The 115,343-nt window shown below is 53.0% G+C and carries 98 protein-coding genes and 4 tRNA genes (2 of these 102 cut by a window edge); 27 read left to right on the top strand and 75 right to left on the bottom strand.

Going from position 1 to position 115,343, the window contains the following annotated elements; translation table 11 throughout:
* The 14 genes from RG807_RS01250 to RG807_RS01185 form a co-directional block, all read right to left on the bottom strand.
* Positions 1 to 308, bottom strand: the 5' portion of a protein-coding gene (locus tag RG807_RS01250) for an ExbD/TolR family protein (protein ID WP_309043225.1). 199 nt of this gene lie to the left of the window's left edge; the window shows 308 of its 507 coding nt (coding positions 1-308); it begins with the start codon at positions 306 to 308; its stop codon lies beyond the left edge, outside the window.
* Positions 305 to 826 carry an ExbD/TolR family protein gene (locus tag RG807_RS01245; protein ID WP_309043224.1) on the bottom strand — a complete coding sequence of 174 codons (522 nt, stop codon included), beginning with the start codon at positions 824 to 826 and terminating at the stop codon, positions 305 to 307. The genes RG807_RS01250 and RG807_RS01245 overlap by 4 nt, the downstream gene beginning before the upstream one ends.
* 24 nt (positions 827 to 850) lie before the next feature.
* Complete coding sequence (locus tag RG807_RS01240; protein ID WP_298447696.1) at positions 851 to 1,540, bottom strand: MotA/TolQ/ExbB proton channel family protein; 690 nt, start codon at positions 1,538 to 1,540, stop codon at positions 851 to 853.
* 162 nt (positions 1,541 to 1,702) lie between these two features.
* Positions 1,703 to 2,017, bottom strand: coding sequence for a hypothetical protein (locus tag RG807_RS01235; RefSeq protein ID WP_309043223.1), 315 nt, complete (start codon positions 2,015 to 2,017; stop codon positions 1,703 to 1,705).
* Positions 2,018 to 2,032: 15 nt separating this feature from the next.
* On the bottom strand, positions 2,033 to 2,617 hold the full coding sequence (locus RG807_RS01230) for a tetratricopeptide repeat protein (RefSeq protein WP_309043222.1): 585 nt from the start codon (positions 2,615 to 2,617) through the stop codon (positions 2,033 to 2,035).
* On the bottom strand, positions 2,604 to 5,522 hold the full coding sequence (locus RG807_RS01225) for a tetratricopeptide repeat protein (RefSeq protein WP_309043221.1): 2,919 nt from the start codon (positions 5,520 to 5,522) through the stop codon (positions 2,604 to 2,606). The genes RG807_RS01230 and RG807_RS01225 overlap by 14 nt, the downstream gene beginning before the upstream one ends.
* The gene (locus tag RG807_RS01220) at positions 5,515 to 7,491 is read right to left on the bottom strand and encodes a hypothetical protein (protein ID WP_309043220.1); all 1,977 of its coding nucleotides are present in this window, start codon (positions 7,489 to 7,491) and stop codon (positions 5,515 to 5,517) included. Before RG807_RS01220 ends, RG807_RS01225 begins: the two co-directional genes overlap by 8 nt.
* The gene (locus RG807_RS01215; protein WP_309043219.1) at positions 7,488 to 8,033 is read right to left on the bottom strand and encodes an AraC family transcriptional regulator; all 546 of its coding nucleotides are present in this window, start codon (positions 8,031 to 8,033) and stop codon (positions 7,488 to 7,490) included. Before RG807_RS01215 ends, RG807_RS01220 begins: the two co-directional genes overlap by 4 nt.
* A gap of 19 nt (positions 8,034 to 8,052) precedes the next feature.
* Positions 8,053 to 9,204, bottom strand: a complete 1,152-nt coding sequence (locus RG807_RS01210; protein ID WP_435404646.1) for a DUF3570 domain-containing protein — start codon at positions 9,202 to 9,204, stop codon at positions 8,053 to 8,055.
* Entirely contained in the window at positions 9,191 to 9,427 is a 237-nt protein-coding gene (locus RG807_RS01205; protein ID WP_309043218.1) for a DUF4266 domain-containing protein, read from the bottom strand. Before RG807_RS01205 ends, RG807_RS01210 begins: the two co-directional genes overlap by 14 nt.
* Positions 9,428 to 9,447: 20 nt before the next feature.
* Positions 9,448 to 9,945, bottom strand: coding sequence for a TlpA disulfide reductase family protein (locus RG807_RS01200; RefSeq protein ID WP_309043217.1), 498 nt, complete (start codon positions 9,943 to 9,945; stop codon positions 9,448 to 9,450).
* 17 nt (positions 9,946 to 9,962) lie between these two features.
* Positions 9,963 to 10,613 (bottom strand): outer membrane beta-barrel domain-containing protein, encoded by a 651-nt coding sequence (locus RG807_RS01195; RefSeq protein WP_309043216.1) that lies wholly within the window; start codon positions 10,611 to 10,613, stop codon positions 9,963 to 9,965.
* Entirely contained in the window at positions 10,583 to 11,332 is a 750-nt protein-coding gene (locus RG807_RS01190) for an SH3 domain-containing protein (RefSeq protein WP_309043215.1), read from the bottom strand. Before RG807_RS01190 ends, RG807_RS01195 begins: the two co-directional genes overlap by 31 nt.
* A gap of 21 nt (positions 11,333 to 11,353) precedes the next feature.
* Positions 11,354 to 14,017: an HzsA-related protein gene (locus tag RG807_RS01185; protein WP_309043214.1), complete on the bottom strand. Its 2,664-nt coding sequence runs from the start codon at positions 14,015 to 14,017 to the stop codon at positions 11,354 to 11,356.
* A 215-nt stretch (positions 14,018 to 14,232) separates the two neighbouring features.
* Here RG807_RS01185 and RG807_RS01180 point away from each other — a divergent pair, with 215 nt between their 5' ends.
* From RG807_RS01180 to RG807_RS01170, 3 genes are read left to right on the top strand one after another with little or no spacing between them, the layout of a single operon-like run.
* The gene (locus RG807_RS01180; protein ID WP_309043213.1) at positions 14,233 to 15,465 is read left to right on the top strand and encodes a hypothetical protein; all 1,233 of its coding nucleotides are present in this window, start codon (positions 14,233 to 14,235) and stop codon (positions 15,463 to 15,465) included.
* Between the two features lie 6 nt (positions 15,466 to 15,471).
* Positions 15,472 to 17,985 (top strand): LamG domain-containing protein, encoded by a 2,514-nt coding sequence (locus RG807_RS01175; RefSeq protein ID WP_309043212.1) that lies wholly within the window; start codon positions 15,472 to 15,474, stop codon positions 17,983 to 17,985.
* Between the two features lie 12 nt (positions 17,986 to 17,997).
* Positions 17,998 to 19,536: a hypothetical protein gene (locus tag RG807_RS01170; protein ID WP_309043210.1), complete on the top strand. Its 1,539-nt coding sequence runs from the start codon at positions 17,998 to 18,000 to the stop codon at positions 19,534 to 19,536.
* A 27-nt stretch (positions 19,537 to 19,563) separates the two neighbouring features.
* Here RG807_RS01170 and RG807_RS01165 read toward each other — a convergent pair whose 3' ends face one another.
* The 8 genes from RG807_RS01165 to RG807_RS01130 all read right to left on the bottom strand — a co-directional run bounded on the left by RG807_RS01165 (position 19,564) and on the right by RG807_RS01130 (position 27,429).
* Entirely contained in the window at positions 19,564 to 20,538 is a 975-nt protein-coding gene (locus RG807_RS01165; protein ID WP_309043209.1) for an FAD:protein FMN transferase, read from the bottom strand.
* 47 nt (positions 20,539 to 20,585) lie between these two features.
* A complete protein-coding gene (locus RG807_RS01160; protein ID WP_309043207.1) occupies positions 20,586 to 21,116 on the bottom strand; it encodes a methylated-DNA--[protein]-cysteine S-methyltransferase in 531 nt (176 codons plus the stop codon).
* 182 nt (positions 21,117 to 21,298) lie between these two features.
* A complete protein-coding gene (locus RG807_RS01155) occupies positions 21,299 to 23,047 on the bottom strand; it encodes an ABC transporter substrate-binding protein (RefSeq protein WP_309043205.1) in 1,749 nt (582 codons plus the stop codon).
* A gap of 217 nt (positions 23,048 to 23,264) precedes the next feature.
* Positions 23,265 to 23,540 (bottom strand): DUF2160 domain-containing protein, encoded by a 276-nt coding sequence (locus RG807_RS01150; protein WP_200200997.1) that lies wholly within the window; start codon positions 23,538 to 23,540, stop codon positions 23,265 to 23,267.
* Positions 23,541 to 23,551: 11 nt separating this feature from the next.
* Positions 23,552 to 24,358: a carbohydrate ABC transporter permease gene (locus RG807_RS01145; protein WP_200200998.1), complete on the bottom strand. Its 807-nt coding sequence runs from the start codon at positions 24,356 to 24,358 to the stop codon at positions 23,552 to 23,554.
* Between the two features lie 10 nt (positions 24,359 to 24,368).
* Positions 24,369 to 25,235, bottom strand: a complete 867-nt coding sequence (locus tag RG807_RS01140) for a carbohydrate ABC transporter permease (protein WP_309043203.1) — start codon at positions 25,233 to 25,235, stop codon at positions 24,369 to 24,371.
* The gene (locus RG807_RS01135; protein WP_309043201.1) at positions 25,235 to 26,335 is read right to left on the bottom strand and encodes an ABC transporter ATP-binding protein; all 1,101 of its coding nucleotides are present in this window, start codon (positions 26,333 to 26,335) and stop codon (positions 25,235 to 25,237) included. The genes RG807_RS01140 and RG807_RS01135 overlap by 1 nt, the downstream gene beginning before the upstream one ends.
* Positions 26,335 to 27,429 carry an ABC transporter ATP-binding protein gene (locus tag RG807_RS01130; protein WP_309043200.1) on the bottom strand — a complete coding sequence of 365 codons (1,095 nt, stop codon included), beginning with the start codon at positions 27,427 to 27,429 and terminating at the stop codon, positions 26,335 to 26,337. Before RG807_RS01130 ends, RG807_RS01135 begins: the two co-directional genes overlap by 1 nt.
* A gap of 331 nt (positions 27,430 to 27,760) precedes the next feature.
* Between RG807_RS01130 and RG807_RS01125 the strand changes: the two genes are divergently transcribed.
* A complete protein-coding gene (locus RG807_RS01125) occupies positions 27,761 to 29,662 on the top strand; it encodes a sigma-54-dependent Fis family transcriptional regulator (RefSeq protein WP_309043199.1) in 1,902 nt (633 codons plus the stop codon).
* A 42-nt stretch (positions 29,663 to 29,704) separates the two neighbouring features.
* Here the strand turns inward: RG807_RS01125 and glpK are convergent, their stop codons facing one another.
* Positions 29,705 to 31,177 carry a glycerol kinase GlpK gene (gene glpK, locus RG807_RS01120; protein WP_309043198.1) on the bottom strand — a complete coding sequence of 491 codons (1,473 nt, stop codon included), beginning with the start codon at positions 31,175 to 31,177 and terminating at the stop codon, positions 29,705 to 29,707.
* Between the two features lie 210 nt (positions 31,178 to 31,387).
* Between glpK and RG807_RS01115 the strand changes: the two genes are divergently transcribed.
* On the top strand, positions 31,388 to 32,146 hold the full coding sequence (locus RG807_RS01115) for a DeoR/GlpR family transcriptional regulator (RefSeq protein WP_309043197.1): 759 nt from the start codon (positions 31,388 to 31,390) through the stop codon (positions 32,144 to 32,146).
* A gap of 191 nt (positions 32,147 to 32,337) precedes the next feature.
* Positions 32,338 to 33,828 carry a glycerol-3-phosphate dehydrogenase gene (glpD, locus tag RG807_RS01110; protein ID WP_309043196.1) on the top strand — a complete coding sequence of 497 codons (1,491 nt, stop codon included), beginning with the start codon at positions 32,338 to 32,340 and terminating at the stop codon, positions 33,826 to 33,828.
* Here glpD and RG807_RS01105 read toward each other — a convergent pair.
* Positions 33,823 to 34,416, bottom strand: coding sequence for a uracil-DNA glycosylase family protein (locus RG807_RS01105; protein ID WP_309043194.1), 594 nt, complete (start codon positions 34,414 to 34,416; stop codon positions 33,823 to 33,825). The genes glpD and RG807_RS01105 overlap by 6 nt on opposite strands.
* A 117-nt stretch (positions 34,417 to 34,533) precedes the next feature.
* Here RG807_RS01105 and RG807_RS01100 point away from each other — a divergent pair, with 117 nt between their 5' ends.
* The gene (locus tag RG807_RS01100) at positions 34,534 to 35,277 is read left to right on the top strand and encodes a nitroreductase family protein (RefSeq protein WP_309043193.1); all 744 of its coding nucleotides are present in this window, start codon (positions 34,534 to 34,536) and stop codon (positions 35,275 to 35,277) included.
* Positions 35,278 to 35,305: 28 nt separating this feature from the next.
* Here the strand turns inward: RG807_RS01100 and edd are convergent, their stop codons facing one another.
* Positions 35,306 to 37,126 carry a phosphogluconate dehydratase gene (gene edd / locus RG807_RS01095; RefSeq protein ID WP_309043192.1) on the bottom strand — a complete coding sequence of 607 codons (1,821 nt, stop codon included), beginning with the start codon at positions 37,124 to 37,126 and terminating at the stop codon, positions 35,306 to 35,308.
* A gap of 179 nt (positions 37,127 to 37,305) precedes the next feature.
* Between edd and gap the strand changes: the two genes are divergently transcribed.
* Both gap and pyk read left to right on the top strand, forming a co-directional pair.
* A complete protein-coding gene (gap, locus tag RG807_RS01090; protein ID WP_309043191.1) occupies positions 37,306 to 38,310 on the top strand; it encodes a type I glyceraldehyde-3-phosphate dehydrogenase in 1,005 nt (334 codons plus the stop codon).
* Between the two features lie 66 nt (positions 38,311 to 38,376).
* Positions 38,377 to 39,825 carry a pyruvate kinase gene (pyk, locus tag RG807_RS01085; protein WP_309043190.1) on the top strand — a complete coding sequence of 483 codons (1,449 nt, stop codon included), beginning with the start codon at positions 38,377 to 38,379 and terminating at the stop codon, positions 39,823 to 39,825.
* On the opposite strand, the gene eda is transcribed toward pyk, so the two are convergent.
* The 3 genes from eda to zwf are packed head-to-tail and all read right to left on the bottom strand — an operon-like array spanning position 39,818 to position 42,689.
* Positions 39,818 to 40,468 carry a bifunctional 4-hydroxy-2-oxoglutarate aldolase/2-dehydro-3-deoxy-phosphogluconate aldolase gene (gene eda, locus RG807_RS01080; protein ID WP_309043189.1) on the bottom strand — a complete coding sequence of 217 codons (651 nt, stop codon included), beginning with the start codon at positions 40,466 to 40,468 and terminating at the stop codon, positions 39,818 to 39,820. The genes pyk and eda overlap by 8 nt on opposite strands.
* 39 nt (positions 40,469 to 40,507) lie before the next feature.
* Positions 40,508 to 41,227, bottom strand: a complete 720-nt coding sequence (gene pgl, locus RG807_RS01075) for a 6-phosphogluconolactonase (RefSeq protein WP_309043188.1) — start codon at positions 41,225 to 41,227, stop codon at positions 40,508 to 40,510.
* Positions 41,214 to 42,689 carry a glucose-6-phosphate dehydrogenase gene (gene zwf, locus RG807_RS01070; protein WP_309043187.1) on the bottom strand — a complete coding sequence of 492 codons (1,476 nt, stop codon included), beginning with the start codon at positions 42,687 to 42,689 and terminating at the stop codon, positions 41,214 to 41,216. The genes pgl and zwf overlap by 14 nt, the downstream gene beginning before the upstream one ends.
* 211 nt (positions 42,690 to 42,900) lie before the next feature.
* Between zwf and hexR the strand changes: the two genes are divergently transcribed.
* Positions 42,901 to 43,779 carry a transcriptional regulator HexR gene (hexR, locus tag RG807_RS01065; protein WP_309043186.1) on the top strand — a complete coding sequence of 293 codons (879 nt, stop codon included), beginning with the start codon at positions 42,901 to 42,903 and terminating at the stop codon, positions 43,777 to 43,779.
* 76 nt (positions 43,780 to 43,855) lie between these two features.
* Here the strand turns inward: hexR and RG807_RS01060 are convergent, their stop codons facing one another.
* The 10 genes from RG807_RS01060 to RG807_RS01015 all read right to left on the bottom strand — a co-directional run bounded on the left by RG807_RS01060 (position 43,856) and on the right by RG807_RS01015 (position 53,292).
* The gene (locus RG807_RS01060; protein WP_309043185.1) at positions 43,856 to 45,709 is read right to left on the bottom strand and encodes a SurA N-terminal domain-containing protein; all 1,854 of its coding nucleotides are present in this window, start codon (positions 45,707 to 45,709) and stop codon (positions 43,856 to 43,858) included.
* Positions 45,710 to 45,825: 116 nt separating this feature from the next.
* A complete protein-coding gene (locus RG807_RS01055) occupies positions 45,826 to 46,194 on the bottom strand; it encodes an HU family DNA-binding protein (RefSeq protein WP_494337472.1) in 369 nt (122 codons plus the stop codon).
* Between the two features lie 142 nt (positions 46,195 to 46,336).
* A complete protein-coding gene (gene lon / locus RG807_RS01050; protein ID WP_309043184.1) occupies positions 46,337 to 48,754 on the bottom strand; it encodes an endopeptidase La in 2,418 nt (805 codons plus the stop codon).
* Between the two features lie 187 nt (positions 48,755 to 48,941).
* The gene (gene clpX, locus RG807_RS01045) at positions 48,942 to 50,225 is read right to left on the bottom strand and encodes an ATP-dependent Clp protease ATP-binding subunit ClpX (RefSeq protein WP_298447764.1); all 1,284 of its coding nucleotides are present in this window, start codon (positions 50,223 to 50,225) and stop codon (positions 48,942 to 48,944) included.
* An 81-nt stretch (positions 50,226 to 50,306) separates the two neighbouring features.
* The gene (clpP, locus tag RG807_RS01040) at positions 50,307 to 50,942 is read right to left on the bottom strand and encodes an ATP-dependent Clp endopeptidase proteolytic subunit ClpP (RefSeq protein WP_298447766.1); all 636 of its coding nucleotides are present in this window, start codon (positions 50,940 to 50,942) and stop codon (positions 50,307 to 50,309) included.
* Between the two features lie 188 nt (positions 50,943 to 51,130).
* A complete protein-coding gene (gene tig, locus RG807_RS01035) occupies positions 51,131 to 52,435 on the bottom strand; it encodes a trigger factor (protein ID WP_298447768.1) in 1,305 nt (434 codons plus the stop codon).
* A gap of 268 nt (positions 52,436 to 52,703) precedes the next feature.
* Positions 52,704 to 52,788: transfer RNA gene (locus RG807_RS01030), tRNA-Leu, on the bottom strand.
* A 108-nt stretch (positions 52,789 to 52,896) separates the two neighbouring features.
* Positions 52,897 to 52,972: transfer RNA gene (locus RG807_RS01025), tRNA-His, on the bottom strand.
* 133 nt (positions 52,973 to 53,105) lie between these two features.
* Positions 53,106 to 53,182 (bottom strand) — tRNA-Arg (locus tag RG807_RS01020).
* A gap of 33 nt (positions 53,183 to 53,215) precedes the next feature.
* Positions 53,216 to 53,292: transfer RNA gene (locus RG807_RS01015), tRNA-Pro, on the bottom strand.
* Positions 53,293 to 53,517: 225 nt separating this feature from the next.
* On the opposite strand from RG807_RS01015, the gene folD reads away from it, so the two are divergent.
* Positions 53,518 to 54,375 carry a bifunctional methylenetetrahydrofolate dehydrogenase/methenyltetrahydrofolate cyclohydrolase FolD gene (folD, locus tag RG807_RS01010; RefSeq protein WP_309043183.1) on the top strand — a complete coding sequence of 286 codons (858 nt, stop codon included), beginning with the start codon at positions 53,518 to 53,520 and terminating at the stop codon, positions 54,373 to 54,375.
* A gap of 84 nt (positions 54,376 to 54,459) precedes the next feature.
* On the opposite strand, the gene RG807_RS01005 is transcribed toward folD, so the two are convergent.
* The 3 genes from RG807_RS01005 to RG807_RS00995 form a co-directional block, all read right to left on the bottom strand.
* Positions 54,460 to 56,640, bottom strand: coding sequence for a malate synthase G (locus RG807_RS01005; RefSeq protein WP_309043182.1), 2,181 nt, complete (start codon positions 56,638 to 56,640; stop codon positions 54,460 to 54,462).
* A gap of 136 nt (positions 56,641 to 56,776) precedes the next feature.
* Positions 56,777 to 58,165: a cysteine--tRNA ligase gene (cysS, locus tag RG807_RS01000; RefSeq protein ID WP_309043181.1), complete on the bottom strand. Its 1,389-nt coding sequence runs from the start codon at positions 58,163 to 58,165 to the stop codon at positions 56,777 to 56,779.
* A 35-nt stretch (positions 58,166 to 58,200) separates the two neighbouring features.
* Positions 58,201 to 59,871: a glutamine--tRNA ligase/YqeY domain fusion protein gene (locus RG807_RS00995; RefSeq protein ID WP_309043180.1), complete on the bottom strand. Its 1,671-nt coding sequence runs from the start codon at positions 59,869 to 59,871 to the stop codon at positions 58,201 to 58,203.
* 136 nt (positions 59,872 to 60,007) lie between these two features.
* On the opposite strand from RG807_RS00995, the gene RG807_RS00990 reads away from it, so the two are divergent.
* The 3 genes from RG807_RS00990 (at position 60,008) to RG807_RS00980 (ending at position 64,025) form a co-directional block, all read left to right on the top strand.
* A complete protein-coding gene (locus RG807_RS00990) occupies positions 60,008 to 60,517 on the top strand; it encodes a peptidylprolyl isomerase (RefSeq protein ID WP_309043179.1) in 510 nt (169 codons plus the stop codon).
* Positions 60,514 to 61,248 carry a UDP-2,3-diacylglucosamine diphosphatase gene (locus RG807_RS00985; RefSeq protein ID WP_309043178.1) on the top strand — a complete coding sequence of 245 codons (735 nt, stop codon included), beginning with the start codon at positions 60,514 to 60,516 and terminating at the stop codon, positions 61,246 to 61,248. The genes RG807_RS00990 and RG807_RS00985 overlap by 4 nt, the downstream gene beginning before the upstream one ends.
* A 65-nt stretch (positions 61,249 to 61,313) precedes the next feature.
* The gene (locus tag RG807_RS00980; RefSeq protein WP_309043177.1) at positions 61,314 to 64,025 is read left to right on the top strand and encodes a mechanosensitive ion channel domain-containing protein; all 2,712 of its coding nucleotides are present in this window, start codon (positions 61,314 to 61,316) and stop codon (positions 64,023 to 64,025) included.
* Here the strand turns inward: RG807_RS00980 and RG807_RS00975 are convergent.
* The 8 genes from RG807_RS00975 to RG807_RS00940 all read right to left on the bottom strand — a co-directional run bounded on the left by RG807_RS00975 (position 64,022) and on the right by RG807_RS00940 (position 75,079).
* The gene (locus RG807_RS00975) at positions 64,022 to 64,732 is read right to left on the bottom strand and encodes an amino acid ABC transporter ATP-binding protein (RefSeq protein WP_410803631.1); all 711 of its coding nucleotides are present in this window, start codon (positions 64,730 to 64,732) and stop codon (positions 64,022 to 64,024) included. The genes RG807_RS00980 and RG807_RS00975 overlap by 4 nt on opposite strands.
* Before the next feature lie 79 nt (positions 64,733 to 64,811).
* Positions 64,812 to 65,897 (bottom strand): amino acid ABC transporter permease, encoded by a 1,086-nt coding sequence (locus tag RG807_RS00970; protein ID WP_309043176.1) that lies wholly within the window; start codon positions 65,895 to 65,897, stop codon positions 64,812 to 64,814.
* Positions 65,897 to 67,084 carry an amino acid ABC transporter permease gene (locus RG807_RS00965; protein WP_309043175.1) on the bottom strand — a complete coding sequence of 396 codons (1,188 nt, stop codon included), beginning with the start codon at positions 67,082 to 67,084 and terminating at the stop codon, positions 65,897 to 65,899. The genes RG807_RS00970 and RG807_RS00965 overlap by 1 nt, the downstream gene beginning before the upstream one ends.
* Positions 67,085 to 67,171: 87 nt before the next feature.
* Positions 67,172 to 68,197 (bottom strand): amino acid ABC transporter substrate-binding protein, encoded by a 1,026-nt coding sequence (locus RG807_RS00960; RefSeq protein WP_435404645.1) that lies wholly within the window; start codon positions 68,195 to 68,197, stop codon positions 67,172 to 67,174.
* A gap of 158 nt (positions 68,198 to 68,355) precedes the next feature.
* Entirely contained in the window at positions 68,356 to 69,258 is a 903-nt protein-coding gene (locus tag RG807_RS00955) for a hypothetical protein (RefSeq protein ID WP_309043174.1), read from the bottom strand.
* A gap of 204 nt (positions 69,259 to 69,462) precedes the next feature.
* Positions 69,463 to 71,088, bottom strand: a complete 1,626-nt coding sequence (locus tag RG807_RS00950) for an AMP-binding protein (RefSeq protein WP_309043173.1) — start codon at positions 71,086 to 71,088, stop codon at positions 69,463 to 69,465.
* A 48-nt stretch (positions 71,089 to 71,136) separates the two neighbouring features.
* Complete coding sequence (locus RG807_RS00945) at positions 71,137 to 72,534, bottom strand: hypothetical protein (protein ID WP_298447787.1); 1,398 nt, start codon at positions 72,532 to 72,534, stop codon at positions 71,137 to 71,139.
* A gap of 202 nt (positions 72,535 to 72,736) precedes the next feature.
* A complete protein-coding gene (locus RG807_RS00940; RefSeq protein WP_309043172.1) occupies positions 72,737 to 75,079 on the bottom strand; it encodes a molybdopterin-dependent oxidoreductase in 2,343 nt (780 codons plus the stop codon).
* Positions 75,080 to 75,337: 258 nt separating this feature from the next.
* Between RG807_RS00940 and RG807_RS00935 the strand changes: the two genes are divergently transcribed.
* Entirely contained in the window at positions 75,338 to 75,763 is a 426-nt protein-coding gene (locus tag RG807_RS00935) for an acyl-CoA thioesterase (protein ID WP_309043171.1), read from the top strand.
* Positions 75,764 to 75,781: 18 nt separating this feature from the next.
* Here the strand turns inward: RG807_RS00935 and RG807_RS00930 are convergent, their stop codons facing one another.
* From RG807_RS00930 to RG807_RS00915, 4 genes are all read right to left on the bottom strand, one after another.
* On the bottom strand, positions 75,782 to 76,420 hold the full coding sequence (locus tag RG807_RS00930) for a response regulator transcription factor (RefSeq protein ID WP_247115033.1): 639 nt from the start codon (positions 76,418 to 76,420) through the stop codon (positions 75,782 to 75,784).
* 6 nt (positions 76,421 to 76,426) lie between these two features.
* Positions 76,427 to 77,947, bottom strand: coding sequence for a PAS domain-containing sensor histidine kinase (locus RG807_RS00925; protein ID WP_309043170.1), 1,521 nt, complete (start codon positions 77,945 to 77,947; stop codon positions 76,427 to 76,429).
* Between the two features lie 96 nt (positions 77,948 to 78,043).
* A complete protein-coding gene (locus RG807_RS00920) occupies positions 78,044 to 78,589 on the bottom strand; it encodes a hydrolase (RefSeq protein ID WP_309043168.1) in 546 nt (181 codons plus the stop codon).
* Between the two features lie 14 nt (positions 78,590 to 78,603).
* The gene (locus RG807_RS00915) at positions 78,604 to 79,035 is read right to left on the bottom strand and encodes a MaoC family dehydratase (protein ID WP_309043167.1); all 432 of its coding nucleotides are present in this window, start codon (positions 79,033 to 79,035) and stop codon (positions 78,604 to 78,606) included.
* 149 nt (positions 79,036 to 79,184) lie between these two features.
* Here RG807_RS00915 and RG807_RS00910 point away from each other — a divergent pair, with 149 nt between their 5' ends.
* The 4 genes from RG807_RS00910 to RG807_RS00895 are packed head-to-tail and all read left to right on the top strand — an operon-like array spanning position 79,185 to position 84,564.
* Entirely contained in the window at positions 79,185 to 80,552 is a 1,368-nt protein-coding gene (locus RG807_RS00910; protein ID WP_309043166.1) for a malonyl-CoA decarboxylase, read from the top strand.
* Between the two features lie 27 nt (positions 80,553 to 80,579).
* Positions 80,580 to 81,329, top strand: a complete 750-nt coding sequence (gene phbB, locus RG807_RS00905; RefSeq protein WP_216009263.1) for an acetoacetyl-CoA reductase — start codon at positions 80,580 to 80,582, stop codon at positions 81,327 to 81,329.
* An 11-nt stretch (positions 81,330 to 81,340) separates the two neighbouring features.
* Positions 81,341 to 83,119, top strand: a complete 1,779-nt coding sequence (locus tag RG807_RS00900) for an acyl-CoA dehydrogenase family protein (protein WP_309043165.1) — start codon at positions 81,341 to 81,343, stop codon at positions 83,117 to 83,119.
* Positions 83,120 to 83,142: 23 nt separating this feature from the next.
* Positions 83,143 to 84,564: an NAD-dependent succinate-semialdehyde dehydrogenase gene (locus RG807_RS00895; RefSeq protein ID WP_309043164.1), complete on the top strand. Its 1,422-nt coding sequence runs from the start codon at positions 83,143 to 83,145 to the stop codon at positions 84,562 to 84,564.
* 111 nt (positions 84,565 to 84,675) lie between these two features.
* On the opposite strand, the gene RG807_RS00890 is transcribed toward RG807_RS00895, so the two are convergent.
* A complete protein-coding gene (locus RG807_RS00890; protein ID WP_309043163.1) occupies positions 84,676 to 85,446 on the bottom strand; it encodes a ferredoxin--NADP reductase in 771 nt (256 codons plus the stop codon).
* Between the two features lie 143 nt (positions 85,447 to 85,589).
* Here RG807_RS00890 and RG807_RS00885 point away from each other — a divergent pair, with 143 nt between their 5' ends.
* Positions 85,590 to 86,474, top strand: coding sequence for a LysR family transcriptional regulator (locus RG807_RS00885; RefSeq protein ID WP_309043162.1), 885 nt, complete (start codon positions 85,590 to 85,592; stop codon positions 86,472 to 86,474).
* Positions 86,475 to 86,477: 3 nt separating this feature from the next.
* Here RG807_RS00885 and RG807_RS00880 read toward each other — a convergent pair whose 3' ends face one another.
* Positions 86,478 to 87,104, bottom strand: coding sequence for a MiaE family protein (locus RG807_RS00880; RefSeq protein WP_309043161.1), 627 nt, complete (start codon positions 87,102 to 87,104; stop codon positions 86,478 to 86,480).
* A 193-nt stretch (positions 87,105 to 87,297) separates the two neighbouring features.
* Here RG807_RS00880 and RG807_RS00875 point away from each other — a divergent pair, with 193 nt between their 5' ends.
* Positions 87,298 to 89,892, top strand: coding sequence for a bifunctional aconitate hydratase 2/2-methylisocitrate dehydratase (locus RG807_RS00875; RefSeq protein ID WP_309043479.1), 2,595 nt, complete (start codon positions 87,298 to 87,300; stop codon positions 89,890 to 89,892).
* Positions 89,893 to 89,976: 84 nt separating this feature from the next.
* Here the strand turns inward: RG807_RS00875 and RG807_RS00870 are convergent, their stop codons facing one another.
* The 16 genes from RG807_RS00870 to RG807_RS00795 all read right to left on the bottom strand — a co-directional run bounded on the left by RG807_RS00870 (position 89,977) and on the right by RG807_RS00795 (position 105,708).
* Positions 89,977 to 90,969 (bottom strand): zinc-dependent alcohol dehydrogenase family protein, encoded by a 993-nt coding sequence (locus tag RG807_RS00870; RefSeq protein ID WP_309043160.1) that lies wholly within the window; start codon positions 90,967 to 90,969, stop codon positions 89,977 to 89,979.
* Between the two features lie 28 nt (positions 90,970 to 90,997).
* A complete protein-coding gene (locus RG807_RS00865; RefSeq protein WP_309043159.1) occupies positions 90,998 to 91,744 on the bottom strand; it encodes a sulfite exporter TauE/SafE family protein in 747 nt (248 codons plus the stop codon).
* Entirely contained in the window at positions 91,741 to 93,918 is a 2,178-nt protein-coding gene (locus RG807_RS00860; RefSeq protein ID WP_309043158.1) for a TRAP transporter permease, read from the bottom strand. The genes RG807_RS00865 and RG807_RS00860 overlap by 4 nt, the downstream gene beginning before the upstream one ends.
* Positions 93,918 to 94,925, bottom strand: coding sequence for a TAXI family TRAP transporter solute-binding subunit (locus RG807_RS00855; protein WP_309043157.1), 1,008 nt, complete (start codon positions 94,923 to 94,925; stop codon positions 93,918 to 93,920). Before RG807_RS00855 ends, RG807_RS00860 begins: the two co-directional genes overlap by 1 nt.
* 168 nt (positions 94,926 to 95,093) lie before the next feature.
* Positions 95,094 to 96,587 carry a sodium/proline symporter PutP gene (putP, locus tag RG807_RS00850; protein ID WP_298447821.1) on the bottom strand — a complete coding sequence of 498 codons (1,494 nt, stop codon included), beginning with the start codon at positions 96,585 to 96,587 and terminating at the stop codon, positions 95,094 to 95,096.
* Between the two features lie 303 nt (positions 96,588 to 96,890).
* Entirely contained in the window at positions 96,891 to 97,670 is a 780-nt protein-coding gene (locus tag RG807_RS00845) for a helix-turn-helix transcriptional regulator (protein WP_309043156.1), read from the bottom strand.
* A 38-nt stretch (positions 97,671 to 97,708) separates the two neighbouring features.
* Positions 97,709 to 98,344, bottom strand: coding sequence for a dTMP kinase (tmk, locus tag RG807_RS00840; protein WP_309043155.1), 636 nt, complete (start codon positions 98,342 to 98,344; stop codon positions 97,709 to 97,711).
* Positions 98,341 to 99,393 carry an endolytic transglycosylase MltG gene (gene mltG, locus RG807_RS00835; protein WP_309043154.1) on the bottom strand — a complete coding sequence of 351 codons (1,053 nt, stop codon included), beginning with the start codon at positions 99,391 to 99,393 and terminating at the stop codon, positions 98,341 to 98,343. Before mltG ends, tmk begins: the two co-directional genes overlap by 4 nt.
* Before the next feature lie 5 nt (positions 99,394 to 99,398).
* Complete coding sequence (locus RG807_RS00830; RefSeq protein ID WP_309043152.1) at positions 99,399 to 100,229, bottom strand: aminotransferase class IV; 831 nt, start codon at positions 100,227 to 100,229, stop codon at positions 99,399 to 99,401.
* A 6-nt stretch (positions 100,230 to 100,235) separates the two neighbouring features.
* Entirely contained in the window at positions 100,236 to 101,483 is a 1,248-nt protein-coding gene (gene fabF / locus RG807_RS00825; RefSeq protein ID WP_309043150.1) for a beta-ketoacyl-ACP synthase II, read from the bottom strand.
* 139 nt (positions 101,484 to 101,622) lie between these two features.
* Positions 101,623 to 101,856, bottom strand: a complete 234-nt coding sequence (gene acpP, locus RG807_RS00820) for an acyl carrier protein (protein ID WP_012136033.1) — start codon at positions 101,854 to 101,856, stop codon at positions 101,623 to 101,625.
* Positions 101,857 to 101,993: 137 nt separating this feature from the next.
* Positions 101,994 to 102,737 carry a 3-oxoacyl-ACP reductase FabG gene (gene fabG, locus RG807_RS00815; protein WP_309043149.1) on the bottom strand — a complete coding sequence of 248 codons (744 nt, stop codon included), beginning with the start codon at positions 102,735 to 102,737 and terminating at the stop codon, positions 101,994 to 101,996.
* 18 nt (positions 102,738 to 102,755) lie between these two features.
* A complete protein-coding gene (gene fabD / locus RG807_RS00810; protein WP_309043147.1) occupies positions 102,756 to 103,694 on the bottom strand; it encodes an ACP S-malonyltransferase in 939 nt (312 codons plus the stop codon).
* Positions 103,695 to 103,823: 129 nt separating this feature from the next.
* Positions 103,824 to 104,825 (bottom strand): phosphate acyltransferase PlsX, encoded by a 1,002-nt coding sequence (gene plsX / locus RG807_RS00805; RefSeq protein ID WP_298447839.1) that lies wholly within the window; start codon positions 104,823 to 104,825, stop codon positions 103,824 to 103,826.
* A 43-nt stretch (positions 104,826 to 104,868) separates the two neighbouring features.
* Positions 104,869 to 105,048, bottom strand: coding sequence for a 50S ribosomal protein L32 (rpmF, locus tag RG807_RS00800; RefSeq protein ID WP_298447841.1), 180 nt, complete (start codon positions 105,046 to 105,048; stop codon positions 104,869 to 104,871).
* 105 nt (positions 105,049 to 105,153) lie between these two features.
* On the bottom strand, positions 105,154 to 105,708 hold the full coding sequence (locus RG807_RS00795) for a YceD family protein (RefSeq protein ID WP_298447843.1): 555 nt from the start codon (positions 105,706 to 105,708) through the stop codon (positions 105,154 to 105,156).
* Positions 105,709 to 105,846: 138 nt separating this feature from the next.
* Between RG807_RS00795 and RG807_RS00790 the strand changes: the two genes are divergently transcribed.
* On the top strand, positions 105,847 to 106,443 hold the full coding sequence (locus RG807_RS00790; protein WP_309043146.1) for a Maf family protein: 597 nt from the start codon (positions 105,847 to 105,849) through the stop codon (positions 106,441 to 106,443).
* 19 nt (positions 106,444 to 106,462) lie between these two features.
* Here the strand turns inward: RG807_RS00790 and RG807_RS00785 are convergent, their stop codons facing one another.
* The 3 genes from RG807_RS00785 to rluC are packed head-to-tail and all read right to left on the bottom strand — an operon-like array spanning position 106,463 to position 109,238.
* Positions 106,463 to 107,488: a S49 family peptidase gene (locus tag RG807_RS00785; RefSeq protein WP_309043145.1), complete on the bottom strand. Its 1,026-nt coding sequence runs from the start codon at positions 107,486 to 107,488 to the stop codon at positions 106,463 to 106,465.
* A gap of 38 nt (positions 107,489 to 107,526) precedes the next feature.
* Positions 107,527 to 108,174 carry an HAD family hydrolase gene (locus tag RG807_RS00780; protein ID WP_309043144.1) on the bottom strand — a complete coding sequence of 216 codons (648 nt, stop codon included), beginning with the start codon at positions 108,172 to 108,174 and terminating at the stop codon, positions 107,527 to 107,529.
* Positions 108,174 to 109,238, bottom strand: a complete 1,065-nt coding sequence (rluC, locus tag RG807_RS00775; protein ID WP_309043143.1) for a 23S rRNA pseudouridine(955/2504/2580) synthase RluC — start codon at positions 109,236 to 109,238, stop codon at positions 108,174 to 108,176. Before rluC ends, RG807_RS00780 begins: the two co-directional genes overlap by 1 nt.
* Before the next feature lie 55 nt (positions 109,239 to 109,293).
* Between rluC and RG807_RS00770 the strand changes: the two genes are divergently transcribed.
* From RG807_RS00770 to RG807_RS00760, 3 genes are all read left to right on the top strand, one after another.
* Positions 109,294 to 109,608, top strand: a complete 315-nt coding sequence (locus RG807_RS00770; protein WP_298447853.1) for a hypothetical protein — start codon at positions 109,294 to 109,296, stop codon at positions 109,606 to 109,608.
* A gap of 243 nt (positions 109,609 to 109,851) precedes the next feature.
* Positions 109,852 to 112,986 (top strand): ribonuclease E, encoded by a 3,135-nt coding sequence (rne, locus tag RG807_RS00765; RefSeq protein WP_309043142.1) that lies wholly within the window; start codon positions 109,852 to 109,854, stop codon positions 112,984 to 112,986.
* A 3-nt stretch (positions 112,987 to 112,989) separates the two neighbouring features.
* On the top strand, positions 112,990 to 113,532 hold the full coding sequence (locus tag RG807_RS00760) for a YecA/YgfB family protein (protein ID WP_309043141.1): 543 nt from the start codon (positions 112,990 to 112,992) through the stop codon (positions 113,530 to 113,532).
* On the opposite strand, the gene RG807_RS00755 is transcribed toward RG807_RS00760, so the two are convergent.
* A complete protein-coding gene (locus RG807_RS00755) occupies positions 113,529 to 114,407 on the bottom strand; it encodes a PHP domain-containing protein (protein ID WP_309043140.1) in 879 nt (292 codons plus the stop codon). The genes RG807_RS00760 and RG807_RS00755 overlap by 4 nt on opposite strands.
* A gap of 140 nt (positions 114,408 to 114,547) precedes the next feature.
* Between RG807_RS00755 and RG807_RS00750 the strand changes: the two genes are divergently transcribed.
* Together RG807_RS00750 and RG807_RS00745 are read left to right on the top strand one after the other, a co-directional pair.
* Positions 114,548 to 114,847, top strand: coding sequence for a YciI family protein (locus tag RG807_RS00750; RefSeq protein WP_309043478.1), 300 nt, complete (start codon positions 114,548 to 114,550; stop codon positions 114,845 to 114,847).
* A gap of 125 nt (positions 114,848 to 114,972) precedes the next feature.
* Positions 114,973 to 115,343, top strand: the 5' portion of a protein-coding gene (locus RG807_RS00745) for a TIGR04211 family SH3 domain-containing protein (protein WP_309043139.1). Its footprint extends 301 nt past the window's final position; 371 of the gene's 672 nt are visible here — the first part of the coding sequence; its start codon is at positions 114,973 to 114,975; its stop codon lies off the right edge, out of view.

Genomic DNA, 115,343 nt, shown 5'->3' with positions numbered 1-115,343 from the left:
CCAGGCTCAACCTGCCCCTCAAGGGCCTGCAATGTCTCCCGCTTGATGACCAACCGCCCGTTTACCAGGATATCCTGGTCGGTAACGGTCAGCGCGAGCACATCGCCCGGTGGCTGCACAGCCGAAGAATCTGGCAGTTTGATGGTGCTGCTCTGGTTGAGCACCTGCACATCCGATGAGGAATTAACCATCAGAAAGAAAACCAGAATCGTGAAGATGTCCATCAACGACACCAGATTCATCTTGCTCTGGCTCTTGTTACGTCTGTGGTGACGCTTCTGGCGACGGGCTTTTGCTGACTCTTTCACGACTGCCCTCCTGCCTTTTCTGCGTCTTCAGTATTCTCGAGAGGTGCATCACCCAAAGAAATCTCCGGAAACAGCTCCGCCTCTACCAGGCTGCCTGCAACGACTGTGTCGTAGGAACGAACCGTATCCATCACGCTGACCAACACCTGATAGGACGTTTCCCGGGAAGGCATGATAATCACGTCCTTTTTCTCCGGAATACGGCTTTTAAGTTCTTTCATGACCTCTTTAAGGACAACGAAATCGTGCTCGCCTTTTTTCTGGTCAATGCTTTTGATAACGCCGCCCTGATTATCCGCAACCACCAGGTTGTTCGGGTGGATGACCACCTGTATCTGCAGCTCTTCAACCTGCTCTGACGCAAGACTCTCGCCAGTGGGAAAGTTGAGCTCAAGCACGCTGGTGTGTGCAAACACCATGTTCAAAAGCAGCACCGGCACCAGCACAATCATGAGGTTCATGAATGGCGTGATATCGAGATCCGGTTCGCTCTGTAATCGACGATGTTTCCGTCTCATAGCCCGAAATCCTTCAGCTGGTTATCAGGCCGACGCTGCCGCCGGGGCAGAAGAGGATGTAGCCTGAGGCTGAGCAGCCGGGCGAACACCGGAACCATCGCTAAGCAGGTTAAGCACCTTGATACCGGCCATCTCAAAGCTGTCTACAATTTCGTTGGTCTTGGTTTGCAGAACCGAATGAACCAACAGCATGGGAATAGCTGACATAAGACCAAATGCGGTGGTGTTCATGGCCACGGAAATACTCTGTGAAAGCAGGCTGGCTTTTTGCGCGGGATCTGCAGCAGCAACAGCAGTAAAGGCGGCGATCAGGCCAATGATGGTTCCCAACAGACCCAGCAGTGTTGCGATATTGGCAAGCGTTGCAAGGTACTGGGTGCGCTTTTCAAGGCGCGGCATTACATCCAGCAACCCTTCTTCCATAGCGTATTCGATGTCTTCACGGCCCTGTCGACGTGCCAGCCGCTGGAGGCCGTAACCGATCATGGTGGACATGCCCGTGCCGGATTCCTGAGCGTAATTAAGTGCGCCCTTGAAATCCTTTTTCGCAATCATCTGGTGCAGACGGTTGAAATCCCTACGATTAGTGATCTTCTGGGCAGACAGGTATACGTATCGCTCAATGGCTACTATGAGTCCGATAATCAGCACAACGGCAATCGGAAACATAAAAAAGCCACCTTCCTGAAAAAAGCGAACGGCGGTATCGATCATTGTTTAGGCACTCCATGGTTCGGTTTGGGAATAGTCTAAGCGCTAGGCTACTTCAAAGGGGTTAAGTTTGCGGGGGTCTATGTTGCGGTTTGTTGTAGTTTGCACTCGAACACAGACACACTGTGACGCACATCTCACTGGCAGGTGGATTTCACTGTGGCTTCAAGGTGTTGCCTCTGCATTTTCCAGCGCATTCTGCTCAGCTTTGAAGACATCATGGTAGCGGACAAGCCGTTGAAACTCGTAACGATCCAGAGGGCTAAAAGCCTGCTCCACCAACAGCTGCTCATCAGGCGCTCTTAGCTCATCCACTTCCGGTGGTTGCCAGGGCACCAGGTACATCACTGTCGGCACCTCTTGGTCACCACGAATTCGGGTGCCCTCAATGGTTACTATCCCTGAGTCCTGGGCCTGAGCAGGCAGTATGCTAACCAATGGCGAGGCTGCCAGCAGAAGGATTCTGGAAATAGTTTTCATGCTTTTCGCCTCACGTCAGATTCTGTTCTTTGCATCGAATATCCAGTCTTTCACTCTTGGATCCGGCTCTTCTGCACGCTCTTTGTACTGTTCGTACAACGGCAGAGCCTGGGCTGGCTGGCCCAGATATATATCCAGCAAAAACGCCAGATTTAGGAGCGCGGGCAAATAGTCAGGGTTTACAGCCAGTGCTTCACGGTAACGCTTTTCAGCCAAGGCAAAATCGCCAGCGTTACGGGCAATAACGCCAAGGTTGTTGAGGGCCACCGGGTGTTTGGGGTTCAGAGCAAGAACCTGCTCAAACCTTACGCGGGCAAGCTCCATGTCACCGGACTGCATTGCCAACAGTCCCAGATTGGCAATAGGGCCACTTCGCTCCGGATGCTCCTCGGCCATTTCCTCAAAGCGGGCTTTGGCCTCTTCAACGTCGCCGTTTTCCATTAACACAACGGCTTCCGAAAAAGCCTTCTGCAGGCGCGCCTCCGATTCCGCTGTAACGGCGGCATCACCCAATGCAGTTGTGCGCTCCGGCCCTACCGCACAGCCCGTGAGCAGCAGAAGCAACATAAGCCCCGGGTTCAGCTTTTTAACCCAAATCATGGACGACTCCGGCGGTGACTTCGGGTTTGTTGTAGCGGCCTGGGAGCAGGCGACGTAAGGATTCATAGCTGCGTTTCACCCACTCATCAAAGATGCCTTCACGGGCTCTGCGGATATTTTGTTCATGGATATCAATGGCATTGTCTTCGAATGGATAGGCCTGCTCTTCCAGCAACAATTCGTATTGAGAAAGTTCCAGCTGGCTCAACCCTTCCGGGCGTTCCGAATCCATCAAGTCTGCGCCCAGACGACTGTATATATGGGCGATCTGATAGCCCGCCTCCGTGGCAAACGATGAAATCCCGTAGCTGGCAGTTTTCTGATAGGCGCGCACGGCTGCCTCAAGGGCATTGGTTTTGGCCACCATGCTTTTATTCAGGGGCAAGGTCAGGCGGATACTGTCGTAGCGGGCCAGTGCATCCCGCGCCAGGATTGCGGAGGCAGACGCCGCCAGATAGCGCATGCGGTCATCGGCCGCCCCGGGGTTGTCATCCACTTTATCCATCTGCCGGTTCAGCCAGTAATTACGTCGGTCAATGTCGCCCTGGGCTGCGTATAGCTCGCTCAGGCGGTTGGCTGCTTCCATATAGACGTCAGCCGGTTCAGGGTGGCGGTTTGCGTACTGGCGCCAAGTATCAATTGCCTTGGTGTCGTTCCCTGCCCGCTCATATAATTCTGCCGCAATTTGCAGGTTTTGCCGGCGTTCCTCTGGCGTGGTCGCCATGGCCACCATGAGATTAAGCTCATCGCCGGCTTTCTCCCACTGTCCTGTTTCTCGATAGGCGAACGCCAGTTTTGCGGGCACCGTATCGGCCAGTTCATGCTCGGGGAAATCTGCCCGGAAACCTGTCAACACACTAATCGCCTCGCCCCATCGTGCGGAGCTTACCAGCAGCGATGCCGCATCATATTGGGCATTGGCGTTCAGTACGGAGGCAGGCGCGACAAAACCTACTCGCAGGTACTCGCTAACGGCGGCATCTGTATCGCCTGCTTGCGCAAACTGCTCCGCCTGGCGGAATACCGAGGCGGCCATATTTTCCTGTATGCCCGGTCGCCGTTGGTCTTCGGGGGGCATCATGGAAAGAGCATCGCGGTAGGATTGTTCAGCTTCGCCATAGCGTGCGAGCTCGAACAGACTGTGTCCAGCAAGCAACAAAGCTTCGGTGACCAGGGCGGGGTCTGCCGCTGGCTGCCAGGTAGCGAGGCGCCCGGCCATAGGAATCACTTCTTCAAGATTCTGCTGGTCATACTCCCGCTGCAGTGCAATGTAGTAGACACCTGGCGCACGCGGGTCTTCAGGATAGGCATTCACAAACCTGAGGCGGTTGAGCTGCTGCATTTCCTGCAACGCGAACAGGTCTTCAGTGGTTTCATTCATCCAGGTGTCTGCGTACTCACGGAATGCCAGCACTGAGGCATAACCTGCTTCAGCTGCCCTCTCCGGTACTGTTCCAGCCGCAGGGAAATCGTAGGCAACACGCTCAAAGGCTTCGATGGCATCCGGCCACTGTTGAAGCTCCACATAGGTTTCTGCCTGCAGGAACAAGCGCTCAGGTGTGCGAGGGTGATTCGGGAAGGTCGCAGCAAATTCGGAATAATAGGCGGCTGCCTGTCGGTAGTGTTGATCCGCATAAAGGCTTTGTGGGTCCCTCCGCGCCTCCCCAGCTAACAGATAATGGCGATCAGCCAATTCGGGCAGGAGGATTTCAAGCTGAACTTCAATGTAGGCCAGGGTTTCTAGATTCGTCTCCGGCCAGTAGCGGCTATAGATGCCATAATTTTCTATGAATTCGGCTTTTCGATCCGGAATAGCCTTGTCGAATCCGGCAAGTTCCAGGGTATCAATGGCTCGCATGTGGTAACTGGGCGCCCAGAGGCTATCCGGGTGATCTTCGATAAACGCATCAAACACAGCAACAGCGTCGCTGTAGCGCTCACGGCCAATCAACAAAGTGCTGTAGCGATCGTACACCAGTATTTCATAGGGCCGGCTTCCTGTTTCTCTGAAAAGTGCTTGCAGGGTTTGAGCGCCATCAAGATAGGAAAGCGAAAGACCCATAACCCGGAACAGGTCTTCCGTAAGTGTTTGATAGCGTTGCTCTGGTGCGTCTGCGGCCTGTTCAAGCGGCATGATCAGATCCAGCACTTCAATGTAACTGAATAGCGCCTGTTGGTAGTCGCCCTGTTTGAACTGACTCCACCCCTTCATGTATTGGGCGTTCATCAGGAAGGACGGATCGGCATCGCGCTCCCTGGCCACAAGAGTGACCTCATCAAATGCCTGTTCCGCCTCTCCGTAGCGGCCATTGATAAACAGAATATCCGCCCGCCGGAATTGGGCTTCTACCCAGTAAGCTGAGCCTGGATACTGTGTTACCAGGGTATCCAGCGCTGCTAACTGCTCAGCCGTCATGCCGCGCATTTCCCAAGCTCGGGCTAACTGGTAGTAAATCTGATCATTGCCCGCACGCTCCGGGAACTCTGCCAGCAAACCGGTATATGCATCGATAGCGCCGGAAAGGTCATCCTCTGCGGTATCTGTCATCAAACGCTCGGCCCGGGCGAACTCGAGATCTGCCAGGCGGTGTCGAATGGTGACCTGTTTGATGGGGTCATCCACCAATGGCAGTAACTCACGGTAACTGCGCATAACAGATTCGAGAGAAACAGCCTCAGCACCGGCTTCAATCTCTGGGAGATCGGCTTCACGTTCCTGACTAACAGGGCTCAAAGACGCCAGGGTACCTGGCCGGGCTGCGGGCATTTCTCCACCACCCTGCCCCCACCCCAGCGATTGGCAGCCACTAACCAACAGGGTAAGCAGTACTGGCACCAGCGCACGAGTCACACCCGCGAAAGTGTCCAGCCCATCACCGTTCGTGTTGCGGGGCCGTTTAATCATTTGCGGCCTCCGTGCTCTTGCCTGCCCTGAACAACTGGTCCGCCAGCCGCGCCTGTGCATGGCGAGATGCCACCCGGTAACGCCTCAGTTCACTGCTCTGTTGTTCCCGCGCATTATCCAACCGGCTAATGAGAATGTTCCGCGCCTGAGCCAAGGCTTCATCTACTTGTACTTTAAGCGACTGGACCTCGGCGGCGTTATTGGCAAGCCGACTCGCCAGTTCCTCATGTTCGCTGTCGCCTGCCATCAACTGCTCTATATCGGATCGCTGTGTTTGAAGCTGCTCCATTTCCGAACTCAGCTCCCGAAGCTGTTTCTGCGCGGCCCAGCGGTTTACACCGTAATCGTTCGCGACACTCCAGTCGAAGTAGGCCTTCATTCTCTGGTACTTTTTTCGCTGCCGGGCTGTGCGCTGGTCGTCCGGGAGCTGAGCAAGCGTAGCCGCGACCTTGCCCAATCGGGCTTTCAAGGCTTTCTGCTCCGTTGTCATGAAGAATTCAGCATCTTCTTCGGCAAGGGCGGCCTCAATGTCTGCCCGAAACGCTTTCTGGGCTTCTATCCACTCATCCGGTTGTTGCTGCTCTAGTTCAATACCTGCTTCCTGGCTTCGGCGCGCTCGTTGCACCCGCCGGGTTTCCAGCATGGTTTCAAAGGTGCCGAGCTGTTGTTCCCGCTGCGCCAGCAATGCTTGCATCCGGTAAAGCTCATTGAGTTCCCCCAGAGCCTGCTGGAATGGCTCTGTTGCGAGCACTTCTGAAAGTCCGAAATCCGCAGGCGTTACGCGAAGGCGGCCGTAGGAGTCGGTAACAATCTCATCGTTGTCCCGATGAAAATTCAAACGTGCCATGAGGTTTTCTTCGGTCAGTGCTTGCTTGTCTGCAACCAGCTCTTCACCGCGATTTTCGTAGTGCTCCGCGGCCAGAGTAAACGCTTGCAACGCCTCACGGGGCTTATCCATCTGTTCGAGTACATAACCCCGTGCGTAGGGAACCTGTTCTCTCCAGGGTAAAAACAAGTCTCTTTGGGAGAGTGCGTTCAGCGCGTCCAATGCCCTTTGCATCTCGCCCTGACCGGCCGCTGCAACGGCATAATCGAAGAGGCCTCTGTCGGAAAACACGCCATCCAGGGGCATGGCTCCAAGCAGTGTTAATGCCTCATCAAATTTACCATCCCTTAGATAAAGACGAGCAAGGGATAGCCGACTTTGATCCCGTAGGGCTCCGTGCTCGGAAATCAGATCATCGTTCGGGCTCTCAGCGTCCATAACAGAAATGAGCTCTTGCAGACTTTGCTGTGCTGCGGTGAAATCATCGGCGGCGATGTCAGCCATGGCCAGGTTGTAGTTCAGGTAGTGTGCCCAGGGGCCAGAGTGCTTCAGGCTTTTAATCAGAGTTTCATAGCCACCCGCGCTATCGCTGAATTCCTCAGATATCATGGCCAACTGCGCGCGCAGGTATAGCCATTCTGCGTGTAATTCTGAGTCGGCTTCTTCCAGCACCTCTGAATCAACCCGCTGAAGATTTTCGTAGGCCAGGTGGTAATCACCCTCGAGATAGAAAACCTTGCCGAGATAAAACCAGGCCTGGCTGCGCACGTCAGGTGCAAGGGTGACGCGGGAGCGGCCGTATTCATCTTCAAGCAATCGGATAAAGAGCTCACGGGCTTCCCGAGTCATGCCGTAAGAGAGCATTAGCCCGCCTTCAACCAGTTCTGGATAATCGCCGTGCCCTCGGATTCCACCACGTTCGCGAGCCACATCCAGCAGGGTGAGCGCTTCAAACGCCTCGCCTTGGTGGTAGTTGTAGAGCACCCAACCATAGGCAGGGTCTTTGGCCCGCTCTGGCGACTCTTCAGCAAATACAGCAGGCACACTGAGTAACAGTGCCAGGCAGCCGGCGGCTACCGCACCCAGGCGTGTGCCTGTTCCGGTTTTATTCGGCTTTAAGCTGAATGCCACGGGTCGTGTCACTCCCACTCCACTATGGAAACCATGGGTTGGTAGTCTGACGAGCGATCCTCAATGCGAATCTCCAGGGCCGCTGTATCCGTGCCCTTTTCAAATGACACAGTAGCTGCCTGTTTATAGGCGCGATTGTTCGGACCAATGCCTTCTACGAAGGCCGTCACTTCGTGGGTTCCGGTTTTGAGGTTGCCGATGTACAAACGCTGCATGCCGCCACGCTCAAGGGCTGTAACCTGGCGCTCTGTGTACAGGTGGGATGCGACAATATCGCCGTTCACCTTCAGCTTTACTGCGTCCAGCTGCAGGAACTTGCCCGCATCAACACTGAGAAATACCACAAACTGTGTGCTGGCCGGGAACAACAAGTCTTCTTCCAGAATGAAAAGATCCCGGTTCAGGCGAATCACTTTCTTTTTGAGATCCTGAACACGTTCTGCAACCGCTTTGCTGTCTTCTGCCGGGTCCGTTTCCGCAAACAGGCTCCCACTCATGAACAACATGAATGCAGCCAGCAGGCCAGCAACCAGTGTCTTTTGTGAATCCGTCATAGTCAGGTTTCCTGCAAACTCAGTATTCGAGAATCAGCGATGCCCGGGTTACCAGCGCATCAAATGAATAAAGTGGCTCTTGGCCCGGTAGATAATTGCCTTCCGCAGTGACATCCCGGAAGTTGTCATAATCGAAATTCAACCAATCCAGGAGCAGGCTGAACTGAAGCCGTTTGATGCCGGGCAAGGATGTCTGCTTCCACTCATAAACTGCGCCGGCTCCAAAGGTTGTGCCCGAGAAGGAGCTCATTTCTTTGTCTCTCGCCAGATGGGTCTGTGAGTTTTCATAGGCATAAAGATCGCTATAAAAATCCGCCTCGCCCTGGGTGTAGTAGCGCACCGACCCCTCCAGCGACCAATGCTGGTTCAGTGCATGCACGTAACCCAGTTGCACCGTGTGTGCGCTAATACCCCAGGTGTCTGTGAAGTAGCGATATTCGCCCCGGATAGAGGCTCGATAGGGCAAGTGGTACATGGCTCGAGCGGCCACCGAGGTACTGGTTCGGGTTTCAGGATAACGCTCAGGTTGGTACAAAAACGCAGTGGCGTTATTGGGGTCAAGATAACGATTCTGTCGGTAGGGGTTCTGCAAGAAGCCTTCGTCTGTGACTACTTCCAGGTCGAGCCCAACGAGCAAATTGCGAGTGAGAACCTGGCTAAAGCCCAACTGGTAGTTACGGCGATCGGCATCTTCACTGAAACTATTGTTACCAAGCTTACCCACCTCATCCCAGCCTGCTGCATACCCTAAGGTCACAGTGGACATTCCACCAAAGAACTCCTGGCTTACGGTGAAGTACAGGGTACTGGCCTCGTAATCGTTCTCTGAGCTGTTGGTGAATCCCAGGCTCATGATCGCCCGGTCATACAGGTAATCAACGCCCAGCGTATACTCCGTGCGCTCTTCTTCATAAGCACTTGCGGTGGCCAAAACGTCTACCGACGCTGCCGACACCATATCCACATAATACTGCCCCGACACAGACACCTGAGGCCCAACACTCTTGCGCGCCAGCACTACGGGACCATCAATTACCATGCCGCCGCCATCGTAGCGGTGATAAAACAGATCCACGTTATCCACTGGCAAGGTTGCAGCCTGGACAAGCGAAGCGGCTAGCATAAGTATGATAAACAGCCAGGCCTTAGGCGCGCGCTCAGTTACAGCCACAGCCACCTCCCGCGCCACCTTCTGCCCCACGGGCAGACTCCCTCGCCTGATATACGTGGTTAATGTAGGAGTCTGCCTTACCATGGCGGCTCTGGCTCATGATTGGATCGGCCAGGCGATCCCGCTCATAAGGCTTAACCCAGGGCTCGACAGAGCTGCACCCAGCCGTTGCTGATAGCAGCAGCGCCAATAACAAAGGCGCGATGATGGTCAGTTTGCGCATATTGCTTACCCGCTCGGGAATCACTCTCGCACCAGTTCTCTTATCTGGGCTTCGTACTCAACTTCGTAGCCTGGCTTGTAGCCATAGTGAATGTAACGGGCATTGCCATCACGATCGATCATCACAGTAGTGGGCATGGCCGGCACTTCGTAAAGCTTGCTCACCGAACTTTCCGGATCGTACAAAATGGGATAATCCACCGGCACCTTTTCCAGAAAACGCAAAGCCTCATCGCGGTTCTCATCCACGTTCACTGCAAGAATGGTGAAGCCCAGATCCTGATAGCGGCTGTAGATATCATCCATCAGAGGCATTTCCTGCCGGCAGGGGCCGCACCAGGACGCCCAGAAGTTGAGCATGACCACCTCACCACGATGGTCTTCCAAGCGGATGTTGTCTCCCGTTCGGCTCTCCAGAGTGAAGTCCGGAGCCGGAACATTGATGGCGCCTGCCTGTGCGCTCATTGCAGCGCCGGACAAAGCAAGGGCCAGGGCTATGGCTGTAACCGGGTTGTTCATTCAAATGGCTCCTGTGTTCAGAAAAATACTGACAATCCGGTACGGATTTCAGTGTTCATGGACGTTTTCTCGGCACCGACCACGTCAATGCGGTAGTAGTGCTGGCGCACACCCAGGTCTATGGCAAGGCTGTCTGTGAGTAAAACCTGATAGCCTGCACCGGCGTTGACGGTAAAGCGGGTATCGCCGCCGAATTCCGTAGCGCCCGCGCCGGCAATCAGATAAAAATTGGTATTGAACGCATAGTTCTCGCTAAGAAAAGCCTGACCTGGCAGAAGGTTATAGCCCAGATTGATGTTGTAATAGCGATACTCTCGCTCGCTGTCGGTTAACACCTGCACGTTACCCGCCAGATTTTCAAAACTGGTTTGGCCACCTTCCGCAAAACCTATCCCTGCCTCGAAAAAGAAGGACTCGCTCAGGTGATAGGTAAGCTTGCCGCCATAAACAAACGACGACTCGAAATCTTCAATATTGATCACGCCCAGAAAGGCGCCGATCTCGAAGTTCTCGGTATCAATCAGCGCCTCATTAACCGGCACAGGTTTTACATCAGGCTCGATCAAAGGCCGATCATCATGCTCCTGCGCGAATACCTGAGGTGCAAAAGCCATGACCTGTGCCAGGCATAACCCGGTCAGAAAAAGATGCTTAGTCCGATTTTCCATTCTGTCGCTTCTTCGTTGGTTGATCGGCTGGTAAAGACCTTGTAGTCCTTGAACTCGGCCCGGATAAAATATCGTTCGGTGATGTACACCCGCACACCCAAACCGGCATGGCCTACGCTGCTGTCACGCTCTTCTGGCACGGCCAGTGTTGCTTTAGGATCTACCCATATATGACCCACCCCAAGCGTGAAATACGGTGACACTTTCCAGTGGGGAAACGGCTGGTGCACTATATTGGCATTCACCATGAGTATTTCCGAGGCGCTGCCCAGTACCTGCGAACCCCACACTTCCCCAGCGAGGTTGGGAGTGAACCAGTAACCTCCGTAGCCTGCGGTTACGGGATTGCCTTCAAACTCCCCCATCAGGATTCCAGCTTCAAACGTGCGTTCGCTGAATGCCTTTATATCCGGCACGCTGAGATTGACGCTTTTACCAGTTGCGTCCTGGGTTTGTGCAATGGCGGCGACAGCCACCCAGCCTTCCCGGCCTTTCTTGTCCCGTACTTTCATCCAGCCGGTTTTACGTTGCAGCAGGGTTAACCATTCCCCTTTCTCGCTGCTATGAAACACTGGATAACCCACCGCAGGGCCAGTTCGCCAGGCCACAAAAGGCTCGACAACCTGAACCCGCTGTTCGGGTTCATCACCGCCCCATAGCCAGCCAGCCCAGGCCGTCCCGGGTAAGCAGAGCATCAGTAACAGAATGGCAATGGGCATGATTGTGGTGTCAGGTCCTGATTAATTGTCTGGGGCGTCGAACGGGTTGTTGTAATACTGGGCGCCTATGTCCAGCCACTCGGCAATCAGGCGTAGTTCGGCGGGAGACAAACGGCCATCGTGGGTGCCACCGGGCTTGAACGCTTCACGGAAACGAGTACTGGCTAAGGCTCCATTTACAGACATGCTTGCTGGAACCGTAATCGGAACAAGAATGGGCGTTGGCAGGCCAGTAACCTCATCCAGTATCGGATTACCCTCTTCGTCTCTCAGCACCTCGCCTGAATCAACCATTGTGTCGACTAGCACGCCACCTGGATTAAGTTCCTGCGCGTTATCAGGAAACAGCAACTCCCGATAAGATTTAAAGTGCAGCGGGTTGGCATCGGAAGATCCGTTGGTTAGATCTAAGTTGGCCTCTGGAACAGCCTTTAAGTTTGCGTCAACAGGGTCTGCTTCTGTATGGCACGAGGTGCAAGTGTGATCGTCTAATACCTGTCCACCCCCGTCGACAATTACTCGACTCACATCCCATAGCGGATGAATATGGGTTTCGTAATTGATCACTGCCCGGCAATTAGCTGCCCAGTCGTTTTCACAGGCGACGGAAATCGGCGGCGTTGTCTGCAGATTTTCATAAGCCATTGACCTATCTTCTGCAGTGCTCACAAGATCCTCCCACTCATCATCCCTGTATATGGGATCAGGCAATGGCAGCCGAATATCCTGAGTTCGCCCATAAACTTCAGCCATGGTTTCGCCGATGCGATCCGTATACAAGGCCGGATCCGTACCCGGGAAAGGCAGCGTGATGGCACTGGCACCTTCCCACACAGACTCTGGGCCGGCATCCGGGCGCCCGTGGGATACAGGTGAACCAGATTCGTGACACCCTCGGCATGCCAGCGTTTCGCCAGGGCGAACCGACAACCAGTTCTGGTGGCGCTCAGTGATTCTACGACCCTGATCATCTAATACGCTGATAGCAAACGCCACGTTGGCTGGAACGGCTACTTTTACCGAGCCATCCGGCTCTATGGGCACATATCCCAGAATTTCCCGCATCAGTTGCCCACGGCTGCGGCCAAAGGCACTGTTATCAAAATCTTTCACATTCTCATCAGGCATCGATACTGGCTTTTCAAGGCGCAAGAATCGCGCCGGGCGCTGTGCCGTTGGTGTGATAGAAGGATTCGCCATCGCTGCGATACCGTTTGGTGTTATATCGATGCCATCCATATCGTAAACGCTGCGAATATGCAGAATGCCATAACCTTCATCGGCGAGATCTGCGGCATCGCCCGTGGGCTGCGCGTCTGAAATAAACCCTTCCAGACGTCGCTCTCGCATAAGCATAGCTTCATCAAACTGCTCACCCTCTGAAGGCTCCACCACTGGCCTCTGAGTTCCGCTTGCCACGTCTAACAGCCAGAGCCCGTATACCGGTGGCGCGGGCACATAGGCGTCGGATTCCAACCGTTCCTCAGTGCAATTCACGATACGGCCGGATGCCCTCTCGCTGAGCCGACAGGGTGTCCAACTAACCAGATACCTGCCGGTTCCATCCATAAGAGGTGAAACAGAACCGTAGCGTCCATTTAGCGACAGTTGACCATCAAGCGTTATGCCCGGAATCAGTGGGCGCTGGCCGCCATTATCGGCAACACCATCAAGGCGCAAGCCAGCTTCCACGTAGTTATGGATATCCACCTCCGCCGGTGCAGAGGCGTAATCGTTGGTTTCAAAAGGCCGCAACTGCACCAGCAGCGAGTTTGAGTCGGTTTTCCGGGCTTTCAGGTACTGAACATTGCGCGCTCCGGAAACCGAATCATGAGAATGCCGGCCATAGAGGTAGGTAAGCCCTGTACCGTCTGGATTTACACGGTAGAGATTCACACCATTGTTACGAGTCTGCCCTGCATTATCCCAGCGGCTGAACACGATAAACCCTTCGTCGGTAACGAGAGGGTCCAGGTCGTGGCTCTGGTTAAAGGTAATTTGCTGAATGTTCTCACCATCGTCGTCCATGGTATGGAGAACGAATGCGAGTGCATTCCGGTTTTCATCCAGGCCGGCAAACTGGCCTTTGCCCTCATCCAACAAAATGGCTTTGGAAGCCCGCTGGCGGCTAGACGAAAACACAATTCGGCCATCAGGCAAATAAGCCGGAGCAACATCCTGACCAGCTTCCGCTGTTACGTTAGAGGTTATGATTCGGCGCAGGACATCCGCTACACGATCGTATTCCCAGATATTCCAGGTGGGCTGATCTTCGTCATCGGCATCTTCAATTTCCGGCGCCCGCATGGCAAAGAGCGCGCGGTTACCATCGTGGGAAACGTGCAGATCTTTTACGTCATACAACAGGCGGCCCGCATCATTGTGAAACCCAGCGCCAGAAAAGGCCCGGGAAGACACATCCACGGCACGGGCATCGATGGAGGCACTGTTTTTTACAAATAAGCGGGCGCCCGGGCGAAACCCGGAAGGGTCAGCCAGGTTGTCCTCTACCAACGCCCCACTATTGCTATCGAATAACAATGGTCGCTTCACATAGAGCACAGGGTTCTCGACCACCACGGGGTCTGCTTGCTGGCTGTCTGCACTTGGCAAACAGCCCGCAAGCGTTACCAACAGACCGGAAAAAGCCAGCAAGCGGATGATATTGATCGATTTGTGAGGCACGCGCCTTAGTCCCCTGGAAGCAGTGTTACCGCAGTGAATATAGTGAATTCATGACATAAATTAAGTCTGTGGAACCGTGCATCTCCAGGGACTTTACGTAAGTAATTGTAATTACGTGGAGCACCCCACAAATTCCATGTTAATTGCAAGTATAAACTATTAACAATTATCAAATTGGCCTAATGTGCCAAAGCTAAACCATTGAGGACGGCGACATGAAAGCCAAAGACAGGATGCGACTCAACGCATTCAAGGCATGCAGTATGTCACTGCTGATTTTGCTGACTGCTGCCTTTGCTTGCACAGCCAGTGCCGGGCCACGTGAACAGGCCAAACGAATTCATGACAGGATTGCGGGCGTACCTCCATCTGCCTCTGTACTTGATGACATGGCGCAGGATATTGCTGCCAACAGAAAGCTCGAAGCTGCATTTACTGCACTGGAAGATCCGGCTTTTTATAATGTAACGCTGAAAAACTTCGCAGCGTCCTGGACCAATGAGGCGATGACGCCTTTTGTCCCCTTGAACGATTACACCGCTACAGTGATCGGCCTGGTACGAGATGATGCAGATTTTCGAAGGGTGCTGTACGACAACATTTTATACGTAGGCACCTGGAACGATATACCGGCCTACTCCAACTCGAACAACAATCATTACGAGAAGATCGAAGAACTTGGCCACGACCTTTCCGACAAACAAAATTTCCGGCCCGAAAGTCAGTCAGCCTTCACCGGCCTGCCAGCGGACGCCACAGCCGGCGTAATAACATCTCGCGCAGCCGCCAGAGCTTTTTTCAGCGCAGGCACCAACCGTGCCATGTTCCGGTTTACCTTGATCAACCACATGTGCCGGGATCTGGAACAGGTAGCCGACGTAAACCTGCCCCCGGACAGAATTCGCCAGGACGTTTCACGAAGCCCCGGTGGCGATAGCCGTGTGTTCCTGAACAACTGCGTGGGTTGTCACACGGGCATGGACCCGATGACCCAGGCTTTTGCCTACTACGATTACGAATACAACCCGGACAGTGATCCTGATGGAATGCTTGGAAGACTCGTTTACAACACCGTTAATGACCCGGAGACTCAGTCACGGGTGCAGGGCAAGTACCTCATTAACTCCACCACCTTTGCCCCAGGGTATGTCACGCCGGACGACAAATGGGATAACTACTGGCGCCAGGGCACCAACCGGCGGCTAGATTGGGATGGGAGCTTGCCCGGTTCGGGTCACGGTGCAAAAAGTCTTGGTGAAGAGTGGGCCCGTTCCGGCGCCTTCGCAGAATGCCAGGTAAAGAAAGTATTCACGAACGTGTGCCTCAGACCGCCCTCCACCAGCGAAGACCATGCTCAGGTCGAGACGATGGTGTCGAGTTTCAGGTCTCATAACTTCAATCTGAAGCAGGTGTTTGCCGAATCTGCTGTTTACTGTGCGGGGGAGTAACGCCTGATGAAAACACTAACGTTCCCCGGATCAAACCAACTCCGCTCCGCTGCACCTATTGCACTACTGATAGTGTTCACCCTCTTCCTCAGCGCCTGTGGTGGCGAGTCCACAGAGGCGCTGCCAAATACATCTTCTGGATCAAATACCATTAGCTACAGCGGCCCCGCACCGGCTACCGCTGATATACAGAGTTTTAAACTGAATGTCTGGGACAACCTTGTGCAGGACAATCGCTGTGGTTCCTGCCACGGTGCGGGCGGCCAGTCGCCCACATTTGTTGACCAGAACAACATCAACAGCGCCTACGCCCAAGCTAGAACCATTGTAGATCTCACTGCACCCTCCCAATCCAGAATGGTGACCAAAGTAGCCGGTGGCCATAACTGCTGGACAGGCAGTGACGTCGTCTGCGGGAATATTCTCACCACCTATATTTCGAAGTGGGCTGATGGAGCAGAGGGCTCTGTGAAAACGGTGGAGCTTCAAGCGCCGGTGCTCAAATCGCCTGGCTCAACCATCGCTTTCCCGGAAGGCAGCAGCGCCTTCGGAAGCACCGTTTATCCAGTATTGAGAACCTACTGCTCCGAATGCCATGGCGACGGTGGCCAAACACCTTACGTTGCCAGCGATAATGTAGATATCGCCTACCAACAATCCCAAAGCAGGATAGACCTTAACTCGCCGGAAAATTCCCGTTTTGTAGTCCGCCTGAGGAGAGATTTCCACAACTGCTGGGCAAATGGAGGTGAGACAGATTGCGACTGGTCTGCCGGCATGATGCAGATGGCTATTGAGCAGTTCGCAGAGCCATTATCACCCGAGCCAGTCGATCCTGCTCTGGTAGCCAGCAGGGCACTGGTACTGGATTCAGACGGCCTTCTCGCCAATTCTGGCGGGCGCTTTGAGGACAATATTGTTGCGCTGTATGAATTCCAATCTGGCCAGGGTCAGATCGCCTACGACACCAGCGGCGTCTCCACACCGCTAGATCTTACTCTCAGCGGCAACGTTGACTGGGTACTGGGCTGGGGAATCAATATAGGCCCCGAAGTCAAGCCGGAAAGTGCCCCTGTAATACCCGCCGGCAAAGCGCAAGGTTCGACCGCCAGCAGCAGCAAACTGCACAGCTTGCTGACAGGGTCCGGTGAATATGCCATCGAAGCCTGGGTCGCGCCGGGGAACATTACCCAGGAGGATGCAAGAATCATTACCTACTCTGGCTCCTCCACTGCCCGGAACGTAACACTGAGCCAGACCCTGCAACGGTACGAAGTGCTCCATCGCAGCACCACCAGCGATGAAAACGCTCCGTTCGCTACTCAAGATGGTGACCAACTCCTGCAGGCCACTCTTCAGCATGTTGTCGTGAACTATAGCCCTGGCACTGGGCGGCAGATCTATGTCAACGGCGAGCACTCCGGCGATCTCGACCCGGACGACCCTGGCCTGTTTTCCGATTGGGACGACAGCTTTGCGCTCGTTCTTGGGAACGAGACGGATGGCCGTTCTCCTTGGCAAGGTGTCATTCGCATGGTCGCCTTCCATAACCGGGCACTGACATCCGAACAGGTCAAAACAAACTTCGATGTAGGTGTAGGCCAGAAGTTCTACCTGCTGTTTGGTGTTTCCCATCTGATCGATGTGCCAGAAAGCTTTATCGTTTTTGATGTGAGCGTTTTTGACAACTACAGCTATCGCTTTACGGAGCCATTTTTCATCAGCCTTGATGAAACAGCTGAGCCATCAGGTATTCCACTAGAAGGCATGCGCTTGGGCATCAATGGTAAAGAGGCTACTGTCGGTCAAGCATGGGCAAACCTTAAGGTTACTCTGGATAGTTCCTCCTACGAGCCAGGAAAAGGCCAACCATTATCGCGGCAAGGCACGATCATCGCACTCGAGAATGGCCCGGGTAGCGACGAATTCTTCCTGACCTTCGATCGGCTCGGCAGCAGCACCTTCTCTCGTTCCGTGCCACCACTGCCCGGAACCGTCGCGCCAGCAATCCTGCCGCCCTCATCCCATATCGGCTTAAAAACCTTTGATGAGATTAATGAGTCCATGGCCCGCATGACCGGCATCCCGACCACCAACGCTGCGGTTGCAAATACATTCAACACGGTGAAACAGCAACTGCCCACCGTGGAGAATATCGAAGGCTTTCTTTCGTCACATCAAATGGCCATAACCCAGGTGGCAATTCAGTACTGCGATGCTCTTGTATCGAATGTCCAGAAAAGACAGAACTTCTTCCCGGGATTCGATTTTTCCGCACCTGCCGCCACAGCCTTTGATCATGGCGGCAAGAGCCAGATTACGGGACCTCTGTTAGCAACATTTGTGGGTGACAATCTCGGTAGTCAACCGAGTACACAGGTCATTGAAGATGAAGTGGGCAGCCTGATCGACCAACTCGCCCTGTGTGGCGGATCCACCTGCCCGAACGACCGCACCGAAACCATCGTTAAAGCAAGTTGTGCCGCTGTGCTTGGCAGCGCCACCACCCTGGTTCAGTAGAGGACTACGCTCATGTTTATACGCAAACCCCTGAAACGGCCTCTGGCCAATGGCGAGCCCCTCTTCCACAACGACCACGGGCGACCACGGACTCGCAGGGAGTTCATTGCACAAGGCTTCAGAGCTGGCACAGCGACGGTTGTTGGCACTTCAATGCTCGGCCTGTTCGCTAACCCCCGAATGGCAGCTGCCGAGTTGTCTGAACAAATAAAAGCAGAATGTGGCATCGGTATCGCAGGTGCAGGAAAAATCCCGTTTATCTGTTTTGATTTGGCCGGCGGTGCCAGCATTGCGGGCTCCAATGTGCTGATGGGCAAATCTGGTGGACAGATGGATTTTCTGAGCACGGCGGGCTACAGCAAACTGGGTATACCAGGTGACATGCTTCCGAACGATCCGGCGTTTGTTAACACAGAACTCGGGCTGGCGTTCCACTCAGACAGCGGTTTTTTGCGGGGTATCCAGCAAAGCACCAGCATGATGACCCGCTCACAGACCAACGGCGCGATTATTGCCGCACGCTCGGAAAACGACACCGGCAACAACCCGCACAACCCCATGTACGGTATCTATAAAGCCGGTGCCAACGGCTCCCTGCTCTCCCTGATCGGTTCACAAAGCACGGAATCAGGGGGCAACTCCATGGCGCCTATGAACCTCATTGATCCGAAAGTTCGGCCTACAAAAATCGACCGCCCATCCGATGCAATTGGATTGGTGGATGTGGGCGACCTGACCTCCATACTGAATCAGGCGGATGCGGTTTCTGTGATGGAGGCCGTTCAGCGTATCAGTGACGCTAAAATGAACCGCGTGAGCACCGGCCTCGGCACAGACGCCGAAAATGATATTCGTAAGCTGGTGCGGTGCAGCTATGCCAAGAGCGCCGATGTGGTTGACACCTATGGCGACCCGGCAATTCTTGACCCCGCCATAGATGAGCACATTGTCGGGGCTACTGGAATTTTCACTGAGGAGGAATTCAGGGCTAATCGGGAATTCCAGAAAACAGCATCCGTAATGAAGTTAGCGGTAAACGGCTATGCCGGCGCTGGCACCATCACCATGGGTGGCTATGACTACCACACTGGCGAGCGGGCAACCGGAGAGCGCCGGGATTTACTGGCTGGCCGCTGCATGGGCGCCTGCTTGGAATACGCGGCGAGAATGAACAAGCCGTTGATGCTGTATGTCTTCAGTGACGGCTCGTTATCCAGCAACGGCACCCTGGATGACTCAGAAGATGGCAGAGGCAAAGGCGTTTGGACAGGTGATAACCAGCAGACTGCGGCGTCCTTCTTCCTGGTTTACAATCCTAACGGCCGCCCTACCCCGATTCGAAATCAGATTGGCTTCATGCGGGGCGATGCCTCTGTGGAAACCGCTTCCAGCCCGGCTGCAAACAACGTAAACCAACTGGTGCAGACTGTTTTGCTGAACTACATGGCATTGCACGGCGAGCAAGCAGACTTTGCTTCGAGGTTCCTCGGCCATGGCTTGGGTAATGCAGCGAGTCAGGACCGGTTGATTGCGCTGGAATCTATTGTCTAACGCGGCAGCACACCCCCGGCATCCCCTTCACGATTCCGGGGGTGCCAACCCCTCTGTAAAGTGCATCATCCGCTGGTCATCAATAATAATCGCATCAATACCCGGTAGCTTCTCGATCATCTCCAGGCCCTTTTCCGGGCCAAGCACGAACACAGCCGTAGATAGCCCGTCAGTTGTCAGGGCATCACTGCCAATGATGGTAACGCTCTGCACACCTCGCACGGATTTCCCTGTACCGGGGGAAAGTATGTGGTGCACACGCTCGCCTTGCTCATCGATAAAAAACCGCTCGTAATCACCAGATGTGGAAATAGCGAGATCGGCAAGCGGCAACACCACAACATTGCGAGTTTCCGAACGGGGGTCACGAACACCCACAAGCCAGGGCCGGCCTCGCTTGTCGCCTAACAGACGCAAGTCGCCTCCCGCACTAAGCCGGGCATGGCTTACACCTGCCGCTGTCAAGCGCTCAATGCCCAGATCTACCGCATACCCCTTGGCAATGCCGCCCAAATCGATCAACAAACCTTTCTGGCGAAAGAAGACTGTTTGCGCCTCATCATCCAGAACAATGTCCTGAAAGTTGATATGGCCCAGCCTGGACCGAATTTCTTCAGGGGATGGCTGCTGCCGCTCCCGGTAGTCATACAGGTAGCCAACAGATCCGAAACTGATATCGAAAGCACCACCGCTAAGAACAGCTACTTCTTCGGCTTTCTTCAGAACCTCAAATAGGTCGGTGCTAACCTGTACGGGGCCATACGCTGCCTTACGATTAAGGCCAGAGAGTTCAGAGTCCTCTCTGTACCGGCTCATGCCCCTGTCTACTTGATGGAATACCGCCAGAACATCTTCCGCGACTGCATCAGCAGCGCTTTTTTCGTCAGCCCAAAATTCCAGTTCCACCGGTGTTGTCATGGCCGTATCTGTATATCGGAACCACTCGGCCTGAGCCATCGAAGGCACTAACAAGATAAACAGGAAAAATACAGAAGAATTCAAACCGATAAGCTCGCGGATATTAGAAGAATTGAAACGGTTTAGAGGCATCAGCGATCAGACAGCCCCTGCTCATGACTCAGTACGGCTTGCTTTCGTTTAACGCCCCAGCGGTAACCAGAAAGACTGCCATCACCGCGCAACACTCGATGGCATGGCACAACCACCGCCAGCGGGTTAGCTGCACAAGCGCCTGCGACAGCTCTGGAGGCAGTGGGCATGCCTATCTGCTGTGCGATGTTCCCATAGCTGGACGAACATCCTGAAGGAATCTCTTGCAGTGCCTGCCAGACCTTGCATTGAAATTCCGTGCCACGAAGATCAAGTTCGACAGTGAGTGGTCTTCGGCTGTCGATCAGGTGGTTCATTACCTCGGTAAACCAAGGTGCCCGGGAATCGTTTGCATGGGTGAGTTCAGCGCGGGGGAAACGTTCAGCAAGGTCTTCAACCAATTCGTCGGCAGTCTCTCCTGGGAGCACAGCGCATACACCTTTTGGTGTACATGCAACCAGTACCTCTCCAAGGTAGCAGTGGCCGGTTTGCCATAGGATGGTTTCGCGCTGAGCGTTCTTGGCCGTCATGAAAAACTCCTCAGCATGGGCTCATCCGGTATTACGATACTCGTGAGTTCAAGCAAGCGTAATAGGGATCATGTCAGTGAGAAGGCAAACGTGCAATTTTTTATGCGGGATGGGATAAAGCGGCTTGCCGGGCACCGCCTGAATGACAGTGCCCGGCAAGTTACTACAACCTACTACCGGGCTCAGCTCTTGCGAGCATCTTCCCAGGTTTTAATCAGCTCATCATAAGGTACAGTTTGACCCTGCACTTTTTCATTCGCCAGTTTGGGCTTGGGTGCGCCAGGCTGATCGAACCAGTACTGCGGATCACGCGGCTCGTTCAGCTTTGGAGCGCAGGTGGTCAGAACATTGGCTCTCTGTAGCCGCTCCATAACCCGATCCTGAGCCTTTGCCAAACCATCAAGCGCTTCCTGCGCTGTGGCTTCGCCACTGGCTGCCTGTGCAACATACTGCCACCACAGCTGAGCCATCTTCGGGTAGTCGGGAATGTTGGTGCCGGTAGGCGTCCACTGAACACGTGCAGGGCTGCGGTAGAATTCAACCAGGCCGCCCAGCTTAGGTGCCATTTCCGTCATCACGTCCGAGTTAATATCGGAATCGCGAATCGGGGTCAGACCTGCCACAAGCTTTTCAAGGGACACCGTTTTCGACACGGTGAACTGTGCGTAAAGCCATGCCGCCAAGCGACGTTTTTCAGGTGTCGAGTTCAGGAACGTCCAGGAACCAACGTCCTGATAGCCCAGTTTCATGCCCTCTTCCCAGTATGGGCCACGTGGTGAAGGTGCCATGCGCCACTTGGGTAAACCTTCCTCGTTTACAACTGGCAGACCCTCTTCGATCATGCTGGCAGTAAAAGCTGTGTACCAGAAAATCTGCTGGGCTACATTGCCTTGTGCAGGCACTGGGCCGGACTCAGAGAAGGTCATCCCTGTGGCCTCTGGTGGCGCATACTTGCCCATCCAGTCAACGTACTTCTCTGTCGCGTATACAGCAGCCGGGCTGTTTGTAGCACCACCGCGGGAAACATCAGAACCAACAGGGTGGCAATCCTCTACCCGAACGCCCCATTCATCTACAGGTAAACCGTTAGGCAGGCCTTTGTCGCCAGCACCAGCCATGGAGAACCAGGCATCGGTGAAGCGCCATCCCAGGGAGGGATCCTTCTTGCCGTAGTCCATGTGGCCGTATACTTTTTTGCCGTCTATCTCTTTAACGTGAACCGAGAAGAACTCTGCAATGTCTTCGTAGGCAGACCAGTTAACAGGAACACCAAGCTCATAGCCGTATATATCTTTGAACTGTTTTTTCAGATCGTCGCGCTCAAACCAGTCAGCGCGGAACCAGTAAAGGTTGGCAAACTGCTGGGTAGGCAATTGATACAACTTGCCATCAGGCCCTGTAGTGAAATCAAGGCCAATGAAATCATCAAGATCCAGTGTTGGCAGGGTAAATTCTTTGCCCTCACCCTTCATAATATCTTCAACCGCTACAACCTTACCGTACCTGACGTGAGTACCAATCAAGTCAGAGTCATTAACGTAGCCGTCATAGATGTTGCGCCCAGACTGCATCTGGGTTTGCAGCTTCTCGATAACATCCCCTTCCTGAATCAGGGTGTGGGTAAGCTTGATACCCGTGATATCTGTAAAGGCCTTGGCCAACACACTGGATTCGTATTCGTGGGTCGCAATGGTTTCAGATACGACATTGATTTCCATGCCACGGAACGACTCCGCAGCCTTGGTGAACCACGCCATTTCTTCCATCTGCTGTTCTTTGGTAAGGGTAGACCGTTTGAACGAGTCGTTTACCCACTTTTCAGCTGCATCCGAGTACTGGTCAGCACTGGCCTGCAAGCTCAGGCCCATACTGACGGCACCGATTGCAGCGCCAAGCAGTAGGGTCTTAGGATATTTATTGTTTTTAAACATACCCAACCTCGTCATCTTTATTATGAATGGGGCGAAGAAAACCTTCGCTCCGGTTTTTGGCTTGTTACAGCTCTTGTTACCTCTAGCCTTGCCCTTCCGAAACCCAAACACTCATCACGTTCGTTCCTGGTGAAAAAATAGTTCGGTTTCGAATCCTTTACAACATTTAAGCAAGTTTATTCAGGGTGCGTTTATCGCACCTTGTTCGGCCGCCTTTCTAGCCCCATCGCAACAGAACCAGAAGCCAGACAACTGAGACTGCCAGCGCAATCCACAAAGTGATGTCACTAACCGCAAGGAAGGTGAGATGTATGTAGGCAGCCGAAAGCAAACCAATAAATAACCGGTCTCCGCGCGTTGTCTCTATTGGTAGAAAGCCTTTGCGCTCTGTGCAGGGAGACACGATTTCGTAAACGGTCATTACCGCAAGAATCATTGCAATAACTGCAAAAAATACGATGACCGTAGGGGTCCAATTCATCCAGGCAATCATATGCTTTCTCCTTAAACGCGCCCGAGAGCGAAGCCTTTAGCCACATGGTTACGAACGAACCAGATAACCAGCAAGCCTGGGATTATTGTTAGAACGCCGGCCGCCGCCAGCACACCCCAATCAATACCACTCGCCCCTATCGTACGAGTCATGATTGCGCCAATTGGCTGAGCATCCACAGAGGTCAGTGTTCTGGCCAGAAGCAACTCAACCCACGAGAACATGAAGGCAAAGAAGGCCGTCACGCCGATACCTGAGCGAATCATCGGTAAAAACACCTTGATGAAGAACTTGGGAAAGCTGTAGCCATCGATGTAAGCCATCTCATCGTATTCACGAGGAACGCCCTTCATGAACCCCTCAAGAATCCACACTGCCAAGGGCACGTTGAACAAACAATGCGCGAGTGCGACGGCGATGTGGGTATCGAAAAGCCCGATAGATGAATACAACTGGAAGAACGGCAGCAGGAAAACCGCCGGCGGTGCCATCCGGTTGCTGAGCAACCAGAAGAACAGATGCTTGTCCCCCAGAAACTTGTACCGACTGAAGGCGTAGGCCGCAGGCAAAGCAACCAACAAGGTAATCACCACGTTGATAGACACATACGCCATTGAGTTGAGGTAGCCGTTATACCAACTGGGGTCTGTAAAGATCACGGCATAATTATCAAACGTGAAATTCTGCGGCCACAGCGTAAGCCCCCCCAGAATTTCACGGTTGGTTTTGAACGACATGTTCAGTAGCCAGTAAACCGGCGTAAGAAGGAGCAGGATGTATATTGTGATCCCGATGTTTTTATAGCCTGTTTGCCTCATCACACTCTCCTTATTTTTCTTTATCGGCGTGAGTAATGGCTGTGAAGAACAACCAGGAGATCAGCAATACGATCAGGAAGTAGATCAGTGAGAATGCCGCTGCACGCCCAAGATCAAACTGCCCTATTGCCATGGTTGTCAGGGTCTGGCTAAGGAAGGTTGTCGAGCTTCCCGGCCCCCCGCCAGTGAGTACGAAGGGTTCGATATAGATCATGAAGCTGTCCATAAACCGCAACAGCACAGCGATGATCAATACACTCTTGAGACGCGGAAGCTGGATATAACGAAACACCGCCCATTTGGAAGCACGGTCAATTTCAGCCGCTTGATAGAACGCCTCAGGAATAGCCCTCAATCCTGAGTAGCACAATAGAGCAACCAGAGGTGTCCAGTGCCAAACGTCCATAAGAAGGACGGTCAGCCAGGCATCTACTGTATCCCCGGTGTAGTTGTAATCGATGCCGGCCTGGTTCACCGCCCAACCAAATAATCCGATATCACCCCGGGCGAATATCTGCCAGATAGTCCCTACAACGTTCCAGGGAATAAGGAGCGGAATAGCGACCAGAATGAGGCAAAGTGACCCCTTGATTCCGGACTTGGGCATCATCAAGGCGACACCTATGCCCAAAGGAATCTGGATCAACAATACCGCGCCGGAGAAGGCAAACTGTCGGATTAATGAATCCTGCAACCGTTGATCCGTCAGAACTTCTTTAAACCACTCCGTACCAACGTAGTACGCTTGGCCCGGGCCAAAAATATCCTGAACCGAATAGTTCACCACCGTCATCAGTGGTATGAGTGCAGAAAAGGCTACTAGCAGGAAAACCGGCAGGACGAGCCACCAGGCTCTGTTATCCGGGATCTTGTCCATCACTGTTGCTCCTGTACCAGGAATTCATCCACATAAAGCATTAGCCACTGCGCCGGGAACAGGAGATTTACCTGGCTACCAATGCCGGCATCAAACTCTTCACTCTGGCGCACTTTCATCTGTTGCCCGCCAAGTTCTACCGTCACAATCTTGTAGGTACCCAGATCCTCCACATCCCGCACTTCAGCGGCGTAGGTGTCATCGGACATTACCGGGGAGATTTCGATAAACTCGGGCCGAATACCAACCTTCACGTTTTCCGATGTCATGGCTCCCAGAAGGTCTAACTGCCATGGCTCCAGGCGCAGTTCGGTTGAATCAAACCGAACGCCCCCCGAACATCTCTCCACCTCTAAAATGTTCATTCCGGGGCTACCGATGAAGTAGCCGACAAACGTGTGATTGGGTGCTTCGAAGAGTTCCGTGGGTGTACCGAACTGCACCACCTGCCCGTCGTACATCACGGCAATCCTGTCAGCAAACGTTGATGCCTCAAGCTGATCGTGGGTGACGTACACCATGGTGATATCAAACTTCTCGTGAATCTGCTTGAGCTTTCTACGCAACTTCCACTTAAGCTGAGGATCGATAACCGTCAAAGGTTCATCAAACAAAATGGCGGAGACATCTTCCCTCACCAAACCACGACCCATCGAAACCTTTTGCTTTTCATCAGCCGTAAGGTTTTTCGCCTTTTTGTGCAGCTTGTCCTCAATCTCAAGCACCTCTGCAATTTCCTGCACGCGGGTTTTGATCTTTGCAGCAGGCACCTTGTTGTTCTTGAGGGGGAACGCCAGATTCTCGAATACGGTCATCGAGTCGTAGACCACGGGGAACTGGAACACCTGGGCAATATTCCTGTCTCGGGGTGACAGCTCATTCACCCGTTTGCCGTCAAACAGCACCTCCCCTTCAGAAGGCTGAACCAACCCGGAGATAATGTTCAGCATGGTGCTTTTGCCACAACCCGATGGCCCAAGCAGTGCATAGGCTCCGCCCTTGTGCCATACATGATCCAGCTGACGGATGGCGTAGTCACCGGGGCCCGATGGGTTGGCGCTGTAACTGTGCGCCAAAGATTTCAATTGAATTTCAGCCATCAGTTTGCACCTCCTGAAACCCGTGTTGGTGTGTGCACCAGCTGCTCATTACTATCGAACACAAACAGTTTGTTTACTGGTAAGTACACCTTGAGCGGCGCGCCAGTGTGGTACTGATGAACCCCCATCAACTGCAGCACCATCTCAAAATGGCTGTTTTCAACATGCATAAAGGTTTCAGAGCCACTGATCTCGCTGAGCGCAACTTCCATGGACATTTCAAGGTCATCATCATTCGCAGGCACCAGCGCAATGTGGCTGGGGCGAATCCCGAACCAATAGTCGCCAGGGGCCAGTCTTGCCAACTCTTGTGTTAGTGCGTGGTGTGAATATTCATCAAAGGTCACCTCGGTATCGCTTACACGGCCGCGAATGATGTTCATGGGGGGTTCACTGAACAACTGTGCTGCAAGGGTGTTAACGGGTGAACGATAAACATCCATAACAGGCCCGCTCTGAACAACGCCACCTTCATGTAACAGAGTTGTGGTGCCACCCAGCGCCAAAGCCTCATTGGCTTCCGTGGTTGCGTAAACTGCGATGCACTGACGCTCTCGAAACAGATCACGCAGCTCAGCACGAAGCTCTTCTCTCAACTTGTAGTCCAGATTCACCAGGGGTTCATCGAACAACACCAGCGTTGCATCTTTGACCAATGCTCGCGCCATAGCCGTTCGCTGTTGCTGGCCGCCAGAAAGTTCAAGAGGGTAACGTTTAAGCAGAGGTTCGATCTGTAGCATTGATGCCGTTTCTTTCACCCGGCGATCAATTTCTGAGCCTGACATTTTGGCAAGGCGTAGCGGTGAGGCGATATTTTCGTAAACGGTGAGCGTGGGGTAATTAATGAACTGTTGGTAGATCATCGAAATGTTCCGGCGCTGCACGCTTTGCCCGGTTACATCTTCACCCTTATAGAGCACACGCCCCTTCGTCGGCTTATCAAGCCCGGCCATCAGGCGCATCATTGAGGTTTTGCCGGCGAGTGTCCGGCCAAGCAGAACATTGAACGATCCCGCCTCAAACGTGAGGCTGGCATCCCGAACGTAATCGACACCGTCGACCGTGCGGGAGAGGTTCTCCAGCGTTAAGGACATAAGCTTTCCTTGTTATTCTTATAAAAGCGCAACCGGATACAAAACGAACACCCGGAAACTTATTGTTTGTGTTTATGAACGCAAAGCTCATACCACTTTTTTCTTTCAACCCTCTAGAACACCACCAACTTCATGATTTACCGCACTATTACATATTTACGACAGCTTCACATACGAAAGCATTGATGTTCGTTTGGAAACAATTTGTTCAAACGAAGCATTGACGTGAACAACTGTTAAACAGATTATTGAACAGTTCTCACGCATCAACTGAACACATGCTCCCCAAAGCATCTCAAAAACAAGAAAACGAACACAGGGATGTAGTCTGATGAAGAATAGCCCACAAACGGAAAGTCGAACGGACGTTTCTGAATCCTGGCAACGCTGTATAGCCTTGGGTCTTGACCACGAAGGCGAACCGATTCAGCCAGCACTCAGCACTGAACAGCTGCGAGATATAACGCGCCAATATGATGAGCTACTCGCCAGCGCAGAGGCTGAGGTGGTTCCTTATTACCAGAACGTACTTTCCAGCAGTCGGTGCCTGATTCTACTGGCGAACCACAAGGGCACTGTTCTGAAAAGCTGGGGAGACCAACGCACCACTGAATCGCGGTTGAAGCCCTGGTTCCGGGAAGGTGCCAACTGGCAGGAGCAGCTATGTGGCACCAACGCCATAGGAACAGCCATAGCAAGCCGGCGGGCGGTACAGGTACAAAGGAGCGAGCATTTCCTGAAGGTGCACAGAAGCCTCATAGCTTCAGCTGCCCCCATATTCGATTCAGAAAAAGAGCTGGCAGGTGTGTTGAGCGTGTTCAGCGATGCCTATCTGCCACAACATCACACTCTCGGTATGGTACGCCTGCTTGCTCAATCCGTTGAAAACCGGCTGCTCAATCGACAATTTGAGGCGGACTTCTTTCAAATCACCCTCAATACGACCGCCGACAACTTTGATAGCCCTTGGTCCGGAATCCTCGTGTGCAATGATTCAGGCCGGGTTGTCGCCAGCAATCGACGAGCAGATCAACTACTGGGCACTCAAACAAAGAATGTCATGCTCGATGAACTGTTCACTACCAGTCGCAGTGACGTTCTTGGCCACCCGGAACAGGCTCCGCTGCAGCTGAAAACCAAAAGTAAAGTCCGACTAAGCGCCCTCGTAAAACGACCCTCAACCATCCGAACAGCGCCTGCTGAGACGAAAGCAGATATGCAGCGCTCCACTTTCCCTGATAAACCGGCAAGCTTTTCCAACCTCGAATACGGTGATACCTCCGTACGCCGATGTGCTGAGCAAAGTTTGAAAGTTCTGGAGCGAGGCGTTCCGGTTTTGATAACCGGTGAGACAGGTGTAGGAAAAGAAGTTCTGGTGCATGCGTTGCACAAGGCTTCGCACCGAAAAGATCAGCCACTGGTTGCCGTCAACTGTGCAGCCATACCGCCAGAACTTGTGGAATCAGAGCTGTTCGGTTACGAGCCTGGAGCATTTACAGGCGCTAGAGCTAAAGGCTCCCTTGGTTTAATCCGCAATGCTCACAAAGGCATTTTGTTTCTCGATGAGATTGGCGAAATGCCGGTTTCCGCCCAATCAAGGCTACTTCGGGTATTACAGGAACGGGTGGTTACGCCGGTGGGTGCAACAGAAAATGTTGCGGTTGATATTCTATTAATCACAGCCACCAATCGCTCTCCCCTATCCCGCATCGAATCCGGGCAGTTCCGGGCGGACCTTTATTATCGGATCAACGGCCTGTCTGTGGAGCTGCCGGCCTTAAGACACCGTAAAGATATACGAAGCCTGATTCAGCATATATATCAGCAACATCGAGATCCGGGCCAAAGTGAATCTTTAGCCCCTCAGCTATTATCCGCGCTGGAAAACCACTCCTGGCCAGGCAACATTCGCCAGCTGGTAAACGTTTTGAAAGTGGCCATCGCCTTGGCAGATGGCGAGGACGTACAGATTTGGCACCTGCCTGCAGACTTTCTCGCCGAGTTCGGCGGCACAACACCGGCAGACGAAATTGCTGGTTCCGAGCACTCAGATGATTTCAAGCCTGAGCCAGCTAAGATTCCCTGCCGGCGGGAGGGCGATGAGCGTAATAGCCATGCCCATATATTGCAGGTTTATCACAGGTGCAAAGGTAACGTGTCCAGCACGGCCAGGGAGCTTTCAATCAGCCGAAACACGCTATACAAACGACTACGGGAGTTGGGGGTTCGCTAACCCCCAACTCCCGGCTATGCCTACTGATCTCAACGGGGCTGATCAGAGCTTCTGAACGGCATGAATCCATCCCTCATACAGCTCATCGCGCTTTTGTTTCGTCATGATGGGCTCAAAGCTACGGTCACACCGCCACAATTCCGAGAGCTCGTCGAGTGACTCATAAACCCCTGCTTTGAGCCCCGCCAAATACGCCACACCCAAAGCGGTTGTTTCAATAACGGATGGCCTGTCTACTCTCGCGCCCAGAATGTCTGCAAGGAACTGAAGCACCCAATTATTCGCCACCATACCGCCATCAACCCGCAGAGTGATCGGTCGCATACCGTCTTTTTCCATGGCTTTCTGCAAATCTTTGGTTTGATAACACACCGACTGCAGCCCCGCAGTTACGATTTCTTTTATGCCCGTATCTCTGGTCAAACCAAAAATCGCTCCCCGCGCGTTGGGATCCCAGTAAGGCGCACCCAACCCGGTAAATGCAGGCACAAGATACACACCGTGATCTAGCGGAGTATCCTTTGCCAATGGCTCTGTGTCGCAGGCGTTCTCAATTAACTGCAGACCATCGCGCAACCATTGAATCGCCGCGCCCGCCACAAAAATACTGCCTTCCATGGCGTAGGTAGGCTTGCCATTCAAGCGGTAGGCCACTGTTGTTAACAGCCTGTGCTCTGATTTCAAAGCCTTCTCGCCCGTGTTGAGCATGAGAAAGCAGCCAGTGCCGTAGGTGCTTTTGGCCATTCCTACATCGAAGCAGGTCTGGCCGAACAGGGCTGCTTGCTGATCACCCGCCACACCAAGCACCGACACCCCATTGAGGGCTTCACACTTAGTGATCTCACCAAAATCGTCAGCGGAATCCAGCACCTCGGGCAACAGGGATTCAGGAATGTTGAACAGCTCAAGCAGATCCGGGTCCCACTGCTGGGTGTGGATGTTGAACAGTAAGGTTCGGCTTGCGTTAGTGGCGTCAGTTTTGTGCACGCGGCCACCAGTCAGACGCCAGAGCAAAAACGTATCAACCGTTCCAAAGGCGAGCTCTCCCCGCTCTGCACGCTCACGGGCACCAGGAACATTATCAAGAATCCAGCGAATTTTGGTGGCAGAAAAATAGGGATCAATTAACAGACCGGTTTTGCTGTGAACTGCAGGTTCACGGCTCGCGCTCTTAAGGGACTTACAATAGGAAGCTGTTCGACGGTCCTGCCACACAATCGCGTTGTAAACCGGTTTACCTGTATTCCTGTCCCAAACGATGGTGGTTTCCCGCTGATTGGTGATGCCTACTGCAACAACCTCATCATCTACTCCGCACTCCTCCGCCATGACCTCATTACAAGTCTTGGTGACGGTTGACCAGATATCCTCTGGATCGTGCTCAACCCACCCGCTATCTGGAAAAAGCTGAGTAAATTCCTGCTGGCGTACGGCGTGAATGTTGCCTTTCAAATCAAACAGTATGGCTCGGGAACTGGTTGTGCCCTGATCAATGGATAGCAGGTACTGGCTCATCGCTATTTCGTCCTCGCTTTCTTATTTGTTCGTATGTTTACTTTTTTGAATATGATTGCCAAGAGATTTCGCAAACATCATCTGCTGACGAACAGATAAGTGGCTCTAAATGCTGTATAAAACGCTCAAAAAGACTAAACTTTACTCTACCTGAGTTTATAATTGCTCATTATTTCGCATAAGAACAACCACAGGGTGGAGGCTTTTTGAATGGCACAGCGGCGGCGACAGGATCAGATTATAGAACTGATCCAACAGAACGGCTTTGTAACCACCGAGCAGCTGGTAGACCAATTCAAGGTAACCCCACAAACAATCCGCCGGGATCTGAACGAACTCGCCAAAGAGAACAAGTTACGCCGACATCACGGCGGGGCCGGGATTGACTCCAGCACCATGAATACCTCCTACCATGATCGAAAGATAATGGATCTGGAAGCAAAGGAACGCATTGCCGAAGCCATGGTTGCAATGATTCCTGATAACTCTTCAATGTTCATTAATATTGGCACCACCACCGAAACCATCGCCAAAGCCCTGCTCCAGAAAAATAACTTGCAGGTTGTGACCAACAACCTGCACGTTGCCTCCATCCTTTCTGCCAAGGAGGATTTTCATGTGATCATTGCCGGCGGCGAGGTCAGAAGTCGTGATGGCGGCATTGTTGGCGAGGCAACCCGCGACTTTATCAATCAATTCAAAATGGACTTCGGCATCATCGGAATCAGCGGTATCCACAACGATGGCTCCCTGCTTGATTTTGACTACCGCGAAGTTCGCGTGGCCCAGGCTATTATCGCGAATTCCAATCAGGTATTACTCGCCGCTGACCATTCCAAGTTCGGTCGAAATGCAATGGTCAGGCTGGGCAACATATCGCAGGCAGATCATGTATTTACCGACCAAAAGCCACCTGTCGAAATCTCCCGGATTCTGAAAGAGCACAGCATCAAACTCCACATTGTTTGAGAAGCCCCCAGGCATTCAGCTACCAGCCCAACTTTAGCACGCATCTAAATCTTCGTTTATTTTCCCTATTTTCCTTTACGAAAACCAAAGTCTTTCGCATACTATTCAAATAATCTATTTGGCTTCAGAAAAGTTCGCTTTCAGCACATCAAAATGGCGTCTTTTCCCACAGCATCAGGAGATGAGTAGTAATGACTATGGGGCATGAACAGTACGATGTTGTCGTGGTTGGCGGCGGTGTCAACGGCACAGGAATAGCGATGGATGCGGCTGGCCGCAACCTCAAGGTGCTGCTCTGTGAAATGAATGACCTGGCATCTGCAACCTCCTCGAACAGCAGCAAGCTCATTCACGGCGGGCTTCGCTATCTTGAGCACTATGAGTTCCGGCTTGTGCAAAAAGCCTTGGCTGAGCGCGAGTCTCTACTCAAGAACTCGCCTCATATCATGCGGCCATTGCGCTTTCGACTTCCCCATCGCCCTCACTTGAGACCAGCCTGGATGATACGCACAGGCTTGTTCCTTTATGACCACTTGGCGAAACGTGAAATGCTCCCGGGGTCGCGCTCAATCCGCTTCGATAAGTCAGGGCCATTGAAGCCGGACATCACCAAAGGGTTTGAGTACTCCGACGGTTGGGTTGATGACGCAAGGCTGGTCATTCTCACTGCGAAAAAGGCACAGGAATCTGGTGCAACCATACTCACCCGAACCAAGTGCGTGAATGCGGTGCGTGGAGACAAGAACTGGACTGTTACCCTCCGCAATATGGTCAGCAAAGAAGAGAAAACCGTTTCAGCCAAGGTTATTGTTAACGCCTCTGGCCCCTGGGTAAGCAAGCTGTTTGGAGAAACGCTCTCCATGCCAGCCCCCAAAACGATTCGAATGGTTAAAGGCAGCCATATTGTTGTGCCCAAGATCAACCAGGATGAGGAAGCCTACATTCTCCAGAATGAAGACGAGCGCATCGTGTTTGTGATCCCCTATGAGGATCAATTCTCTCTGGTGGGCACTACTGATGTTGAGTACGAGGGCGACCCCAAGGATGCCAAAATCTCTCCGGAAGAGACAGACTACCTGCTGAAGATTGTGAATGCGCACTTTGTCAGGCAGCTGAAACCCTCAGATGTGGTGTGGTCCTACTCCGGTGTCAGGCCGCTAATGGACGGTGAAGAGGAAAACGCCCAAAAAGCCTCCCGCGACTACTCCTTTGAGATTGATCAGGCAAAAGGCAAGGCGCCTTTGATTTCAGTTTTCGGTGGCAAAATAACCACCTACAGAAAGCTGGCTGAGGTCGCAACCAACAAGCTTTGCCACTTTTTCCCCGAAGCCAGTGGCCGCTGGACGAAAACCGCAGTTTTGCCTGGCGGTGACTTTGCTACCAAGGATAGCCTTTCAGCCGAACTCAAGCAGGATTACCCTTGGTTAGCTGACGACATTATTAGCCGTTATGTGAGAACTTACGGCACAGCCTCCCGCGAACTCCTGCAGGGTTGTACCTCTGTGGAGGAGCTAGGCCAACTCTTTACCGGCAACCTGTATGAGAAAGAGGTTCAGCACCTTGTGAAACACGAGTGGGCAATGACTTCAGAGGACATCCTGTGGCGCAGAACCAAACAGGGGCTCTATGCGTCAACCAGTGATGTTGAAGCACTTGATGCCTACCTTGAGAAAAACTTATAGCAGTTTGGCTATCCGCTCTTGAAGCTCCGGAATCACCTCGGATTCATACCAGGGATTCCGGCGCAACCAGAGGTTATTGCGCGGGCTTGGATGGGGCATTGGCAGCTTTTCTGGCCAGAAATCTCGCCAGTTCCGGACGTTTTCCGTAACAGATTTCTTTGCACCGGGTAAATGCCAGGCATGGGCGTACTGCCCTATCACCAGAGTCAGCGCGATATTGGGCAAGCGCTCAAGCAATGCACTACGCCATGCTGGCGCGCATTCCGGCCTTGGCGGCAGATCACCGGATTTCCCGGTTCCAGGGTAACAGAACCCCATGGGCAAAATGGCCAGCTTTCGGTCATCGTAAAAATCTTCCCGCGTAATCCCCATCCACTGCCGCAACCGGTCACCGCTTGGATCGTTGAACGGCACGCCTGTTTCGTGAACCCGCGTTCCGGGTGCTTGCCCCACAACAAGAATTCTGGACTCCGGAGACAGCTGCACAACCGGCCGCGGCCCCAGTGGCAAGAAGTCCGCGCACAGAGTGCAGGCGCGTACCTGCTGTACCAGCTCATCAAAAGACAGGTGGGCAAGTTTATCCGTCATAGACTCCAAATCATCCCGGCGATTGCATAAGAATCAATTTCCCGTAACCATAGAGCTCAAAATCCAAGGCGGCAAGTAGCCCTGAATCGCTCGCCGCAACACCATCAGGTATTCATAATGAACGCAAAAGCAGGCCCCCTACCCCTACCAGACATTGATATTGAGGAGTTTCGCAAGGTCGTTCGTAGCCGCCGCTCTATCCGGCGCTTCACAGATGAGCCCATCCCCGATGCGGTACTCGAGGACTGTCTGGAACTGGCCACACTGGCACCAAACTCCAGCAATCTTCAGCCTTGGGAGTTTTTTGTTGTTAGAACACCTGAGTTACGAAACAAGCTTGCCGAAGCCTGCCTGGGGCAAAACGCAGCGACCACTGCGCCCATATTGATTGCAATTGTTGCGCGCCCAGACACCTGGAGGAAACACGCTCGCCTTGCGCTGGAAGAATGGCCAAAGGATGAAAAGCTGCCTGGCATTGTTGAGAAGTACTACAAAAAAATCGCACCTATTCACTACAACCAAGGGCCATTTGGTGTTTTGGGAGTGGCCAAGAAGTCCTTGGGACTGGCTGTAGGGCTGACCCGCCCTGTCCCCCGTGGCCCCTACTCAGTGAACGAAATGAAAGTATGGGCAACCAAATCCACAGCCTTGGCTGCCCAAAACCTGATGCTCGCACTTCGTGCACACGGTTACGACTCTTGCCCCATGGAAGGTTTTGATGAGTGCCGTGTACGCAAACTGCTAAAACTGCCCCGCAAAGGGCTGGTCACCATGGTGTTGGCCGCAGGCCGCCGAGCTGAGAACGGCGTCTACAACCAACAGTACAGGTTTGATCAAGACACCTTGATTCACTACCTGTGAGCTATCGGGGATCAGCCTGCCTAGACCGTTATGGCAGCTGATCTCCGAACACACTGGCACCTTCTTCCGGCGTGCTGACCGCACGCCGCATCCAGCCAAACAACTCTCGACCAAAGCCTTTTTGATATCCCGATAAGTCTGGCTTAGCGGGTTCCCGGCTTGCGAACTCCGTCTCGTCCACAAGGATGTCCAGGGTGCCCTTATCGGCATCCAGGCATATTGCGTCACCCTCTTTAACCCGGGCAAGCGCCCCACCTTCGAGTGCTTCCGGGTACACGTGAATTGCTGCAGGAACCTTGCCCGAGGCGCCAGACATTCGGCCATCCGTAACAAGGGCAACCTTGTACCCTTTATCCTGCAACACTCCGAGATACGGCGTCAGTTTGTGCAACTCAGGCATACCATTGGATCTAGGGCCCTGAAAACGCACGATCACTATGCAATCTCTATCCAGCTCGCCCGCATCAAAGGCCGCTTTCAATTCACTCTGGTCATTGAAAACCACAGCAGGCGCTTCAACTCTGTGGTGCTCTGACGCAACCGAAGACACCTTGATCACGCCACGCCCCAGGTTGCCGTGCAACACTTTGAGACCACCGTCTGGCGCAAAAGGCTCAGATGCAGTGCTTAGCACGTCTGGGCGCAGGCTTTTTCCAGTAAATGGCTGCCAGACCAACTTGCCAGATTCCAGTGCTGGCATTTGGGTATAGCGTTCCAGCCCTTGCCCTACAACCGTCTCTACGTCGTTATGCAAGAGCCCGTTATCAAGCAGCTCCCGAATCAGGAATGGTGTTCCACCGGCTTCGTGGAAGGCATTCACATCTTCTTCGCCATTAGGGTAGATACGGGTCATGGATGGCACTGCGGAGGAAAGGTCGGCGTAATCATCCCAGTCGATAATAATGCCGGCAGCGCGGGCAATCGCCACCCAATGCAGCGTATGGTTGGTGGAGCCTCCCGTTACCAGTAGCGCAACCAGTGCATTCACAATACTTTTCTCATCAACCATATCGCCCAAGCCAAGCTCTCCACCCTGGGGCTTGGATAGACGAATCACTTGCTCGGTTGCGGCACGGGTCAGCTGATCCCGCAGTGGTGTGTTCGGATGAATAAAAGCCGCCCCCGGTAAATGCAGCCCCATAACCTCAACCAGTAATTGGTTGCTGTTGGCCGTGCCATAAAAGGTGCAGGTGCCTGGACTGTGGTAAGACTTACTCTCTGCCTCGAGTAATTCCTCTTTGCCTATCTTACCCTCGGCATATAGCTGACGGATTCGCTGTTTTTCTTTATTCGGAAGGCCAGAAGGCATAGGGCCAGCTGGAACAAGGATGGTCGGCAGGTACCCAAAACTGAGTGCTCCAATCATTAGCCCGGGAACAATCTTGTCGCAAACACCCAGTAATAATGTTGCATCGAACATGTTGTGGCTCAGAGCTACCGCCGTGCTCATGGCGATAGTGTCCCTGGAGAACAGGCTGAGTTCCATACCGGGCTGGCCCTGAGTAACACCATCACACATGGCAGGTGTACCACCCGCAAACTGGGCCACCGACCCCATGCCGTGGGCCGCCTCACGAATAACATCAGGAAAGCCCGCGTATGGTTGATGCGCTGAAAGCATGTCGTTATAGGCGGAAACCACGGCCACATTGGCTTTATTCATTAGCTTCAACGTGTCTTTATCGCTTTGGCCGCAAGCAGCAAAGCCATGGGCAAGATTACTGCAGGAGAGCGCGCCCCGATGCGGCGATTGTGCTTTAAGCTCATTCATCCGGCCAAGGTAATCCTCTCGAGAGGCGCGGCTGCGGTCGATAATTCGCTGGGTAACTTTTTGAACCGTCGGATGCATTTTGAAGCTCCAATATCTGCCAGTTATGCAATTACACTTAATAGTACGTAATTTTACCTTCTTTTTCCGCCAATCATCACTATGACGTTCATAACCGAACATTATTTTGTTATATTTACTACATTAACAACAAAGTTCGAGCAAGAATCGAACAAAACATCTAGATCAGGATCCAGAATATGACAATTCGTATCGCAATTAATGGCTTTGGACGGATTGGCCGCAACATCCTCCGCGCACTTTATGATAATGACTACCGCAACCGACTCCATGTGGTTGCAATCAACGACCTTGGCGACGCAGAAACCAATGCCCACCTCCTCAAGTATGACAGTGTTCACGGGCGTTTTAATGCAGAAGTCAGCCACGATGCCGAATCTATCAGCGTAAATGGCGACCGGATTGCTATCACCGCCATTCGCAACCCGGAAGATCTGCCCTGGGGCGAACTGAATGTTGACCTTGTTTTGGAGTGCACCGGATTATTCACCAAGCGTGATGAGGCAGAAGCCCACATCAAAGCCGGCGCCCGCAAGGTTATTATCTCGGCTCCAAGCCCGGACGCCGATGCCATGATTGTTTATGGTGTAAACCACAATACACTCACGGCACAGCACACTATTATTTCCAGTGCATCCTGCACCACCAACTGCCTGGCACCGGTTGCCGATGCGCTACATAAAGCGATAGGTATCGAAAGCGGGCTAATGACAACCATACATTCTTATACGAACGATCAGAATTTAAGCGATGTGTACCATACTGATCTCTACCGCGCCCGCTCCGCAACCCAGTCGATGATCCCGACCAAAACCGGCGCCGCAGCAGCCATCGGGAAAATCATTCCCGAGTTGGATGGAAAGCTTGACGGCCTGGCAGTGCGAGTACCAACAATCAACGTGTCGCTGGTCGATTTCGGGTTTATCGCAAGCCGGGAAACCTCCATTGTAGAAGTAAATGCTGCGGTAAAAGCCGCTGCTGATTCCAATCCAGTACTAGGCTACAACATCGAGAAACTGGTCAGCATCGATTTCAACCATAATGCTCTATCCAGCATTTTCGACGCTAACCACACTCGCGTGCTTGGCTGTCATGTAAAAGTCATGGCTTGGTACGATAATGAGTGGGGATTCTCAAACCGGATGCTGGACAACGCTCTCGCACTGATGGAGGCCAGCCGATAAAGGCGGCCACTCCGGAGCCAGAGTCACTTGTACAACATTAACCCGAACAACCAAGGGACACTATATATGCTCAGGCGTACCAAGATTGTCGCCACCTTAGGCCCCGCCACCGACTCTCCGGAATCCCTGGCTGCCATCATCCGTGCCGGAGTCGATGTTACCCGGCTCAACTTTTCCCATGGCAGCGCAGATGAGCACATGGAGCGAGCCCGTCGAGTGCGGGACGCAGCCGCATCACAGGGCCGGTTTGTAGCCCTGCTAGCAGACCTGCAAGGCCCAAAGCTCCGCATTGCCCGATTCACAGAAAACAAAGTCATTCTGAAGGCAGGTCAAACGTTTGTTCTGGATGCCTCGATGGACAAAGAGGCCGGCACCGAAGAGCGTGTTGGTATCGACTATGAGCAACTTATTAACGATGTAAAGCCGGGCGATATTCTTGTTCTCGACGACGGCCGCATCGAAATGGAAGTGCAATCTGTAGAAGACCACTGCATAACCTCGACAGTACTGATTGGCGGCCCGCTCTCCAACAACAAGGGCCTTAACAAGCGTGGTGGCGGGTTGTCTGCCGATGCGCTGACCGAGAAAGACAAACAAGACATAGTGACCGCAGCGCGCCTTGGTGCAGACTACGTGGCAGTGTCATTCGTACGAACGGCAGAAGACATGCACACCGCTCGCAAGCTCCTTAAAGAGGCAGGCTCTAATGCCGGGCTCGTTGCCAAAATCGAACGCGCTGAACTGGCCCATGATGTTGCAGCTCTGGATGCAGTTATTGAGGCCTCTGATGTGGTTATGGTCGCCAGAGGCGATCTTGCGGTTGAGATAGGTGATGCGGAACTTGTGGGCGTTCAGAAGCTCATCATTGCCCGAGCCCGGGTTCTTGACCGCGCAGTTATAACAGCAACTCAGATGATGGAATCCATGATCACCAGCCCCATGCCGACTCGCGCGGAAGTGTCTGATGTAGCGAACGCTGTTATGGATTACACAGACGCGGTTATGCTATCTGCCGAAACAGCAGTAGGTGACTACCCGGTAGAGGCTGTAGAAGCAATGGTGCGCATCTGTATAGGTGCAGAAAAACACCCGACAATGCACCAATCGAATCATCGGATTCACGAAAGCATGGAGTTTGTTGACGAGGCCATTGCCTTATCGGCCATGTATGCAGCAAACCACTTGAACGGCGTTACTGCCATTATTTGCATGACAGAAACGGGCGCAACTCCGCGCTTAATGTCTCGTATAAAGTCCAGCCTGCCGATTTTTGCCTATTCACGGCATCATTCAACGCAGCATCGGGTGGCTATGTACCGGGGAGTGCAAACCGTTCCGTTTGATTCTGCGAAAATCCCGAACGAGCGCACGAATGCACAGGCTGTGTCTGAGCTGGTTACCCTGGGCGTAGTCAATGAGGGTGATCTGGTTGTCATCACCAAGGGCGACTATGTGAACGCCCAAGGTGGAACCAACACCATGAAGATTGTGCGGGTTGGCGCCGATATCAGCTAAGAGCAGCCAGACTGGCCTCTGCGATCTCGGTAATCCTGGGCCAGTCTCGCTCTGATACAACGTCGTCCGGGGTTAACCAGCTGCCGCCCACCGTAAGCACATTGCCCAAAGCCAGGTAATCCCTGGCCGTTTCCCGGCGAACACCGCCCGTTGGGCAGAAAACCGCATCGGGGAACGGGCCTTCAAAAGCCTTCAAGGCAGGAGGCCCACCCGCCACTTCTGCGGGAAAAAACTTGAACTCCCGGTAGCCCAAACCGTACCCAAGCAGCAACTCGGAAGCCGTAGAAATGCCCGGCAAAAGAGGTGCTTCAGAGGTTAAAGCAAAATCCAGAAGCGCTTTTGTAACGCCAGGGGTAACGATGAACTGAGCGCCTGCTGTTTCCGCTTGCCGGTACTGATCAACACAGGTGACGGTGCCAGCGCCAACCCAAGCCTCTGGCAGGGCTTCCCGCACTTGCTTTATCGCCCCAATCCCATGCTCCGTGCGCAAAGTTATTTCCATCACCCGGATACCACCCTCAAAAAGCGCCTGGCAAAGCGGTACCGCATCATCAGGATGCTTGATGGTGATAACAGGCATAAGCTGAGACGCCGCCAAAACAGATCTGATGCGGTCGCGGTGAAATTCGGACACATAACTCATGATTCTCTCCACACGGGCTTAAGATGAGCCAAAGAGGGCTCAGGGGCTCCAGAAGATCTGGAGGCCCGGTTTCAGGAATCCCCGAACCGGCATTGTAAATATACCGCCGGGCTCACTTAGGGCTTTCTTAAGAGTAGCCAACTTATCCTCGCCCTTGAGATGCAGTGCGATAAAGCGGGCTCTATGCATAAAGGCATAGGTAAGCGTAATGCGCGGGTGCGCCTGAGATGGCGGCGTCATTGCAGCTAAGGTTTCCCGGATTTCCAGGTTCATGGCATGGGCCAACTCCGGGGCATCCGGGAACAGGGATGCGGTATGGCCGTCATTACCCATTCCAAGAATCAGAACATCCAACGGGCGCGTCAGCGTAACAAGCTCGGCATTAGCCGCGGCCAAGCCGTCTTCTGGTGTTTCACCCTTCTGCTTCAGAGAAAAAAACCTGGCAGCTGCTGCGTTATTCTGCAACAGGTTTGCTTTGACCAGCCGAGTGTTGCTGGCGTCATCGGCCTCCTCAACCCAGCGCTCATCTACCAGTATTATATCCACCCTGCCCCAATCCAGCGCCTTGTGCGACAAGGCCTGAAAAAATGGCAAGGGAGTGGAGCCGCCAGAAACCGCCAAGCTGGCACGCGGGGCACTTTCAAGACGCATTCGCAGGAACTCAGCAACTGTGCCAGCGAGTTGATGTGCAACCAGTTGAGGCGTCTCTCCAAAACGCGCCTCTATACCTTGGGGAAAATCCAGCTCAGGCATCTTCATACCAACTCCTTCCATCCCGCGTGATCATTGCGATGGAGGCCACTGGTCCCCAGGTTCCCGAAGCGTATCGCTTCGGCGGGTCACCACCATCACTCCAGTTTTGAATAATCTGATCAACCCAGCGCCAAGCATGCTCTACTTCATCCCGCCGAACAAACAGGTACTGGTTGCCTTTCATGACCTCCCAAAGAAGACGCTCATATGCATCGGGAATGCGCTCTGCTTCAAAGGTTTCCGAAAACGTCAATTCCAGCGGCCCCTGTCGAAGGCGCATGCCTTTGTGCAAGCCTTGATCCTTGGTGAGTATTTTAAGCGACATTCCTTCATCCGGCTGCAGCCGGATAATCAGCTTATTGTTTGCCAGATGTTTTTGGTCCGGATCAAAAATATAATGGGGGGCTGGTTTGAAATGAATAATAATTTGTGACAGCTTTTCCGGTAGACGCTTCCCGGTACGTATATAGAACGGCACGCCCGACCAGCGCCAATTGTCGATTTCCACCTTCAGTGCAACAAAGGTTTCTGTCTCACTCCTCTTATTCGCACCTTCCTCCTCCAGATAACCCGGAACCGGAGTTCCGGTGCTGGCGCCGGCTGCGTATTGCCCCCGCACCACGCAGGTATCCATCATGTCCGGCGTGATAGAGCGAAGCGCCTTGAGCACTTTTACTTTTTCATCACGGATACTGTCGGCAGACAAGTCCGAAGGTGGGTCCATGGCGATCAGACACAACAGCTGCAACATGTGATTCTGGATCATGTCGCGAATTTGCCCTGCCTTGTCAAAGTAGCCCCACCGTCCCTCAATTCCAACACTCTCAGCAACCGTAATCTCAACGTGGGAGATATGATTCTGGTCCCATTGGGAAGCAAACAGGTTATTGGCAAAACGCAAGGCAATCAGGTTCTGGACGGTTTCCTTTCCCAAATAGTGATCAATCCGGAATAGCTGGCTCTCGCTATACACCTCACCAAGTTCATCGTTGATCACGCGGGAGGAGTCAAGATCATGGCCAATCGGCTTCTCAACCACCACGCGGGTGTTTTCGGTACAGCAACTGGCAGAACTGAGATTTCGGGCAATGACGCCGTACATGGAGGGAGGGCTCGCCAAGTATACGATGAGTTGATTCTCATATTCGGTGCGCCAGCTGTTAAGCACACCGAATCCCTTCTCATCATGAAAATCCAATATCTGGTATTCAACCCTCTGCAGAAAAGCTTCGGCTACCGCGGGCTCAAACTCGTCGGGCTTCACGTGCTTCTCAAGCCTCTCCATCAACTGCTTACGAACCGCTGCCGTATCAAGCTCCCTGCGGGCAATCGCCAGTATTCTGCTGCCATCGGCCAGGAGCCCGGCTCTTTCAAGCTGGTAAAACGCTGGGAACAACTTCCGCTGAGCCAAATCACCCAGAGCTCCAAACAGCATTATGTCGCATCGGGTCGTCATTCTGTGGGCCATTAAGCACTTTTCTCCGGTGGGTCAGGCGTTAACAATGCATCTTGCACGTTTCTAAATGTAGTAGTTTTATCTAAATAATGGCACCAACTCCGGATTAATCCAAGGGCTCCATCAGGCTGATGATACGTTTACTACCCCAAATACGCTAAAATCCCGGTATAATCACCCAGTATTCAAAATGATTTCATCCGAAATTCAGGGAGCAGCTTTGATGGCCGCAAACCATGCGCATCGTGACGACAACCTTCTGGAGGACATACAGTCCAGACTTGATACTCTGAATAAATCAGAGCGCAAAGTGGCAGAAGCAATCCTGCGCGACCCCAGTGCAGCAACACGCTACAGCATTGCAGCTTTAGCTCGGGCCTCCAACGTAAGCGAGCCCACCGTTAACCGGTTTTGCCGGGGCTTCTCTGCAACAGGCTTCCCAGACTTCAAAATACGGCTCGCACAAAGCATTGCCACAGGAACCCCTTATATAGGCCAGAACATTGAGCCTGATGACACCGTTGCAGAGTTTGCCGACAAAATCATGCTGAGCACCATGGCCAATCTGGAAAAGGCCCGGCAGGCGCTGGACCCCCGCGCACTGGCAACGGCGATCGATTATCTGATCCAGGCTAAGCAGATCAACTTTTTCGGCATGGGGGGTTCCGCGTCCGTGGCGCTGGACGCGCAGCACAAGTTTTTCCGATTTAATATCCCGGTGATGTCTTATGACGATGCACTGATGCAACGAATGGTCGCTGCCGGCGCCAGTGTCGGGGATGTTATCGTTATGATTTCCTACACCGGGCGTACCAAAGAAACCGTGGATATTGCTCGCATCGCCCGAGACAACGGCGCTGCCGTTATTGGCATTACAACACCCAACTCTCCCCTGGCGGAGGTTTGCACCACCACGCTGGAAATCACTGCTCCGGAAGACATTGAGGTGTATATGCCCATGTCATCCAGAATCATTCACCTTACGGTTATCGATATCCTCGCCACCGGCGTAACGCTAAAACGCGGCGCAGACTTCCTCGGCCATCTAAAGAAAATCAAAGACAGCCTTATGCCAACGCGACTTCCGTCAACCCCGGACTAAGCGCCTCTACCAAAATTCAGGCAACAAAAAACCCGGACAATTCCTTGCCCGGGTTTCTTAGTGTGCTTACCTCTACCTACGGCCGGGATACTTCAGCGGTGCTCCTCAGGAACTGCTGGTAAGCGGCGTATTCACGCTGGCCTTCCAGTGAAGCCAGGAACGTACGCAGCTGATCCAGATCAGCACTGTTGTCATCTGAGCTACCTTCATGGACCGCATCCAGCGCGACCACAACAACGCCGCCCTGAGTCGTTGCAGAGCCGTAACTTGGCGCATCCTCAGCAGGCCGGGCCAAGGAAAACGCGGCCTGTACAACCTGTGGATCGACACCCACAGCATTACGTGCCTGCTCCTCGAACTGCTGCCAATCGCCAGCATCAAACGCATCGAGCGCCTTGCCTTCCTCAAGTCCGGCAATGATGGAATCTGCACGCTCATTCAAAAGCTTCCGCGTTTGGCGAGCCTCAAGCGTTCGGCGTATATCGTCTCGTACGTCGTCCAGAGCGAGCTTCTGAGCTTCACGATGCTCCCTCACGCGGGCTACAACGGAAACATTGTCACCCACATCGATCAGCTCAGTGTTATAGCCACCCTCAAGAACATCCTCCGAGAACAACTGGCGAACGAGCCCTGCATGGTCAAACGGCGCCTGCCCACCATTTTTGGTGACTCCAGTAGCCTCACGAATCTCTAACCCCAGCTCCTTCGCAGGGCCGGCAAGATCATCTGCCGCATAGGCTGAATCCGCCAGTTCTGCACGCACCTCTGCATATTTTTCCTGCGCACGCTCAAGGGCAAGTTCGCTGCGAAGCTGCTGCTCCAACTCTGCCAATGATGGAACTTCTGACCGACGAACATCATCCAGGCGGATCAAATGCACACCAAAAGTGGTTTTCACTGGATCGGATACAGCGCCTTTTTCAAGGGAAAACAAGGCTTCTTCGAAGGCTTCATCATAAACGCCGCGGCCCGCATAGCCCAGATCACCACCTTCTTTCGCAGAAACGGTGTCTACAGAGAATTCTTTCGCCAGCTCCTCAAAGCGCTCACCAGCGCTCAGGCGCTCTTTGATCGATGCGAGAGTCTGCTCGGCATCAGCACCATCCTCAATCAGAATATGGGAGGCACGACGCTCCTCACGGGCCAGGTCGCCGGACCTCTGCTCGTAGTACGCCTCCAGCTCTTTCTGGCTAATCTCAACCTTTTCGGCCATGGAGCCTAGGGACAAGGTTATATATGCAGCATCCACCTGTTCCGGCTGCTGGAATGCGGCACTGTTGCCCTCATAGAAGGATTCGATGTCTGCATCTGTAATCTCGATATCACCAGAAACGGCAGTTGCAGGAATCTGAAGAATACGGAAACTCCGGGTCTGGTTCTGAATCCGCAACAGTTGCGCGGCATTCTCGTTGGCGACCAAGCCACTTTGCATAATACCCGCACGAATCTGGTTGACCACATACTGCTTGCGCATGGCTTCACGGAACTCGCCAACACCCATGCCCAGATTGCGCACAGAAGCCACAAAACGATCACGGTTGAATTGCCCTTCTACCTGAAACTGGGGCATTTGGGTAATCAAGGCATCAATGTCAGCATCGCTGAGCGCAAGACCCTGAGCGTCGGCATCCTGGATAAGAACCTGTTCCTGAATCAGCGAATCAAGCACGTCTTTACGAATCTGATCTTCATTCAGCAAGGCAGGGTCAGGACGCTCCATAGCGGCCAGGCGACGCTGGCTTTCCATCTGAACCACCCGCAGGAAGTCCCGCTCCGTTATGTCCTCACCGTTAACTGTCGCAACTTCCGGCTCGCCGGAGAAGCCGCCAACAATGGCATCCATCCCCCAGACGGAGAGAGACACGACCAACAGACCGATAATGATCTTGGCAATCGTTCCTTGGGAATTTTCCCGCATATCTTGAAGCATATTTATCCCGAATCCCTATGCCGATAATCTCAACGTAAAAAGGCGCACCCTGTTGGAATGCGCCTTCAATTCTTCTTGGTGGCTCCCTTTGACAGGCGCCACCGGAGAAAGAACCGTTACTTAACGGCGTCTTTCAGGGCCTTACCTGCTTTAAACCCAGGCACTTTGGAAGCCGCGATCTTGATCTCGGCACCCGTTTGCGGGTTTCGACCAGTGCGTGCTGCACGGTCTTTAACAGAGAATGTACCAAAACCGATCAGAGTTACCTGGTCGCCGCTTTTCAGAGCACCGGTAATGGAATTGGTCATTGCATCCAGAGCACGGCCAGCGGCGGCTTTGGAAATATCTGCTGATTCTGCAATTGCATCAATAAGTTCGGACTTGTTCACACTAAACCCCTTCGCTTTCAGGTTGAAGATGTTCTCGGTTGGATTGTTTTTTCTTGGACGTTCTCGACTATCGCACAAGCGGTCGGAGAATTCCATTCTTCGGTTTTCTTATTCCTTTCGGCATTCAACCGGTGTTTGGAATAGGTACACACTGCGCGGGAGCCCTTGGTATTGGCTGCTTCACGGCGAAACAGTTATACCAATGGGTTCTCCGGCGTGTCAACAACTCATCTCGGGTTTAATGTGTATTTATGCGCTCTGCACTGTCACTTTCGTCATCACGGGGCTTACCAGAACCCTTTTCAGACGATGAACCGGCGGTATGCGGCTCGGGCGCATAAGCCAGCGCAATGTCCAACACTTCATCAATCCATTTAACCGGAATTATCTCCAGAGATTCTTTTATATTGTCTGGTATCTCCTTGAGATCTCTAACGTTTTCATCAGGAATCACAATAGTCTTGATGCCGCCGCGATGCGCTGCAAGTAACTTTTCCTTCAGGCCGCCAATAGGCAAAACCCGACCACGAAGAGTAATCTCACCGGTCATTGCGACGTCTGCACGGACCGGAATTTTCGTTAAGGCAGAAACCAGCGCTGTGCACATCCCAATACCGGCGCTAGGTCCATCTTTAGGCGTTGCACCTTCCGGTACGTGCACATGCAAATCGTGTTTTTCATGAAAATCGTCTGCAATACCAAGACCCGCTGCACGACTTCTGACAACCGTAAGCGCCGTCTGGATAGATTCCTGCATCACATCCCCAAGTGACCCGGTTTTAACAACCCTGCCCTTACCTGGCGTAAGAGCGCACTCAAGTGTGAGTAGCTCACCACCCACCTGGGTCCATGCAAGGCCAGTCACCTGCCCGATCTGATTGGTTTCTTCCGCCAGCCCGTAATTGAACTTCCGTACACCGGAATAGTTCTCAAGCATGCCAGGCTCGATCGTGATAACAGCTTTGTCGTTGGCTTCCACATGCTCACGAACAACCTTGCGGCAAATCTTGGCGATTTCCCGCTCAAGCCCACGGACACCGGCTTCCCGCGTGTAATAGCGAACTATATCTCGCAAGGTATCTTCACGCAGTGTGAGCTCATCCTTGCGCAAACCGTTGGCTTTGATCTGCTTTGGCAACAGGTAGCGCAGTGCAATATTGACCTTCTCATCTTCGGTGTAGCCCGGGATCCGGATAACTTCCATGCGATCCAGCAACGCAGAGGGAATGTTCATGGAGTTTGAGGTGCACACAAACATGACATCGGAAAGGTCGTAGTCCACTTCCAGGTAGTGATCGTTGAACGTGTGGTTCTGCTCAGGGTCCAGAACTTCCAGCAGGGCAGAGGCCGGGTCACCGCGGTGATCCATGCCCATTTTGTCGATCTCATCGAACAAGAACAGCGGGTTTTTAACACCGACTTTAGCCAATTTTTGCAGCAACTTGCCTGGCAGGGCCCCAATATAGGTTTTGCGGTGGCCACGAATCTCGGCCTCATCCCGCACACCGCCAAGCGCCATGCGCGTGTATTTGCGGTTGGTTGCCCTGGCAATGGATTGCCCGAGGGAGGTCTTACCCACACCAGGAGGGCCCACTAAACACAGCACAGGCCCCTTTACTTTTTTCACACGGCTCTGCACTGCAAGGTATTCAAGAATGCGCTTCTTGACCTCATCAAGGCCATAGTGATCCTGATCAAGAATTTCCCGTGCTTTTTCAATGTCGTGACGCACTCGGCTGCGCTTTTTCCAGGGCACTGCCAGCATCCAGTCGATATAACCACGGACAACCGTAGCCTCGGCAGACATGGGCGACATCATTTTCAACTTATTCAGTTCCGACTCTGTCTTTTTACGAGCCTCTTCTGGCAGCGCTGCCTCTTCAAGCTTCTGCTCAAGCTCTTCAAAATCGTTATTACCCTCTCCGAGGTTACCCATTTCTTTCTGGATAGCCTTCATCTGCTCATTGAGGTAATACTCGCGCTGACTGCGCTCCATTTGCTTTTTAACGCGGCCACGGATGCGCTTTTCAACCTCAATAAGGTCGATCTCGCCATCAAGTTTTCCAAGCAGAAGCTCCACACGGAGACGGATATCGAGTGCTTCGAGCAGTTCCTGCTTTTCCGGGATTCGCATTTCCAGATGGGCAGCCATGGTGTCAGCAAGGCGTTCCAGCTCTTCAATACCCGTCAAGGCGCTGGAGACTTCAGAAGGCACTTTTCTGGACAGCTTTACGTACTTTTCAAACTCTTCTGTAAGGGTCTTCATAAGCACGTCTTCTTCGCGCTCAGGAAGGCCCTCTTCGTCAAGCAGAGTGGCACCACCGGACAGATATTCGGCTTCTGATACGTTACTGATCGCGGCCCGGGCATTGCCCTCAACCAATACCTTCACGGTGCCATCTGGAAGGCGCAGCATTTGCAGTACCGTCGCCAAGGTGCCCATCTCAAAGACGTCATCGGGGCCAGGCTCATCGGTGGAAGCATCCCGCTGGGCCACCAGGAGGATTTCCTTGCTCCCTTCCATTGCGGCTTCTAGCGCCTGGATGGATTTCTCGCGGCCCACAAACAGGGGGACCACCATGTGCGGAAACACCACTACGTCCCGAAGAGGGAGAAGCGGGTATTCTTGCACGATATCTTGGGGTATCCGGGTCATAAGGAATCCTCTGACTGTGTTTCATTCAGCATACCACCCTTCATTGGGGCGACCTCTGAAATTGCAATCTTTTTACCAAACAGCACAGCACACCGTCCTGTTGATACAAACCATTAAAAAAGGGGCGTTTCCGCCCCTTTTTCTGATTTCTTCAGGTTATTTAATCAACCCGGCTATACAGAACTGATCAATCATCAGGCACTGCTTTAGCATGATCATTGTTCGCGTATATCTTGAAAGGCTCTGAATCACCCTTGATTACGCTTTCATCAATAACAACCTTGGAGATATCGTGCTCCGAAGGAATCAGATACATGGTGTCGAGCAACGTGGCTTCCATAATGGAACGAAGTCCCCGGGCGCCTGTTTTACGCTCCAGAGCCTTACTTGCAACTGCGCGCAGTGCGTCATCCCGAAAATCCAGCTCTACGCCTTCCATGTCAAACAGCTTCTGATACTGCTTGGTCAGCGAGTTTTTCGGCTCTGTAAGAATCTGCACGAGCGCTTCTTCATCCAGCTCAGTCAAGGTAGCTATGACTGGCAAACGCCCAACAAACTCGGGAATCAAACCGTATTTGACGAGATCTTCCGTCTCAACGTTCTTGATCACATCACCGGTGTTTTTGCTCTCATCCCGGCTGGCAACTGCTGCCGAAAAGCCGATACTGCTCTTTTCGGTGCGGTCACGGATGACCTTGTCCAGCCCGGCAAACGCGCCACCGCAGATGAACAGCATATTGCCTGTATCAACCTGCAGGAACTCCTGCTGCGGATGCTTGCGACCACCCTGGGGCGGCACAGAGGCAACAGTGCCCTCTATCAACTTCAACAAGGCCTGCTGAACACCTTCACCTGAAACGTCCCGGGTGATGGAGGGGTTATCTGACTTGCGTGAAATCTTGTCGATTTCATCGATATAGACAATACCGCGCTGGGCCTTATCCACATCGTAATCGCACTTCTGAAGCAGCTTCTGGATGATATTCTCAACGTCCTCACCCACGTAGCCAGCTTCAGTAAGCGTTGTGGCATCGGCAATGGTAAAGGGAACATTGAGCATGCGCGCCAGAGTTTCCGCCAACAACGTTTTACCGCTACCCGTCGGGCCAATCAGCAGAATGTTACTTTTACCAAGCTCTACATCGCCCTTGCCTTCACCATACCGAAGGCGCTTGTAGTGGTTATAAACCGCTACCGCGAGTACAACCTTGGCTCGGTCCTGGCCAATGACATATTCATCAAGCGTGTTGCGGATTTCAGCCGGCGTCGGGAGGCGATCACTCGGCTCCTCCTGTGCGTTCTCCTGAATTTCTTCGCGGATAATATCGTTGCACAGGTCGACGCACTCGTCGCAGATGAACACCGAAGGCCCTGCAATGAGCTTACGGACTTCATGCTGGCTCTTTCCACAAAACGAGCAGTAGAGCAACTTGCCGTTATCGTCGCCTCTGCCGTTTCTTTCATCTGCCATTGAAATACCTCTGATCTCGTTTTGCCGGCGCATTAGATAAATGATGAGACGCCGGCCAAGGTGATGCAATTACTGCCAGTATTATTTATTCGGCACGCGCTTATCAAGTATCGAGTCGATCAACCCGTACTCTTTAGCCTGTGTCGGATCCATAAAGTTGTCACGATCCGTGTCCCGGGCGAGGGTTTCCAGATCCTGGCCTGTGTGATGAGCCAGTATCGAATTCAGCGTATGCCGGATTTTCAGAATTTCGCGAGTATGTATTTCGATATCTGTTGCCTGGCCCTGATAACCACCCAAAGGCTGATGAATCATAACCCGGGAGTTAGGCAGACATGCACGCTTACCAGCAGCGCCCCCCGCCAGAAGGAAAGCACCCATGCTCGCAGCCTGGCCCACACACAACGTTGAAACATCAGGCTTGATAAACTGCATGGTATCGTAAATCGACATGCCCGCTGTCACAGAGCCACCTGGGCTATTGATGTACAGATGGATGTCTTTGTCCGGGTTTTCAGATTCCAGGAACAGAAGTTGCGCTACGATCAGGTTAGCCATGTGGTCTTCCACCTGCCCAACCATGAAGATCACCCGCTCCTTGAGCAGACGAGAGTATATATCAAACGAGCGCTCCCCACGGGCGGTCTGCTCGATAACCATCGGCACCAGGGCAGACCTGGTATCCATTGCGAGACCATCGATTGGTTTCTGCATCATGATTCGCCTGAACTCCTTATGGATAATTGGGCGTGGCATAAAACCACGGCATCCTCAGCTTTTTTGCACCTGTTACTTTGCCAGCCTCAAGCCTAGATGAAAACAGCCGGACATGCCGGCTGTTAATTTCTTTCGGCCAGCACCGGAGCCAAACGTATTCAGGCTCAGGTACTGTCACGCCGCCAATATCAGCGCTGGGGTTGCCCTGCCTGAATGGCTTCTTCGTACTTGACCTTCTTCTCTTTGACATTAGCCTGAGAGAGAACGTAGTCAACAACCTGGTCTTCCAGAACGGAAGATTCGATCTGGCTCTTCTGCTCCGGGTTACCGGTGAAGTGCGCAATGACTTCATCTGGTTGTTCATACGTTGACGCGATTTCCTGGATCTTTTCATCAACCTTGGCGGCATCTACTTTCAGGTCGTTTGCCTTTACAACTTCCTGGAACAGCAGTCCGGTCTTCACGCGACGTTCAGCCTGCTCCTGGAAAATCTCCTTGGGCAGCTGCTGAAAATCAACCTGTCCGCCAAAACGCTGGACCGCTTCCTGACGTAGACGATCGATTTCCTGATCTGCCAATGCAGCCGGGATATCAAACTCGGTTGATTCGAGAAGGCCGTCTACAACGTCATTCTTGACCTTGTTGGATACAGCCTGCTTCAGCTCGCGCTCCATGTTCTTTTTAACTTCTTCACGGAACGCCGCTTCGTCTTCCGCCTCGATACCAAACTTGGTAAAGAACTCGGCATTCAGCTCAGGCAACTGAGGCTCTTCAACCTCATGAATCTTGATTTCAAACTTCGCAGGCTTACCTTTGAGCTCTTCGTTGTGATAGTCCTCAGGGAACGTCACTTCGATTTCCAGCTCCTCACCGGCCTTTCCGCCAACGATGGCTTTTTCGAAGCCAGGAATCATCTGATCCGAGCCCAGAGTCAGCTTATGGCCTTCTGCAGCTCCACCTTCAAACTCCTCACCATCAATAAAGCCCTTAAAGTCGATGGTCAGCACGTCCTTGTTCTTGGACTTACGCTTAACAGACTTCATGGTGGCCTGCTGACGACGCAGGTTATCGATCATGGTGTCGATATCTTTGTCGGTGATTTCAGAGGTCATTTTCTCAATAGAGACTTTGCTCAGGTCGCCCAACTCTATCTCTGGCAACACTTCAAAAATGGCAACAAACTCGAGGTCCTTGCCCGCTTCCATGGTCTTGGGCTCAAGCTTGGGCCAGCCCGCTGGATTGATATCCTGCTCCTGCAAGGCCTTAATGTAGTTGTCGCGCATGATTTCGCCGACTATTTCCTGGCGCACGCTGTCACCGAAACGACGCTTGACCACGCTCATGGGCACCTTGCCAGGACGGAAACCGTTCAGGCGCACAGTGCGAGCAGTTTCCTGCAGGCGTTTCTGAACCGCCTGTTCAATTTCCTGGGCGGGCACACCAATCGTCATGCGACGCTCGATGTTGGAGGTCGTTTCTACAGACACTTGCATGGAAGATCCTCAAAATTCAGGTTCGGTATGTGAATGAAATTAAAACTAAAAGACCATTCCGAAGCGTTTCCCCGGAAATGACCCAAAATTAAAAGCCGATAGTTTATCACGGTTTACCCTGACGAGAGAATCATCTCCCAAATGTAGTTTCCGGGATCGTGACGCCAGCGGCACTTGTAGGCAGGAGTTTGGGACGAAAACTGCAAAATAAAGGGGGCAAGAGCAATAAAAAAAGGCTCTTAGATCATCTCTAAGAGCCTTTTCAAGGTGGTCGGGTTGGGGAGAATCGAACTCCCACTCCTCTCGGAACCAGAACCTAAATCTGGCGCGTCTACCAATTTCGCCACAACCCGGAATTCTAAAAACCTGTACCGCGTTGCTGTATCACTTAATCGCTGACACTTAACAGATGTTACAGCGCTGACACATTCAACACATGCGGATTTCATTGCTTTGAAAAGTGGGGTGGACGAAGGGGATCGAACCCTCGACCGCAGGAGTCACAATCCTGAGCTCTACCAACTGAGCTACGTCCACCACATCGGGACATACCTTTCGGTATCTTCGATAACCTGGATTAACTGCAGCCAAACTCCCTTGCAGATAATCTTTAATCCTAAACCTGTTAACTTTGCCTGCAGTTCGGTTTCGATCAAGCCGACGGCTTTAATGGCGCGCCCGGCAGGACTCGAACCTGCGACCCTCGGCTTAGAAGGCCGATGCTCTATCCAGCTGAGCTACGGGCGCTTGACCGTTGGCCTAGCTGAACATGTAGAAAAGTGGTCGGGGTAGAGAGATTCGAACTCCCGACATCCTGCTCCCAAAGCAGGCGCGCTACCAGACTGCGCTATACCCCGTTCAAACTGATCAACTCTTGCTTCAGCAAAGTTGGCGCGCATATTACCGTCGCAATTTCGCTTCGTCAACAAAGAAAATCAAATTCTCTCTTAAATCAGTAATTTTGACGCTCAACCTGCACCGGGGCTGCGACAACTCCCCATGCTCCACTGATTGGAGTTAGGCGACAGGCGTGCGACAATAATGCCCCTTTTAATTACCAATGCCAACCGACAAGACGAATCATGAGCGCCAAACTAATCAATGGAAAAGAAATTGCTGCCGCAGTCAGACACCAAGTCGCTTCCGGCGTAGAGACCCGCATACAAAATGGACTGCGCGCACCCGGCCTTGCCGTGGTTCTGGTGGGCAACGATCCGGCTTCCGAAGTGTATGTGGGCAACAAGCGTAAAGCCTGCGACGCTGCCGGCATCCTGTCTCTCTCCTACGACCTGCCCTCAGATACCACGCAGCATGCCCTGGAGGCCCTGGTTGATGAACTGAATGAAAATCCGCTGGTTGACGGGATCCTTGTACAACTTCCACTGCCCAGCCACCTGGATGCCGACCCGATATTGCTGAAAATCCGACCAGATAAAGATGTTGATGGCTTTCACCCCTACAACATAGGCCGCCTGGTGCAGCGTAAGCCTGCCCTGAGGCCATGCACGCCCGCTGGCGTGATCACCCTACTGGATAGCATCAACACCCCCTACAAAGGGCAGCACGCAGTGATTGTGGGCGCATCTAACATTGTCGGTCGCCCCATGACCATGGAACTGCTACTCAAAGGCGCCACCACTACTGTGTGTCACCGTTTCACACCGGATCTGGAAAAATACGTTCGTGATGCAGACATTCTCATCGCTGCCGTAGGAAAGCCCGGGCTGATCAAAGGCGAATGGGTAAAACCTGGCGCAACCGTGATCGATGTCGGCATCAATCGTATGGAAAACGGGAAGCTGCAGGGCGACGTGGACTTTGAAACAGCTTCCGCCCGGGCAGCCTATATCACCCCGGTACCTGGTGGCGTTGGCCCCATGACCATTGCCACGCTACTGCAAAACACCCTGTACGCAGCGAACGAACTGCACACCGACTAGTCCCGCGGCACCCCCGATCTTTAAAGAGCACCAAAGCACGCACAAAAAAACCCGCCGAAGCGGGTTTTTTTGTCTCAGCCGAACTTACTGGCCGAGCGCCTGCTTCGCCTTCAAGCGATACGCATGCAACAGCGGCTCAGTGTAACCACTCGGTTGCTCGCGGCCCTTGAGAACCAAGTCCATGGCCGCATTGAACGCAATGCTATCCGCAAAGTTTGGCGCCATAGGACGGTAGCTTGGGTCATTGGCATTCTGCTTGTCCACAACCTGCGCCATGCGCTTCATGGTTTCTTCAACCTGCGCGTCGGTGCAAATGCCGTGGTACAGCCAGTTGGCCAGATGCTGGGATGAAATACGCAGAGTCGCGCGATCTTCCATCAGACCAATATCGTTGATATCAGGAACCTTGGAACAGCCAACACCACTATCGATCCAGCGAACAACATAACCCAGAATACCCTGGGCGTTATTGTCCAATTCCTGCTGAATATCTTCCGCTGTAAGCTTGGAAGGATCGTCCATCACCGGCACAGTCAGGATATCGTCCAGGCTGGCACGGGCACGGCTTTCCAGCTCTTTCTGGATATCAGCAACTGATACCTGGTGGTAGTGGGTCGCGTGCAGGGTCGCTGCCGTTGGCGAAGGCACCCAAGCAGTGTTGGCGCCAGATTTCGGATGACCAATCTTTTGCTCAAGCATAGCCGCCATCAGGTCTGGCATTGCCCACATACCTTTACCAATCTGTGCAACACCACGGAAGCCTGTTTCCAGACCTACATCTACGTTCCACTGCTCGTAGGCGCCAATCCATGCTGCCTGCTTCATTTCACCCTTACGAATGAACGGACCAAGCTCCATAGAAGTGTGCATTTCATCACCGGTGCGGTCCAGGAAGCCTGTGTTAATGAACACTGCACGCTCTTTGGCGGCGTGGATACACGCTTTGAGGTTCACTGTGGTGCGACGCTCTTCGTCCATGATGCCGACTTTCAGAGTGAAGCGCGGCAGGCCCAGAGCATCTTCGACACGACCAAAGAATTCGTTGGTAAACGCTACTTCTTCAGGGCCGTGCATCTTTGGCTTAACAATGTACACCGAGCCAGTTGCGGTGTTCTGGAACTTACCGTCGCCCTTCAAATCGTGAATGGCGATCAGGGAAGTAAGAATACCGTCCATCAACCCCTCAGGCACTTCACTGCCGTCTTTCAGCAGAATAGCCGGGTTGGTCATCAGGTGGCCAACGTTACGAACAAACATCAGGCTACGGCCTTTCAATTTGATCTGACTACCGTCAGCTGCAGTGTATTCACGATCTGCGTTCATTTTACGGGTCAGGCGCTCGCCGCCCTTCTCGAAGGTTTCTTCCAGATCACCCTTCATCAGGCCGAGCCAGTTGCTATAGGCCAGAGTCTTATCATCGGCGTCTACAGCAGCAACAGAGTCTTCGCAGTCCATGATGGTGGTCAGTGCAGACTCCATCAGTACATCTTTTACGTGAGCGCCGTCGTCTTTGCCAATGGGGTGAGTGGCATCGATCTGGATCTCAAAGTGCATGCCGTTCTTGACCAGCAGAATGCCCGTAGGCGCATCGGCGGCACCGGTGTAACCCACGAAACCGGATTCATCTTTCAGCCCGGTCACATCGCCATTTTGCAATTTAACAGCCAGCTTGCCGCCAGAAACCTGATACAAGACCGCATCTTTATGGCTGCCTGCCGCCAAAGGCGCAGAGTTATCCAGCAGGTTACGTGCAAACTCGATAACCCTGGCACCACGAACCGGGTTGTAACCACGGCCTTTTTCAGCACCACCCTCTTCGGAAATAGCATCGGTTCCGTAGAGCGCGTCGTAGAGGCTGCCCCAACGTGCGTTTGCAGCGTTCAGCGCAAAGCGAGCATTCATGATTGGCACAACTAGCTGAGGGCCAGCCATGGTTGCCACTTCAGGGTCAACGTTCGCCGTAGAGATACGGAAGTCAGCAGGCTCTTCTACCAGATAACCAATTTCCTTTAGGAAGGCTTTATAAGCGGCCATATCGAGCGTCTGGCCCTTATGGTCGCTGTTCCAGCTGTTCATTTTTTCCTGGATAGCACCGCGCTTAGCCAGCAGCTCACGATTTCTCGGCGCCAGATCATTTACGATCTTGTCGAATTCCGCCCAGAATTTATCTGCATCCAGCCCAGTGCCTGGAATTGCTTCGTTAGTTACGAAGTCATACAAGTTCTTTGCGACCTGAATGCCGCCGAGTTGTACGCGATTTGTCATCGTTAATAAGCCTCAGTGGGTTAGCCCTGTCCCAACCGCCATTCAGCAGCCGGGCTCGAAAAATCGAAGGCCGCATTATACGGGAAGTTCCTTATAAGGTCATTTCCCTGAGTACAACGCGACCTTGGTATCAGCGTTAACTGCGCCGCCAACTTGTTCCCTCACGGGAATCGTCCAGAATAACGCCCTGCTCTACCAACTCGTCACGAATGCGGTCGGCACCCGCAAAATCTCTGGCTTTACGGGCATCAGCGCGGGCCTGAATTTTCGCTTCAATGTCTTCTGCCGTCAGCTCTCCACCGGAATCAGCCTGAAAAAAAGCATCGGGGTTTTGCTGCAAGATTCCGAGAACATCACCAAGCCTGATCATCACAGTTGCCGCTTGCCTTGCGTCATCTTCACGGCCTTCCCGGCGGTGTTGATTTATGTCATTGGCAAGCGCGTGTAAAACCGAGATAGCGCCCGGGCAGTTAAAGTCATCGTTCATTAACTCAACAAAACGACGATCATGCTCAGTTTCAGGCACGTCGTTTGAATTCATTGGCTCTATGCCACGCAGTGCATGGTATAGCCTGGCCAGAGAACGCCCCGCCTCAGCCAGATTATCTTCCGAATAATCGACCTGGCTGCGGTAGTGGCTGGAAACCAGGAAGAAGCGGACCACTTCAGGCGGGTAGGTTTCGAGTATTTCCCGTATGGTGAAAAAGTTGCCCAGGGATTTGGACATCTTTTCCTTGTTCACACGGATAGCGCCCGCATGCATCCAGGTATTCACGAAGGCATGCCCGGTAGCGCACTCGGACTGGGCAATTTCATTTTCATGGTGAGGGAACAGCAAATCCGGTCCGCCTCCATGAATGTCAAAGGTATCGCCCAGGCATTTTGTTGACATGGCAGAACATTCAATATGCCAACCCGGTCGACCATTACCCCAAGGTGAAGGCCAGCTGACCTCACCTTCATCGGCAGCTTTCCAAAGCGCAAAATCCGCTGGGCTTCGCTTGGCTTCCTGTACGTCTATGCGCGCACCCGCCAGCAGATCTTCGAGTTTTTTCTTGCTGAGTTTTCCGTAATCCTTAAATGACTCTACAGAAAAATAGACATCGCCGTTGTCCGCGGCATACGCATGGTCAGATTCGATCAGCGTATTGATCATGGCTATGATTTCAGCAATGTAATCCGTGGCACGAGGCTCTGCGCTGGGTGACAGCACACCAAGCCTTGCCTCATCCTCGCGCATCGCCGTGATCATACGCTCGGTCAGCTCGGTAAACGGTTCGCCGTTTTCCTCGGCTCTGCGAAGAATCTTGTCGTCAATATCAGTGATATTGCGCACATAGGTCACATCGTAGCCGCGATTGCGCATGTAGCGCGTTACTACGTCAAAAGCCACCAGCACCCGCGCGTGACCCAGGTGGCAGTAGTCATAAACCGTCATACCACACACGTACATGCGAACCTTTCCCGGCTCGATAGGCGTAAAGACTTCTTTTTGCTGGGTGAGCGTATTATAAATCCTAATCAAAGCTGGTCTCCCGAATGCTTACCCTTATTTACTCTTTATTTACCCCACGAATCCCGCAAGGTAACAGTGCGATTGAATACCGGCTTCCCGGCTTTGGCCGTCAACTCCTGATCACAGAAGAAATAACCTTCGCGCTCAAACTGGTACGGCAAGTCTGTAAGCGGCGTTGCCAAGCTTTGCTCTACCCGTGCACCCTTCAACACCACAAGCGATTGCGGGTTAACGTGATCCAGGAAGTCTCCTTCCTTGTCACTGTCCGGAGATTCGTGGTTGAACAATCGGTCGTACAAGTTAATATCGCACTCCACACTGTTGCTGGCAGACACCCAGTGGATCACGCCGTTAGGCTTGTAACCCTCGGGGTTAACACCCAGTGTGGCCGGATCGTATTCACAGCGCAGCTCCACAATTTCGCCACTGGCATCGCGCACAACTTCCTTGCACGTCATCACATAGCCGCCGCGTAAACGAACCGCCTGCTCGGGTGCCAATCGCTTCCACTTGCGTGGTGCCTCTTCCACGAAGTCATCCCTGTCGATAAACAGAGTCTGGCTCCAGGTAACATCACGCTGCCCCATATCCGGGTTCTGAGGATGCACAGGCAGGGAGAGAGTTTCGATCTTGTCAGCCGGATAGTTGGTCAGCGTCACTTTCAATGGGCGCATCACGCACATGGCACGAGGTGAGCGAGTGTTGAGGTCCTCGCGGATAGCGAATTCCAGCATCCCCATATCCACCGTTCCGCCAGCCTTGTTAACACCAATCATGTCGCAGAACGCACGGAGCGATTCCGGCGTATAGCCGCGACGGCGCATACCCGAAATAGTCGGCATGCGAGGGTCATTCCAGCCTTCGACCAAATGTTCATCCACCAGGCGCTTGAGTTTACGCTTGCTGGTGATGGTGTAGTTCAGGTTCAGACGAGCAAACTCTATCTGTCGCGGCTGACAAGGCGCAGTAATGTTATCAAGCACCCAATCGTAGAGGGGGCGGTGATCTTCAAATTCGAGCGTGCACAGAGAGTGAGTAATCCCCTCCATGGCATCTGAGATCGGATGAGTGAAGTCGTACATCGGGTAGATGCACCATTTATTGCCCGTCTGATGATGCTCAGCAAAACGAATGCGATAAAGTATAGGGTCTCGCATATTGATGTTAGGGGACGTCATATCAATCTTCGCCCTTAACACCAGTTCACCGTTTTTGAACTTACCATCCCGCATATCACGGAATAGCGTCAGGCTTTCATCTGCAGGGCGGTCGCGATAAGGGCTGTTTCTGCCCGGTTCAGTCAAGGTGCCCCGGTACTCCACCATTTCATCTGCAGTTAACGCACAGACATACGCCTTGCCTTTCTCGATTAGTTCCTCTGCAAAATAGTAGAGAGAATCGAAATAGTCAGAGGCATAACGTACTTCCCCATCCCAGGTGTAACCCAGCCATTCAACGTCTGCCTTGATGGCATCGATGTACTCCTGGCTCTCCTTTTCCGGATTAGTGTCGTCAAACCGTAGGTTACACACACCGGAAAACGTATTGGCGATACCAAAGTTAAGGCAGATAGATTTCGCATGGCCCACGTGCAGGTAACCATTAGGCTCAGGCGGAAAACGGGTCACAACCTGGCCGGTATGCTCGCCTTTGGCAACGGCGTCTTCAATCAGGTTCTGAATAAAGTTATGGGCTTTCTTCGGCTCGGCGCTCATACAATCTCTATTAAAAGAAGTGGGTCGTAAACCGTCTATTATACTCATAAATCCAGAGCGGACTCATGCATCACCGGAAACTCTTGCGTACAATACCGGCTTTAAGCGATTCCAACTCAATGAACAGGAAACCCTGATGATTCTGCTGACAACCAATCACGGCGATATCAAGCTCGAACTGGATTACGAAAAAGCCCCAGAAACCGCAAAGAATTTTGAACAGTATGTTCGCGATGGCTTCTACGACGGCCTGATTTTCCATAGGGTTATCAGTAACTTTATGGTTCAGGGTGGCGGTTTCGAGCCTGGCATGGTGGCACGCAAGACCCGCGACCCCATCAAAAACGAAGCGGACAACGGCTTGAGCAATATGCAGGGCACCGTCGCCATGGCCCGTACTATGGACCCACATTCGGCTTCAGCCCAGTTTTTCATCAACGTGGAAAACAATGGGTTTCTGGACCACACAGCAAAAAATGCCGAAGGCTGGGGTTACTGTGTTTTTGGCAAGGTTGTAGAAGGTATGGAGACAGTTAACGCAATCCGCGCCGTCCGCACCACCATGGATTCCGGCCATCAAGACGTACCCTACGAGGACGTGGTCATTGAAAAGGCCACTGTTATCGAGGACGGAGGCACAGCGTGACCACGCTGTTTATTTCCGACCTGCACATGGAAGAGTCACGCCCCGATATTATCGGGGCGTTTCTTCGCTTTCTCGAAGAAGAAGCGCCCGGTGCAGAGCAGCTGTTCATACTTGGTGATTTCTTTGAGGCCTGGATTGGTGATGATGAGCGCACCCCTCTCCAAGACCAGGCTGCAGCCGCACTGCGCACCCTGAGCGACAGCGGCACCCGCATTTTCCTGATGCACGGCAACCGGGATTTTCTGCTAGGCGAGGATTTCTGCGCACGTGCCGGCGCCACTCTGCTGGATGACCCCACACTCATCGATCTCTATGGCACCCCTACTCTGCTGATGCATGGTGACAGCCTTTGCACCACTGATGTGGAATACCAGAAATTTCGCGCCAAAATGCGTAATCCGCAAATGCAAAAGATGATTCTGTCCCGCCCTCTTGAGGATCGCCAGCAAATGGCAAGGCAACTGCGGGAAATGAGCATGGCATCGAACCAGGGCAAAACTGAAGATATCATGGACGTAACCCCGGAAGAGGTGCAGCGAGTTATGGAAGCCCATGATGTGCCTCTACTCATTCACGGGCACACCCACAGACCTGCTGTACACTCTCTGGAAGTAGACGGGGAATCCGCAAAGCGAATCGTTCTGGGCGACTGGGACAAGCATGTCTGGTGGCTGGTTGCGCAGTCTGAACAAGAGCCAGAGCTGAAAAAGATGCCGTTACCAAACTCCTGAGACGCCCACTGCTGCATGATGCAGGGGATCACTACCTAGAGCCGTCCGTGCAAGGAGTGCAGAATATGAAGCAACGTCCGACCCATTATGCAGTTCTGGCAACATACATGGCCGGCTTTATTCTTCTCTGTTCTCTGGCATTTCCTGCCTGGGCCGAAAACTCCGGTGATACAACCAGGCCATCAGACACAGCCACCCGGCAAAGCAAAGAAAGCGCTGAACAGCCAGAGGAATCGCGACCGGCCGTTCAACCAGAACTGGAAGCTGACACGGATTCCCCTCCCGATATCAAGCTACCAGAGGTGGTCAACTCAGACATTCTGGAGCAGGTGCGCACGCTGCAATCCTCACTAACGCAGCGTCAGACAGCAGTGAGAGACAGCCAGGAGCGGCTAACCTACGCCGAATCCATTCTGACCCGCTTGCAGGATGAGTATAAGAGTTTTGAGCTGAGACTGGAGAAGGCGGGCCTCAACCTAACTGCAAACTATGCCAACTTGTTAAAGCAGAGACTTGAACGCTTACAAAGACAGAGTATTGCCAGCGATTTAATAGAAGGCATAGAGAATAAGCTTGCGTCCGCAAGAGAAGAGCAACTGAGGCTCGAAGAATTTGAAGCCATTGCGGAGCCTGGTGACGATGCCCGCGGGCAACTGCAAACCCGCCGCTCCGAGTTGCTACGCGAACTGCACAAAGCCGTTACCGAACATATTGATGTGCTCAATGAATACTACAGCACAGTTACGGCCCTTCAGGACCAGGTTCAGGAATATCAGAAGCTTCTACAACAGCGCCTGTTCTGGCTGCCAAGCGCCGCGGTTGTGAGTACTGAAACCGCCGGCGGGCTGTACCAGTCTGCAAAATGGTTTGTCTCCCAACTGCACTTCGGTGCCCTCAGTGACGCCATCGCCCTGTCGTGGAAAGAACGTGGCACTCGCATAACCCTTGTAGCCCTTCTGTTTCTGGCTCTGCTTATAACACGGAAAGCCATCGCGGGTGATCTGATCGAAAACAGCCGCTACATCGGTAATGTTGGCCATGATCGCATGGCGTTTACCATAAAGGCACTGATTAACAGCTTCCTGCTGGCATTGCCCGGCGTGCTTGTATTTTCATTGGCCGCCCTGCTGCTGATGGAAGGCAACGAGTTTTTCTCTGCCCTTTCGAAAGGGCTGACAGCCGCGGGTTTCATCATGTTTTTGCTGGCGTTTATCCGTAACGTAGCACGCAAGCATGGCCTTGGTGAAAACCACTTCCACTGGAACCCCAGTTCCCTGCTGGTTATCCGCCGGGAAATCCCCCTGCTGATGGCATTCGTATTGCCGGTAACCATCATAACTACATCCACAACTTCAACCCCTGAAGGCGCACAGTTTGACGACAGCCTCGGCCGCCTGCTGTTTACCTTGGTATCCATCGCACTGGCGGTATTTGCGCAACGCATCATGAATGCTGTGAGGGCGTACAAATCCCAACATGGCCTCCTGGTGTTCCTGCACATTATCGCCGTTATCACTCCCCTTGTTCTGGCCCTTGCGTCGCTGTTTGGCTATCACTACACGGCCCTTCAACTTGAACGCAACTTGTTCATCTCCATTTGCTGGCTGGCTTTCACTTCATTGCTCTACTATCTGGGATTGAGGGCTCTTTCTGTGCGTGAACGCCGCCTCACCCTCGACATTCTGCGCGAACAGCGAGCGGCGGAGCAAAAAGCAGCTGAAAACCGGGAAGCCGACGACACGTCCGAAGAGAACATTCTGCCTTCGTTGGATATGCCAGCAATGAACCTAAAGGACATCAGTCATCAGAGCACATCACTGCTGGGCATCGTAATAGCCGCACTGGCCATTACCGGCTTGACGATGCTTTGGGCCGACGTTTTCCCTGCACTCAAACTGTTCGACAACATCACGCTGTGGACCATTTCTACCGACTTGCAAGGTGGGGATCCGCTCCCAATAACTCTTGCGGACGTGCTGCTGGCTGCTTTAATTGGAGCAGGAACCATATTGGCAGCCCGCGACCTCCCGGGCACCCTTGAAGTAACCATTCTGAGCCGGCTGAACCTGGAGGCAGGCACAGGCTATGCGATCAAAACTCTCACAGCCTATCTGTTGGTGTTCGCTGGCGTGATAACCTGCTTCGCGGTAATAGGAGTTCAATGGTCGAAACTGCAATGGCTTATTGCCGCCCTGGGTGTCGGCCTCGGGTTCGGACTTCAGGAAATCGTCGCTAACTTTGTCTCGGGCATCATTCTTCTGTTTGAACGCCCTATCCGGGTGGGTGACATGGTCACAATAGATGGCATTACCGGCACGGTTGCCCGCATACGTATTCGAGCCACAACACTGGTCGACTGGGACAGAAAAGAACAGGTTATCCCAAACAAAACCTTCGTGACCCAGGACCTGACCAACTGGACCCTCTCAGATTCAATTACACGGGTTACCCTACGTGTGGGAGTCGCCTACGGGTCGGATGTCAATAAGACCCAAGAGATTTTGATCGGCGTTGCTGGCAACAATGAACGAGTAGTCAGTGACCCCGCTCCGGAGGTATTCTGTGTAGCGCTGGGGGATAGCAGTATTGATTTCGAGCTATGGGTATACATCAAAGACCTGCAGGACATGATGCCCCTGTCCCACGAAATCCACGCCTCCATTACGAGCGCGCTCACCGAAGCTGGCATTGAAATTCCTTTCCCGCAACGGGATATCCATGTTCGCACTCTGCCTGAGCCGAGTAAAAGCGACTCTGACAGAGGGCCTGTTCCTTAATGTTGCAGAATTTGCTGCAGAAACTTCTGGGTGCGAGGTTCTCTGGGGTTGCTGAAAAATTCTGTGGGCGGCGCCTCTTCGACAATCTCACCTTCATCCATGAAAATCACTCGGTCTGCAACGGTTTTGGCAAAGCCCATTTCATGGGTCACACAGATCATGGTCATGCCGCTGCCGGCCAGCTCGATCATAACGTCGAGCACTTCTTTGATCATTTCCGGATCAAGTGCCGACGTGGGCTCATCAAACAACATGATTTTGGGTTTCATACACAAAGCCCTGGCAATGGCCACACGTTGTTGCTGGCCACCTGATAGCTGTCCGGGATACTTGGCAGCCTGATCCGGAATTTTTACCCGCTCAAGGTACTCCATGGCAGCTGCTTCGGCTTCCCGACGAGGCAACTTGCGCACCCATATAGGCGACAGACAGCAGTTTTCCAGCACTGTGAGGTGAGGAAACAGATTAAAGTGCTGAAACACCATACCCACTTCCCTGCGCACACTGTCTATGTGACGGACATCGTCGGTAAGCTCAACGTCATCTACGATGATCTTGCCCTGCTGATGCTCTTCAAGGCGATTGATGCACCGAATAAACGTGGATTTGCCTGAGCCTGACGGGCCACAGATTACAATGCGTTCGCCCTGATCAACCGCCAGGTTAAGATCTTTAAGCACGTGAAAGTCGCCATACCACTTGTGCATACTTTCCACACGGATAATGCCCGGCTTGTTTTCAGCTTGAGTTTCTACAGATTCGGAGTGTTGCATCATAGTTTTACCATCAGGTTTTGTGGCCGGTATCGAGTTTGCGTTCGAGGTTCTGGCTGTAGCGGGAAATCCCGAAACAGAACACCCAGAAACAGAAGGCCACGAAGACATAGCCCTCTATCGCAACGTTTTGCCAAGCAGGGTCTGCTATCGTTGACTGAACCGCGCCGAGAATATCGAACAGGCCAATAATCAGCACCAGAGTGGTGTCCTTGAACAGTGATATAAAAGTATTCACGATGCCGGGAATAACCAGCTTTAGTGCCTGGGGCAGAATAACCAATCCCATCTTTCGCCAATAGCCAAGACCAAGAGCATTAGCCGCCTCATACTGCCCTCGGGGGATAGCCTGAAGTCCGCCCCTTATAACCTCTGCCATGTAGGCCGACTGCCACAACGTAATGCCGATCAATGCACGCACAAGCTTCTCAAAGCTTACACCCTCCGGAAGAAACAAAGGCAGCATCACTGAGGCCATGAACAACACCGTAATCAGCGGCACGGCCCGCCAGACCTCGATAAACACCACGCAGAGGCCGCGAATAATAGGCATGTCGGATCGACGCCCAATGGCGAGCAAAATTCCGATAGGCAGAGACGCCAGAATCCCGATATAAGCCAGGATGAGTGTGAGCATAAGGCCGCCCCACTTTGAGCTTTCCACTTCTTCCAGCCCCAGAATTCCTCCAGGGATCAACACATAGCCGATTATCGGCAGGCCGCTCATACCGAAGATCCCGAGCCATTTACGGGCGGGGAACCCCTCGATAAACTGAGGCACGAACGCCAGAGCCAACAGTCCGAACATGATATCCACCCGCCATTGAAGCTCGTCGGGGTAGAAGCCATAAATAAAGAAATTCAGACGCTGACTTACAAACAGCCAGCAAGCGCCCTCGCCCAGGCAGTCACCCGGGCCAGAGCCCTCAAAGGTAGCGTCCAGAAACACCCAACTCACCAGAGGCCCGACACTGGTGAGCAGCAGGTAGCCAACTACCAGTGTCAGCAAGCTGTTGTACCAGCTGGAAAACAGGTGCGTACGCATCCACTTGACCGGCCCGAGGTTCTTTTTGGGTGGTTTAATCGTCGATTCGGTCATCATCGCTCCTTGATCTCGACAGCCCGGTTATAGAGATTCATGAGCAGTGAAATCAGCAGACTGATCGTGAGGTATACGCCCATCGTTATGGCAACAACTTCTACCGCCTGGCCTGTTTGATTCAGGGTGGTGCCCATAAATACAGAAACCAGATCCGGGTAACCGATGGCTGTCGCCAGTGAAGAGTTTTTGACGAGGTTCAGATACTGGCTGGTGAGCGGCGGAATAATTACGCGCATCGCCTGGGGGATAATAATCAGCCTCAGAGTCAGGCCATTTGGTAAACCAAGGGCTTTGGATGCTTCTGTTTGGCCCTTGCTGACCGCCAGAATGCCCGAGCGTACAATTTCCGCAATAAAGCTCGCCGTATAAAGCGAGAGCGCAACCCAAAGAGCGGCCAACTCGGGGATTAGCGAAATCCCTCCGCCAAAATTGAACCCTTTCAATGCAGGTAAATCCCATTCCAGAGGTTGGCCCGCCAAAAAAAACGCGATAAGTGGTAAAAGAACCAGAATCGCGATGCTTACCTTGACTGTCGGAAAGAGCTGGCCACTCGCCTTCTGACGTTTTTTGGTCCAGCTCCGCAAGCCAAAAACCGCCGCAATGGCTACCAGAAGTGCTCCCCAAACCAGCCCGAAGCCGTCCTGAGTTACCGGCCCGGGCAAATACAGACCCCGATTATTCAAGAAAAATGCACCGCCAACCTCCACACTCTGTCGTGGCGCTGGAAGGCTGGCGAGCACTGCGAAGTACCAAAAAAATATCTGGAGCAACAGCGGGATATTGCGAATGACTTCGATATAGACCAGCGCGATTTTAGCCACCAGCCAGTTACTCGACAGGCGTGCAACACCAACCAGGAACCCAATGATGGTCGCAGCAACGACACCCATGGCTGACACCAGAAGGGTATTGGTCAAACCCACCCAGAATGTGCGCCCATATGACATGGTTGCATCAAAGGGCACCAGGTGCATGATGATGCCGAAGCCGGCAGTCTCATCAAGGAATCCGAAACCGGTGCTGATGCCACGGCTTTGCATATTCGAGAGAGTATTGTCAATCAGAACCCAGCCGGCCCAAAACACGACGCCCAACGTAACAACCTGAAAAAACAGTGCTCGAATGCGCGGGTCGTACCAGGGTTTGGGCCTGGCGGATATGGAATCAATAGATTGTTTTTTCATGCATTATCCTGAAAAGCTTCCCTGCATTAAACTGCGCCAGAGTAAACACCGAGGCCCCACGAAGACCCCGGCATAGCTTTTCAGATATCAGCGCACTGGCGGCGCGTAGAGGATACCGCCATTAGTCCAGAGAGCGTTGATTCCTCGCTCAAGACCAAGGGCTGTATCAGGCCCTACGTTGCGATCGTACATTTCGCCGTAGTTTCCAACCTGTTTAACAATGGCATGACCAAAGTCATCCGGTAGCCCCAGTTTAGCGCCCATGTCACCATCGGTTCCCAACAAGCGCTGGACGTTCGGGTTATCCGACTTCAACATCTCGCCCACGTTATCCATGGTAATGCCCAGTTCCTCAGCGTTGATCTGGGCAAACAACACCCATTTGACGATGTTGAACCACTGATCGTCACCTTGACGAACCACAGGGCCAAGAGGCTCCTTTGAAATCGTATTGGGCAGTATCTTTGCGGTGTTGGGATCGGCCAGCTTGGAGCGCAAAGCCGCGAGCTGGGAACGGTCAGACGTCAGTACATCGCACCGGCCTGCAGCAAAACCCTGGACGGTCTGCTCGGATGTATCAAACACGATCGGCTTGAACTTCATGCCTTTAGCCCTGAAATAATCAGCGAGGTTCAACTCGGACGTTGTGCCTGACTGAATGCACACGGTGGCGCCGTCAAGCTGCTCTGCATCGTCTACGCCAATGTCCTTGTTAATCAGGAAACCCTGCCCGTCGTAGTAGTTCACGCCAGCAAAGTTAAGCCCCAGTGACACATCCCGGGTAAGCGTCCATGTGGTGTTTCGGGACAGCATGTCAATCTCGCCCGACTGCAGCGCAGTAAATCGCTCCTTAGCGGTCAACGGCGTAAATTCTACGGCCTTGGCATCTCCGAAAACTGCTGCAGCTACTGCCCGACAGGTGTCCACATCGATGCCCGTCCAGTTGCCTTTTTCATCTGGCTGGGAGAATCCAGGAAGCCCGCTGGTCACACCACACTGCAGGTGGCCTTTCGCCTTCACGCTTTCCAGGGTTGTTGCCGCGAGAACACCTGTCGTCGAGAGTGCACCCGCAACAAACGTCATGCCAAGCGCTACCAGTATCATTCTTTTCATTGTTATTCTCCGAACGTTTATTGGTTACTTGCCTGAGACCATGAATCCACGCCAAAATTAAGTGCGTCGCATACATCGACACAACACAGAGAAAGCAGCACAGTTACATGTCATTACAAGATAGACAAAGTTCAGGAAAACAACGAATTTTTATCAACTTATTCTGCGGAGCTGATTTCGCCGTCTGGCTGCCTGTAGGTTTCGAGACGCCTTAACCAACCTTTTAGCCAGCGGTTTTTTTCAATCGGATTCACTGCGTTTTCAGCTCTTCTGGTGAGAACTTTTGCTGCCGCCGCCCGGAACCGAGCTAATGTTGCGATGTCAGGGTTAGGCTCCATAGCCAGAAGTACCTGTTGAAGCCCCCAACCCTTTCCGTCATATCGCTCCGCGCCTGAAAGGCCCTCGCCCTTGAAGTTGACATAATCTATCAAGGCATAAATTCCACCCGGGGTGGAGCTCAGAACTTCCAAATCAGCTTTCAATCGGGTTTTCTGGTCTTCAGGCACAGACTCGACGATCTTGGCAAATGAGGTTTTGGCTCGCCGAACAATAAACTCCGCCTGAATGCCCTGAGTGCCCGCCAGGAATTCCCGTAGTTCGGCAACATTGACGGAATTTTCGACAGCGTCAAAAGAAGCCTTATCTGCCCAGGGCGCATTAAAGGGCTCAAGCTCCCTCAACCATGAGGGAATGTTGAGTTGGCGCTGTTTCATGTATTCGACAAGCGCCGGAAAACTCTCCACAAATCGCTCGTTAACACCTTCCGGATACCAGATAAAGTGGCCAATACCCAGAGAGGGAAAAGCCTCTCCGTCGTTCCAATGGACAAGACACTGAAACTGGCCGGCACACTCGTTCTGAAATATTTTCTGGCCAATCCAGTCGAGTTGTGCGGGCTTGAGCGCGAGCGAGATTTCACCGAAAGGATTCTCCGTAGCCAAGCCAATCTCTTTATCCAAACCATCCGTTGCACCATCGACGCTTTCCGATTTTTGTTCGGAATTACAACCTGACAACATCACAACAGTCACTAAACACACCAATCCAAACGCCCTAGACACGACATTCCCCTCTCACCAACGAAAACCGACCAGCAGTATGAAGAGATTGTTTTGAATAAAACAGCGTGAGCACCAATCGACGAAATATGCCAGCTGCAGCCTCCTCAGCAATCAGAATGCCAATCTACTTTTCCTGAGCGCACTTACAAAAAACCCCGGCATGGGCCGGGGAAATGTCATCGTCAAATTAATACACGCTCATTCTTAACCGGTAAGCTGACTCCTCAGCACGTGCTTCTGCAATTTCCCCGTCGATGTCTTTGGCAAGTCATCCATAAATACAATTTTCTTGGGTACTTTGAAGCCTGCTAGATTTGCCCGGCAATAGGTTTCAATGTCCGCTGCCGTGAGGTGATCGTTGCCGGATTTCAAGGTGATAAACGCACAGGGTATTTCACCCCAGTGGTTGTCGGGTGCTGCAACAACCGCTGCTTCCAGTACCGCAGGATGATCGTAGAGCGTACTTTCCACCTCAAGGGTCGAAATATTCTCTCCACCCGAAATGATAATATCTTTGGAGCGGTCTTTAATTTCCACGTAACCGTCGGTGTGCCATACCCCCAAATCTCCAGTATGGAACCAGCCTCCGCCGAAGGATTTGGTAGTTTCCTCCGGGTTGTTCAGATACCCCTTCATAACGGAGTTACCCCGAACAAACAGCTCACCAATCGCCGTGCCGTTCTTTTCTACTGGCTGGAGAGTCACGGGATCTGCCACCATCATGTCTGCCATGGACAATGACAATATCCCCTGCCGAGCCATTTTCGCCGCTTTGCCCTTGCCATCCAGAGAATGCCACTCATCCTGGAACTCACAGATCAAGCTGGGGCCATAGGTTTCTGTCAAGCCATACAGGTGTACTACTTTCACCCCCATGGATTCCATAGCTGCAATCGTTGCGGCTGGAGGTGCAGCACCACCGGTAGCTGCGGTTACATGCTGGCTGAACGGCTTTTTATATTCTTCAGGGGCGTTGATAAGCATATTCAACACAACCGGTGCCGCGCAAAGATGAGTTACCCCGTGCTCGGCGATGGCATCGTATATTGGCTTCGGTTGTGGAGATCGCAGGCACACATGAGTGCCTGCTACAGCGGTTACCGCCCATGGATAACACCAACCGTTGCAATGAAACATCGGCAGCGTCCAGAGATAAACCGCACCTGATGGCAACCCAAAGCCAATGATATTGCTCAAAGCGTTCAGGTGCGCGCCACGATGATGGTAAACCACACCTTTTGGATTCCCGGTAGTGCCTGACGTGTAGTTCAGGGCAATTGCCTGCCACTCGTCGTCAGGCATATCCCACGCGAAATCGTCATCACCCGTCGCCAGCAAATCTTCGTAGGTCATCTTGCCGATCAGTTCGCCACCAGCGAAATTAGGATCATCAACATCAATAACAATCGGCTTGGCATCACAACCGACAAGAGCATCACGGGACCGATCACTGTACTCCATGTCGGTAAAGAACACTTTTGCACGCCCATGGTTGAGCATGAAGGTCATGGTTTTGGAATCAAGCCGGGTGTTCTGGGCGTTCAGAACAGCTCCAATCATTGGCACCGCAAAATGCAGTTCCAGCATTTCGGGGATATTTGGCAGGAGTGCCGCTACTGTGTCCCCTTTCCGAACGCCCAGTTTTCGCAGGGCAGATGCCAACTTTAAGCAGCGTTGGTAGGTTTCGGCCCATGTCCGACGGACGCTGCCGTGGATAACCGCGGTGCGGGTTGGGTGCGCCAGGGCCGTTCTCTGTATAAAAGAAATCGGCGTGAGGGGCGTGTAGCTAGCGTCTGTTTTATCGAGCCCGAGCTCAAACATATTATCCATTACTTTAAACCCTTAGTTGTTCGTTCAAACGTGCTTTGCCGCAATCAACTAACGTTGTTCGGTTGCGGTATCGTCTGCCATTTCGTCATCGTGATGCTTTGCAACGTATGCATCCGCAAACCAGTTCTTCTCCAGGAAGAACCAGAGTACAAGCCCGACACCCAACCCCCAGGCGGCTCCCTGCACGGCAAGTACGGAACCGACAATAACCGCGATGCCACGCTCAAGATTGGTCTGACGATCAAGCATTTCGATGGCGAGATACCCACACAGATACCCCTGGATCAGTAACGTAAGCGCCATGCCGATATTGAGACCAGGCTTGAATAACGTCACAACAGGAACCAACACAACGGCAATGGTCATGCCCCAGTACAGGCTGGTCGCACCACCCCAATAGCTGTCCATCACCGAACGTGGGTTATTCATGTAGCGATTAATCACCAACGCTTGACCACCGGTCCACGCTGGGCCAGATAGGCTGATAAAGGGTGCAAAGATTCCGTGCACCAAATTGCGAATACCCACGATGATGCTGTTCCGGCGCGGGCTGAAAACCAATTTTTCGTCCTTGCGAACAGCATCAGCATTCTTGAACAAAGAATCCATAACCAATATGTCGCCAAAGGCAATAATATAAGCCGCCAGCGCAAGAGGAATCGCATCAATAAAGTATTGCAGTGGCGGCATGCCCAGCCCGAACACGCTGTAGTCTCGCAAGATAGTGCCCAAAGGAATGGTGGTAAAACCCCACTCAATAACAGGCGCATCCACCTCACCGATAATAAGGCCCAAAACATAAGCAATCAGAAAAGGCACAGCTATGCCGTATTGGGCGACAAAGCGAAAGAAGCCGTATCGGGCACGAAGTGGGCTTGCTGTCTCTGAGAACAACATAAAAAAGCCCAAAACAGCGCCCGTCAAGATGGTAATCGGCATTGTCCAGACACGGCCATCCGCGCCAAACTCGCCCATGATGGCCGAAATACCCGCACCGATTAAAATGCCTGATTTCAGTGACGCAGGCATTTTCCGCACCAGCGCATCAGCCCCCTTGAACACCCCCAGACCAAGAAATATAGCTGAGACGGTTAACTGTAAGGCAATTAACGCCAGTATTCTGGCGTCCCCCTCTGGGTAGCTCGACAAGAAGGCTACATACAGCGGAATCCCGGCTGTAATCCAACCGGCAACCGTGGGATCACCGAAATGCGTGTGTACCAGATAGAGAATGTTGTTGAGGAGGACAAAAGCAACGGCAATTTCAAACGGAATCCCCAGAACAGATGTCATCAGTGCGGTAATACTCAGCGGAACGACACACAAGATCGCACCTTGCAGAATATCCGGAATCTCAATTTTGTAATGCACAAAGGGCACACGAAGGTTCAGTGCGCCCAAGGCTGACGGCTGCTCACCGCCAGTTGATCTCTTTTTTAGGGACATTGTTGTTGTTCTCCATCCAACTGAGTTTCGAATTGCATAGGGAAGAGACTATTCCCACCCAAATACTAGTCATTAATACCCACTTGATCAAGGGTTTTTACTCGATAAAGTGGGCGAGTGTATTTATCTCCGGGTGCTGCTCAATAGCACGAGTACATTTCTTGTCACTGACCAGGTGTTACACAGTTTAAAAACTGGAGGTTTATGAACCCGGAACAGGCTCGCTACGGATTGCGGGAGGCGAAAAGGCGCCCATCGGCATAGCCGAAGCTTCACCCTCAAACAATTCAATTTCCACGAGGCATGACAATGCACTCGGCCCTTGGGCCAGGCGCGATGTTCCTTGATCCCGGGTAAGAACATTCGGGTTACCATGCCGGCAAGATATCGCTGAATCTCCCGGTTGTGGCGGGTCAAACCATGCCCCCGTGCTCAGCTGCAAAACTCTGGGGCGCACTTCGTCGCTCACGACGGCAGAGCACAAACAGGCACCGCGCCCGTTGAAAAGGCGAACCAAACTGCCGTCTACAATGTTTCTGGCCTTTGCATCAACCGGGTGAATAACCACTGGCTCTCGGCCATTTATCTTCGACTTCCGGCTATAAGAACCGTGATCCAATTGAGAGTGCAGTTTGTTTTTCGGCTGATTGGAAATCAGGTGCAAGGGGTATTCGGGGGATTCCTGCCCTAACCACTCTTTGGGCTCACTCCAAAATGGAAAGCCTGGGCATTCTTCATAACCGAAGCCAGCGACAGTTTCAGAGAATATCTCTATTTTCCCACTTGGCGTTCCAAGTGGATTCGCCGCAGGGTTCTCGCGGAAGGCTTTCATTAAAACCTGTGGTTCTTTCGGCATCGAGTTCTCGAACCACCCCTTTGCCTTGAACGCTTCAAAAGTTGGTAAATCAATACCACTGCCACCCGCTTTTTGCCGGGTTTCGTCATAAATGACCTGCAACCATTGCTCTTCATCGCGGCCTTCTGTGAAAGCTTCTCGCGCGCCTAACTCTTCTGCCAGCGCGCTGAATATTTCATAGTCTGTCAGGCTTTGACCTACAGGCTCAGCAGCTTTTTGCATGTACACAAGGAAAGGATCCCGGCTGGATGAAGCGATGTCATTACGCTCTAAAAAGGTCGCTGCCGGCAGCACTATATCTGCGTGTTTAGCCTGAGCGTTCCAGCACCATTCATGGACAATAATCGTTTCGGGCTTCTGCCATGCCCTTCTCATGCGCACAAGATCCTGATGGTGATGAAAAGGGTTGCCACCCGCCCAGTAAACCAACCGAATTTCCGGATAGGTTCCAACTACGCCGTTGTATTCAAAGCGCTTACCGGGATGGAGAAGCAGGTCCGTAACTCTAGCGACAGGAATAAAGCTCTTTATCGGGTTTTTACCTTGGGGAAGAGAGGCGCCGGGAATGCCTTGATAATTAGCACCGATAGCATTCATGGCGCTATACCCAAAACCAATACCACCGCCAGGCAGCCCAAGCTGCCCCAACATGGAAGCAACTGCGATTGCGGCCCAATAGGGTTGCTCACCGTTGTCCTGTCGGGTAAGAGACCAGCTCACAGAGATCATTGTGCGCTGGCGAGCCATATCTCGCGCCAAATCCCGGATGCGAGAAGCTGGGATTCCCGTCTTGATCGCGGCCCAAGAGCAGTCTTTAACGACACCATCGGTCTCGCCCATAAAATACTGCTGAAAGCGTTCGTAGCCCACGGTATAGGTCGATAAGAATTCAGTATCTGCCAGATTTTCAGTATGGAGGGTGTGGGCAATACCCAGGAGAAGTGCCACATCGCTGCCCGGATAAAGAGCGACCCAGTCTGCGTTCATTTCATCAAGAACATCTGAACGCAAGGGGCTAACATTCACCACCTTTACTCCGTTAGAAGCTGCATCCAGCATGCCCTGCTTCTGCACATGACGACCAACACCTCCATTGGTCACCTGGCCATTCTTGGCAGGCGCCCCACCAAATGCCACGAACAGGCTTGTGTGCTCCTTGATAACGTCCCAACTGGTTGCGCCATTGACCATGGAATAGAAGTCCCCGAGCACGTGAGGCAAAGTGACTTCAGCCGCTGCATAGCTGTATGTATTCAGTGAGTAGGTGTACCCACCAACCGAGTTGAGAAATCTCTTTAGCTGGCTCTGGGCATGATGAAAACGGCCTGCACTGGACCAGCCGTAGGACCCACCATAGATGGCCTGGTTACCATAGCGATCGCGCACACGATTTAGTTCTTCCACCACCAACTTGATTGCTCTAGGCCAGGATACCTCGACAAACTCATCGGCTCCCCGAGCGCCCCCTGCATTTCCCGGCCCGTTTTCCAGCCATCCACGCCGAATCATTGGCATTTTAATACGCATGGGCCCGTCCAGCACATCAACAATACCTTGTCCGATGGGCGATGGATCTTCATCCCGCTCGAACCCTTCTAAAGCGGTAATACTTCCGTTATCTGCATGAACTCGATAGGTTCCCCAATGACTACTGGTAAGCGTCCCTTTTTTCGCGTGCTCAAATGGCATGGGTTGAGCCCTCTTCATTTTGTTATTAGGAAAAGACAGCATAGACCAAAAGCAAGTATTTGTACTCGGTTTGTGCAAATTTAATTAAGCGTAAATACCCATGCCTGTATGGGTATGCACTTAAGAACGACGGGGAGCGGCATGACGCACCCATGCTAAAGCTGGCTTACGCGCCAGGAAGGGACGGACAATTTGACATACATACTGCCGTGCGCAATGCTCCGACTCCTTTAGCCCAGACGAAAGGGGGAACCGAAAATGGCAGCTGACGCGACTAAAGATTGGACTCTGGAACAGTTTCCGCATCGCACCTACGACAAACTGCGCTATGCAGACACGGATCGACAGGGACATGTGAACAATGCGGTATTTTCAACGTTTATTGAAACGGGGCGAGTTGAGCTGATCTACGATTCGGAAGCACCACTCACTTCACCTGGTACCTCCTTCGTAATCGTCAATCTGAATTTGCAACTGAGCGCTGAAATTCACTGGCCAGGAACCGTAGATATTGGAACGGCCGTCACGCATGTTGGCAACAGCTCGATACAGCTATATCAGGGCATCTTTCAAGATGGGGTGTGTTGCGCGACCGCTGAAACGGTGATTGTTTGCGTTGACGATAACACCCAAAGACCGATCAGGTTACCGGACGCTGCAAGAGAAAACCTCGCTCGGCTTTGACCCGTTGTGCAGTTGGATTTACAAGCTTGTAATACCCTGTACCAATCCTAGCGCGATGGCTACCTGTACCAGTTCCGCAAACGAATCTACTTTCATCTTTGCGGTCATATTGGCCCGGTGGCCTTCAACTGTTTTCCTGTTAATACCGAGTTCGTCTGCTGCCTCCTGGTTAGACAACCCCTTAACGATCAACTCCAGTACTTGGCGCTCTCTCCGGGTCAATCGTTCATAACAGTCCCGTATACGAGACTGTGAGCGACGATGAACAGACCGGCTCCGATCTCTTTCCAATGCGTTATGCACATGATCGATCAGGGTTTGGTCATCAAATGGCTTTTCGATAAATGTAATGGCACCCTGAGTCAGGGCCGTCACCGCCATATCGACATTACCGTGGGCCGAAATCATGATCACCGGCAGCTCAATATTGTATTCCGGCAGCTTTTTCTGAGCGTTAATGCCGCTCAATCCTGGCATTCGCACATCCATCACGATACAGCCACTCGCGCCGGTATCGAAAGCTTCAAAGAACGCCATCGCATTCTCGTAGGTTTGAACATTGAGACCTACAGACTCAAGCAACCACTTCAATGAATCTCTCACGTCCGTGTCGTCATCAATAACGAAAACTGTTTGTGCGTCGTTTTTAGAGGTCATGAATTATCAGTCAGTAATATTGAGAGTAAATGAAAAACGTGCGCCGCCCGTAGGGAGGTTTTCTGCCCAAAGCTCGCCACCAAGATTCTCTACCAATGAACGGCTTATGGCCAGCCCCATTCCTAGCCCAGTTTCCTTGGTTGAGAAAAAGCGATCAAAAAGACGAGACATATCTACCTCGGAAATCCCCCGCCCCTGATCCTCAACTTCTACTCTTAATTGCCCACTCTCATGAGGTACAACTCTGACTCGCACAATGGCAGCGTCGTCACGATCAGCAGAACCACTCGCCTCCACAGCATTCACGATCAGGTTCAACACTACCTGTTCCAACTGCACCCGATCACCTTTAACGTCTGGCAAATTCAAGTCGGGCTCAAAAACTACGGACACATTGTGCCTTTCCGCCGTACTCTCGCAGAAGTTGATCATCTCCCCGATCAAATCCCGTAAATTGAGGCGAGTAACGACTGGCTCCTGCCTTCTCGTGAAATCCATCATCCGATGGATGATCTCACCTGCTCTCAACGCCGTCCGGATGCTTCGAGTAATCGGCAGTTCCACATCGCTCCACGCGAGAGTGGGCTTGTCCGCAAAACGCCGTTCAATGCCCCGGAGATAATTCACCATAGCGGAGAGTGGCTGGTTCAACTCATGGGCCAGGCTCGATGCCAGTTCACCCATAGTGACCAGCCGGCTGGCATGATCAATTTCGGCCTGATACTGCTTGAGTTGGTCTTCGGCTGCTTTTTTCTCGGTGAGATCGTGAGCGACCAGTGAGAAATACTCAATATCCCCATGCAAGGAGCGGTGAGCCAAGAGCTCGAGCAGGACCGGTATGCGAGATGCGTTCAGGTTTTGCATCGTTAGCTCTCCACGCCAACTCCCTGTTTCCTTTGCTGCCGGAAAGCCTTCTTCCATCAAGGTGGCCAGGCCTTTCTCAGTCACAAGCCTCGAGAGCGGGAACGAGCTGTATTCCATGCACTCCATTTCAAGAGCTTTCCGGGCGGCTTCGTTCAGGTGCGAAACGGTAAAATCCAGATTGGCAAATATAACCAGGTCCTGAGTGCTCTCCAGCACCCGCGCCAAACGCCGGCTTGCTTTATCTGCCATGATTCGATGGGTTGCATCCCGAGACACCACAAGGATTTCCCGGATATCATTGGTCTCCGGGTCTCGAATGGTCCGGCTGGTACTTTCCAACCAGATGTAGTGTCCATCTTTACAGCGAAAGCGATAAGTATGGGTGTACAAACCCCGGTCATAACTCACCGTGGGTGCCCGCAACCGGAAGTCTTCAACATCGTCTGGATGGTAGAGATCGTAAGCCGAGATACCAACAATTTCTTCGACCGTATAGCCCAGCAAATGCGTAACCGCCGGAGACGCATAGATAAACAGCCAATCCTTCGGTGTGTGCCGGGAAATCATATCGGTAGACTGCTCAGCCATTTCCGCCAGCAAGCGGTTGCGCTCAGCGTCGTCGGTCAGGGCGGTAAGCCCCTCTTCCGGGGTGCGATTTTTCATGGGAAACGGGTTCTCTGAACTCGGGTTGCCTGGTCGGACCCTATTCTGACGGTCTCCGGGGCCCTTAGCCACAAGGCATCAGGACCCCGTGACTTACTAGCGCAGGAACTCTTTGCTGAAAGCCTTGAATTGAGCCGCATCAGAACGTCGTATCCACTCGAACCCGACCATTTCTTTTGTGACAATTCTGGCACCGGCCTGCTCCATCCGACGCAGTGCTACTTCGGTGTCGTATGAGTTACGCGCTGAAATAGCATCAGCCACCACAAATACGTCCAACCCCTTCTCCAGCAGCCTGATCGCCGACTGCATCACGCAGGCTTGAGACTCCATGCCGCACAGGACAACCTGTTTTCGATCATGCGCCTGGAATGCCTTTTCGAACCCGGGGTCGTCAATGCAGGAAAAGTGAGCTTTGCCGTATATATTGGCCGGGCCCACCAATTCACGCAAACCTTCCTCCGTGGGCCCCAGCCCATCCGGGTATTGCTCCGATCCGACTACTGGCACATCCATCAGCTTTGCCAGACGAACCAACCAACTGCAGTTATTCACCAGTTTATCGGCTTCATGCACTCCACCCAATAGTCGGGCCTGAACATCAATAACCGCAACGATGGACTTCTCTATATCCATTAACATAATAGTCTCCAGACTTACGCAGGGCGGCGATCAACCATGTTGGTGGCGACACCTTCCGCAACAACCTTATCACCCACCTTGCAGATGGTTTCCAACTTTACTCGGCGACGCTCTTCGTTAATCTCGATAACTTTTGCAGACGCAACCACCGTATCGCCAATGTGAACCGGTGCTTTAAATCTAATCTGCTGATCTATATAGATCGCCCCAGGGCCTGGCATACGCGTACCCAATACAGCTGAAATCAGCGCTGCACTGAACATGCCATGAACAATCCGCTCTTTAAACGGCGTAGTCTTCGCGTACTCCGCATTAATATGTACCGGATTGTCGTCACCACTGATGCCCGCGAACAAAACCACATCTGCTTCAGTAATAGTCTTGGCGTAGAACGCCTCCATTCCAATTTCCAGATCTTCAAGATAGTACCCGTGTAATTCTTGCATTGTGCTTCCTCATGTTGATCCATTCACTGACTACACTACTGGTTTATATCCATCAAACCAAGTACTTTTACTTGGTTTTTTCAAAATGCTCTGGTAGCCTTCTCTCATCAATCCAAACAACCCCGCTTTGCACCAAGGGAGTCGCAGTCATGCAGAGGCAACCCGTAAGCATTTTTGAAAGGGCCTTCAAGAAGCTGGTTTCAGGTGGACTGGAATCCGTAGGCCGTCGTGGCTCAGACATCCTGAGCGTTGCGGAAGACCTCCCGGAATCTGACATCGCAATCGTTAAGGAGTGGATAGACGATTGCCTCTCTGAGAATGGCGGTCAGGTAGAAGCTCGCAAGCGGGCAGCCTTGTTGGGCCGCGCCTATCTGAAGCTGACTACGACCGGAAGGACACGCTTCCTGGGATTGCTTGCAGAGCATTACGGCGTTAACGAGGCGTCCGTCGAGAGCGCTATCGATCAATGGCACAACGCCAAGCACAACGAGAAAACAGAAGCCGCCCAGTCCTTACGCAAGGCTTTGATACCCAGCCGAACGGCACTGCTGAAGCAGTTCAACGGCGTACCTTCCGGGGTGAAATTCCTGGTGGATATGCGAGAGGAACTGCTTCGCCTGCGCAAAGATTATCCACAGCTGAAGCCATTGGAAACGGATCTTCGTGACCTGCTCGCCACGTGGTTCGACATCGGTTTGTTGCAGTTGGAAGAGATCAGCTGGAACTCCAGTGGTGCCATGCTCGAAAAGTTGATCGCCTATGAAGCAGTGCACGCCATCAAGAGTTGGAGCGACCTCAAGAACCGACTGGACTTCGACCGCCGCTGCTTCGCTTTTATCCACCCGAACATGCCAGACGAACCACTGATTTTTGTGGAGGTGGCTTTGGTGAATGGCCTTGCCGACAATGTTCAAAGACTTCTGGACGAGCACGCGCCAACAGAGGACATTGATAAAGCCGATACCGCCATTTTCTACTCGATTTCTAACGCCCAACAAGGCTTAGCGGGCATCAGCTTCGGTAATTTCCTGATCAAACAAGTGGTCAGCAAGCTGCAAGTGGAGTTCCCTCAGCTTAAGCAGTTTGCCACCCTGTCACCCATCCCCGGCTTCCGCCGCTGGTTGGACAGCACGTCAGCCGACCAGCTCATGCAGTTACCTGGGGGGGAACAATGGCTCAACACACCGCCGCCACGTGATCCCGTGCTCGCTAGTCAGGGGGATGCCACTGGCACCCAGCAAGAAGCCATCATGAAACTTGCTGCGACCTATCTAAGCTCAACCAAGCCCGGCACATCCCGTGCAAACGATCCGGTCGCAAACTTCCATTTGAGCAATGGTGCGCAACTCGCGCGGCTCAACTGGATGGCAGACACATCGGACAAAGGCCTAAAGCAATCAGCCGGGTTGATGGTGAACTATCTGTACGAGCTTCCAAAAATCGTACATCGCAGTAACCAGTACACCTCAGAGGGAACCATTTCCCTGTCATCCAATATCAAGAAACTTTTGAAATAAACCACCCTGAAACGTAAGGAGAACACCATGACTAATCGTATCGCAGTTATTACCGGAGCAGCCGGTGGCCTGGGTACCGCCATGTGTAAGGCACTGGCCGCTCAGGGCCGGAAAGTGGTGGGCACTCACCTACCCGGTGAAGAGTTCACAGCACAAGCAAAAGACTGGCAGGCCAGCCTTCGTGAAGAGGGTGTTGACGTGGCTATCTACCCGCTCGACGTAACCGACTTTGAAGCCTGTAAAGCATTTACTGCCGCTGTAGAGCAGGATCTGGGGCCCATCGACATTCTGGTCAACAACGCCGGTATCACCAACGACGCACCGCTGAAGAGAATGCAGCCAGAACAGTGGAATCAGGTTATCAATGTGAACCTGACTTCCATGTTCAACATGTGCCAGCAAGTGTTCGAAAACATGTGCGAGCGTGGTTTTGGCCGCATCGTTAACATTTCGTCGCTCAACGGCGAGAAAGGCCAGTTTGGCCAAAGCAACTATGCCGCCACCAAAGCAGGCATTTATGGATTCACCAAATCCATTGCTCAGGAAGGCGCTCGCAAAGGCGTAACTGCAAACTCGGTATCCCCTGGCTACATCGACACCCCCATGGTGCGCCAGGTACCTGAAAAAGTGCTGAACAACATTGTTGCGGGCATCCCTGTTGGCCACCTTGGCAAGCCTGAAGACATTGCCAGAGCCGTCGTCTATCTCACAGCGGACGAAGCAAGCTTCGTGACCGGCACCAATATGTCGGTCAACGGCGGCCAGTACATGAGCTAAGGGAGTAAACCATGACAGCGTTCAGAGCACCCACCCGTGAGATGATGTTCACCCTGCAGCAGGTCGCAGGGTTTTCAGAAATGGCCAAAGCGTGCGGTTATGAAGACGCATCCGAGGATGTCGTCGCCGCCATTCTTGAAGAAGCCGCTCGCTTTGCAAGTTCCGTCATCGCACCAACCAACGTCATCGGAGACCAAACCGGTGTACGTCTGGATCCTGACCTCAATGTGGTCACGCCTGCCGGCTTCCGAGACGCATACCAGCAGTATGCGGAAAGTGGCTGGGCTAGCCTGCAGTTTGACCCGGAGTTTGGTGGCCAAGGCCTGCCTTTCTCACTGGCCATTCCTGTTCAGGAAATGTGGCATGCCGCGAACATGGCCTGGGGGCTCTGTCCGCTGTTGTCTCAAGGAGCGGTTGAAGCGCTTTCCGAGAAGGGCAGCGATCAGCTTAAACAGCTGTTACTGCCGAAAATGATTTCCGGACAATGGACCGGAACCATGAATCTTACCGAACCGCAGTCTGGTTCAGACCTATCAGGCATTCGCACTCAAGCCCGTCCGGATGGCGATGTATACCGGATAAAGGGTCAAAAGATTTTCATCACCTGGGGTGAGCACGACATGGCGGAGAATATTATCCACCTTGTGCTCGCTCGCTTGCCTGATGCCCCTCCGGGGGTAAAGGGCATCTCACTGTTTGCCGTACCCAAATATCTCCCGGATGCTTCCGGTGAGCCCGGGGAGCGAAACGACTGCCAGGCGGTCTCGCTGGAACATAAGCTCGGCATCCACGCCAGCCCAACCTGCGTCATGAGTTATGGCGACAATGAGGGTGCCATTGGCTATCTGGTGGGCGAGGAAAATCGTGGTTTGGCCTGCATGTTCACAATGATGAATAACGCCCGCCTGACCGTTGGTTTGCAAGGCGTGTCCATTTCCGAGCGCGCATATCAGCAGGCCCGGGATTATACCTTGGAGCGCACTCAAGGCACGGCTCCCGGCGAACAAGGCGTGTCACCTATCATCAAGCACCCGGACGTACGCCGAATGCTGATGATCATGAAAACATTGACCGAAGCTGCGCGCGGTCTCGCCTACACCGGCTGCGTGGCCGTCGATTACGCCAATGCGGAGAACCTGCCAGACGACATCAGGGCTCGTTATAAGCGCCGAGTAGACCTGCTCACACCTCTGGTGAAGGGCTGGTGCACAGAAATCGCCCAGGAAGTTACCTCTTTGGGCATCCAATGCTATGGCGGCATGGGATTTATCGAAGAGACGGGCGCTGCACAGCACTATCGTGACGCCCGCATTCTGCCGATTTATGAAGGTACTAATGGCATTCAGGCACTGGACCTGATTGGTCGGAAAACCGTTCGCGATCAGGGTCAGGCAATGGCTGAACTGATTGAAGACATGCGCCCATTCACTGGTTCACTGCAAAGCAATTGTGTGTTAACCGCAGAGCGCCAAGCAAAATTTGACCAGGCAGTCGCCTTCCTTGAGGATGCGACGCGCGTGGTTCTTGAGCGGGGTAATGACGACCAATTCACCGGTGCCGTTGCATTCGACTACCTTATGTTGAGCTCCACAGTAACGGCAGGCTGGTTGATGCTAAAAGCAGCTATCGCTGCGGCAAATGATCTGACTGACCAGAGCACATTTGCAGCCAACAAGCTGACGACAACCAGCTTTTTTATTGACCACATCTTACCGCGTTGTTCATCACATCTGAGCGCGATACGATCTGGTGACGATGCCATAATGGCGCTTCCAGAGATTGAATTTTAATGCCAGTCAGAAGGTAAAGCCTCATGTACATAAACGGTGAATGGTTAACCGGGCGTTCTGAGCTCTCGGTCACCAACCCGGCAACGGGCGAGATCATCGGGCAAGTGCCCAACTGCACAGACCAAGACATTGAGGCCGCCATCGCGGCCGCAGACTGTGCCTTTAAAGAATGGAAGAAAACCACGGCTCATTACCGTTCCCAACTGCTTTACCGGGCCTGGGAGCTGATGATTCGGCAAAAGCGTGAGCTGGCTGAATTGATGACCCGCGAACAGGGAAAACCCCTGAAAGCATCACTCAACGAAGTACAGTACGGCGCAGATTTCCTGCTGTGGTTCGCTGAAGAAGCCAAGCGTGTATACGGGCAGAGCATTCCTTCCGCCCGTGAAAATCAGCGCTTTATTGTCCAGAAATCGCCCGTGGGTGTGGTCGGCGCAATAACGCCCTGGAACTACCCGATTTCCATGATTACGCGCAAGCTGGCACCTGCATTAGCTGCCGGCTGCACGGTAATACTGAAACCCGCTGAAAGCACGCCCTTGTGCGCTAAGGCCATGATCGAGATCTTCGCAGAAGCAGGCTTTCCCGCAGGAGTTATCAATATGCTCACAGTGCGGGATCCAGAGCGGGTAGGCGATGCTTTTTGTACTGATCCAAGAGTCCGAAAACTGACGTTCACCGGCTCCACTCCCGTTGGCAAAAAGTTGAACGCGCTGGCGGCAGCCAACATGAAGCGAGTGTCTATGGAGCTTGGCGGACATGCACCCGCCATTGTGTTCCCCGATGCCGATCCAGTACACGCAGCGAAAGGCCTGTCTCTGGTTAAGTTTCTTAACACCGGTCAGGCTTGCATTAGCCCTAACCGGATATTTGTACACGAAGACCACCTGAAGCCGTTTATTGCGGAACTAACCAGTCGGGCCACTCGCCTGGTAGCCGGTAATGGTATGTCCGAAGGCGTTGGTATCGGCCCGTTGATCAATGAGCAGGCCATTCAGAAGGTCGATGCGCAGGTTCAAGATGCAATTGCTCAAGGCGCTACGTTGGAAACCGGTGGGCAACGTTTAGCAGAAAACGGCCTTTCAAACGGCTATTTCTACGCTCCAACCGTGCTCTCCGGCGTAACGCCGGCAATGAAAATCTACCGGGAAGAAACCTTTGGCCCGGTCGCTCCTGTTATCACCTATCGCTCCGACGACGATGTGATTGCCATGGCCAACGACACCGAGTTTGGGCTAGCGGCTTACATCTACAGCAACAACATGACGACAGCGATGCGCGCATTTGAAGCTCTGGATTTCGGCATTATTGGCATTAACGACATCAACCCAACCAGTGCAGCGGCCCCATTCGGCGGCATGAAAAATAGCGGGCTTGGTCGGGAAGGTGCTCAGGAAGGTATTGAAGAATATCTGGAAACCAAACTGGGTGGCTTCGCGATCTAGTTAAACGATCCAAATATGTGCCTCTGCGTGTAGGCACGTTTTTCTTGAAATCAAGCAGGACGGAAATTTCGCTTCCGTCCTGCTTGCACACTGAGCTTAACGAGCGCGGCCCTACTTCTCCACAAACGCCCTTTCAATCACGTAGTGACCCAAATCGCCACCCCGAGCTTCCTTGAAGCCCATTTCATCAAGGATGGAGCATGTGTCTTTAAGCATGCTTGGGCTACCGCAGATCATGAATCGATCATCTTCAAGGTTCAGATCAGGCAAACCAAAATCACCGGTGATCTTGCCGCTCTGCATGGCTCGTGTCAGTCTGCCTTCATTGCGGAACGGCTCCCGGGTAACCGTCGGGTAGTACTCAAGCTTCCCTTTCACCATCTCGCCGAAGAACTCGTTTTCTGGCAACTCTTCAATTTCTTGCTGATAGGCAAGCTCTGAAATATATCTCACACCATGGGTCAAGATGACCTTATCAAACGCCTCATAAATCTCAGGATCTTTTATGATGCTCATGAATGGCGCCAGCCCGGTACCCGTGCTGATCAACCAGAGATTTTTACCCGGCAGAAGGTTATCCAGAACCAAGGTTCCAGTGGGCTTACGACTGACCAGAATCTCATCACCCACCTGAATTTTCTGCAGGCGGGATGTCAACGGGCCGTCCTGGACCTTGATTGAGAAAAATTCCAACTCTTCTTCGTAGTTTGCACTGGCAATGCTGTAGGCGCGCATTAAAGGCTTGCCTTCAGACTCCAGACCAATCATCACAAAGTGACCATTCTTGAACCGAAACCCGGGGTCGCGGCTGGTCTTGAAGCTAAACAAAGTATCGTTCCAGTGATGAACGCTGGTTACCGTTTCTTTTATCAAGTTACTCATTGAAGCCCCTCACCCGTTCGATTCATTATCGGCGGAGAATATTGAAAATATGAATTGCCTAAAGTCTAACCCACCATTAACCTATCGATGAAATGGGATATTCCCATAACCCTATTCGGTTTCATCGATTTAGAGCGTTTTGTATGAAATACAGTTTCAGGCAACTTGAAGTCTTCCTGGCTGCCGCACACTTTCAGAACATTACCCGGGCAGCGGAATCGCTGGCAATGTCGCAATCTGCCGCCAGCAGTGCGCTTAAAGAACTGGAAAACCAGTTCGACATCCAGCTGTTCGACCGTGTTGGCAAACGCCTGCAACTGAATGAACTTGGGCGTCTCTACCGACCCAAGGTGGAAGCTGTCCTCGCCCAGGCAACAGAGCTGGAACAAGCCTTCAGCAAAAACTCTGAAATAGGCGCCCTTAAAGTCGGAGCCACCTTAACTATAGGTAACTATCTGGCCGTTGGCGTTATGGCCCAATACATGAATACCCCTACCCGGCCCCGGGTAGCGCTGGAAGTAGCCAACACCAGCACCATCGTGCGGAGAGTCAAGGATTTCGAGCTGGATATAGGGCTTATCGAAGGCGAGCTGCAATCTTCCGAGCTTGAAGTTTTGCCATGGCGCGGAGACCAATTGGTTGTGTTCTGCTCACCAACCCACCCACTCGCCAAGAAAGAAACTCTGACAGACGAGGATCTACGAGGCGCCACCTGGATTATGAGAGAGCAAGGCTCCGGAACCAGACAAAGCTTCGAACGCGGCATGCATGGCCTACTACCCGACATGAACGTACTGTTGGAGCTGGAGCACACAGAAGCGATCAAACGCGCGGTGGAGGCCGACCTGGGTATAGGGTGCCTGTCGGAAGTGGTTCTGGAAGATGCCATCAAGCGCGGCAGCCTGGTAGCTCTGAAAGCGCCTCAACACCGTAGTTTTGAACGACAGTTCTACTTTATCCTGCACAAGCAGAAGTACCGCAGTGCGGGTATTGATGCCTGGATCAAGCTGTGCCGAGCCCTAACCTGAGGCTCAGGCTACAGGGCCACTATGGAATCGGAAATCAGTATCCGGTTCCAGAATGAGTTGTTTTTCAATGGCGATGAAATCCGCAAGCCGCTCATCAACAGGCCCCTTATTGGCCTGCACGGCCAGCGCCAGGTAATCTCGATAGTGTCGCGCTTCTGACTTGAGCAGGCTGCCATAGAAATCCGCAAGCTCATCATCAAGAAACGGAACCAATGCCGCAAAGCGCTCGCATGAGCGGGCTTCGATGATGGCACCCACAAGCATTACATCTACCAGTCGCCCCGGATCGTCGGTGCGCACTTCTTTACGCAAGCCGGCAGCATAGCGCGCAGGGGTAAGATGGCAGTATGGGATCCCGCGCTTATCAATAATGGCCAAAACCTGTTCGAAATGACGCAATTCTTCCCTGGCCAGCCGCGACATTTTGTTGAGCAAGTCGCTGTTATCAACATAGCGGTACATCAAGCTCAGTGCCGTCGATGCAGCTTTTTTCTCGCAATGTGCGTGATCGATCAACATCAGGTCCTGATTGGCTAAAGCGTTATCAATCCACTGCTTGGGCGTAGCACAAGGCAGAAAATCGTGAATATCTTGCAAGGCTTTGGTTATAGAATCAGTTTTCTGGGTCATGGTAATCAACAGCGTCAATTCAAAGGATGGGCGATTATAGCGCAGCTATCCGTGTTCTCCGACCTCTGGCCAGCTTAACTTTATAGGTGCTTTCCTATAGAATACAGCGCCAACTTAAAGTCCATCCGCCATAAAACTCCCGCCAGGCGTGTGCTAAAGGCGCGGGACATACCAACTGATGAGGGTTCAAATCGTGTTAGAAGCCTACCGTGAACACGTTGCAGAACGTGCGGCTCTGAATATTCCTCCCAAGCCGCTGAACGCAGAACAAACTGCAGCGCTGGTTGAGTTGTTGAAAAACCCGCCTGCTGGCGAAGAAAACACTCTGGTTGACCTGCTGGAAAACCGTATTCCACCGGGTGTAGATGAAGCCGCTTACGTGAAAGCAGCGTTCCTGACCGCCATTGTTAAAAACGAAGCTACCTCTCCTTTGCTGGACAAGCCTAAAGCTGTTCAACTGCTGGGAATGATGCAAGGCGGCTACAACATTGAAACTCTGGTAGACCTGCTCGACGACAGCGAACTGGCCGAACTGGCTGGCGAGCAACTGAAGCATACCCTGCTGATGTTCGACGCGTTCAACGACGTGAAAGACAAAATGGACGCTGGCAACGCTATTGCCAAGTCTGTTGTTGAATCCTGGGCCAATGCCGAGTGGTTCACCAAGAAAAACAAGGTTGCCGAAAGCACCAAGATGGTGGTGTTCAAGGTTACCGGTGAAACCAACACCGACGACCTGTCCCCGGCTCCGGATGCATGGTCCCGCCCGGACATCCCGCTGCACGCCCGCGCTGCCTATAAAATGGAACGCGACGGCCTGAAGCCGGAAGAGCCCGGCGTAACTGGCCCAATGAGCCAGATTGATGAAATCAAAGCCAAAGGCTTCCCTGTTGCTTTTGTTGGCGACGTGGTTGGTACTGGCTCCTCACGTAAGTCTGCCACCAACTCTGTGCTTTGGTTCTTCGGTGACGACATCCCGGGCGTACCAAACAAGCGTGCCGGCGGTGTGTGTATCGGTAACAAGGTTGCCCCCATCTTCTTCAACACCATGGAAGATGCTGGCGCGTTGGTATTCGAAGCCCCCGTAGACAACATGAACATGGGCGACGTAATCGAAATCCGCCCATACGAAGGCAAGATTCTGAACGAGGCTGGCGAGACCATTTCCGAATTCGGTTTCAAGTCTGATGTTATTCTGGACGAAGTTCAGGCTGGCGGCCGTATCCCTCTGATCATTGGCCGTGGTTTGACAGCCAAGGCGCGCACAGCTCTGGGTCTGGGCGCCACTGATCTGTTCCGTCTGCCAAACGATCCCGCTGCTGGCACCAAGGGCTTCACCCTGGGTCAGAAGATGGTTGGTAAGGCTTGTGGACTGGAAGAAGGCCAAGGCGTTCGCCCAGGCACCTACTGCGAGCCTCACATGACCACTGTAGGCTCTCAGGACACCACTGGTCCTATGACCCGTGACGAACTGAAGGATCTGGCTTGCCTGGGCTTCCAGGCTGATCTGGTTATGCAGTCTTTCTGTCACACTGCGGCTTACCCAAAGCCGGTTGACGTTGAAATGCAGCACACGATGCCGGACTTTATCCGCAACCGCGGTGGTGTATCCCTGCGCCCAGGCGACGGTATCATCCACTCCTGGCTGAACCGCATGCTGCTGCCTGACACTGTGGGTACCGGTGGTGACTCTCACACCCGTTTCCCGATGGGCATCTCCTTCCCGGCCGGTTCTGGTCTGGTTGCGTTTGCTGCGGCTACCGGTGTTATGCCACTGGATATGCCTGAGTCTGTTCTGGTTCGCTTCAAAGGCGAAATGCAGCCAGGTATCACCCTGCGCGATCTGGTACACGCTATTCCGCTGTACGGCATCAAGCAAGGCATGCTCACTGTTGAGAAGAAAGGCAAGATCAACGAATTCTCTGGTCGTATCCTGGAAATCGAAGGTCTTGAGCACCTGACGGTAGAGCAAGCCTTCGAACTGTCCGACGCTTCTGCTGAACGCTCTGCTGCTGGTTGTACTATCAACCTGTCTGAAGAGTCTGTTGCCGAGTACCTGCGCTCTAACATCACCATGCTGCGCTGGATGATTGCTGAAGGTTACGGCGATGCCCGTACTCTGGAGCGTCGTGCCCAGCAGATGGAAGCATGGCTGGCTGATCCCAAGCTGATGCGTGCTGACAAAGATGCTGAGTACTCACACGTAGTTGAAATCGATCTGGCTGACATCAAAGAGCCAATCGTTTGCTGCCCGAACGATCCTGACGATGCCAGGTTCCTGTCTGAAGTGGCTGGCGATAAGGTAGACGAAGTGTTCATCGGTTCTTGCATGACCAACATCGGCCACTTCCGTGCCGCTGGTAAATTGCTTGAGCAACACAAAGGCGGCCTGAACACCCGTCTGTGGATGTCTCCACCTACCAAGATGGACCAGGCGCAGTTGATGGAAGAAGGTTACTTCAACATCTACGGCACCGCCGGTGTTCGCACCGAGATGCCGGGCTGCTCCCTGTGCATGGGTAACCAGGCGCGTGTAGCTCCCAAGTCTACCGTTCTGTCTACCTCCACCCGTAACTTCCCGAACCGTCTGGGTGATGGTGCCAACGTGTACCTGACCTCTGCGGAACTGGCTGCTGTGGGCGCTATCCTGGGCAAACTCCCCTCTCCTGAGGAGTACATGGAATACGCCAAGGATCTGGACAGCATGTCTGCTGAGATCTACAAGTATCTGAACTTCGATCAGATGGAGAACTACACCAAGAAGGCTGCTGAAGCGACTGTCGCCTAAGCATTAAGCTTCAAGGTTTAGATCTACGAAAACGCCAACCTTCGGGTTGGCGTTTTATTTGTGGATGCTGAAAAGCAACGCGGGTTATCGCAGCAGGAGTATCTTGCCTATGGCGAGCCCGGATTCAAGACGACGATGGGCATCACCCACATTGGTAAACGAGTACCGCTCCTTGTCGAGCAACGGCTGTAGCGCTCCCTGTTCCAGCATATCGCTCATGGCGGAAACAAGGCGCGGCTGATCATCCATTCCAATTCCATGCAGCAAGGGAATAGAACGAAAAATCACATGTAGCGTCAGGCCTTTGGCATGCATCAGGCTCAGATCATGGGTGGAGCGAGTATTAATGGAACAGAGACGCCCCGAAATAGCAGTTGCCTCGATTGCCCGATCCACGTTCTCTTTACCCACAGTATCGAAGACCAGGCTGAAACCCCGCCCCTGAGTCAACCGCTGCTTGTAACCCTCTACAGACTCTTCACGATAAAGAATAATGTCGTCAGCACCCAGCTTCTTTGCCAACGCAGCTTTTTCTGGGGTAGATACAGTTGTAGCCACTCGCGCCCCAAAGTGCTTGGCGATCTGAATGGCAACATGCCCCACCCCACCCGTGCCAGCATGAATCAGCACATGCTCGCCAGCCTGGATTTGCGCTCGTTCAACAAGGGCTGTCCAAGCAGTCAAAAATACTAGCGGTACTGCAGCACACTCAGCCAGAGGCAATTTCATAGCTGGCGTGCGCTTTGCGAGTAACCGGGCATCGGCCACCATGAAGTCTGCGAGTGCGCCAGGCCAGCCCTTAGTTCCACCTGCGCACCCAAAAACCTCATCACCCACAGCAAAAAAGGACACTCCCGGGCCAATCTTGTCTATAACACCAGACACATCACCGTTCAGGATTGCCGGCATCTCAGGTCCAGCTTTTACAACCCCTGAGCGTATTTTGGTTTCAATAGGATTAACACTGGAAGCCACCACTTTGATTCGAACCTGCCCAGTCGACGGCTCAAGCGTCTTCACTTCCCGCTCGACAAACACCTCAGGGCCGCCAAACTCCTCGATAACCATCGCCTTCATTGCCATATCTCCTACTGTCAGGATGTGGTCAGTAAACAATCAACCGAATAAGAATCGCGGCTGCCATCACAAGGGTTATCCACTTCACCCATTTAGCGCCTTCATTGCTCAGGTTTACCTTAACGGCGACAAATGCTCCGGTAATATTGCCAAGCGCCAGAACCAATCCCATCCCCCAGCGTACTTGCCCATTAAGGGCGAAAATCAACAATGCAGGAACCGTGTAAAGCAGAATAATAGACACCTTGAAAACATTGACCTGGCGTAGATCAATGCGCAGCAATCGATACAAAACCACTATAAACAGAGCGCCCACGCCCACCTGAATAAAGCCGCCATACACGCCAATCAGAAACATGGCGATATAAATCACCGGGCCAAGCCTGTTTACAGTCAGCGGACTGGTTTCCAGGTGGGGCTGAGGCAACAGCATGAATGCCGAAGCGAAAATCATGGCAAGAATCAGCACCCATTCGAATACAGCGTCTGGCACCCATGTCGCTACCCAGGCTCCCAGTAACGAGCCAAGAACTGCTGGCACTGCAAGGTGCAAGCTAACACGGAGATTACCGTGGCCCAGGCGCCGGAAGCCTGCCACAGCGGTGGTGCTTTGCAGAATAATTGCAACTCGGTTGGTACCGTTTGCAACCTGAGGCGGAAGCCCAAGAAACATCAACAGTGGCAGCGTAAGCATTGACCCACCTGCTGAAAGTACATTGATGAATCCGGCAATGCCGCCTAGCGCCAGCAATGCTATAACGTCTGTAATGCTCATGCAGCGTTCGCGCTTCCTGCGTTATTCCCCGAGCGAGCTCCACTGAGACGTTTGCCACAACGACTGCTCCACACCAGAACAGCAATAAATATAATTAGCCCTGCCCCATCAATCAGTAGCTGCCCATGGGGCCAAAGCATCAAGGCGCCAAGGGGAAACATCAACGCTCGAACCAGCAGGTTAAGCTTGTGCTCCAAGTAACCTTCGAGACCCGCGATGATGGCGTAGATACCGAATAACGCAAAACAGAACACCTGGATCATTTCAGTAAAATCGCCGGTAATCAGTGGCGAGTAGGCAAACAGAAGCGGCACTATATAAAGCCCTTTCGCCAGTTTCCAGGCAGTAAACCCGGTGCGCATCTGTGGGGTTCCGGCAATAGCTGCAGCAGCAAAAGCTGTAAGGCAAACCGGAGGTGTCACGTTGGAATCCTGGGAAAGCCAGAAGATGACCATATGCGCAGCCACCAGCAGCATGGAAAGTGATTCCGGCGATAACGCCTGCTCAAGGAGTTGGCTACTGAAGGTATCCGGCACCAATGCGAGCATCTGTTGCGCGGTAGTGGCATCCATGGGGCCATCCAATAACGACAGTTTATCCGGTGCTGCGAGCATGAAGATGGCTTTGGCCTGCTCGGGAAGATTGCCATTTACCATCAACTCCAACAACTGGCTTTGCGCGATCAGGTTGTAAATCGCAGGTGCTGAAAGTGTCGCAAGAACAATATACGCCGCCGTTACGGGCAGCCCCATTCCCAAAATCAGCGAGGCCAGCGCCACCAGAAAAATGGTGATCAGCAGGCTTCCCCCGGCCCAATCGGTAATCATCAGCGAAAACGTATTACCTATGCCCGTGGTAGACACCACCATCACAATAAGCCCGACGGTAATCAGCAGGATCGCTGTGGTCGTAATGTTTCGCGTCCCCATCGCCAGAGCGTCGAGTATATCTCTTACCCCCATTGGGTTCTTCGATAGCCATGACGCAGCAATAACAGACACAATGGCTATCCCCGCAGCGTAGGTTGGCGTAAACCCGTAAATAAGCGCGGCTACAAGAACGACCAGTGGCAGCAAAAAGTGCCAACCGCCCTTCAGCACGTCCTTTAGCGAGGGCGCAGCTTCATCTTCCAGCTTGTCAGCATGGCTGCGTTTGGCCTCGATGCGCACAAACATGGCCACCGAGATGAAATAGAGAAGCGCTGGGAGTGCTGCTACACCAATGATGGTGAGGTAGGAAACTTGAGTGTAGGAAGCCATGATAAAAGCACCCGCACCCATCACTGGAGGCATCAATTGCCCCCCGGTTGAAGCGGCGGCTTCAACGCCGGCAGCAAAGCGTGCGGGAAAGCCCGCTTTTCGCATCAAGGGGATGGTAATAACACCGGTAGAAACCGTATTGGCTACGCTGGATCCCGAGACCGACCCCATTAGGCCGGAGGCAAACACCGCCACAAATCCGGGACCGCCCACGAAACGCCCTGCGGCACAGCGCGCCAGTTCGATGATAAAGTCCCCGGCTCCGGATTTCACGAGAAAGGCACCGAACAGAATGAACATGAATACGTAGGTCCATGAAATACGTGCGATGGAACCCAGCATTCCCTGACCACCGATATATGAGCGATACAGAACTGTCTCCCAGGAAAGCCCGGGGAAATTAAAGATGCCGTCAACGTATTGGCCCCACCAAGCCACATAGGTCAGAGCCACAATACACAGCACGGGAATAAACCAGCCTACTGTGCGACGTGCCAATTCCAGTACCAACGCCACGGATGCGATGGAGAAAACCCAGTCCCCGGTAGAGAAATTGAACCCGCGCTGATACAGAGCATCCTCAAAGAAAATCAGATAAAAAGCACAGGCAAGTGCAGCAAGCCCGAGCATCACATCTACACCAAGCGCTAGCCTCTGCCCACCAACCGTTTGAGCCTTGAACATGGGGGTGGTTAGCGTACAGATCAGCCCGAAAAGACCAAAGTGCAGAGCTGAGCTCCACAGCTCAGAGAGCGTCGAAAAAGTGTTGAAATACAGATGAACCAGCGCAGTAGCGATCGCGAGCCAGAAGATCACTGGCCCTAACAACCAGTGATCTACTCGCTCGCTCGCCTCGCTGGCACTTTCATCCCGAACCGCAATTACGGGCTCGCCTTCTGCTTTAGCTGTCACCATTACTTCGCCAGCAGGCGTTCAGGAATGGTCAAGCCCTGCTCTTGATAGAAACGGGCAGCCCCGGGATGGAGCGGCATTGGCAGACCTGCTATGGCTTTCTCCAGCGCCATCGCTTTCGTTGCCTGATGTATGTTGTTCAAGAACGGAAGGTTCTCGTAGATGGTTTTCGTGATTTCATAGACATCGCTCTCCGAGACATCATCTCGAACTGCCAGGATATTGGGCTGCGCAATGGTATTAATATCCTCGGCCTGCTTGGGGTAGGTTCCTGCCGGGATGGTATAAGGCGTCCACAGCTCAAAATCACTGTTGACCTTGGCAACCTGATCTGGCGTAAAGTTAAGGGTGGTAATCTTGTCACCCATATTGGCATAGGCTCTTGTTACTGCCGCCGCTGGCACACCCGCCGGAATATTCATGCCATCAATATTACCATTCTGCAGAGCATCCGCACTGGGTCCATAGCCTTGATATGCTAGGTTTACCTTTTCCAGATCAATGCCAACCTTGCCCAAAATAAAGCGACCGGAACCCTCGGTTCCTGAGTTTCTGGCACCAATGGAGAAGCTTTCCCCATACAGATTTTTCATATCGTCAATTGTGCCGGTTTTGGCGATGCCCTTGGTTACTACGAAGTGCTCCACGTTCTGCCAAAGCATTGATACCGAGCGCAAATTTTTATACGGCTTGTTAACCGGCCCTGTGCCGTTCCAGGCGTAAGCTCCATATAGCCCCTGAAGAATGCCGAACTGGATCTGATTTTCGTCCATAAGCTTCAGGTTCTCAGCAGAGCCTGCTGAACTGATGGCTGAAACCGATATGTTGGTCGAAGGCTCCAGCTTAACTTTGATCAGCGTTGAAATAGCAACGCCCACCGGATAATAGGTACCGCCCGTTGTGGCGGTACCCATCACGTAATTGCCCTCCGCCTGTACACCGCTGGAAAGAGAGACTGCGGCAGCTGTCAGCAGCCCCGCGGCGTATTTAAAAACCCTGCGCTTACTCATGGATAGCTCCCTTTTTATCATTGTTTTTGCCCAATCATAGAAGTGTAACTAACTAAAGATAGTTGCACTCCACTGGATCTACCAGTCCATACAGCTAAACAGGCCATAAAAAAGGGCCCCCGCAGGAGCCCTTTCTTACTAACTTATAACGCATCACCGCACTCGCGGTTAGCTGTACTGCTCTGCCTGATATTCATTGGCATCGGAAGTGATAAGACTAACCACTATGATTGCAATGAAAGAGGCTGCAAAGCCCGGCATGATTTCATAAACACCGGGGCCTCCCATGAACTCACCATTCCAGCCCAAGGATACCCAGATCATTGCCGTACCGGCACCTGCGATCATACCCGCCAGTGCGCCAGCACCATTCGTGCGCGGCCACATGAGTGCGAGAATGATCAGAGGCCCAAATGCCGAACCGAAGCCTGCCCAGGCGTTACCAACCAGGCTCAGCACGTTGGAGGTTGGGTCAGATGCGATAACCGCTGCGACCAGACCAACAAGCACTACGCACACACGACCAACGTTTACACACTCGCGGTCACCTGCTTCTTTGCGCAGGAACAAGCGGTAAAAGTCTTCAGTCAGTGAAGAAGATGCTACCAGCAGCTGGCTGGAGATGGTGCTCATTACCGCCGCCAGCAAGGCTGCATACAGGAAGCCTGTAATTAGCGGGTGGAACAGCAAGTCTGCGAGAATGATAAAAATCGTTTCGGGATCGTCAATTTGCATGCCATTACGCACTGCATAGGCGCGACCGAAAATACCGAGACCAATCGCACCAATCAAGGAAATCGCCATCCAGGACATGCCGATATTACGGGCAGTCGGTACTTCTTTCACTGAACGGATTGCCATGAAGCGAACGATGATGTGCGGCTGGCCAAAGTAGCCCAAGCCCCAAGTCACTGCAGAGAGCCATCCAACAAAGGTAAGCCCCTCTGTCCAGGATAGCAGGGTGGGATCAACCTCATTCAGCGTAGCGGTCGCCTGGGCAAAGCCGCCACCGCCTTCGCCAAATAGCACAACGGCCGGCATGAGAACCAGAGCAATCATCATGATGCAGCCCTGAACAAAGTCGGTCATGCTCACAGCCAGGAATCCGCCAACCACGGTGTAGGCAAGTACAACACCCAGCGTTATGACGATGCCCACGCCGTAATCACCCATACCGCCGAAGTTGAATATTCCGGCAAATGCACTTTCAAAGAGCTTGCCCCCGGCTACCAGGCCAGAGGCTGTATAAACCGAGAAGAACACAACGATAACGATCGCCGCCACAGTTCGTAGTGGCAACGCCTGAGTGGGGAAACGGTTGGCTAGAAAAGCTGGAATAGTCAGGGCGTTACCGTAATGAACTGTTTGTGATCGCAGCCTGGGAGCAACAAGAACCCAGTTAAAAAACGCACCTACAAACAAACCAACGCCGATCCACGCTGAAGCAAGGCCTGACACATACATCGCCCCCGGAAGACCCAGAAGCAACCAGCCACTCATATCGGAAGCGCCAGCAGACAAAGCGGCTACTTTGGGGCTCAGACCCCTACCGCCAAGCATGTAATCTTCGGATGAAGAGGTAGATGTGCGCATCGCAAAAAGGCCGATGCCAATCATCACCGCAAAATAAGCAAATAGACTAATCCAAACACCAATAGCCATGGAACTCCTCCGGTTTAATGAGTCGGATTATATCCGCTCGCTATGCACAGCCTTGGCGAGAGCGCCAGCTAACTGTGTCGTTCTTCTTGTTTACGGGTATGCCTTACGAATCTGAGCGAAACAACGTATCGCACACTCAGGCTTAACTATAGTTAAGTATTGCCATTTTGCGACCGAACCAAGCAACAGATTCTCAGCATGAGATTTGACGCAACCAGCCTAGTATTACTACGTATTATCCGCTTACAAAATCCTACGGTAATTTTGTCGAATTCTACGGGAATGACGCAACTTCAGATAAAATCAGGCAACGTTATCACGAACTTGCAGTTTTGTAGGGGTAGTTCCTTTGTGTTTGCGCAGTGCATTGGTCAACGCACTCTGAGATGAGAAGCCAACCCGATAACTGATTTCCGAGACAGAAAGCGGCGTCGAAATTAAAAGTTTCATGGCCTGATCCAGCCGAGCCTCCAACAAAAACTGGTGCGGTGTAGTTCCTACCACCTCACGAAATACCTCATGAAAACGGCTTACGCTCAAGCAAGCCTCACTGGCGAGATCCTGCACCCTGATTTTTTTATGCAGATTTGCCCGAATATAACGGTTCATGGCATCCGGGTTCAGGCTGTGGCGGTGAGACGTCCGAACTCTCTGATCAACCACTCTGTCAGCCATACAATAGAGAATACTGGCCGCAAGATGACCCTGCATTGCCTGATTTCCGGGTGACCGATCGAATTCGCCGGCCGCAAACTGGACCAGGCCCTGCAACCGTCTGTCCATTTGAATGGTACGGGGCTTTTCAAACACACGAACCATGCGCTCATAGTCAGCATGATTTGGTGTAGAAATAGCAGGCGTTGATGGATCAAGATTGATGACCATCACGTGATTCTGATGATCACCGCAATAGTCGTGCCTGGCCTCTGTGGGCACGAGGCAGGCCTTCCAGGTGTCCAGATGAGATCCGGTCCCGTCAACGCTCAAATCTGCCTCGCCCTGAACACCTATAACGATCTGGTGATGCTCATGGCGGTGCTGGTGAGCGGCTATGGGCAATTTGAGTAGACGGGCATCCAACATAGACGCGACCGGAACCTATAATTGAGAATGTGACTCAATTAAAGCAGATCTGATTGGAACTTGCACATAAGTTCACGGATATGGGCGCTAACCTGCTCCAGTGGGTCTGCCGCATTCACAATGCTGTAGCGAGACGGGGCCGCTTCGGCGCGAGCCAGATAGGTATCACGAATGCGCTGAAAAAAGGCCACCGCCTCCTGCTCAAAACGGTCCAACTGCCCTCGATTCCTCGCGCGGGTCATACCGGTTTCAACAGGCGCATCCAATAGGACCACCTGGTCCGGGCGAACATCACCCTGCACCAGGCTTTCCAGCAGTGCAATCCGTTCACTTGGAACACCACGCCCTCCGCCCTGGTAGGCAAAGGTCGCATCGGTAAAGCGATCGCAAAGCACCCACTGTCCTCTCTCCAATGCAGGAAGAATCAATGTGTGCAAGTGTTGCGCACGGGCTGCGAACATCAACAACAACTCAGTGAGTTCGTTCACAGACTCATCCCGTGGCGCCAAAAGCAATTCACGAATCGCTTCGGCCATGGGCGTACCGCCCGGCTCACGGGTCACAACGCAATCAATACCGAGTTCGTTGAGGGTTTCAGCAGCCGTGGCTATCTGAGTGGATTTCCCTACCCCCTCAGTTCCCTCGAAGGTAATAAACCGGCCACGAACTGTCATTCTTTGTCATCCTTGCCAGGAGCAGGTGAAGACCGGTAATCCGACCGACGATTCAACTGAAACGCGCGAACTGCCTTCTGATGCTCCGCTAAAGTGTTTGAAAACTTGTGGGTACCATCACCGCGAGCCACAAAATAAAGAGCCGAACCGGAGCCCGGGTGCAAGGATGCGTGTATGGCCTCACGACCTGGCAAAGCAATGGGTGTTGGCGGCAATCCATTAATACGGTACGTGTTGTAAGGCGTGTGAGTACGCAGATCACGGCTGCCAATACGGCCTTTATACTTGTCGCCCATTCCATAAATGACAGTAGGGTCTGTTTGTAAACGCATGCCTTTCTGAAGACGGCGAACGAACACACCCGCTACTTCATTTCGCTCATGGGGCGCGCCGGTCTCCCGCTCTACGATCGAAGCCATAATCAGGGCTTCATAGGCACTATCGTATGGAAGACCTTCTGCCCGACCTTCCCACTCTTCAGCAAGAACGGACTCCATACGCCGATACGAACGCCGGAGCAGATCAAGGTCGGATTCACTGCTGGTAAACAGGTAAGTGTCCGGGAAAAACCGGCCTTCCGGGTGCTCACCCTCCGCGCCAACGGCTTCCATGATCTGCTCATCAGACCATTCTGTAGTGAGTTTCTTAAGGCGATCGGTAGTGGCCAAAGCTGCGCGCATGTCCTGGAACGTCCAACCTTCAATAAATTGAACGGACCAATGCTTGGTGTCACCCGTGACCATTTTATCGAGCATGGCTCTAGCGCTCATGCCATCGATAAATTCATACTCTCCCGCCTTTATTCTGGCTTGATCTGGATACAGCCGACCGAACACACGAACCCACAAGCTATCTTCGACCAACCCGCGAGCTTTTAATTGCCTCGCAACATCACTGAACGCTGTGCCGGCCGGCACATCAAATAGTACGGGCTCATCCATAGCAACGGGCTTCGATAAGGACCCTAGCCCCTGCCAGACCCATAATCCTGTACCCGCAGCCACGAGCAAGGCAGCGCAAATTCCTGCAATTAAGAGTTTCTTGAACAAAAGAATTATTCCAGCATTTCGAGAGGATTGAAGATTGTCGCAACTCCGTCATCTACAGGCAAATCCTGGCCGGCAAGCCGCCGCACAGGAACCACTCCTACAACGCTATTCAGGAGGAAAAGGCCCTGACAGTGGGATCCCATACTATCTGCGATGCTCACCGAGCGCTCGAAGACGGACTCTCCCCGCGCACGCAGCCGTTCCAGCACCCACTGTCGCATGATACCGGCAACAGCAAGGCTTTTTAATGGAGGCGTTACCCAGCCATCAGGCGCTTTGAGAAGCAAATTGGTGCGAGTCCCTTCAACCAGACTACCGGCACTGTCAGCCATGATGACCTCATACAGCTCCCCGTTAATTTCTCTGGCTGCCATAACCTGTTCGAGTCGGTTCAGGGATTTGATGCCAGCAAGCAGAGGGTTAACGGTGAGCGGTACTCGGGAAAAGTCAGCGATAACACCTGAGCTTGCCGGTAATACAGGCATGGGGCCAGCGGACACCATCAGGTTTGGCCGGGCTCCAACACTTGGCTGGTAGCCACGGCCACCTTCGCCTCGGGTAAGCATCAGCTTGAGCACCCAGCCACCCTCTGCGTCGGCTTTGCCGAAACGTTCCAGATAGCGATCGATAGCTGCTGTGCAGGCTTTGCGAAGATCCGTAAGCGCAATGGGAATCCCCAGCCTGCCCGCATCACGAACCATGCGATCCAAGTGGCGAGATAAAAGCACTCCCCGATCACCATGCATTCTTACGGTCTCGAAAAGGCCATCACCGTATGACGCACCCCGGTCACCCGCGGGGAGTCCTCTTTCATCCGCCCAGTACAGGTTGAACATGGCCCCTTAGCCTTCGTAGCGGCGCATAATCAAGGTGCCGTTGGTTCCACCAAAGCCAAACGAGTTGGATAAAGCCACGCGAACATCAGATTTTCGGCAGGTATTAGGCACCAAATCCAGATCGCAACCTTCATCGGGATTATCCAGATTGATCGTGGGCGGCAGTACGCCATCACGTATAGCAAGCAAGGAAAATATAGCTTCAACCGCACCGGCTGCGCCGAGCAAGTGCCCTGTCATGGACTTGGTGCTGCTCATTGCCAGTCGGCCTGCGTGTGCACCAAATACCCGCTTGGCGGCTGCAATCTCTGCCACATCGCCGACCTGCGTTGAAGTGCCATGGGCGTTGATGTAATCAACATCTTCCGGTTTCAGGCCTGCGTCTCTCAGCGCATTGTCCATCGAGCGGGCAGCGCCCTCGCCATCTTCCGGCGGCGCGGTAATATGGTGAGCATCATCACTCATACCAAAACCCACCAGCTCGCCGTAAATGGTCGCACCACGCTTTTTGGCGTGCTCCAACTCTTCCATCACAAGAACCCCGGCACCGTCACTCAGTACAAAACCGTCGCGATCCCGATCCCATGGGCGACTGGCTTTTTCCGGCTCGTCATTACGGGTTGAAAGTGCGCGGGCGGACGAGAAGGCCGCAACGCCTGTACGCGTTGTTGCCATTTCAGAACCACCTGCAAGCATGACATCGGCATCGCCGTAAGCAATGGTGCGGGCAGCGTATCCAATGTTATGAGTACCGGTAGTGCAGGCGGTCACTATGGCAATGTTCGGGCCTCGGTACCCGAAGCGAATGGCGGCATTACCGGAGATCATGTTGATCACCGATGCGGGAACAAAGAACGGCGACACTTTGCGCGGGCCAGACTTTTCCATTGTCAGCACGCTCTTTTCGATATACTCAAGCCCGCCAATACCTGAGCCGATAGCAATACCAACTCGATCCTTATCCAGCGCTGCATATTCTGCAAGCCCGCTGTCATCGACAGCTTGCTGAGCGGCAATCAGGCCGTAGTGAATAAACGCGTCCAGTTTTCTGGCTTCTTTTGTCGAGAGATAGGACTCCAGATCCAGGTTTTTGATTGCACCACCAATGCGGGTGCCATACCCGGACGTATCAAAACGGTCGATCATGCCGATCCCGCTTCGCCCGGCAAGAACAGCCTCCCAGGACGTCGCTACATCGTTTCCCAGTGGAGACAACATCCCCATGCCCGTGATAACAACCCGTCGTTTACTCATAACTGCGCTCACCTGGTCATTTCATGCGTCAGTGTTGCTGAATGAACCCGCATTTCGGGTCATTTTTAGGCAATAAAAAAGCCGTCCCTCACTGAATGACAAGGACGGCTTTTCGCCTGGCTAACTACAATGCAGAGTATCAGGTATGCGCGACGATGTAGTCGATCGCGTCCTGAACACTGGCCAGCTTCTCGGCTTCTTCATCAGGAATTTCAGTTTCAAATTCCTCTTCCAGTGCCATCACCAGCTCAACGGTGTCCAGTGAGTCAGCGCCAAGATCCTCTACAAAAGAAGATGAGTTCTGAACTTCGGACTCTTTAACGCCCAGCTGTTCACAAACGATCTTCTTAACGCGCTCTTCAACTGTACTCATAATGTCCTCACTTATTGTGTATCTACCAAGCAACTCAAGTGCTGCCAGTTTAGTGTAAACCCTACCTGCAAACAAGCAGGGATCCGGTTAAACATGTTGCGCGACAACGAGTTGCGCACGAGCTCCGATGCTGGAGCTTATCCCATGTACATTCCGCCGTTCACATGAATGGTTTCCCCAGTCACGTAACCGGCAACATCCGATGCCAGGAAAGCAACAAGCGCTGCCACCTCTTCCGGCTCCCCCAAACGACCCGCGGGTATGATTTCCAGCATAGCTTCACGCTGCTTGTCGTCCAGTTTTTTTGTCATATCTGTGTCGATAAATCCAGGGGCTACACAATTCGCTGTGATGCCACGATTCGACATTTCTTTAGCAAGGCTGCGGGTAAACCCCTCAACGCCGGCTTTTGCTGCACAGTAATTGCTCTGCCCGGCATTGCCCATACTGGCAACCACAGAGCTTACGTTGATAACGCGCCCCCAACGTGCCTTCGCCATGCCTCGCAACACAGCTTTAGTCGTACGGTACACGCTTGAGAGGTTGGTTTCGAGAACCGCCGCCCAATCATCGTCTTTCAGCCGCATCAGCAGGTTATCACGGGTGATGCCAGCATTATTGACCAAAATCAGAGGTGCCGCAGATCTATTGGCTATTTCTTTCAGGCCAGCTTCAATGCTTTCGGCATTCGCGACGTTCATCACGATGCCATAACCGTTTGCACCAGCCGCCTGGAGGTTTTCGGTAATAGTTGCTGCCCCCTCTGCGGTTGTGGCAGTGCCGACAACCTCTGCACCCTGCTTTGCGAGCGCCAGAGCAATAGCTTTTCCGATTCCGCGAGTAGCACCGGTTACCAGTGCTGTTTTACCTTCCAGAGACATGCACAACTCCATTAAACATCAAGACGGTTCAAATGCCGCAAGTGCAGCAGCCAACGCCTCGGGGTCTTCGATGCCATGAACGGCGAGCCCCCGGTCAATTCGCTTGGCCAGCCCTGCAAGCACTTTGCCAGTGCCACACTCAAGGGCAACCTTAACGTCATTCCCCACCAGTGTGCGAACCGAATCCGTCCACAATACCGGAGAATACAACTGCTTCAACAGATTTGCCTTTAGTGTAGCTGAATCTGTAACCGCTGCAGCGTTAACATTCTGTATAACCGGGATGACAGCATCGTTAAAACGAACCTCATCCAGAGCCTGACCCAGCTCTTCAGCTGCGCCCTTCATTAAAGCACAGTGCGAAGGAACGCTGACCGGCAAAGGCATAGCCTTACGCGCGCCCCTGGCTTTACAGGCTTCAATAGCCCGATCAACCGCGGCAACTGAGCCGGCAATGACAACCTGGCCGGGCGCGTTAAAATTAACCGCTGCCACCACATCGCCATTCGCAGCTTCTTCACAGGCCGCAACAACATCGGCGTCCTCCAGACCAAGAATAGCCGCCATTTTGCCTTCGCCAGCAGGAACGGCCTCTTGCATCAGTTCACCACGCAGGCGCACCAATTTCACAGCTTCTACAAAATCAAGGCTTTCAGCAGCTACCAGCGCACTGTACTCACCCAGACTGTGCCCCGCCAGAAAATCGGGCCGCGGCCCGCCGGCAACAAACCACTCACGCCATAGTGCGACGCTTGCAGTCAGCATCGCGGGCTGGGTAATCATGGTCTGATTGAGCTCTTCTGCCGGCCCTTTCTGGCAAAGATGCCACAAGTCGTAGCCCAGCACATTCGAGGCTTCTGCAAAGGTTTTGTTAATCATGGGCCAAGATTCGGCAGCTATGGATAGCATGCCAACCGACTGGGAACCCTGTCCGGGAAATATAAAGGCTGATTTCATAAGCGGGATCTTATCGTCATTGGGAGTTTCAGGAGATTAGCCAATAGTACAAGTTGGCTGGATTTTGCGCGAATAAACCGAATGATTTCAAACAAGCTCTTTTTCAAGGAGCCAGAGGCAGAGGGCTACTCAAAGCATCAAATCATCGAGACGCTCATTAATGCGCCTGGGGACCTCGAGTTCAACCTCAAGAACGGCTTGGCGAATGGCCGCAAGCATGGCCCGTTCATTGGCGTTGCCGTGGCTTTTTATAACCACGCCCTGAAGGCCAAGAAGGCTGGCACCATTGTGCCGCGAAGGATCCATCAAACGGAGAAGCCTACCGATGATAGGACGTGCGAGAAGACCTACAAAACGGCCGTAAAGAGTGCGGGTAAATGCCTGCTCCATCAACTCAATAAGCAACCCGGCGACACCCTCGCCCGTTTTCAGCGCGATATTACCCACAAAGCCATCACAAACCACTACATCCGCAACATCACGAAACAGATCACTGCCTTCCACGTAGCCGATATAGTTAATGGAGTCGCATTGGGCGAGCATGTGAGAGGCAAGGCGAACTTGCTCGTTGCCTTTTATCTCCTCCTCGCCAACGTTCAACAGCGCCACTCGAGGCTCGCCCTGACTGCAGATTGCCGATGCCATCAGTGAGCCCATCAGGGCATATTGGTAGAGGTTTTCCGCACTGGAATCAACGTTGGCGCCAAGATCCAGAACATGGCAGCGCCCCCGTAGCGAGGGGATAAGTTTGGTGATTGCAGGGCGTTCAATGCCCGGATACATACGGATAATGGAACGACCAAATGCCATCAAGGCCCCGGTATTCCCCGCACTGACACACCCCTGAGCCTCGCCATCACGCACCAGCCTCAAGGCAATTGCCATGGACGAGTTTTTTTTATGCCGCAACGCATGGGACGGGCGCTCGTTCATGCGCACAACGTCTGCAGCTTCAACAATACGAATTCGTGGGTGCCCCTCATGCAACAAAGCCTCAAGCTCACTCCGGATTCCCACCAGAATGAAGCTCAAGGCTTTGTTTTCACACACCGCTTCGAGGGCCGCAGCTACTACCACTGCCGGGCCTCGATCGCCACTCATGGCGTCAACCGCTATGGTAACCGGATTCACCGCTTGCCCACTCGATTGAGGTTTGCGCGGCTATACAACGAGATTACTCGTCGTTAGCTTCGATTACCTGCTTGCCACGGTAAAACCCGTCTGGAGATACGTGGTGACGGCGATGAACTTCACCCGTTGTTGAATCAGTGCTCAGAGCTGCAGTGCTCAGGGCATCGTGGGCACGACGCATGCCACGCTTGGAACGAGTCTTACGGTTCTTCTGTACAGCCATGGTTCTACTCCTGACCTGTTAACGTAAACTTTACTTGAATAGGGTTACGAATAACGTATGTTCGTTTGATTGCGCCGGCGCCCATTATAGATGCCCACGCCCTGATTAATGCTTTGTATTCTTGAGCCCCGCCAGCACACTGAACGGGTTTTCGCCTGCCTTCTTCTCAGGTTTTGCAGAAGAACCATCTGGCTCATAAGCTTTCAGGTCTTCGTTAGCCGGGCATTCGCCCCGATCGTGAAGAGGGTACGGCGCCAAAACCAACAGCAACTCGTCCTCTGTCATCGACCACAAATCCGCACTGAAATCATCAGTCAGAAAAGGTTCAAGGTCTTTAGGCAAACCTTGGGCCTGCTCATCACTGGTCACCAGCCCAAGTACGAACTGAGAAACCAACACAGATTTCATAGGCCCCATGCAACGCTGGCACTCCAGATTTACCGGAACCTCCAACTCACCCGAGACGATGCGGCGACGCTCGCTATCCTTATAAAAGGACAGCTTTACGCGACAGACAGCACCATCTTCAAACCCAAAAACAGCTTCACGGAAACGAGACAATGCACTGAGAGGAATTTCTCCCTCCAGTACGCTGTTGTGCTCCGCCAACTTATATGGGTCGACTATTTTCGGTAATTCGGCACTAGACGCATTTGACATAGGCGCGCAATTCTAGGGGCGAAGCTCGCTGCTGTCAAAGACTTCGTCCGCTTTTGCCAAGGGCTTTCCGTTTTCGTAGGTGTATTTTACGATACGGGCACAGAAATTGGCCCAAAATTATCGAAGGAGCACCGACTCATGCCCCGGAAACACCTGCTGCTGGCGTCTTCTTCCCCTTATCGCCGGGAGCTTCTAGCCCGGCTCGGGCTGCCCTTCAGCTGTGCAAGTCCGAATATTAACGAATCACCAGTACCAGGAGAAGATCCCGTTACCCTGGCGACACGCTTAGCCGAAAGTAAATCCATCGCCTTGGCTTCCAGTTACCCAGGACATTGGATTATTGGCTCGGATCAAGTTGCCGCCCTACCCAACGGCACCCTGTTAAATAAACCCGGAAATTACTCAACTGCCTTCCAGCAACTGGAGCAGTGCAGTAGCAAAAGCGTCAACTTCCATACCGGGCTTGCGCTTCTGGACGTCGACTCCGGAAATCTACAAACTTATTGTGAGCAATTTACCGTACATTTTCGCGATCTGACGACCCGGGAGATCGACGCATACCTGCACAAAGAAGAACCTTACGACTGCGCGGGCAGCTTTAAAATGGAAGGCCTGGGCATAAGCCTTTTCCGAGAACTGCAAGGCAGAGACCCGAACAGCCTTGTCGGCCTCCCACTTATCGCGCTCAATGAAATGCTGATAGCCTGGGACAGAAATCCGCTAATGGAGCCCTAGCAACCTCTCCCGCCCGCTATTAGCGTAATTCCAGTCGAGACTCCACGAGTTGCGAAGCAATGCCCTGACCAAAAGAGACACCAAGCTGATCCACAAGATCTCGCAGCGCCCCTTTGCGGCGACTGTAATCGACCAAGTCTTCCTGACCAACAATCTGCCTGGCAACATAGGAGGTGCTTCCCAGCCCATCAATCAGCCCAAGCTCAAGAGCCTGCTCTCCACTCCAAACCAACCCACTAAACAGCCGCTCATCGTCCGCAAGGCGGTCTCCGCGCCCTTTCTTTACAGCCTCTATAAATTGCTGATGCGTGTTCTCGAGCACGCTTTGCCAGAAGGCCACCTCCCCTTCTTGCTCTGGGGAAAACGGATCCAGGAACGCCTTGTTATCGCCTGATGTATAAAGCCTACGCTCAACACCCAGCTTATCCATAGCACCTGTAAACCCGAAACCGCCAGCTACAACACCAATAGAGCCTACAAGGCTGGCGCGGTTTGCGTAGATTTCATCAGCCGCTGCCGCAATATAATAAGCGCCGGACGCACCGATATCCGAGATCACCGCATAGATTTTCTTCTCCGGGTGCTCGCCCCTGAGGCGTTTGATCTCGTCGTAAATATAACCGGACTGAACAGGACTCCCTCCCGGACTATTAATACGTAATATCACCGCCACAGCATTCTCCTGCTCAAATGCTGATCGCAACGAGCCAACAATATTGTCGGCACTGGCGATCTCATCAGCAGAAATTGGCCCGCTAATTTCGACAACCGCTGTATGCTCGCCAGTTGTTGCCTCCAAGCTCCCACCGAGCGGTGACCAAACAATCGCCAACAGTGCAAACAGGTAAGCAAAGGTAAGGAACTTGAAAAAGATACCCCAGCGCCGGCTACGACGCTGCTCAGACTGCAATGACATCACCAGCTTTTCTATCAACTTCCAGTCGCGCCCTGTCTCCGGCGGCAGGTTTGGCTTGCGTCGCAACGCACCTTGCTCGGCAGGTTTATCTCCCCACTCAGGCGCTTTATCGGAATCCCAGTCACTCATGAACGTTTCCTGTCAGAAATAAATTTACCAAGGCCAACCTACAAACCAAGTACGTCGCGAAGGTCCGCAACAGTATCTACAATCGCGTGAGGCGCATAATCACCAAGCACGTCGCGCTTGTGCACACCCCACTCCACACCAATAGAGGGCATACCGATTCGCTGCGCCATTTCCAGGTCATAGCGGGTATCGCCGATCATGACGGCTTCGGCAGGTTTGATGCCATAAAAAAGCAAAATCTCTTCCAGCATGCGCGGATCTGGCTTGGATCGGGTTTCATCGGCGCAGCGGGTAATATCAAAATGCGGCCCCAACCCACTGGAAACCAGCGCGGGCTCAAGCCCTCTGCGACTTTTGCCAGTTGCTACCGAACACCCGCGACCAGAACTCTGAAGATCCAGTACGACATCCGCCATACCTTCAAAAAGATTCTGCGGCGTTGTTATTTTACGAAAGAAATAATTCGCATACCCTTCTCGTATGCTTGTTATCTCGTCGCGACCAAGCCCCGGATAAAGCCGCTCCAAAGCCTCAACCATGCCCAAACCAATTATGTCCCGGTATGCCTCTCGCTCCAGCGCCGGGTACCCGAGATCTGTGGCTGCCTGGTGCAGGCTCTCGGCAATATGGTCTACGGAATCCACCAAGGTTCCATCCCAATCGAAGATAACCGCTTTCACATCCATTAATCTGCTCCCGTCGCACGCACTTCAAGCCTGCCTAGCACGTGACTGAATACATCATCATAAGGTGCCTCAAACCGAACCGCCTCCCCGGTAACAGGCAGGGAGAATTCGAGTGCTCTGGCGTGCAACATTAAACGCTGCCCACCAACCGCCCGAAACGCTTTGAGACTTACATCATCCATATACTTGTCATCACCCGCTATCGGATGACCGGAACACAAACTGTGAACGCGAATCTGATGGGTTCGACCAGTAATGGGCGAGGCCTCCACCAGACTGTACCCTTTGTAGCGCTCCAAACAACGAAAGGTTGTCAATGAGGCCTTGCCAGCTTCATCCACCCTGACCCGACGCTCCCCATTAGGCATTTCATAGCGCAACAAAGGCTCTTCAACACGACTAAGCTTATCCGGCCAATCCCCGGCAACCAGTGCATGGTACTGCTTGCGAATGCGCCTTTGCCGAAGTTCATCTTGCAAAAAACGCAAAGCTGAGCGTTTCTTGGCAACCATAACCAGACCGGAAGTATCCCTGTCCAAGCGATGCACCAATTCGAGGAAGCGCGCCTCCGGCCGAGCTGACCGCAGCACCTCAATCAACCCGAAACTGAGACCACTACCACCGTGCACTGCTATTCCAGATGGCTTATTAACCACCAGCATCTGGTCGTTCTCGAACACTACCGCAGCCTCTACGACACTCTGCACCCGACTACCTGGAGCAGCTTGCGGCACTTTTTCTTTCCGTATAACCGGTGGGATACGCACCTGATCGCCCGTCACAAGACGGGTATCCGGCTTCACCCTGCCCTTATTAATTCGCACCTCGCCTTTGCGCACGATGCGATAAATGATGCTTCTGGGCACCCCACGAAGCTGCGCCAACAAAAAATTATCCACGCGCTGACCATGGTTATCCTCATCTACCGTTACCCATACAACCCCCTGCTGCACCACTTGCGGGCCAGGGCTAGCCTGCTTGCTGTCTTCGCGAGACACCGGATGAGGCGCCGACTTTCTCACCCGGGATTTAGCGGGCTTTCCGGTAGCAGTTTTGCGGGACATAAGGTTCCTTTCACGGGTGGTAAAACTGGCGACAAAAGCAGGATTGAACGGTTCTTTGAATACTGTTATATTCCGGCGTGATCTGTCGTTTGTCTACGGCCTGACCTACTCTAGTCAGAAGCCGGAGCGGCAGAAGAGTATACCGACACTATTCAAGAGTTTGAACGCCGGACGCCCAATCACTATCGGGCACGGCGTAAGAAATGCTTCCGGAGTGTCAGAGCAGACCCGTAAAAAGAAACGGCGAGCTGACACCGGAGAAACTGAAACCGCGCGGAAAACCGCCGGGCGATATCGCGAAGAATCACTGCCACGCAAGGCCGGGCCGTCCAGCTTACGAATACGACGTGAGACCCAGGCACTTGTGTGAACTAGAAAACGGATTATATGCGCCAACAGACACGAACCCTATACGACTCTTCTCTGCCATTAGGTAGGCGGATTGTCAGCGGTGGTCTCAGATCAACGGGATCATACCCCGGAAGGGAATGATTCGTCTGTCCGCCGCTCACCCCCTGATGTAACAGGGCCAGCGGCACGCATATCCCTGCTTCGCAGATGCGACGCCCTATGGTTTTCTGTCAAAATTTACTGACAGGAATAACCTCTTTCCATGAAAAGAATGCTCATCAATGCAACTCACCCAGAAGAGTTGCGCGTCGCCCTGGTTGACGGCCAGCGTCTGTTTGACCTCGATATCGAATCCAGCTCCCGTGAGCAGAAAAAGGCCAACATCTACAAGGGGCGAATTACCCGCGTAGAGCCGAGCCTGGAAGCCGCATTTGTAGACTTCGGTGCAGACCGCCATGGCTTTTTGCCATTAAAAGAAATCTCCCGGGATTACTTCAAAAAGTCACCAGGCCAGATTGAAGGCAAGGTGAACATCAAGGAAGTGGTTGCTGAAGGTCAGGAAGTCATTGTTCAGGTTGATAAAGAAGAGCGTGGTAACAAAGGTGCCGCACTGACAACCTTTATCTCCCTTGCCGGCCGCTATCTTGTGTTGATGCCCAACAACCCTCGTGCAGGTGGTATCTCCCGCCGCATTGAAGGGGAAGAGCGCGCGCAGCTGAAAGATGCCATGAACAGCGTTCAGGTGCCCAAGTCCATGGGCATTATCGTGCGCACCGCAGGCATCGGCCGCACGTCTGAAGAGCTTCAGTGGGATCTCGACTACCTGGTGCAATTCTGGGAAGCCATTACCCAGGCCGCCGGTGAGCGCAAGGCACCCTTCCTGATTCATCAGGAAAGCAACGTTATCATCCGTGCTGTTCGCGATTACCTGCGCCAGGATATCGGAGAGGTACTGATCGACTCGGAAGGCGTTTACGAAGACGTGCTTAACTTCGTTCGCGCAGTAATGCCAACCTTCGAGAACAAGATCAAGCTGTACAAGGACGAAATCCCTTTGTTCAGCCGGTATCAAATTGAAGGCCAGATTGAGACCGCATTCCAGCGTGAGGTAAAGCTCCCCTCTGGCGGCTCTATTGTTATCGATCCAACAGAAGCTCTGGTTTCCATCGACATCAACTCATCCCGTGCCACCAAGGGCCAGGATATCGAAGAGACCGCTTACCAGACTAACCTGGAAGCAGCCGAAGAAATTGCACGCCAGCTCCGCTTGCGAGACATGGGCGGCCTGATCGTCATCGACTTTATCGACATGACCCCAGCCAGACACCAGCGCGAAGTCGAGCAGAAAATGCGCGAAGCCCTGGAAATCGACCGTGCCCGTGTTCAGGTTGGCAAGATCTCACGCTTCGGACTGCTGGAGATGTCACGCCAACGGCTGCGCCCTTCTCTGGAAGAAACCCGCAGTGAAGTCTGCCCGCGCTGTGAAGGCCAAGGCACGATCCGTGGCATCGAATCCCTGGCGTTGAGCATAATGCGCCTTATCTACGAAGAGTCATCCAAGGACAAGACCGGAGAGGTGCGAGCTATAGTGCCGGTTTCTGTGGCCACATTCCTGCTTAACGAAAAGCGCAAGCAGCTTGCCGATATTGAAGCCCGCCAGGAAGTGAACATTGTTATTGTGCCGGTTCCCCATATGGAAACACCGCACTTTGAAATCCTGCGTATGCGCGACGACGAAGCAGCTCCGGAGCATGTGTCGAGCCACCAGGTAGCTCAGGAATACAGCGAGCGCGAAGAAGAAGTCTTTGAAACGCCAGCAGCGGACAAACCTGCTCGCGAACAGGCTGCCATAAGGGCTATTCGCCCAAGGGCTCCTGTTCCGACCGCAGCAGCCCCGCAAGCAGCTGCCGCCCAAGCGTCAGCAGAGCAAGACGATGGCCTGTTCCGCAGAATAGGCCGCAAGATTGCGTGCTTCTTTAGCGGTGAAGAAGAGTCTCAGAGCGAAGTCAGCGGCAAAGGCAAAGCCAAGGCAAACGCTAACCGCGAAGATCAGCGCAACCAGGCTCGGCAAGATCGGCGTAAAACACGTGTTGCCCGCGATAGCCAAAACGCTGGCGGAACCAACCGCAAGCCTAACGAGCGCCGTCAAGGCAACAACCAGTCGAACCGCGGTGACGAAAACCGCTCGCGCGGCCGCAACCGCAACGACGACCAGGCCCGTCCCAATCAGAATCGTCAGGCTGCTGACACCGACACCAAGGGCTCTGACAACAGATATGGTGAAAGTCGCGGTGGCGATAACCGTCGGGACAACCGAAAAGATGGCCAGAACCGTGGTCAAAACCGCAATCGCCCGCAGCGTGAAGCTAAAAATAACGGTGATCAAAAAGACACGGTTCAGCAAGACGCCCCACAAAAGGCCCCTACTGAAAAGTCCAGCTCTGACGATAGCCGTCGTAAGCCACGCCGCCCCCGTAATCGGGATGGCTCACCTTCCGAGAACCCGGCATCTACACCGGCTGCCCGCAAGAACACCCGCAATGAGCGGCATCAGAAGGACACTCAGCCTGAAGCAGGTAACGACAACGCTGATGTAAAAACAGCAGCCGCAGCTGTGCCTGCAAAGGCCAATGCTCACGTTACTACCGATGCACCTGGAGCTCAGCAAGCCGAGCAAAAGCAACCGGAGCAGGCGAAAAAGCCTCAAGTTCCAGCTAAAGATTTGGCAGCTGAAAAGCCCGAAGTACCTGCTGCAAAGCCTAAAGTTGATACACCTGAAGCGACAACCGAGGCGAGCAAGGCATCTCCTGCCCCTAAGGCTAAGGAGCCTGAGGCCCAGAGCGCTAGTGAGCGCACCCCTGAGCCTGCCAGCAAGCCCACAACTGAGCCAGCGCAAAAGCCTGCTGCAGAGACCGAACAGAAGCCCTCAGCAACAGCCGAGCCCACAGTAAGAGCTGCAGAAGCGTCTTCCGCTAAAGCCGAAGAGCCATCTGCTAAAGAAATTAAAGAGCCTTCGGCTAAAGAGGCTAAAGAGCCCTTAGCTAACGAGACCAAAGAGCCTTCAGCCAAGCAGACTAAAGAAACACCCCCTGCAAAGGCTGAGCCTGCCGCTCCTGAAAGCGAAGCAGCTCCGGCTCGAAAGCCAAGATCAGCGCCCGCCAGAAGCAAAGCCAAAGCTGCCGCTGAGGATAAGCCTGCAGAAGCTGAGGACAAGTCTGTAGGGAAGGCACCGGCAGATAAGCCCGCGCCAGAACAGAGCAAACCTGCTCCGGCAGCAGCCACGCCGGTGGCTGATACTGGCATTCCAGTAACCCCCGGGCGCGCATACAACGACCCTCGTGAAGTGCGCAAGCGCCAACGAGCGGCCGAAGCAGCCAAAAAATCCGAGGAAAACTAACCGATGCTGTCCAATTCCGACATCGAAGCACTGGAAGACATACTGTTCGCAGAGCCTTGGGGCGACGACGCCCTGGACTTCTTCGGCTTTCATGGCGTGGTCTGCGCCAGTGTCGTCGGGCCAGCCAAACTGAGCGTGGAAACCGTTTTCCGGCTCGTGACGGGTACCGATGACACACCCGGCGGCGGAATTCCGGAAACCTTCCGCCAGTGCGTTGGGCAACTGGCGGGAGACATGACCAAAGCCCTCGATATGGGCCAGGCTATTGAACTTCCGGAACCGGAAGACGGTGACCCGATGAATGCACTGGAAAACTGGTGTGCAGGTTTTGTGGACACCTTCCTGGAGCATGAAGATGAGTGGCTGGACGCCGCAAGCGAAGAAGAGACAGCCGACCTGATGGTGCCCATGCTGACACTGTCAGGACTGTTTGATGACGAAGACTTCCAAAACGTTCGCAGCAGTGAAAAGCTGTCAGGTCAGATGGCAGATGCTATTCCTGACTCGCTGACTGATCTTTACCTGCTGTTCCACGCACCGGATTAATCCGGTGCGTGGGCGCCAGGAACCTGCTTGAAATGATGCCAGACTGGCTCCAGCCCGTCTGGCATTTTCATTATCCGCCCCAGCTCACACCAAGGCGCACCGGGAAAGTGAAAATCACTACCCTGAGACGCCAGAAGCTTCTCCCGCATACATAACTCGGTTAAAAACCCAAGGTCACCACTGGATTGCCCCGATGTGCTCACTTCAATGGACTGCCCCCCGGCACGGCGAAAATCGGCCGTCAGTTCCCGCAACTTCGTTGCAGTCAGCTGATACTTTCTGGGATGAGCCAGTACCGCAACCCCTCCCGCTGAATTGATCCATTGCACAACTTCCGTCAATTCTGGCCAGTAGGCCTTTACATCACCCACTTTACCCGCCCCCAGATGGCGCTTGAACGCCTGTGCAGCATTTTTCACCACACCTGACTCCACCATCACCCGTGCAAAGTGTGGCCGCCCAGGCACATCACCGCCAGCTTCTGTAGTGGCACGCTCAAGCAAGTCCGGAATGGCAAGTTTGCTCAGCCGGTCAGTAATCATCGCGGCTCTGGCCCAACGGTTACGGTTTTGCTGCTTTAACGCCGCGAGAAATTCGCTGTTGTTGATATCAAAGTCCAACCCGACGATGTGTATCGTGCGACTTCGCCACAAGCAGGAAAGCTCGATACCAGAAATCAACACCACTCCATTGGCGTCTGCTGCAACCTGGGCTTCAGCAAGGCCGCTAATCGTATCGTGATCCGTAAGAGCAAGATGCGTAACCTTGTTCTCTGCAGCACGAACCAATAGCTCCGTGGGTGAGAGCGCCCCATCTGACGCGGTGCTATGACAATGCAGATCAATGCACAAAACAGGGTCTTGCGGTATAGTCACAAAAATTTCCAAGTGAAATAAATAACGAAGTGAATGGCAACACACAGGTTCAGGCCAGATTATGCTGACCGGAACATACAGTGTACCAGCCCCGCAACTCCATGCGTCACTTTGCAGGCCCTCAAGGAATCGGAGACCCCATGTATTACGCCATTATCAGTGAAGATGTTGATAACAGCCTTGCCCTGCGCAAGAGCGCAAGGCCTGCTCATATTGAACGTCTGCAACAGTTGAAGAAAGAAGGCCGACTTCTCGTTGCCGGGCCTCACCCGGCTATAGACACCCCAGATCCCGGCGAAGCCGGCTTCTCAGGTAGCCTCGTGATAGCGGAGTTTGACTCCCTGGCGGCAGCTGAGGCTTGGGCGGCCAACGATCCTTATATGGACGCAGGCGTTTACAGCAGAGTAACGGTTAAACCATTTAAAGTAGTTCTACCCTGACGCTACCAATAGAATTCCATGAGCTTATTGTAATGACAGCTCGCTTGAACCACCGCATATCTGTGACAAAATTGCGGCTTTAATATTAACGAGTTTTTAAACCGAACATTGTGGGAACCTTGCCAGTGACGCTTTTTCGCCTTGCCATCAGTGCTTTATTTGTATTGTCATCCATAGCCATGGCTCAGGCGAAAACCGTCTGGGTTGATGATCAACTCTACCTACCTGTTCGTTCGGGCGCCGGCACCCAGTTCCGCATCATTGAAAACGCCGTACCCAGCGGCACGGCTTTGGAAGTTATCGACGTTTCTGATTCCGGCTATACTCGAGTACGTACACCAAAAGGCAATGACGGTTGGGTTTCTACCCAATACCTCAGTGAAACGCCCATCGCAGCGGACAGACTGAAAACCGTCAGCCGTCAACTCGAGCAGGCGCAAACAGAACTGGCCTCACTGAAAGGGCAGCTGAAGGACGTTTCCAGTGAGCGGGACAC

The sequence above is a fragment of the Marinobacter sediminicola genome (genome assembly GCF_031157525.1).
GTDB classification, from domain to species: Bacteria; Pseudomonadota; Gammaproteobacteria; order Pseudomonadales; family Oleiphilaceae; genus Marinobacter; species Marinobacter sediminicola.
The sequence above is the reverse complement of the archived record's forward strand: the minus strand, read 5'-3'. Positions and strand labels throughout refer to the sequence as shown.

What these genes read in the sequence shown, in the direction of transcription:
- RG807_RS01245 (WP_309043224.1), bottom strand. Translation starts at nt 826, where the DNA reads ATGAGACGGAAACATCGTCGATTACAGAGCGAACCGGATCTCGATATC.
- RG807_RS01240 (WP_298447696.1), bottom strand. Translation starts at nt 1,540, where the DNA reads ATGATCGATACCGCCGTTCGCTTTTTTCAGGAAGGTGGCTTTTTTATG.
- RG807_RS01235 (WP_309043223.1), bottom strand. Translation starts at nt 2,017, where the DNA reads ATGAAAACTATTTCCAGAATCCTTCTGCTGGCAGCCTCGCCATTGGTT.
- RG807_RS01230 (WP_309043222.1), bottom strand. Translation starts at nt 2,617, where the DNA reads ATGATTTGGGTTAAAAAGCTGAACCCGGGGCTTATGTTGCTTCTGCTG.
- RG807_RS01225 (WP_309043221.1), bottom strand. Translation starts at nt 5,522, where the DNA reads ATGATTAAACGGCCCCGCAACACGAACGGTGATGGGCTGGACACTTTC.
- RG807_RS01215 (WP_309043219.1), bottom strand. Translation starts at nt 8,033, where the DNA reads ATGACGGATTCACAAAAGACACTGGTTGCTGGCCTGCTGGCTGCATTC.
- RG807_RS01205 (WP_309043218.1), bottom strand. Translation starts at nt 9,427, where the DNA reads ATGCGCAAACTGACCATCATCGCGCCTTTGTTATTGGCGCTGCTGCTA.
- RG807_RS01200 (WP_309043217.1), bottom strand. Translation starts at nt 9,945, where the DNA reads ATGAACAACCCGGTTACAGCCATAGCCCTGGCCCTTGCTTTGTCCGGC.
- RG807_RS01195 (WP_309043216.1), bottom strand. Translation starts at nt 10,613, where the DNA reads ATGGAAAATCGGACTAAGCATCTTTTTCTGACCGGGTTATGCCTGGCA.
- RG807_RS01190 (WP_309043215.1), bottom strand. Translation starts at nt 11,332, where the DNA reads ATGCCCATTGCCATTCTGTTACTGATGCTCTGCTTACCCGGGACGGCC.
- RG807_RS01180 (WP_309043213.1), top strand. Translation starts at nt 14,233, where the DNA reads ATGAAAGCCAAAGACAGGATGCGACTCAACGCATTCAAGGCATGCAGT.
- RG807_RS01175 (WP_309043212.1), top strand. Translation starts at nt 15,472, where the DNA reads ATGAAAACACTAACGTTCCCCGGATCAAACCAACTCCGCTCCGCTGCA.
- RG807_RS01170 (WP_309043210.1), top strand. Translation starts at nt 17,998, where the DNA reads ATGTTTATACGCAAACCCCTGAAACGGCCTCTGGCCAATGGCGAGCCC.
- RG807_RS01160 (WP_309043207.1), bottom strand. Translation starts at nt 21,116, where the DNA reads ATGACGGCCAAGAACGCTCAGCGCGAAACCATCCTATGGCAAACCGGC.
- RG807_RS01155 (WP_309043205.1), bottom strand. Translation starts at nt 23,047, where the DNA reads ATGTTTAAAAACAATAAATATCCTAAGACCCTACTGCTTGGCGCTGCA.
- RG807_RS01150 (WP_200200997.1), bottom strand. Translation starts at nt 23,540, where the DNA reads ATGATTGCCTGGATGAATTGGACCCCTACGGTCATCGTATTTTTTGCA.
- RG807_RS01145 (WP_200200998.1), bottom strand. Translation starts at nt 24,358, where the DNA reads ATGAGGCAAACAGGCTATAAAAACATCGGGATCACAATATACATCCTG.
- RG807_RS01140 (WP_309043203.1), bottom strand. Translation starts at nt 25,235, where the DNA reads ATGGACAAGATCCCGGATAACAGAGCCTGGTGGCTCGTCCTGCCGGTT.
- RG807_RS01135 (WP_309043201.1), bottom strand. Translation starts at nt 26,335, where the DNA reads ATGGCTGAAATTCAATTGAAATCTTTGGCGCACAGTTACAGCGCCAAC.
- RG807_RS01130 (WP_309043200.1), bottom strand. Translation starts at nt 27,429, where the DNA reads ATGTCCTTAACGCTGGAGAACCTCTCCCGCACGGTCGACGGTGTCGAT.
- RG807_RS01125 (WP_309043199.1), top strand. Translation starts at nt 27,761, where the DNA reads ATGAAGAATAGCCCACAAACGGAAAGTCGAACGGACGTTTCTGAATCC.
- glpK (WP_309043198.1), bottom strand. Translation starts at nt 31,177, where the DNA reads ATGAGCCAGTACCTGCTATCCATTGATCAGGGCACAACCAGTTCCCGA.
- RG807_RS01115 (WP_309043197.1), top strand. Translation starts at nt 31,388, where the DNA reads ATGGCACAGCGGCGGCGACAGGATCAGATTATAGAACTGATCCAACAG.
- glpD (WP_309043196.1), top strand. Translation starts at nt 32,338, where the DNA reads ATGACTATGGGGCATGAACAGTACGATGTTGTCGTGGTTGGCGGCGGT.
- RG807_RS01105 (WP_309043194.1), bottom strand. Translation starts at nt 34,416, where the DNA reads ATGACGGATAAACTTGCCCACCTGTCTTTTGATGAGCTGGTACAGCAG.
- RG807_RS01100 (WP_309043193.1), top strand. Translation starts at nt 34,534, where the DNA reads ATGAACGCAAAAGCAGGCCCCCTACCCCTACCAGACATTGATATTGAG.
- edd (WP_309043192.1), bottom strand. Translation starts at nt 37,126, where the DNA reads ATGCATCCGACGGTTCAAAAAGTTACCCAGCGAATTATCGACCGCAGC.
- gap (WP_309043191.1), top strand. Translation starts at nt 37,306, where the DNA reads ATGACAATTCGTATCGCAATTAATGGCTTTGGACGGATTGGCCGCAAC.
- pyk (WP_309043190.1), top strand. Translation starts at nt 38,377, where the DNA reads ATGCTCAGGCGTACCAAGATTGTCGCCACCTTAGGCCCCGCCACCGAC.
- eda (WP_309043189.1), bottom strand. Translation starts at nt 40,468, where the DNA reads ATGAGTTATGTGTCCGAATTTCACCGCGACCGCATCAGATCTGTTTTG.
- pgl (WP_309043188.1), bottom strand. Translation starts at nt 41,227, where the DNA reads ATGAAGATGCCTGAGCTGGATTTTCCCCAAGGTATAGAGGCGCGTTTT.
- zwf (WP_309043187.1), bottom strand. Translation starts at nt 42,689, where the DNA reads ATGGCCCACAGAATGACGACCCGATGCGACATAATGCTGTTTGGAGCT.
- hexR (WP_309043186.1), top strand. Translation starts at nt 42,901, where the DNA reads ATGGCCGCAAACCATGCGCATCGTGACGACAACCTTCTGGAGGACATA.
- RG807_RS01060 (WP_309043185.1), bottom strand. Translation starts at nt 45,709, where the DNA reads ATGCTTCAAGATATGCGGGAAAATTCCCAAGGAACGATTGCCAAGATC.
- RG807_RS01055 (WP_494337472.1), bottom strand. Translation starts at nt 46,194, where the DNA reads ATGGAATTCTCCGACCGCTTGTGCGATAGTCGAGAACGTCCAAGAAAA.
- lon (WP_309043184.1), bottom strand. Translation starts at nt 48,754, where the DNA reads ATGACCCGGATACCCCAAGATATCGTGCAAGAATACCCGCTTCTCCCT.
- clpX (WP_298447764.1), bottom strand. Translation starts at nt 50,225, where the DNA reads ATGGCAGATGAAAGAAACGGCAGAGGCGACGATAACGGCAAGTTGCTC.
- clpP (WP_298447766.1), bottom strand. Translation starts at nt 50,942, where the DNA reads ATGATGCAGAAACCAATCGATGGTCTCGCAATGGATACCAGGTCTGCC.
- tig (WP_298447768.1), bottom strand. Translation starts at nt 52,435, where the DNA reads ATGCAAGTGTCTGTAGAAACGACCTCCAACATCGAGCGTCGCATGACG.
- folD (WP_309043183.1), top strand. Translation starts at nt 53,518, where the DNA reads ATGAGCGCCAAACTAATCAATGGAAAAGAAATTGCTGCCGCAGTCAGA.
- RG807_RS01005 (WP_309043182.1), bottom strand. Translation starts at nt 56,640, where the DNA reads ATGACAAATCGCGTACAACTCGGCGGCATTCAGGTCGCAAAGAACTTG.
- RG807_RS00995 (WP_309043180.1), bottom strand. Translation starts at nt 59,871, where the DNA reads ATGAGCGCCGAGCCGAAGAAAGCCCATAACTTTATTCAGAACCTGATT.
- RG807_RS00990 (WP_309043179.1), top strand. Translation starts at nt 60,008, where the DNA reads ATGATTCTGCTGACAACCAATCACGGCGATATCAAGCTCGAACTGGAT.
- RG807_RS00980 (WP_309043177.1), top strand. Translation starts at nt 61,314, where the DNA reads ATGAAGCAACGTCCGACCCATTATGCAGTTCTGGCAACATACATGGCC.
- RG807_RS00975 (WP_410803631.1), bottom strand. Translation starts at nt 64,732, where the DNA reads ATGCACAAGTGGTATGGCGACTTTCACGTGCTTAAAGATCTTAACCTG.
- RG807_RS00970 (WP_309043176.1), bottom strand. Translation starts at nt 65,897, where the DNA reads ATGACCGAATCGACGATTAAACCACCCAAAAAGAACCTCGGGCCGGTC.
- RG807_RS00965 (WP_309043175.1), bottom strand. Translation starts at nt 67,084, where the DNA reads ATGAAAAAACAATCTATTGATTCCATATCCGCCAGGCCCAAACCCTGG.
- RG807_RS00960 (WP_435404645.1), bottom strand. Translation starts at nt 68,197, where the DNA reads ATGAAAAGAATGATACTGGTAGCGCTTGGCATGACGTTTGTTGCGGGT.
- RG807_RS00950 (WP_309043173.1), bottom strand. Translation starts at nt 71,088, where the DNA reads ATGGATAATATGTTTGAGCTCGGGCTCGATAAAACAGACGCTAGCTAC.
- RG807_RS00945 (WP_298447787.1), bottom strand. Translation starts at nt 72,534, where the DNA reads ATGTCCCTAAAAAAGAGATCAACTGGCGGTGAGCAGCCGTCAGCCTTG.
- RG807_RS00940 (WP_309043172.1), bottom strand. Translation starts at nt 75,079, where the DNA reads ATGCCATTTGAGCACGCGAAAAAAGGGACGCTTACCAGTAGTCATTGG.
- RG807_RS00935 (WP_309043171.1), top strand. Translation starts at nt 75,338, where the DNA reads ATGGCAGCTGACGCGACTAAAGATTGGACTCTGGAACAGTTTCCGCAT.
- RG807_RS00930 (WP_247115033.1), bottom strand. Translation starts at nt 76,420, where the DNA reads ATGACCTCTAAAAACGACGCACAAACAGTTTTCGTTATTGATGACGAC.
- RG807_RS00925 (WP_309043170.1), bottom strand. Translation starts at nt 77,947, where the DNA reads ATGAAAAATCGCACCCCGGAAGAGGGGCTTACCGCCCTGACCGACGAC.
- RG807_RS00920 (WP_309043168.1), bottom strand. Translation starts at nt 78,589, where the DNA reads ATGTTAATGGATATAGAGAAGTCCATCGTTGCGGTTATTGATGTTCAG.
- RG807_RS00915 (WP_309043167.1), bottom strand. Translation starts at nt 79,035, where the DNA reads ATGCAAGAATTACACGGGTACTATCTTGAAGATCTGGAAATTGGAATG.
- RG807_RS00910 (WP_309043166.1), top strand. Translation starts at nt 79,185, where the DNA reads ATGCAGAGGCAACCCGTAAGCATTTTTGAAAGGGCCTTCAAGAAGCTG.
- phbB (WP_216009263.1), top strand. Translation starts at nt 80,580, where the DNA reads ATGACTAATCGTATCGCAGTTATTACCGGAGCAGCCGGTGGCCTGGGT.
- RG807_RS00900 (WP_309043165.1), top strand. Translation starts at nt 81,341, where the DNA reads ATGACAGCGTTCAGAGCACCCACCCGTGAGATGATGTTCACCCTGCAG.
- RG807_RS00895 (WP_309043164.1), top strand. Translation starts at nt 83,143, where the DNA reads ATGTACATAAACGGTGAATGGTTAACCGGGCGTTCTGAGCTCTCGGTC.
- RG807_RS00890 (WP_309043163.1), bottom strand. Translation starts at nt 85,446, where the DNA reads ATGAGTAACTTGATAAAAGAAACGGTAACCAGCGTTCATCACTGGAAC.
- RG807_RS00885 (WP_309043162.1), top strand. Translation starts at nt 85,590, where the DNA reads ATGAAATACAGTTTCAGGCAACTTGAAGTCTTCCTGGCTGCCGCACAC.
- RG807_RS00880 (WP_309043161.1), bottom strand. Translation starts at nt 87,104, where the DNA reads ATGACCCAGAAAACTGATTCTATAACCAAAGCCTTGCAAGATATTCAC.
- RG807_RS00870 (WP_309043160.1), bottom strand. Translation starts at nt 90,969, where the DNA reads ATGAAGGCGATGGTTATCGAGGAGTTTGGCGGCCCTGAGGTGTTTGTC.
- RG807_RS00865 (WP_309043159.1), bottom strand. Translation starts at nt 91,744, where the DNA reads ATGAGCATTACAGACGTTATAGCATTGCTGGCGCTAGGCGGCATTGCC.
- RG807_RS00860 (WP_309043158.1), bottom strand. Translation starts at nt 93,918, where the DNA reads ATGGTGACAGCTAAAGCAGAAGGCGAGCCCGTAATTGCGGTTCGGGAT.
- RG807_RS00855 (WP_309043157.1), bottom strand. Translation starts at nt 94,925, where the DNA reads ATGAGTAAGCGCAGGGTTTTTAAATACGCCGCGGGGCTGCTGACAGCT.
- putP (WP_298447821.1), bottom strand. Translation starts at nt 96,587, where the DNA reads ATGGCTATTGGTGTTTGGATTAGTCTATTTGCTTATTTTGCGGTGATG.
- RG807_RS00845 (WP_309043156.1), bottom strand. Translation starts at nt 97,670, where the DNA reads ATGTTGGATGCCCGTCTACTCAAATTGCCCATAGCCGCTCACCAGCAC.
- tmk (WP_309043155.1), bottom strand. Translation starts at nt 98,344, where the DNA reads ATGACAGTTCGTGGCCGGTTTATTACCTTCGAGGGAACTGAGGGGGTA.
- RG807_RS00830 (WP_309043152.1), bottom strand. Translation starts at nt 100,229, where the DNA reads ATGTTCAACCTGTACTGGGCGGATGAAAGAGGACTCCCCGCGGGTGAC.
- fabF (WP_309043150.1), bottom strand. Translation starts at nt 101,483, where the DNA reads ATGAGTAAACGACGGGTTGTTATCACGGGCATGGGGATGTTGTCTCCA.
- acpP (WP_012136033.1), bottom strand. Translation starts at nt 101,856, where the DNA reads ATGAGTACAGTTGAAGAGCGCGTTAAGAAGATCGTTTGTGAACAGCTG.
- fabG (WP_309043149.1), bottom strand. Translation starts at nt 102,737, where the DNA reads ATGTCTCTGGAAGGTAAAACAGCACTGGTAACCGGTGCTACTCGCGGA.
- fabD (WP_309043147.1), bottom strand. Translation starts at nt 103,694, where the DNA reads ATGAAATCAGCCTTTATATTTCCCGGACAGGGTTCCCAGTCGGTTGGC.
- rpmF (WP_298447841.1), bottom strand. Translation starts at nt 105,048, where the DNA reads ATGGCTGTACAGAAGAACCGTAAGACTCGTTCCAAGCGTGGCATGCGT.
- RG807_RS00795 (WP_298447843.1), bottom strand. Translation starts at nt 105,708, where the DNA reads ATGTCAAATGCGTCTAGTGCCGAATTACCGAAAATAGTCGACCCATAT.
- RG807_RS00790 (WP_309043146.1), top strand. Translation starts at nt 105,847, where the DNA reads ATGCCCCGGAAACACCTGCTGCTGGCGTCTTCTTCCCCTTATCGCCGG.
- RG807_RS00785 (WP_309043145.1), bottom strand. Translation starts at nt 107,488, where the DNA reads ATGAGTGACTGGGATTCCGATAAAGCGCCTGAGTGGGGAGATAAACCT.
- RG807_RS00780 (WP_309043144.1), bottom strand. Translation starts at nt 108,174, where the DNA reads ATGGATGTGAAAGCGGTTATCTTCGATTGGGATGGAACCTTGGTGGAT.
- rluC (WP_309043143.1), bottom strand. Translation starts at nt 109,238, where the DNA reads ATGTCCCGCAAAACTGCTACCGGAAAGCCCGCTAAATCCCGGGTGAGA.
- rne (WP_309043142.1), top strand. Translation starts at nt 109,852, where the DNA reads ATGAAAAGAATGCTCATCAATGCAACTCACCCAGAAGAGTTGCGCGTC.
- RG807_RS00760 (WP_309043141.1), top strand. Translation starts at nt 112,990, where the DNA reads ATGCTGTCCAATTCCGACATCGAAGCACTGGAAGACATACTGTTCGCA.
- RG807_RS00750 (WP_309043478.1), top strand. Translation starts at nt 114,548, where the DNA reads ATGTATTACGCCATTATCAGTGAAGATGTTGATAACAGCCTTGCCCTG.